This window comes from Flavobacterium sp. HSC-32F16 (genome assembly GCF_024171645.1).
Classification (GTDB): Bacteria; Bacteroidota; Bacteroidia; order Flavobacteriales; family Flavobacteriaceae; genus Flavobacterium.
On record NZ_JALKAC010000008.1, the window covers coordinates 1 to 115,343 of the forward strand.

A 115,343-nucleotide genomic window follows, 5' to 3' on the forward strand; every position below is an offset into this window, starting at 1 on the left:
GAAATGTGCCATCCTGAAAATAAATATTCTGTGGATATGGTAAAAGATGAAATTTTTACTCTGGAAGGCATTCGTGCCGGTATGCCTTTTGGCAGTTCTTCCGGCAAATGGGGAAATTCTGGAGGCATGTGGACAGAACAGCATGGCACACCAATAGGTGCAGATATTACCTATTATGCCGGTTACGATAATGCTTTTTACAGGCTGAAAATAGAGTTTCCTGTAGAAAAAATGAAAGATCTTGTAAAACGAAACTATGCTTTTAAAGAAATTAAAGGAAAAACAGTTAAAGAATATGTTTACGAAGGCGATACAGATTTAAGTTTTATTCAGGATACAGAAGCTCCATATAGATCTTACGATGCTTTTACAAGTCTTATTTTTGGCTTTACCCCAAAAGGCATGGTGGTAATCTGGGCTAATTATGGTTTAACAGTAATTGAAATTGGACGGTATCAGGCACAGGTTATTACTGATCCGCAAGAACTGAGGCAGGCCAAAGAAATCCATTTAAGGACTTGGCGTTTTACTCCCGAATACTTTGACGAATTAGCCAGAAAAAAATACAATCCAGATGCCAGCTGTGAATTATGGGATACTTATCGCATTCGTTATAACTGGAGGCCCGTTTTTATATCTGAGAACCCGCAATTTAAAATCTTTGAAGTTGATACAGAATATTATAATGCCGAAAAAGACCAAATGCTGCGCCCGTGGCTCTTAGAAAATAAAATGAAAGAAAGGGCACTGCCAAGTGTAATGCAGTTTTTCTGGGAAACTGGAAAAAATGAAAAATTTGAAGGAAGAATTTTTTTCAATCAAAAAGAATTATTTGAACGTTTTAAAAATATATCGGGCGATAATGAAATGCAGATAAAAATTGCAGAAGACAATAGAAGTATTGAAGTTTTTCTAAACAACCAAGTTCTTAAGGTTGACAGCATCCGCATATATCCTAACAATCATAAAGTGTATAATGAGTCGTATAAATAATACAATCAGCTTTGTTAAAATATGGAGCAATAGGGATAAAAAAACTATAAAACTTTTAAACCCGATGGCGCGGATTTGCAATCCAGGTTAGCAAAGATTGGTTTTTAATTTTAAATAAAGACAAAAACTACATGATTCTTTATAGCTTTTGCATTGATAATTTGTATTGTGTCTTATTGTTGCGGGCACGGATTGCATATCTGCGCTATCGGGTAAAAACAATGACTTGAAGAATAAGATGTAGTTGTTTTTTTCAAACAAGATAGTTGTCGTTTTACAAACTGTCACGTCCTAAAAATAGTTTTACAAAAAAATAGATATGCAATTTTTTAGGACAAGACAGGGAAATTTTACAATAATAATTTAAATGACAAAAATGAAATTAACTTTAACAATCTTTTTACTAATATTAATTGCCATATCTCTGCAAACCTATTTTAATGGAGGTTCACATTCTACGGAGGCTGTTTCTTTTGGGACTATTATAACAATGGATATATTACTGATATTCGTTTATATTCGTGAGAGCGAGAATTTATTGTATAGAAAAGTCATAGGAGTATTATTAGTTTGTTTTGTTATTATTTCAATCATTTGTTGGATGTTGTTTTTGTACCTAATGGGATTGAAGACAGCTTTTAGAAATTAAATTATGAAGAAGGAAGTAATATACAATTTAACCAATAAATTTCTTACAATAATTTTGTTAATAACAATAATTGCAAATGTTTTTCAATTTTATAATTATAAAACATATGAAAAAATTGATTGGGATGGAATGGCTTGCACCCCAAAAGGTTACCCCGTAGTATTATCTCCAAATGTATTTTATTCAAATGGAGGCAAATACATAACTCTGATTCCAAACATGAGTGATACTGGAGGATCAAAATTGGACGGGCTCTGCCCGTATTTGGTCCAGTCAGCCAAGTCCCGCACCAGATCATGTGAGTATTGTATGGTATGTACCAACCGAGATGAAAATTTATGAAGGAGAATTTGCGCTGCCACAACAAAAAATCTACAATTTATTTAAGGAAGGGTATATGAGATATAGCATTCCAATTGAATCTAAGGATGGAAAAGAAACCCTGCATTGGGAAACCTATAATTCCCTTACTATAGGATTAGCTCCAAAAGGGATGGTAGTCGTATGGATGGATGGCCAGAACAAAATAGAAATTGGGAGGTACCAAGCTAGAGAACTAGACAGAAAGGAGGCCAATGAAGTATATAAAGCCCATTTTAAATCAAGTGGAGATATGCCTGAGGCTGTGGTTGAAAAAGAGCTGCGTATTTTTTTTTACTTGGTCTTGAACCTGAAATCAATAATTTATACAAGGCTTTTCCTATGTATTAAATATGTCAGATTGGTAAAAAATCTTTTGATCAAGATTACTTAGCAGAACAAGGTCAAGATGGAGAGTTTTACCAAAAGAAACAAGGTGTAACTCAACAAAGAGAAGAGAATATATTAAAAGGTATTGAACCTATAGTCGAATATAAAAATAAGATTAAATAATGAGAAAATTATGCTTATCGATATTTGTTTTACTCTTACTGTATTCTTGTACAAAAAGGGATAAGATAAATCATTACTTAAATAAAAAAGTTACTCAACAAGAATTAATTAACAATGGATTCTATAAATATTCAATGACAGTATGGGAAGGAATTGTTAATGAGAAGCATACTTTAAAAGATGGAGATCCTGTAGCTCCATCAAAATTTACAAAATTCATTATGGTTGTTTATACTAATATTGCCCCAACAAATAATAAACGACCTATTCCTGTTTTTAAAGATAGTAATGCAATAAAAGGAAAAATTATTACCTATTTTTTTAAAAATGATATTTTAGAATTCAAAAGTATAATGAGCCCTATCAACAATAACAATCAACAAAAGGGACTGTTTAAAACAAAAAAGGATATTGAACAATATTATAAAGAATTAAAAATTCCTATTAAAGAAATACCTCTTGAGAAATTACGCAATCATAACGACAGTATTGGTTTACGATCAAGGTTTATAATAAATAATTATGAGTCGTACTTCTATTTATCGGATGGGAACGAAATGACAACATATTATATAAAAGATAAAAAAGGAAATGAAGATATGCTTGTTTGGGATTTTTATAATGAAAATTCCCCTTATAGGTATGTTGAATAGAATAATACTTTTTATAAACAAATCCAAATTAAAATACTACACAAAAAGTGAAATTGAGGAGAAACGAAGAAAAGAATGGAAAAACATTCATGAATTTAAATTTATCCGCAACCGATATTTACACATTTCAGCAAATGACTCCATGGGTATGGAAACAAACAGGCCAGATGGGTTTACTTCAATGAAACGTACAATAATTGCAGACAACGCATAAACGCGAACCAAATGAAGCACAAAATAATTATAGTAATAACATTTATTCTAATTACGCAATTTACTGCGTGTCAAAAGAAAGTAAACATGAACGAAGAAAAATTTGATTGGGACGGAATGGCTTGCACTCCAAAAGGTTACCCCGTAGTAGTATTATCTCCAAATGTATTTTATTCAAATGGAGGCAAATACATAACTCTGATTCCAAACATGAGTGATACTGGAGGATCAAATTGGACAGGCTCTGCCCGCAGTTGGTCCAGTCAGTCAAAACCTGCCCCTGATCATGTGAGTATTGTATGGTATGCACCAACCGAGATGAAAATTTATGAAGGAAAATTTGCGCTGCCACAACAAAAAATCTACAATTTATTTTAAGGAAGGGTATATGAGATATAGCATTCCAATTGAATCTAAGGATGGTAAAGAAATCCTGCATTGGGAAATCTACAATTCCCTCACGGTAGGATTAGCTCCAAAAGGGATGGTGGTAGTATGGATGAATGGCCAGAATAAAGTAGAGATAGGAAGATACCAAGCCAGAGAGCTAAGCCGAAAAGAAGCTAATGAAGTATATAAAGCGCATTTTAAATCAAGTGGTGATATGCCTGAGGCTGTGGTTGAAAAAGAGCTGCTATCCAGAGAAGTTCCTCCTGAAGTGCGGGAAATAATTAAACAAGGTAAAATAAACTGTAAGCAATGGGACGATTACAGGCTGCGCTACAATTGGAAAGTGGGGTTTAATAAGCCATTAGTAATGTATCACCATTATATAGGTTTTTAATAGCGAATATATGAGATGTTTAGCTCCGAAAATTAGTCAGGAAGAATTCAACAAAACCATGCTGGAGCCAAGCAGTAAGGTAGTTCCAAATAAATTAGGCATGTATGTCACAGCTCAAAATTATAGGAATTACTTGATTAGACTGGAAACACTCGATGAGCAGGAAACCATAGAGGCTTTCAAAAATCTGGAAGAAGCAAGCCCCAAGTCAGTTATTACAATTTTCATAACTGTTGATGACGATTTTAAAAATTTTACAGTGGTTTTAAAAAATGACAAGAAAGAAATCAAACTCGAAAAGGCACTTTTACGATTGTTTACATTAGATAAAAGTAATGATTTGAAAAATCAGATGTAGTTTATTGGAGGAACGAGGAAATGTATCTCACTAAAATAGATTTACACAAAAAATAAATATGTAATCTTTTTTCAGGATGAGCAATTGAATTTAGAGTTTTCTTGTTTTTCATTTTACCTGACAGATCTTTTCTTTAAATCCTTAAAAATCCTTTTCAAAGCACCTGTCATAAGAACATTTGAATTTTTGTAAAAGACAACATTGTCTGCAAGTTTGCTTGATTTTTGTGTTTCCCACACTGATTTTGTATTTTCTTTTTGAGTGATGCCTATAACATTTTGCGAATAAATAATTTGCTGTAAATTCAAATCGTAAATTTCCAGAATTACAGAAGCCTCGTTTTTTCCTGAGCTGTAGTCATCAGGATAAAGTTCTACCGATGCTAAGTCACTTTTATTTTTTTTGGTAGAGATATTAATAAAAAAGTCAAAGCCGGTTCCGTCTTTAAGTTCCTTTATTTTGACACTATTAGGGTTTAAATTAATCTTTCGGGTAACAAGCAGTCCATTAACGTCATGAATATAAAATACACGTTCTCCGAGGCTTTTTTTGAAAAAAGTTAAGGACTCTTCGGTTAGTTTATCTTTAGAAGCTTTGGGGCAGTCTAATTCATTCAACAGCCATTTACCGGATGTAAAATCAACACCGGTTCTTTGCCCTGTCATAAACATATAACGTGATGACTGGCATGATGAAAAGGCTAAAATAAAAACAAAGCAGCATGTGAAATAAAGCGATTTAAAATTACCCATAGACTATAATTGATTTGCTTCAAATATAGTTTAAAAATATAATGCTTAAGATTTTTCTTTAAAAATAAAAATCCCAAATTCCACTTGTTTATATTGGAATTTGGGATTTTGTATATTAAAATTTAACTTCTTAAATAGAATTCAAAAAACCGCTGTTGTTTTTAAAAACCTCTTGATTAACTTCATCTATATAAGTTAAAAGTTCTTCTTTTCCAATAGATTCAGTTGATGAGGTTACGAAGTATTGAGGCATTTCGGCCCAGTTGTTTGCGTACATCTGCTTGCGATAAGCTGCAATATGCGAATCAACTTTTACTTTACTGATTTTGTCTGCTTTGGTAAAAATAATGCAAAACGGAATTTCGCTTTCACCCATATATGACATAAACTCAATGTCTATTTTTTGAGCTTCATGGCGAATATCAATCAGTACAAAAGCACAGACTAACTGCTCTCTGTTTTCAAAATAATCTGTAATAAACTGTTGGAAAATAGATTTCGTTTTTTTTGAAACTTTAGCATATCCATAACCCGGTAAATCGACCAAAAACCAATTGTTGTTGATTTTGAAGTGATTTATTAGCTGCGTTTTTCCTGGTCTTCCAGATGTTTTTGCTAAGTTTTTATGATTGGTAATCATGTTTATCAACGATGATTTACCAACATTAGATCGGCCTATAAATGCGTATTCCGGTATAAAATCTTTCGGGCATTTTGATGCATCAGAATTACTGATAATAAATTCGGCGGTATTAATTTTCATGTTCTTTGGTTTTAAAAACCTCCTTTAAAATCGAAAGTTAGATGCTATAATTTCTGATCAGTAAGCCATTTTTCAAGAATTTCATTAAATTCCTGAGGATGTTCCATCATAGCTGCGTGTCCACATTTGTCAATCCAATACAATGTTGAATTAGGCAATAATTTATCAAACTCTTCTGCAACATTTGGAGGAGTTACAGAGTCATTTTTACCCCAAATGATACAGGTTTCTACATCCATCTTAGGTAAATCTTTAGCCATATTATGGCGAATTGCGCTCTTGGCAATCGTTAAAGTTTTGATCAATTTTATGCGGTCATTTGCAGTCGCATACACTTCATCAATAAGTTCCGGAGTTGCTATTTTTGGGTCATAAAATACATCTTCAGCTTTCTTTTTGATGTATTCATAATCACCTCTTCGCGGATAACTGTCTCCCATCGCACTTTCGTAAAGACCTGAACTTCCTGTAATTACAAGTCCTGCTACTTTTTCAGGATAAAGTTTGGTATGGTACAAAGCAATATGTCCTCCAAGAGAATTTCCAAGAAGAATTACTTTGTCGAAACCTTTAAAAGTGATAAAATCTTTAACGTATTTTGCAAAACTTTTTACGTTCGTTTTTAAAATGCTTTGTGTGTATATTGGCAAATCCGGAATAACAACTTTATATCCTTTCGTTGGGAAATATTGTGCTACACCATCAAAGTTACTTAGACCTCCCATTAACCCATGCAGAATAACGATAGGTGTTCCTTCTCCAGCTTCAAAATAGCTGTATTTGCCTTCTTTTTTATAGTGTTTGTCCATCTAATCTAATGCCAATTTCAATTTCGACAAATATAGGGTTTAATAAATAAAAATGAATTTTTGCCGCCATTTTTTAACTACATAATTTTAGTCGAACTTATAACTATTTAAAAATCAGCTTTTATGGTGCATTTTGCAATATTATCGAATTGTTAAATTCATTGCATTATAATTAATTTTTTAAGAGAAATGGTGTTTAATTTTTTTAATTGTTAAAGGAATCATTCTGTAGGCTGATTAATATCTAAAGTGTTGATTGTATAATGTTTATGCAGAGTGGTAGTAAAATGGTTAAACTTATCAACAAAGTGGTATTTAGTGGTAATATGTGGTAAAATTTTTTATATTTTTGCTGTATAACATGTTAAGTGGTTTTTCTTGAATACAATTGTAGGAACATATGAGTGTAAAGTCGATGCTAAAGGGAGGTTAATGATACCTGCACCTTTAAAAAAGCAATTGGCTGTCTCTCTTCAGGACGGTTTTGTCTTGAAGCGCTCGGTTTTTCAGCAGTGTCTGGAATTGTATCCAATGGATGAATGGAATTTGATGATGGCGAAAATTAACAAGTTGAATCGTTTTGTAAAAAAGAACAATGATTTCATTCGCAGATTTACTGCCGGCGTAAAAGTGGTAGAAATTGATGCATTAGGAAGATTGTTAGTGCCAAAAGATTTGGTGACATTTTCTGGTATTTCTAAAGATGTGGTTTTTTCATCTGCGGTTAATATTGTGGAAATTTGGGATAAAGATTTATACGAAAAATCAATAAGCGGCGAAGATATGGATTTTGCCGATTTAGCCGAGGAAGTAATGGGAAATATTAATGACGACGACAATGGAATATCATAATCCGGTTTTACTTCATCCAACAGTTGATGGTTTAAATATTAAGCCAGACGGCATTTATGTAGATGTTACGTTTGGCGGCGGCGGACACTCAAAAGAGATTTTGAGACGTTTAGGGCCAAATGGAAAATTATTTGCTTTTGATCAGGATGAAGATGCGCTGGCAAATGCGCTGCCTGATGAAAGGTTTACCTTAATTAATGAGAATTTTAGATTTATAAAAAGATTTCTTCGTTTTCATGGTGTAAGAGGAGTAGATGGAATCCTGGCAGATTTGGGAGTTTCATCACATCAGTTCGATGTTCCGGAAAGAGGTTTTTCAACCCGATTCGATGCTGAACTGGATATGCGGATGAGTCAAAAAAATGATTTAAATGCTTATCGGGTGGTTAACGAATATGAAGAACAGGATTTACGTCGTGTTTTTTTTGATTATGGGGAGTTGAAAAACGCACCGGTTTTAGCAAGAACGATTGTAGAAGCCAGAAGAGATTACCCAATAAAAACGACAGATGAATTAAAAGAGGTTCTGAAGAAGTTTTTACCTGAGAAAGTTCGAAACAAAATATTGGCTCAAATTTATCAGGCTATTCGAATTGAGGTAAACCAGGAAATGGATGTTTTAAAAGAATTTATTGAACAGTCTCTTGAAATTTTGAATCCGGGCGGAAGGCTTTCTGTAATCTCTTATCACTCATTAGAAGACAGACTGGTAAAAAGGTTCATTAAAAACGGAATGTTTGAAGGAGAGCCAGAGAGGGATTTTTTCGGAAATTTTTCAGTACCGTTTAAAACAATAGGAAAACTGATTGTTCCGGATGATGCAGAAATCAAAATAAACAATAGAGCAAGAAGTGCAAAATTGAGAATTGCTGAAAAGATATAATACATATATATAGGTAGAAAATGAAAAGTGGAGTATTCAGCATATTAAAAGCAAGATTTCTAATAAACGACGATGCCGTAAAAAACTGGCGATTCATTGTTTTTATAATTCTGCTGGCGATTCTGATGATTGCAAATACACAGCGATACGAGCAAAAGGTTTTTGAAATAGCAAAACTAAATAACGAAGTAAAAGAACTAAGATCAGAATTTGTAGATCGACGTTCAGAATTAATGAAGTTGAAAATGGAGTCGACGATATCAGATAAAATGCTCGAAAAGCAGATTTTTCCATCAACGGTGCCTCCGGTGAAAATAGAAGTTAAAAAAGAAGAAGAAAAAAATTTCTTTAAAAGAATATGGCAGTAGACGATAAACATATATCCTACAGAATTTACCTCGTAGCAGTTTTCATCTTTTTGATGGCAATTGCTATTGTCGTTAAATTAACCAATATTCAATGGGTTGAGGGAGATTACTACAGAAAACTGGCAAAACAGCGTACTGTTAGAAACTTTGTGATTCCGGCAAATAAAGGAAATATCTATTCTGCTGACGGAAGTTTGCTGGCAACATCAATCCCGAATTATGAAATTCGTTTTGATGCAAAAGCGCCAAAGACAGAAACTTTTGAAAAATATATTAAGTTATTATCAGATTCTTTAGAAACTGTTTTAGACAGACCATCAGGGTATTATGAAAAAGAATTAAGAAAAGCCAGAGCAAATAAAAACCGTTATTATTTAATTGCCCGCAATTTAAGTTATACCGAATATGTGAAAATTAAAGGTTTTCCATTATTCAATTTAGGCGCTTTTAAAGGCGGAATCATTGTAGAACAGGAAACGGTTAGAAAACATCCGATAGGAAAAATTGCAGAAAGAACTATTGGTTATGACCGAATTGACCCTGCTACAGGAGTAGAAGTTGGAAAAGGAATCGAATGGGCTTTTAAGAACTATTTGAATGGAAAAGACGGGAAAATTCTAAAACAGAAAATTGCAAAAGGACAATGGAAACCTATTCGCGATGTAAATGAAGTAGATCCAATTGACGGTTACGATGTTATTTCGACAATAGACGTTTTTATTCAGGATATTGCGCACCATGCTTTGTTAAAACAATTAGAAGATTACGAAGCGGATCACGGTTGTGTTGTGGTTATGGAAACTGAAACAGGACATGTTAAAGCAATTTCGAATTTAGGAAGAGCAGAAGACGGATCGTATTACGAAACAACAAATTATGCTATTGCAGAATCTCAGGAACCCGGATCGACTTTTAAACTAGTGGATTTAATGGCGATTTTAGAAGATAAAGTAGCCGACACGAGTACGGTTTATGACAGTAACGGTGGTGTAGTTAAATACTATGGAAAATCGGTACGCGATTCGCATCATGGCGGTTACGGAAAAGTTTCATTGGCTCGCGGATTCGAACTTTCATCAAATACTGTAATGGTTCAGGCGGTTTATAACAATTACAAAAATAACCCGTCTAAGTTTGTAAATCATATTAAAGGATACGGATTAGACAAGACATTAGGATTGCATTTTAAGGGAGAAGGAAGACCATATATTCCACAGCCCGGAGACAAACATTGGTCAGGAACTACACTTCCGTGGATGGCTTTTGGATATAATGTTTCAGTTACGCCAATGCAGATATTAGCATTTTACAATTCAGTAGCTAATAATGGGGTTATGGTAAAACCGCAGTTTGTATCTGAAATAAAAGAATGGAACAAAACCATCAAGAAATTTGATGTTGAAGTAATAAACCCAAGAGTTTGTTCGCCTGAGACATTGAAGAAAGTAAGAGCAGTTTTGCAAAATGTGGTTAAAAAAGGAACAGGCTCTAAACTGTATTCGAAAGATTTTTCCATGGCAGGAAAAACAGGAACAGCTCAGGTTAATTACGGAGGTAAAGAAGGAAAATCAGCATTGTATTATGCCTCTTCTTTCGTTGGATATTTTCCGGCAGATCACCCAAAATATTCTTGTATTGTAGTGGTTCACAAACCCAATACATCTAAAAATAATTATTACGGAGCAGATGTTGCAGGGCCGGTTTTTAAAAGAATCGCTCAGAAGATTTTTACAGATGCGCCTTCAACCAATAAAATAAAACAACTGGATTCGAAGATTTCAAAACAAGAAATCAGTTATGATAAATATGAGAAGGAGGCCAATAAGAAATTAAATCAGATTCCTAATTTAAAAGGAATGCCGGGAATGGACGCGGTTGCTTTGCTTGAGAATTTAGGTTTAAAAGTAAAAGTAAACGGATTTGGAAAAGTTAAGAATCAATCGATTCAGGCGGGACAAAACATAATTAAAAACACAACTATAGTATTAGAATTATCGTGAAAATACTAAAAGACATATTATATAAAGTGGCTATCGAATCTGTAACAGGTTTGACAGACATTGGTATCCAGAAAATTGAATTTGATTCACGTAAGGTAGAATCAAACGATGTTTTTGTGGCAATTCGCGGTTCACTTTCTGATGGACACGATTATATCGAAAAAGCAATTCAGTTAGGTGCAAAAGCCATTATTTGTGATACACTTCCTGAAAATATTCAGAAAGACGTTACTTATATTCAGGTAAAAGATACCAATACCGCTTTGGCTTTTATGGCTGCTAATTATTTTGAAGATCCATCTGCAAAACTAAAATTAGTTGGCGTAACAGGTACAAACGGAAAAACAACAATTGCATCGTTATTGTTTCAGTTGTTTAAAAAAGCAGGGTTTAAAGTTGGATTATTATCAACTGTAAAAATCATAGTCGATGAAACCGAATATCCTGCAACGCATACAACGCCGGATTCTATTACAATCAATCATTATTTAAATGAAATGATTGAAGCAGGAGTAACGCATTGTTTTATGGAAGTGAGTTCGCACGGAATCCATCAAAAACGTACAGAAGCTTTACATTTTGTGGGCGGGATTTTCACGAACCTTTCGCACGATCATTTGGATTATCATCCAACTTTTGCAGAATACAGAGATGTAAAAAAATCATTTTTCGATTCTCTGCCAAAAACAGCTTTTGTATTATCGAACATCGATGATAAAAACGGAACTGTAATGCTGCAAAACACGGCGGCAAGAAAGTTTACATACGCTCTAAAAACGTATGCTGATTTTAAAGCAACAATTTTAGAAAGCCAATTGTCAGGTTTATTGTTGAAAATCAATGATAATGAAGTTTGGGTTAAGCTTATTGGAACTTTTAATGCTTACAATGTTTTGGCGATTTATGGTACAGCAGTTGAGTTAGGATTAGATAGTCTTGAAGCGTTGCGTTTATTGTCTGATTTAGAAAGTGTTTCGGGGCGTTTTCAATACATAGTTACTGATTCTAAAGTAACTGCAATTGTAGATTATGCACATACTCCGGATGCTTTAGAAAATGTTCTAAAAACAATTGGTGATATCCGTACCAAAAACGAACAACTAATTACGGTTGTAGGCTGCGGCGGAAATAGAGACAAAACAAAAAGACCTGTTATGGCTAAAATTGCGACAGATCTTAGTGATAAAGCAATTTTAACATCTGATAATCCAAGAAACGAAGATCCTGAAGTGATTTTAGATGAAATGGAACAAGGTGTTGAAGCCCATAATTATAAAAAAATATTGAGAATTACCGACAGAAAACAAGCTATTAAAACCGCTTGTCAATTGGCTCAGCCAAATGATATCATTTTAATTGCCGGTAAAGGACACGAAACGTATCAGGAAATAAATGGGGTTCGCCATCATTTTGATGATATGGAAACGGTAAAAGAAATTTTAGATCAACTGAATAAATAATATTCTAATTCCAGAATACCACACCATAAAAACTGGAATTTGAAAAAAAAGAAATTGAAAATTAAAATAAAGGGATATGCTGTACTATTTATTTGAATATTTTGACAAAACATTAGATGTGCCGGGAACAGGGGTTTTCCAATACATTACTTTTAGATCGGCTTTAGCATTTATGCTTTCACTGCTTTTGTCAACTATTTATGGTAAAAGGGTGATTAACTTTTTGCGTCGTCAGCAGGTTGGAGAAACAGTTCGCGAACTGGGTCTTGCAGGTCAAAACGAGAAAGCAGGTACGCCTACAATGGGAGGATTAATTATCATTTTTGCTACATTAATTCCAGTTTTTCTATTTGCTAGGCTGCATAATATTTATATCGTTTTACTGATTGTAACAACGCTATGGATGGGAACTATTGGTTTTGTTGACGATTATATCAAAATATTCAAAAAAGACAAACAAGGACTTAAAGGAATTTTTAAAGTTATAGGTCAGGTTGGTCTTGGAATTATTGTAGGTGCAGTTCTTTATTTTAATCCTGCCGTTACAGTAAGAACCGATACCGGACGTACAGATGTTTTTAAAACTGCAGCAAATACAACAGTTGTACTGCCTGCGCCAGTTGAGGAAAAATCGACAGCAACTACAATTCCTTTCGTAAAAAATAATGAATTTGATTATGCTGAAGTTCTTTCTTTTATGGGTGACGGATATGAAAAATGGGCCTGGCTGATATTTATTCCAGTTGTAATTTTCATAATCACAGCAGTTTCAAACGGGGCAAATTTAACGGATGGTATCGATGGGCTCGCGGCCGGAACTTCCGCAGTTTCTGTCCTCGCACTCGGGATATTTACATTCGTTTCAGGAAATATTATTTTTTCAAATTATCTCAATATAATGTATATCCCCAATTCGGGAGAAATGACCGTCTTTATATCTGCTTTTGTTGGAGCATTAATTGGATTTCTTTGGTACAATTCATTTCCGGCATCAGTATTTATGGGAGATACGGGAAGTTTGACCATTGGAGGAATCATCGCAGTATTAGCTATTGCAGTTCGTAAAGAAATATTGATTGTTTTGTTTTGCGGAATTTTCCTTGCCGAAAGTGCTTCCGTAATTATTCAGGTAACTTATTTTAAATATACTAAGAAGCGTTTTGGCGAAGGCCGAAGAATTTTTCTGATGTCACCGCTTCATCATCATTATCAGAAAAAAGGATATCATGAAAGTAAAATTGTGACCCGTTTCTGGATTGTTGCCGTAATGTTAGCCATTTTATCAATCGTTACTTTAAAATTAAGATAGATGAGATTAGTGGTATTGGGCGGAGGAGAAAGCGGTGTTGGAACCGCCATTCTCGGAAAGAAAAAAGGATATGACGTTTTTGTATCTGATTTCGGAAAGATAAAAGAAAGCTATAAAGAAGTTCTTATCATTAATAAGATTGCCTGGGAAGAAGAACAGCATACCGAAGATTTGATTCTGAATGCTGATGTGGTGATGAAAAGCCCGGGAATTCCGGAGAAATCTCCAATAATAAAAAAGCTGGTTGCGGCGGGAGTAAAAGTAATTTCGGAAATAGAATTCGCAAAACCTTTTACAGAAGCGCTGACAGTAGGGATTACGGGAAGTAATGGTAAAACAACCACCACAATGCTTACGTATCATTTGCTAAAATCAGCCGGACTCAATGTAGGTTTAGGAGGAAATATAGGAAAGAGTTTTGCCTGGCAGGTAGCCGAAAATAAATACGACGCATACGTTCTTGAATTAAGCAGTTTTCAATTAGACGGAATAATAGATTACCGGCCGGATATTGCCATAATAACCAATATCAGCCCGGATCATTTGGATCGATATGAATATAAATATGAAAATTATATCAATTCGAAATTCCGAATAACGATGAACCAGACCGAAAGTGATTATCTCATTTATGATGCAGACGATGAAGCAAGCGCAGAATGGTTAAAAAACAACAAAACAAAAGCAAAATTAATTCCTTTTTCATTGACCAAAACATTCGATGAAGGGGCTTCTATAAATAACAACAAAATGGAAATAAAGATCAACCAAGAAGAGTTTACAATGGATACTGAACACATTGCGTTAGAAGGAAAACATAATATGAAAAACGCAATGGCAGCAAGCTCTGTAGCAAAATTGATGCAAATTAGAAATGCAACGATTCGTGAAAGTTTATCTAATTTCCAAGGTGTTGAGCACCGTTTAGAAAAAGTATTAAAAATTCAGAATGTACAATATATCAACGATTCAAAAGCAACAAACGTAAACGCTACTTTCTTTGCTTTAGACAGCATGAATGTTCCAACGGTTTGGATTGTAGGAGGAGTTGATAAAGGAAATGATTACAACGAATTAATGTCATTAGTTCGTGAAAAAGTAAAAGCGATTATCTGCTTAGGAGTCGACAACCGTAAAATTATTGACGCTTTTGGAGCTGTAGTAGACATTATGGTTGAAGTAAACAATATGAGCGATGCAGTAAAAACTGCTCAGAGATTAACAGAAAAAGGTGACGCTGTTTTATTGTCTCCAGCCTGCGCGAGTTTCGATTTATTCGAAAACTACGAAGATCGTGGAAAACAATTCAAACAAGCAGTCCATAACTTGTAGAAAATAGTTTAAAGTTTCACGTTTCAAGTTCGACACCTGAAACGTGAAACCTGAAACAAAAAGAAACTTGAAACAAAACAACAATGAAGGAGCTAGTTAACAAACTAAAAGGAGATAGGGTAATATGGTCATTCGTGGCTCTATTGGCGTTGTTTTCGTTTATGCCTGTTTTTAGTGCGAGTAGTAATCTGGCGTATATAGGTCACGGAACCGGAAATACATTGGGTTATTTAGTAAAACACTTGGCTCACGTTTGTATTGGCTTTCTGATTATTTACTGGGTTCACAAAGTGCCGTATCATTATTTTAGAGCGATTTCGAAAATTGCCCTTCCGGTGGTTTGGCTGTTATTATTATACACCTTGTTGAAAGGAACTGTAATTGCAGGAGCAAATGCAAGTCGTTGGATTCAGGTACCGTTCATTGGAATTACATTTCAGACATCAACATTAGCAGCCAGCGTATTATTTATTTACGTAGCGCGTTATTTGTCAAAAACCAAAGAAGAAAACGAACCGTTTCAAACCTCGTTTATTCAGCTTTGGATACCGGTTTTTATCACTTTAGCATTGATATTGCCAGCCAACTTTTCGACCACAGCGTTGATTTTTGCAATGGTAATGATGCTGACATTTATTGGTAAATATCCATTAAAATATATTGCTTTTATCATCGGGTCGGGAATTGCCATGTTGGCATTTTTCCTTTTGGTAGCAAAAGCATTTCCGGAATCAAGATTTTTCAGCAGGGTCTCAACATGGGAAAGTCGTATTATGAACTTCACCACAGATAAACCGGATGAAGATGATTATCAGATTGAAAAAGCAAAAATTGCAATCGCATCAGGAAGATTAGGCGGATTAGGACCAGGTAAAAGTGTCCAAAAGAACTTTTTACCACAGTCATCTTCCGATTTTATTTATGCTATTGTTGTAGAAGAATATGGTTTAGTAGGCGGCGTTTCAATATTAGTTCTGTATTTATTGTTATTGTTCCGATTTGTGATTGCCTCGCATAAAGCCAATACGTTATTTGGAAAACTAGTCGTCGTCGGCCTCGGATTTCCCATGATATTTCAGGCGATGATTAATATGGCGGTCGCCGTCGAATTATTACCGGTAACAGGGCAGACGCTTCCGCTGATAAGTTCGGGAGGAAGTTCAATCTGGATGACTTGTTTCTCTCTTGGAATCATTATTAGTGTAACTAAGAAAGACGAAGAAATTGCAGAAGAGCAGGAAGAAAAGGAAAGAAGAAAAGAAGCACTTCAAAGATTAATAGACAAAGAATTGGCAGAAGAAGATTTGCCAGTTGATGAAAGAGAAGAAATTTACGAAGACGAAGCCATGTATTCAATTCAGGATAATTCAAAAAATCCGATGAATGCAGTTTTAAATAAATAAAAGGGATAGAATAATTTATGACAAAGTATAAATTCATACTAAGCGGGGGAGGAACAGGAGGGCATATTTATCCTGCAATTGCTATTGCAAATGAATTAAAATTACAATTTCCTGATGCTGAATTTCTTTTTGTAGGTGCCAAAGATAAAATGGAAATGCAAAAAGTACCTCAGGCAGGTTATGAAATACAAGGTCTTTGGATTGCTGGTTTACAAAGAAAATTAACCTTGCAAAATATGATGTTTCCTTTGAAACTGGCTACAAGTTTATTAGAGTCAAGACGCATCATTAGAAAGTTTAAACCAAATGCTGTAATTGGAACCGGAGGTTTTGCCAGCGGACCATTATTACAAGCGGCAGGTTCAGCAGGAATTCCAACCGTAATTCAGGAACAGAATTCGTTTCCGGGAATTACAAACAAATTGTTGAGCAAAAAAGCAAATGCAATTTGTGTGGCGTATGAAAATTTAGAAAGATTTTTTCCAAAAGAAAAAATCGTTTTGACAGGAAATCCGGTTCGTCAGGATTTAATTGATATCGATACCAAACGTGATGAAGCAATTGCTTTTTATGGTCTTGACCTGAATAGAAAAACACTGCTGGTATTGGGAGGAAGTTTGGGAGCGAGAAGAATCAATCAGTTAATTGAAAAAGAACTTCAAAATTTCCTTTCACAGGATGTTCAGATTATCTGGCAATGCGGAAAATTATATTTTGAGGATTACAAAAAATACAATCAGCAAAACGTAAGAGTCGTTGATTTTATTGAAAGAATGGATTTTGTATATGCTGCAGCCGATGTCATTATTTCAAGAGCAGGAGCTTCATCAGTTTCGGAATTATGCATTGTAGGGAAACCAGTCATTTTTATTCCGTCTCCTAATGTCGCTGAGGATCACCAGACTAAAAATGCTCATGCGATTGTAGACGCTAAAGGTGCAATTTTGTTGAAAGAATCTGAGCTTGACAACGAGTTTAGCATTGTTTTTGAAGCGCTGCTGAAAGATGACGGAAAACAAAAACAACTGAGTGCAAATATTAAAAAACTGGCAAGACCAGATGCAACCAAAGTAATTGTAGAACAAATCAAAAAGTTGTTATAATATAATATTTTATAAAAATTATACAACGCAGAAAATAAATAAGAAGGCTATTTTAGGCAATTTAGGCTTGAAAAGACTTCAAAAATGCAAAAGTTTAATTGCTAGTTTCTTACAGATAAAAATAGAAACAATCAAGTCTGAAAAACATATTTAAAAATGAATTTAAATCAAATACAAAACGTTTATTTTATTGGTATTGGAGGCATCGGAATGAGTGCTTTGGCCCGCTATTTCAAATATATTGGGAAAAAAGTTTCAGGTTATGATAAAACGCCTTCTATGCTGACAAGTGAATTAATTGAAAGTGGTATTGATATTCATTTTGAAGACAATATTAGTTTAATTCCATCTGATTATTATGTGGAGAATACGCTGGTGATTTTTACACCTGCTGTTCCTTCAACACATTCAGAATGGCATTATTTTATTGAAAGAAATTACGAAATTAAAAAGCGTGCAGAGGTTTTAGGGATTATCACCAAAGACACTTTTAGTTTCGCCGTTGCCGGGACACACGGTAAAACCACAACATCAAGTATTTTAGGACATATTTTATACGAAAGCGGCGCAGATGTTACGGCATTTGTGGGTGGAATTGTAGAAAATTATAATTCAAATTTAATTGGAACCGGGAAAACGGTTACCGTTGTAGAAGCAGATGAATTTGATCGTTCGTTCCTTCATTTACACCCAAATATTGCCTGCATAACCTCTATGGATGCAGACCATTTGGATATTTACGGAACAAGTGATGCCATTGAAGCTTCGTTTGTTGAGTTTGCTTCGAAAGTAGAAGATAAAAGTAAATTATTCATAACCAAAGAATTGCCTCTTGAAGGAGTTCAATGCGCTATAAATGAAGATGCTGTATATAAGGCCTATAATGTTCGAATTGAAGATGGAAGTTATGTTTTTGATGTGCAGACGCCGTCAGAAATAATAAAAGATCTTCATTTTGGATTGCCGGGAAAACACAATTTAATGAATGGGTTAATGGCTATTGCGATGGCGAAAACGTATGGCACCCCAACTGACGCCATTGCAAAAGCTATTGCTTCATTTAATGGAATTAGAAGACGTTTTTCTTATCAGATTAAATCTGAAAATTTGGTTTATATTGATGATTATGCACATCATCCAACAGAAATAAATGCTGTTCATCAGGCAGTTAGGGAATTGTATCCGGGGCGTAAAGTTTTGGCGATTTTCCAACCGCATTTGTTTAGCAGAACAAGGGATTTTGCTGATGGTTTTGCCGAAAGTTTATCTCAGTTTGACGAAGTGTTTTTAATGGATATTTATCCGGCACGTGAATTACCGATGGAAGGAATTACATCGCCATGGCTGTTGGATAAAATGACCAATTCGAACAAAAAAATTGTTGCAAAAGAAGATTTATTAGCGGAAATCAAAGCCAGTGATGCGCCGATAATTGTAACAATTGGAGCTGGTGATATTGGTGAAATGGTACCATCAATCAAAAAAATGCTGAATGAAAATATTTAATTGGACAAATATTCGATTAGTACTCATTTTAGGGCTTGTTCTTTTTCTATATTCTTTCGCGCAGCACCGAAATGGAGATAGAAAACTGAAAAAATCTATGGTTGTTTTTGTAGGAGAAAATACGCTTTTTGTGAAGCCGGAAACGGTTAATAAATTGTTGATAGAAAATAAAAGAGACGCTTCCAGTATTAGAAAAGATGAAGTAGATTTGAATAAGATAGAGAAAACCCTTGATACGCAAGACATGATTGAGAAGTCAGATGTTTTTGTAAGTATCGACGGTGTTCTAAAAGCGGTAGTAAAACAGAAGACACCAATAGCAAGAATCTATAATGGTGATCACTCTTTTTATATTGACTATGAGGGCGATAAAATGTCCTTGTCAGATAATTTTACGGCGCGAGTTCCTCTTGTTTCAGGGGCAATAAATGAAAAAAATAACGAAGATTTAGCTGCTTTATTTCGCACAATTTACGACGATGCGTTTTTGAGAAAAAACATCATTGCGATACAAATTATGCCTAATGGCAGCCTAAAAATGTTTAACCGAAACTATGATTACGTTATAGATTTTGGTCGTACCATGAATGTTGATAGAAAATTTAAAAACTATAAAGCCTTTTTTCAAAAGGCTGTTTTAGATAGTACGTTATACAAATACAATAAAATTGACCTTAGGTTTACGGAACAAGTAGTTTGCACAAAATAATAGAAAATGGAAAAAGATAACATTGCAGTAGGTCTAGATATTGGAACGACAAAAATAGTTGCCATGATAGGCAAGAAAAACGAGTATGGTAAATTGGAGATTTTGGGTATTGGTAAATCCAAAAGTCTTGGTGTTGCGCGAGGTGTGGTAAACAACATTACGCAGACAATTCAATCTATTCAGCAAGCAATACTTGAAGCAGAAAACAATTCAGGTTACAAAATAAAAGATGTAGTTGTGGGTATCGCCGGACAACACATTAGAAGTATTCAGCATACAGATTACATCAGCCGTAATAATCCGGAAGAAGTAATTGGCGAAAAAGATATTCAGCTTTTAATCGATCAGGTAAATAAACTGGCGATGCTACCGGGAGAAGAAATTATTCACGTTCTGCCGCAGGAATTTAAAATCGACGGACAGTCTGAAATAAAAGAGCCAATCGGAATGTACGGAGGAAGATTAGAATCTAGTTTTCACGTTGTAGTAGGGCAGGCTTCTTCTATCAGAAACGTTGGAAGATGTATCCAAAGTTCAGGAATAGAATTATCTGGATTGACATTAGAACCATTAGCTTCGGCAGATGCCGTTTTAAGTCAGGAAGAAAAAGAAGCGGGAGTTGCGCTTATTGATATCGGGGGCGGAACAACGGATTTAGCCATTTTTAAAGACGGTATTATTCGTCATACCGCTGTAATTCCTTTTGGAGGAAATGTAATTACAGACGATATTAAAGAAGGTTGTTCGATTATCGAAAAACAAGCAGAGCTTTTAAAAATAAAATTCGGATCAGCATGGCCGGGAGAAAATAAAGACAACGAAATTGTTTCTATTCCTGGTTTAAGAGGAAGAGAACCAAAAGAGATTTCGCTTAAAAACTTATCTAAAATTATTCACGCCCGTGTTGTGGAAATTGTAGAACAGGTTTTTGCAGAAATCAAAGCTTACGGACACGAAGATCCTCGTAAAAAGTTAATTGCAGGAATTGTTCTTACTGGTGGTGGAGCGCAGCTAAAACACATTAAACAATTAGTTGAATACATTACAGGTATGGATACCAGAATTGGATATCCAAATGAGCATTTAGCAGGAAACTCAAGCGAAGAAATCTCCAGCCCGTTATTTGCAACAGCAGTTGGTTTAGTAATGAACAGTATTGAAAACAGTACACAAAGTGCTGTGAGAATGGAAATCGTAAATGAGCAGCCAAAAGTAGTTTACAGAACTGTTGAACCACCTGTACAGCAACGATACGAAGTTGAAGAAAATTACGTTGAGAAAGTAGAAGCTATTGAAGAGACGAGACCAGTTAAAACAAAAGTTGAAGCAGAATCTACGGAAACAAAAATCAGAAGATCATTTTTTGATAGATATGTCGACAAAATCAAGGATTTTTTAGACAACGCAGAATAATAAAAAAGAGAAGGATTACTTTCTTGCCCCAAGTCAAGAAGTAAAAAATGTACTAAATAAGAATTTCAAAAAACCAAAAAGATGATGAGCAACTCAGAATTTGGAAGTATTTCATTTGATTTACCAAAAAACCAATCAAATGTAATCAAAGTAATAGGTGTAGGTGGAGGTGGTAGTAACGCTATTAACCACATGTTTAAACAAGGTATTAAAGGTGTTGATTTTATAGTTTGTAATACCGATTCACAAGCACTGCAGAACAGTTCAGTGCCTAACAAAATTCAGTTAGGTATGAATTTAACAGAAGGTCTTGGCGCAGGAGCAAATCCTGACGTAGGGCAGCAATCTGCTATTGAAAGTATCGCCGACATTGAAAAAATGTTAGACCGCGGTACTAAAATGGTATTTATTACTGCTGGTATGGGTGGAGGAACCGGTACTGGTGCAGCTCCTGTTATCGCACAATTAGCAAAAGAAAGAGAAATCCTTACCGTTGGTATCGTGACAATTCCGTTTCAGTTTGAAGGGAAAGTACGTCAGGAGCAAGCATTACTGGGAATCGAAAAATTACGTAAACAAGTTGACTCTTTAATTGTAATCAACAACAATAAATTAAGAGAAGTTTACGGGAATTTGGGTTTCAAAGCTGGATTCTCTAAAGCAGATGAAGTTTTGGCGACAGCCTCTAGAGGTATTGCCGAAGTAATTACGCACCATTATACTCAAAATATCGATTTACGCGATGCTAAAACCGTTTTGGCAAACAGCGGAACGGCTATTATGGGATCTGCGGTATCAGAAGGAGAAAACAGAGCAAAAGATGCCATCGTATCTGCATTGGACTCTCCATTATTAAATGACAATAAAATTACAGGAGCCAAAAACGTATTGTTGCTTATCGTTTCTGGATCTAACGAGATAACACTGGACGAAATCGGAGAAATCAACGATCACATTCAGGCAGAAGCAGGTTACAATGCCAATATCATCATGGGAGTTGGAGAAGACGAAAGCCTTGGTGAAGCTATTGCAGTAACAATTATTGCTACTGGTTTTGATGTTGAACAACAAAATGAGATTGTTAATACAGAGCCTAAAAAAATCATTCATACGTTAGAAGACGAACAAAGAAGTGTTCATAATTTAACGAATAGACCGCTTACTTCATTTGATTTAAATGCAGAAACACCTACTGCAAAATCAGAGGAAAAGATTGTCTTTGAATTAGTGGAAGATACGGTTGCTCCCGTACAAGCTCCAGTTGCTCCGGTAACAACGCCTACAATCAATCAGGATGAATTGGTAGTAATGTCTGAGTTTATTAAAAACCTTGATGTAACTTTTGAAATCGTTTCGCCAATAACAGATATTGATTTTAAAATTTCGACTCCTGCGGCAGAAACAGTTCAGGAAGTAAAACCTGTACAGCAAAGAACTTTTGAAAGAGAAGAACAAACACAAACTACTTTTTCATTTGATTTACCGCTTTTCAAGTCAGAACCGGAAATTAAAAGAGAACCTGCTGCAGAACAAGACAATAAAATTGTTTTTGAGCTGTCAAACGAAACTCGTAACATAAAAGTAAACGATCCGGTTTCATTTGTACCGGTAACGGAGCTTTCTGACAAAGGAATTATCAAATATTCGTTAGAAGAATATATGGAAGTTGAAAACGAATTAACAGCTTCAAAACCAGTTGAAAAAGTGGTTGAAGATGTTGTTCCTGAAGAATTAAACATTACGTTGAAACCAAGAACTGATTTTGCAAGTCAGCCTGATTTTACAACAACTTCAGAAGTTTCTCCAATGGAATTGACAATTGAGGAAACACTTCGTTTAAGAGCAGAAGAAAGAAGAAAAAAACTAAAAGAATTTAATTATAAATTCCACAATAACGTTTCAAGAATTGATGAGCTGGAAAAAGAACCGGCTTATAAAAGATTAGGAATCGATTTATCAAATTCTCAATCAAACAATACAAATTCCAGAATTTCGGTTGGAACTGATAGTAACAACGATTTGCAATTGCGTTCAAACAATTCATTTTTGCACGACAACGTAGATTAATTTTACAATCATAATATAAGGATAGCCCGAAAATTGGATTTAATTTTCGGGTTATTTTTTTTATCTTCGCACAGAATTTAGAAATTTGACTTCTTAACTTGATTTTAAAAGTTAATTCTGTTGTCAGTTCGAGTGAAGGCGAGAACACTTTCAATACAAATATCAATTTATAAGCACTGCTTATTCAAATAAAAAAATAAAGATGAGTTTACAAACACAAATCATGGAAGAGATTAAAACAGCCATGAAAGCAAAAGATACAGTAGCATTAGAATCTTTAAGAGCAATAAAATCTGAATTATTATTAGCTTCAACAGCTTCTGGATCCAAAGAAGAGCTGTCAGAAGACGAAGAAATTAAATTACTTCAAAGACTGGTTAAAACTCGTAAAGAAAGTGCAAGAATCTTTACAGAGCAAAACCGTCCTGACTTAGCTGAACCAGAATTAGCTCAGGTGGCTGTAATCGAGAAGTTTTTACCAGCTCAGCTAAGCGAAGAAGAAGTAGAAGCTGTAATCGCAAAAATCATTGCTGAAACAGGAGCTTCCGGAATTGCGGCAATGGGTAAAGTTATGGGATTGGCATCTGCTCAATTAGGCGGAACTGCTGAAGGAAAAACCATTTCTACAATTGTAAAAAAATTACTTTCTTAATATAATTTTATTCCCGAAGTTTCGGGAATAGAGTGTAGCTTTTAGATTGCATAAATGAATCTAAAAGCTACACTCTAAAATCATAAATCAACAGACCGCGTAGTTCAACTGGATAGAATATCAGATTTCGGCTCTGAGGGTTGGGGGTTCGAACCCCTCCGCGGTCACAATAGAGTCTAAAAAAGCCTGAGATTGTAGATTCTCAGGCTTTTTTTGTGGTTTTAAAATTATTCTCTAAATTTTTATTTTTTTGCACATCACTATTTACGGTGTATTTTCGGTTCGAACTCCGTCAAGTTGCCTAAAATTGACACAAGAACATTATTATTTGCATATTGATCATAAAGTTATTAAGTTCACTTTGTCAAATAATATTTTTTGCAAGATTGATTTGACATGAAAATTGACTCTATTTCACAATCAAAAGTAAATGCAAAAGAATTATTCTACAAGCTTGGCATATCATTATAATTCCTATTTTGGAATTGCTGGAAAAAAAATGAAATGGGAAATAGGCCCTACATGGAAAACCTATCCTGAGTTCTTCGTTTTAGAATTTGCTCCAAATAATGTTCACAACATGTGGGCATATTGTACTGTTGGAATGTCAGCCGATTTAATAGATGATAACTTAATTGAGTTAGTCATTTATTCTCCGAGACAAGATAATTCTTTGATTGAATTATTGACTGTTCATGCTTCTCATCACAGACTGACACCTTTTAATATTTACCACACCTCAAATATTGGAAGACCTTGGCTTGAAAATTCTATCTGTGATCATGCATTTATTTCATTACCTTATCTTGATGGAGAGAATCTAGAAATTTTTCAATTTGAAGAAAAAGTTATTCATTGTTATTGGCTTATTCCAATTACACAGGTGGAGAGGGATTATAAAATTGAAAATGGTTGTGAGGCATTAGAAGAATTGTTCGAAGAAAAACAACTGGATTACTTAAATCCATTGAGAAAGTCCTTAGTTTAAGAGATTAAAACAGAAATATTATTAAAAAGCATATGTTATTTGGACTGTTTAAAAGTTTAGATGAAAAAGTTAAAGAAGATAAAGAAAATCTAATAGCTAGATTAAATAACTCTGAGTTAAAGACTTTGGTTATAGAAATGGGAAATAACAAACCTATTTCTAATGACATAATTAAAAGACAGAAACGAGATCAATCTTTTGAAAGCAAAGATTTTCTTAGTTGGTATGCTTATAGAATTTTTGATGAATTAAGTGATATAAACTTAAAACCCAAACTTATAGAATTACTTAAAGACAAAGATTTTTTTCAATATAAACAATACGTTTTAGGATGTTTAAGCAGCTTATGTGTGAACTGTAAAGATTATGAAATTTTTGACTTCAGAACTCAAAAAAAACAGATGAAGAAGAAGTAACTAAAACTGTTTTAAGCAGGCTGAATAAGGTTCTAAATATGCACTTAAATTTTCTTCTAATTCTTTTCTTGAATCAAAAGCACTCTGACAAGTTTCTTTTTCTTTTAATTCTAAAAATGAAAAATACTCTTTTATTTCTTTATCATTTATCAGCCTCCATTGTTTTTTATAAAAATCAATGACTTTCTGTTCCAGTTTTTCCTGATTCCATTTTCTTAAATCCTGACCTCTCTCCAAGCTTTTAAATTCGTAAGGGACTTTTGCTTCAAAAGTAAAACTGGTTTCATAATAGTTTTTTCTCTGCAGCAGCAAATATCTGTATTGGAGCATTCTCTTTGATTCCATCTACATTAAAACGTTAAAATAAAAATTCGGAGTAGTAACATTTTCTAATATACTTATCTAAAAAATAACCAAAAAACAATTCGGATAGTGTCGTATTAAACACTTTTTTTTACAATAGATACTAGTGCGTGTACTTCACTTCAAGATTATATCAATTCCACTTTATTCTGCTGTCTTAAAGTTCTTTAAACTTTTAGAAATAAGTTTGTACTTATTAGTTTTTTCATCTTTCTCCTCATCTAGAAAATATATCTGGTTATTTTTTCTAAATACTCGTGCTTTTATATCTGCATCAGTTGCTTTTTCATCACTATTTAAATAAATAGTGATGCATCGTATCCAAGGGGCATTATCAGAATGTAGGTAAGTGATAATTTCATTACGAAATCCTTTTTTATATCTGTAAACGGAAAAGTCGTCTGCTCCGTCATTATCTAAATCCCCTTCCTGAAATAGTTTATCATCGTCAGGATTTAGTTCTACAAGATCAGTTACTGAGAATGCTTCTCCTTTAGAAAAAACAATATGCCCGCTATTTGGAGAAATGAAAGCATAATCGATAAAACCGGTGCCGTCAAAATTACCCTTTATTGTATGAGTAACTTCATTGTTTTTTTGACTTTCAGCTTGTAAACTATCGTTTAAAAATTGAGCTCTTTCAAAATCTATTGGAGCTTCTTCTTTTATAAAATAACGCCCAATAAAATTTTGTACAACATATTCTACGTGACCAGGAATGTGTTGATAACCAATATAATTTGCAAACCAAAGTGTGCCAGTACAAAAAATAAAAAGTGCTGTAAGTTTGTTCTTATGTCTTTTAAAAAAAATCTTTTTCATCAAAATTTACCTTAAAATTTCTAATTCGTCTTTGCCTTTAGGAATGTACAGGTAGATCTTAAAGAAATCAGCAATCGTACCATCTCCTTCATCAAATTTTGCCCATAATGCTGATTTACCTGTCATTTTTGCTTCCTGACTTCTAAGCTGTAAACAAACTATTCTGCCATTACCATAAAGTTTAAGCTCATAGTCTACTAATGGCGGAAGTTTACAATCTTAATTGTAAAAGCTTCTAGGTAAGATTCTAATTTTTTCGTAATTTCTATTATTCAAAAACCATAAAAGTTTCATCTAAATTTCTATCCGTTTTGTAATAAACATCTTTTAACACTATTGATTCATTCTGTAATTCAGCATCAATTTTATATAAATTATTATCCGAACATAAATAGTAAAAAAAACTATTAACATATTTAACCTTACCAACTATTTTTCTATTTGAAAAATACTTTCTTTTAATTAATTTTCCATTATTTTTATTTATCAATAATATATAATGTGCTGTATTTACAACTAAATCATCAAAATTTGTTTCTATAGATTGTAGATATTCTTCAATTGGGATTAAAAAATGTTTATTTCCCAAAACTTCTTCATCATTTGTGGGGAATTCTTTTTTACAAAGTCTTATTTGCCATTTTTTAGCTCCAGATAATTTATCTAAACAAACTATTTCATCACGTCCATAAAAAACATTTTCTTCATCTACTACTAAATTATTCGTAATATAAAGTTTTTTCTCTGGGGTATATTGCCATTGAACATCTTTTTCATCCATACATAAGACAATTCCATGCTCATCAACTGAATAAAAAAACTTTTCATCTTTTACTACTTCATTATAAATACCATTTTGGGAATCTACGTACATAATTCCTTTTCCTGAATTTGGATCAATTATAGAAACATTACTAGCTAAACTTACTGCAAGATAATTTTTATAAATAATTGGAGAACTTTGTATCGGAAAAGGATACTGATTGGTCCAATTCGTTTTTTTTGTTTGGATGTCTATGGATTTTAATTCTCCATGACTATTTGCAAAAATTATTGATTTACCAAAAACAATAGGATATTGATAAAATAATAGAAAATCAACATCTGAAAAGTCATACCCATAGTAAGATTGGTCAGGTGAAACTTTATCATTATATTCCCAATTTATTCTTCCCGATACTTTATTGAGTTCAATAATTCTTCCATCACAATATGTCCTATAAATAACGCTGTCTAGGATTGTAAAGTATGTGATTTCATCAGTGTCTTTATTACCCGATATTTTCCAGTTCAATTTTTCTTTTTTAAGATTAATACTGTACATATCTCCATTACTAGTTGATAAATAAAGCGTATTATATTTCCTTTCTATGTTGTGGCAAGAAATAAAGAATAAAAACAATAAAAAGTAAAAATAATTTTTAATCGACATCATTATTATGTGGATTTAATTCATAATCAAAAGGAATTCTCTGTGAAAGATTTTCAACATACCAATTTTCTGGATCGAAAGAGTATCTAACAAAATCATATGCGATTCTTAATGGCATTTCAATATTACTTAGGTTTTCATTTTTCCTATTAAAACCAGATACCATACAAGTAATTCTTGCGATTTCAACTCTATCGGGATCACTATTTAATAAAGGAGCAACATAGCATTTTCCCATTTTTAAGCTTGCTTCATACTTTTTGAGTAACTTTATAACAGGTCCACCATAATGCCTTATTATTGCATATTGCCCTTCTGCATCAGTTGGAAAATCTTCTGCTACTTTTAATTTTGAAAAATCAACTTTTCTTAATTCTTCCAACTCTTCTTTGAAATCATCCTCAACTTCACCATCGTGAATATATAATAAACTGTCAAGAGGATATTTTGGTGGTTGAAGCACTACAATAGTATCTGGAGAATTTTTAACGTAATGTTTATCATTCTTTTCTTGTATAATTTGGGTACCATCTCTTTCCTCAGTAGTGAATCTGTAAACTATATATTTTCTCCATAAATCGCTGACATGTCCAGGAACATGTTTAAATCCTACCCAATTCATAAAAAGAAGTATTGCAAATCCTAAAAAGGAAATTGTAATAATCTTTTTTTTATGATTTCTAAAAAAACTCTTTTTTTTCATAGACTACCTTATCATTACTAATTCATCTTCACCCTCTGGAATGTATAAGTAAAACTTAAAAAAATCAAGCATTTCACCATCACCTTCATCAAATATTGCCCATAAAGCTGATTCTCCTCTAAAGTCATTATCTAAACTATTAAGTTCTAAACAAACAATTCTTCCATCTCCGTATAATTTTAATTTATAATTTTCTAAAGACTGCATTTGATAATTAGGAATAGTAAAAGGATCTAAATAAATGTCTAAAATTCTTTGCAACTCTTTTTTATTAAAATATAAACTCTGACGCGTTTCATTTTCTCTTAATTCTAGATAAGAAAAGTATTCTTCTGTTTTTTTTTCTTTTAGTGGCGTCAATTGGTTTTTATAAAAGTCAACAACTTTCTTTTCTAGTTTTTCTGGCTTCCATTTTCTTAGATCCTGACCTTTCTCTAAGCTATTATACTCATAAGGAACTTTTGCTTCAAAAGTAAAACTGGCTTCATAATAGGTTTTTCCCGTTGCTATAAATTGAGTTACAGGATTACCATATTGGTCTTTTTTAGTTATTGTTTTAGTTAAATATGAAACCATCTCTTTTCCTTTTTTATGTCTATCAACATTGTCAGATTCGCTAATATCAATTTGCATATCAGTTTCTTCATTTAGTGTATGATAATTAAAATCGTTACCTTTAACTGCGGGATACAATCTAAAAGTTACTTTTTGAGTACCACTTTTAAAAATATAATTATTAATAGTAATTGTTCCGCCATCTCCAAGCTCAATAAAATTCTTATTTACAGGTATATCATTTACTAAAATTTCTGAATAACAAATATTTTGTTTGTATGTTAAATAATACATTGGTTCGTAATCGTAATGCTTAATCGTTTTAAGCATAGTTTCTACATAATTCTCACTTGTTAAATTGCTAGGTTTAGAGTTGTTTTTTTGTGAACAAGCTCCAAAACAAACCATCAATAAAACATAAAGCGTATACTTCTTCTTTAGCATTTATCTTAAAATTTCTAATTCATCCTTGCCTTCTGGAATGTATAGATAGTATTGTAAAAAATCTGCCATCATACCATCACCTTCATCAAATTTTGCCCATAATGCTGATTTATCTTTCATCTTTGGATCACTGCTTACTAATTCTAAGCAAACAATTCTTCCATCTCCATATAATTTTAATTTATAATTTTCTAATGGTTGAAATTCATAATTTGGAATAGTGAAAGATTCTAAATAAGAATCTAACACATCTTGCAATTCCTTTTTGTTATAAAATAAACTTTGACAAGTTTCTTTTTCTTTTAATTCTAAGTACGAAAAGTATTCCTCTGTTTTTTTCTCTTTTAAAAGTCTTAATTGATTTTTATAAAAATCAACTACTTTCTTTTGTAGTTTTTCCTGATTCCATTTTCTTAAATCCTGCCCTTTAAATAAACTATTAAACTCGTAAGGGACTTTAGCTTCAAAAGTAAAACTAGCTTCATAATATGTTTTTCCTGTGGCTATAAATTGAGTAATAGGATTACCATACTGATCTAATTTATTTATGGTTGGAGTAAAATAAGAGGCTATTTGTTTTCCTTTTTTATTTCTATCAATATTGTCAGATTCGCTAATAACAATCTTCATGTCAGTTTCTTCATTTAACGTATGATGATCAAAATCTTTCCCATTAGCGGCAGGATATAATCTAAACGTTACTTTTTGAATACCGCTTTTAAAAATGTAATCATTAATGGGATTCCCGTCACCATATGCAATTTCTTTATAATTTCTATTAACTGGTATATCATTTATTAATATTTCTGAATAACAGATGTTTTGTTCATACGTTAAATAATATATGGGTTCATAATCGTAATGCTTAATCGTTTTATGTATTGTTTCTATGAAGTTCTTGCTCGTTAAATCGCTCATTTTCATTTGTTTTGTATTATTGTTTTCTTTACAGGATGGAAGTATAAAAAGTAATGCTAAAATTAGAATTGTATTTTTCATATAATTTTATTTTTGAGGTGTGGTATTAAAAAGATAAATGGTTTTTAGAGTTTTTGTAAAACCTTCTATCACTGTGAAATCTTTTGTTTTTCCTTTATTAGTAGCATAGCCAATAAGTTCTCTTTTCTTTCTTTTGGCAGAAAAACTTCCTTTAAAAGTTCCTTTCAATCCTGAAAATTTTAATTTTTGTGTGATAAATAATCCTTTTCCACCTATTTTATCAAACCCATATTCAGTTATTACGAGGGCTTCACAAGCCATTTTAAATTCTAGATTTCCACCTATTTTGGTCTCTATAGGAGAAAATTGAAAGAGGTTTTTATGATAATCTACTTCAAAGGAAACACTTCCCGTTACTTTATTGCTATAACTAGTAATCTTTTTTTGAGGTAGATTATTAAATTTATCTTTTAGTGTGTATTGCTCTGTGAGTACATTATATTGTATGTTTTTCTCTAGACCAATCTCTCCAACCATACTCATGCTAAACTTTATATCATCTTCTCCCATTTCAGATAATATACCGCTTATATTTTCATTGATTTCTTTCCAGTCTTCATCAGTTTCATTTTTTGTTTCTTTATCAAAGATGAGACTTTTTATAGTAAGCTTCTTTTCAAAGTTTATAGCTACAAGTGGATCAGCTTTTATGTTAGCTTCATAAATGAGTGCCATTCTTCTGTCTGCCTGCATTTTGTAATACATACCTGTGTTAATAGCAATCGATGGAGGTACAAGTTCTGCACCAATATCTTTAAGATATTTTGAGGCTCTTTTAGCTTTCGCTGCCATTTTCAATATTTTTCCTTCTGCACTTCCTCCTCGGGTTATATAGAGCATGATTAAGTCAATTACTATTCCTATTGCGACCATTTCATAGATGATAGCAGCAACGACGCGTCTGGTGGTTTTATTCGTTTTTATAAAATCAAGCTCAGTACCTTGTAAACTTAATTCCTCATCACGTTTTTCTATATTTCGATCATAGATCGCATGGAAGCCAACATCGTAAAATTCAGATTGAGTTTCTATATACGCCATTAAAATATTTGCCATAAGCCATTTTTGATGAAAAAAGCTTAAAATAAAACCTACAATAGAATTTTTAAGTTCTTCTATTTCTTCTGCAATTCCGTTTTTTAGATCGAATGGAGAATCATGGAAAAAATATGGTGCTTTAGGTGTTTTATCTTCACCTTGTCTAATGTTATAATTATACATAAAATGACCAATCCATACAATATCCGGATAGGCATTTATGGCAAAACTAGGATATTTAGTTCCTGAATAATACGTACACGAATGAAGATAATAGCTGTAAATGTTCCTGAAATTGTTTCCAAAATTAATGGCATCCGTAATTTTAGGCTGCGTCGGTAGTCTGGAATTAAGCTTGACATCAATATAATTAGTTTTGTTTTCTGTCAAATCATAAGTAACCGACTCCTTATAACTATCCAACGATTTGATGTTATTGTGGTGATCTTTCTTTTTATGGCAGCCTTTTCTAATAAATCCATCTATATTAATTTTTAACTCAGCTGGTTTTTTATAACTAGGCACTACTATTTCATGGATCAGTGTCTGAGCATTATTTTCAAAAACCTTAAAGCGCAAAGTTGTTCTTCTGTTTTCCTGATGTTGTGCTTCCGAGACATCACTGCCTTTATGAATCAGCTTGGTTTTTCCGTATCCTTTTCCGGAAATTAAGTTAGCTGGAACTCCTTTTGAAATTAAATATTTAACTACAGAGTCTGCTCTTTTGGCTGAAAGGTCCAGATTGTATTCTTCTGTTCCTCTAATATCTGTATGAGCTCCTAACTCAACAGGCAGTAAAGGCGGTTTTTTTAAATAATCGGCAACTTTATCTAAAATTGGTTTTGCATCTTTTCTAATCTCCCATTTATCGTAATCATAGTGTATCTGCTCTAGATTATTAAAATTATCCTTAGGATCCATTTTGCGAATGAACTTTCCTTCATCAAAAATCAAATCGTCATCTCCCTGATAATTCACTCCAATTTTGGTAAACTTACAGGTACCTGCATTTTTTTCATACGTTTTTACTTCTCCTACTTTAGATTTGCTTAATCCGAGGTCTATTTTAGGGAAAACAAATTTGGTAGTTTTTTTGATACGCAAAAAACGGGCATGATAAATATCGTTATTGTTGTCTTTTATGTATTTGTTGGTTAGCGGGTCTTTTACTTTAATATAAAACTCTTCGAACTCTTTTATTTTTGTAATTTTTCCCTGCCACGAAGCAGTATCGCTCAAAACGACATTAACTTCCCCATTATATACAGGTGTTTTGGTATATACTTTTATTAACTGATCGTCGTTTACACCTTTTCCTTGCTCAATTTTCCGGTGTATTTCGATAATAAGATTAGTAGCTCCATTTAATCCTTGAGTAGAAAGATTAAGATAAATTGGCTCTCCATAATTAAACAAATTTGTTTTTCGGATATCTTCACCGTCGCTTTTATCTTTCCAGGCGCTCGAAATTATTTTAGGCTCGCACCAGCCGCCCATAAGAAGGCCTGCAGATTTTGAATATGGAACATTTGTAAGACTCACCTGTAAATAATATGTAAAAGGACCGCACAGTTTTTTGGGCAATTTAATCCCGTAAATTTCATCGCCTTTTTTGGTGTATTTAAGAATACTTTCTCTGGGAGTATGGGTTTGAAAATGCCATAAAACGGTTTCTTTTTTTTCCTGTTCAGTAGTGCCTTCATGCCACTCTGTTATTTTAAAGTAAACGAACTGATCTGCCTTTATTTTGATCTTAGGATTTCGTTTAGATATATTACCTACTATTTCACCCTTGCCAGTCCACTCAATTTTTTTTATTCCTTTTGCCATGATTATTTTTGTTCTATACCAGTGAAATCAAATTGTGGTTTTGTTAAATCATTAAGACTTAACAATGGATTAATTTTGTTTTGAACATCTTCGTTTGCATTTTTTAAATTTTGCTCTGATGGTTCAGCAATTTGACCATGATCTACTATTTCGATACAATCCGGAGTTCCCATTTTGCAGGTAGCTTTACTGTCTTCAAGTAAAATATTCCCACCATTGCTTAGCGTTACCTTATCGTAAAAGTTTTTCCACTCAGAAATATCTACTTTGCATGGATTGTAACTTCCACTACCGTTTGGCTGCATTTTACAAGTTCCAAAAGTGTTCTTCTCTAAAGTTTGTCCAATATCTTTTGTAGTGGCTGTTAACTTTTCAGAACCATCTTTATCGTTTGTATAATGTTTCGATTGTGTTTTTACTTTTAAAACATCATTTTGTGATTCATTGCTGTACTTGCATGTACAAGTCGCACCTTGTACGACAATATGTTTTTCGCTCATAATATTTAATTTATCTTCCTGTTATTACTTCCAGAAATAACTTAAAAATGCTTGATTTTTTCTCTTTTATTTCTTCATCTAAAAATGAAAAATTTGAACTTAAGTTCAATTTGGCGTTTTCTTCTATATTTGAAATAACAATAGTTAGTTTTTGAGGAATATCTAATTTAATTTCACACTCTAAATAAACGCTTTCCAGGACGTTGGTGTTCGGGTCCAGGAAATAATACGCTGTATAGCTGCCCTCTGCTTTTTCGGCATTGTTTTCTTCTGAATGATTTTCAGGAAATAAAAAACTGTTTTCAAAGTCATTTTTGCTTCTTAGATCTGAAAGTATACCGGTTTGCGTTATATTAATCAAATTATAAGCATCAAGAGTGGGCAAAATAGTCTGCTCAGCAGTAAAAGACACATTTCCTGTTTTTTGTGATATAGGAAATTCTATCACCTGCTGAATAGTAAGGTTTTGGGTGTATTCAATGTTTAGGCTGTTAAAAAAAACTTTTAAAAACCAATCTTTGGATAATGAATCAAAAATAATTTCATCATTTTCCAGTCTGTCTTCAAATTTAAGCAGTGCTTTATGTAATACTTCTCCCTGAAAATCCTTAAGTACTTTACGTTTTACTTTCTGCCAGCGGTTACGGATATCTTCATAATTATATATGGCCGCTAATTCTCCTTTTGTATCAATAACTACTTGCAGGGGATAAAAGACTTTAGCTGTTCTCTCAGCTAATTCATCCGCCATTGTACCAGCCTCTTTTCCATCAACATATATTTGTGATATTCTATTGATTTCTATTAGTGAAAAATCATTTTTATCTTTATTTATGAACTTCACATTAATTTCTTCTTTTAAAGTGTGCTGTTCTTTACCATTTTCTATGGTGTACATCGCCAAATAATTAGTGTTGAGTCCCTGAGGTGTAAATGGTAATTTGAAATTGTTTGCAAAATGTACATTTTCACGATGTGACTCTCTGGCGATTTTAGATTCTTCTGATTCAATTATCAGAAACTTCAAATGAGGCTTAAAGTCAGCTTCTATTAGATCTTCCTTTGGACATCTCATATTATGATAAGATCTCAGAATATAAGAGTCAACGCCAAAGTCTTCTGCTACCTTTTCCAAGGTGTCTCCTTTTTTTATTTTGTAAACTAAGTGATTTTCATACGAAAAATCAGGAATATATAACATTAGTTAAAGTTTGTTTTTTTGGTTTTATAGTGGTGTTTAGTTTTTTTGATTCTTATTTTGACTTAATTGACAAAGTAGAAAACAATTTTAGCAGTATTAATATTTCCTTTAAGTGAGCGATTAATTTTTGAAGTTATTGCTAACTTAAGATCGATATCAAAATTCACTTTCTCTATAAGTTTCTCATTTTAAAAGTCTTGATTTCGGTATCCATATTTTCTTGTTTATGAAAACTTCTATGTTTTAACGTCCGGTTATTATAAAAATTTATTTTTTCCAAACTGAAAACTATTAGGAAAAGGCTTGTTATTTTTTTTGGGTAAATGTAAGTTTTTGTTTTCAAAAAAAAACATTCAGAATTTAAAACTTAACAGAAAATTTCGGAGGTAAATGAAGAAATAATTGTAATAATCGTGTATGATTCTGATATTAAAAAACTTACAAATTAAGAACAGGAATCAATAGTCAAAAAAATGGGTTGAAAAAATCACTTTAATTTATCTGTTCTAAAGAAAACCTGTGTTTACAAGCAATTACATCATAGCATTGACTGAGAAAATAACGAACAAGTAAAATATTCAAGGAAATTATTGTATTGAAGAGAAATCAACTGATGGTATTTGATTGAAAGAATAAACTTTAAATTTACTCTTTTACTATTGGAAATCTTACTGGAAAAAACGAAATTGAACCGGAATTAAAAAAGCTGTTCTAATTTATCAAATTAAGTAAAAATAGACCAATGACACGAACACTAATAATTATGGGATTTTTTACAGCAATTACAAACTTCTTTAGCTGTTCAGGACAAACAAAACAAGAAAGCGATGTGATGATTGTCACTGTAATGGAAGAAAAAAAAATTGAACCATCAAAAGATAAGCTTCTTAATAGGCATTTGACGGAACAAATTATAGACAGAACTTCGGACAAATATTTATTAGACGAAATTTTTGATCATCTTTATAGTCAGTGCTCAGTTGAGAATAAAAGAGAATATGATATTGTATTGTCATGGAATAAATCAAAACAAGCGGTTTATAAAGTTTGTTTATTAAAAGGAGAAGTAAATAATGGCGGTTATAATCAGTTTTACAACAATTCAGGTGTACAGTATTACAAAGATTTACCAGACGCTTTAAAACTTATTGGAGCGCACAAATTTGCCGACTTAACAAAACGCGCTAATGACACTTTTGAAAAAGAATATGAAAGAGTCACAAAGTATCAGGAAAAGTTTCTAGATGATCCGTTAGCTGGGTTTGATAATCAGTTTTTTAACTTGAGTAAAACTAAAAGTCTGGAAAAACTGCTGGTTAATTACATTAGAAAGCATAAAACAGAATTTATAGATTAAATATTTTTTAATCATTTGTATTCTTTAACTACTTTAATTAATAATAAAAACAATAAATATTATGATGACACTAATTGCAATTTTTTTTCCATCCCTTTTTTTTTTATTGAGAGGTAAAATTTTCACTGCCATTATCTGTTTAATTTTGCAGATAACTTTAATAGGCTGGATTCCTGCCGCAATCTGGGCCGTGATTTCTTTACAAAATTCAAGAGCAGATAAGCGTAATGAGAAATTGATAAAAGCGACAAGAGCAAGGTAAAATGAACTTTTACCTTTCAAATTTTTCTTTTAAGCTGTATATGAAACTCTTAAAAACGTAGTTATTTGTCAGATCTTTTTTTTCTAACATTCTTAACCAGTACAAAAACCGAAAACACAAATACAATTAAATACAGGACTGCCAGAGCTGGTTTTTCAAATTTAAGTGTGTCAAAGTCGAATTGTCTATACAGAACAACACCTAAAATGATGGCGATAATACTAAAAGCAAATACAGGCACATTGTTTTTGTTTTCCATGGTTTTATTATTTGGTTTATAAAAGGTTAATTATTTAATCGTTTCTCCGGCATTTCCTGTTTTTACATCGCCGGCTCTTTTATAACTCGCTAAAATTACTCCGGTTGAAGTAACAGTGCTTTCTGTTAAAGTAAATCCCGACGGATGCGCATTATCATCAAACAGTTTTTTTCCTTTGCCTAGCAGTAACGGATGAATTTTAAGTTTGAGTTCATCTGCCAAATCATTTTTCAATAATAAATGAACAAGCTCGCTGCTTCCCCAAACCTGAATATCCAAACCTTCAGAGTCTTTGAGTTTCTGTATATCGGCAAGACTTTTAATGAAAGTAGAATTTTTCCAATCCGATTTTTTTCTGGTTTTTGATAAAACATATTTATTTCCTTCATTAATTCCGGGCCAGAATTCGGTGTTTTTAGGCCAGTAATCTTCCCAAATTTCAAAAGTCTTTCTGCCAAAAAGATAATCTGCAGGTTCGAGTTCATTTTCTACAGCTTTACGATACGCTTCATCCCCGTAAGGTGCTGTCCAGCCTCCATATTTAAACCCGTCCGATCGATCTTCTTTTGGTCCGCCCGGAGCCTGCATAACGCCGTCTAGTGAAATCATCGACAAAACAATTATTTTTCTCATAAATACATTGGTTTTGTGTTTATGTAAATTTAATAATAAACTTAACATATTTATAAACAAATAAATAGCGTTTTTTTATTCAATAACCAATTTTACATATTTTGTTCCGTCTTCATCAATATCTTCAGCATTGTAAGCGCGTTTTCCAATCAGGTTTTTAACCGCTTTTTGTGCATCTTCTAAATCACCTCCTAATTCAAGCGTAACCACTTTTGAAGTATTAAAAGCATCTTCATCAACAAAATCAGAAACGTGCAGGTAAAATTCATCCAGAATATCTTCAAGCGGATATTGTGAATCTTCATTTTCTTCTAATTCATATGTAACGGCAAATACATATAAATCACCATCATTTTTGTCAAAGTAAATTCCGTTTTCTATTAATTCATAATTTGGACTCTTGTATTTATCCAATTCAATCTGCCTTATATTTTTCATTTTTAATAAAAGTTATTTACGATTTGGTTTAAGATTATCAGGCTAATATAAAGAAATATTTAATTTCAATTTTATATTTTAGCAAAACAGAGACCAATAAAGCTTTCTGTTTTTAAATTGAATTAAAACTATGCTTTTTCTCTTTTTAGGCGGCATTTTATTTGTCTTAATAATTGTGTTCAGAATCATTGAACCCACTTATTTATTGCTTTTTAATAAGCCGTTGTTTATTTTTTGGCATCCCATTTTAAATAAAATGAATGGTGCCGATAAAACGATTTTGCGTCGTGAATTTCCATTTTATTTAAACCTTCCAGATAAAAAGAAAGCCTATTTTGAACATCGTGTAAAATGTTTTATAGACCGTTATAATTTCGACGGAAAAGACATTGAAGTTACGCAGGAAATGAAATTAATCATTGCAGGAACCTACGTAATGCTCACTTTTGGAATGCGAACCTATCTGCTCGAATTATTTGAAAACATTGTAATCTATCCCTCAGTATATTATTCTGCAATTAATGAGGAATATCATAAAGGAGAATATAACCCCAGAATGAAATCGGTTGTTTTTTCGTGGGAAGATTTCTTTAAGGGACATCAAAGCAAAGACAATATTAATCTCGGATTACATGAATTTACACATGTTCTGCATTTCTATTCCAGAAAAAGTGCAGATCCCAGTGCCGTCATTTTCTATGATGAATTTACTGAAATAGAAAAATATTTTGACCAGCAGCACTTAACGAATAAGCTTAAAGAAAAGCAATACTTTAGAGAATATGCTTATACCAGCAAATTTGAATTTCTTGCCGTAATTCTGGAACATTTTTTTGAAACTCCGGAAATCTTTAGAAAAGAATTTCCGGAGCTGTATGAAAATGTGCGAGCCATGATTAACTTTAGTGAAGTTTAAAATTCACGAAGGTCTATTTTGTATTCTGTAAAAAAGTTTCGATATAATTTATTACCAATGGAATATTTTGATGCTGAGGAGCATGTCCTGTTTGTGGCAGCAAAATTAGTTGTGATGTTGGCAGTTGTCTCGTCAGCGGATACCAATTTTCTACAGCGAAACTCGTATCATGATCTCCAGAAATAATTAAAATGGGTGTTTTTGTAGTTGTTAGTTTATCTCTATAATTGTCTTTGTCTTCGGCAGCGTTTTCGCCTCCTGCAAAATACAGTTGAAAAATATCCATAGTCGAAGGAATTTTAGAAACATCAATTCTTTGAGCAATGCGGTCATGAGAAGCTTTTGCTGCCTTTTTACTTTCTTCAGATTCCGGTTCGAAAAAAAGAATAACTTCATCATTAAAATCATTTACTGGTTTTAGCGCATGATCCAGAAATGATTGTTCCAATGGTATGACTCTTTTTCCTATCGGCCCCGTTCCCAGTAATATAGTATGTGTAACCAATTCCGGGTATTGGTGTATTGCCGCTTGTGTCACTAATCCGCCATACGACCAACCCATAAAAATGGCACTTTTAATTTTCAGAAAATCAGCGAGATCTTTTACATCTTTAGCTACTTCTTTAACGTTCGTTGGCAGCGTTCCTGTTGAATAGCCAATTCCGGAATAATCAAAAGTAATAACCTGATGTTTCTCGGCCAGAAGATCCAAAAACAATGGATCCCAAGTATCCAATGTTCCTCTAAAACGATTAATTAGAATTATCGGACTTCCTTCGCCTATAGAACGATAAGCAATTTTTCTTTCGGAAAGTTCTGCAAATTGGGTTTCAGAATTCGATGCGTTTATTTTTGATGTACTCATTACTTTTAAGATTTTGGTTAATAATTAATTAAGAAACAATTTTAATGCCTTTTGAAAAAATATTTAAAATCAGGCTTCAACAGAATATGACGTTTATTTTTTCAGTTTTATTTCGCTAAAAAAATAGCCATTCACGAAATATAGAAAATGTTACAGTTCAATTGTATCGCCTATTTTTGGTAAAAAAAGATTAAAACCAGCTTTTTGAAAATCGGCTAAAGCTTTTTGATGATCCATTTTTATAAAACCAAAAGTGTCGTAATGAACACCTAATATTTTATTGACTCCAACCAGTTTCGAAGCTTCAATTGCTTCTTCAACTCCCATTGTTAAACCATCGCCAATTGGGAAAACAGCAAAATCAAGTTTGGTAAATTTCGGAATCAGTTTCATGTCTAAAGTCAGGGCAGTGTCGCCGCTGTAATAAAAATTCCCATCAGAAGTCGTTATAACAAAACCAGTGGCAATTCCGCCATAACTTCCATCTATAAAACTGCTTGGATGCTGTGCTATAACACATTTGACAGTTCCAAAATCAAAACTGAATTTTCCGCCCGGATTTATTGGATGTGCATTTTCAATTCCGTTTTTTAAAAGCCAGTTGTAGATTTCAAAGTTTCCCAGGACTTTAGCTCCGGTATTTTTAGCAATTCTTTCAACATCCAGAATATGATCGTAATGTGCATGCGAAATAAAATTATAATCAGCTTTTATTTCGTCGACATTAATGTGTTTGGCTAATTCATTTGGTGTAATAAAAGGGTCAAAAAGAAGATGTTTTCCGTTAGCATAAACAGAAAAACACGAATGGCCGTAATACGTTAGTTTCATAAAATATGTTTTTTAGGATTAATAATCTGTTGATTTTTAGTTCAATAAAGATACCAATAAAAAATGCGCAGTTGTTTTTACTGCGCATTTTAAACTTTAAGATTTTGAGTAAATCTATTTTAATTCATTGTCAATCATTTCTTCTAAGTTACCGTTATCATGGCCTGAAAACAGAATATTTCCATCTTTCCCAATAAGAATAGATGTTGGAATTCCATTTATTCTATAATTAGCCACCACTTCTGATTTAGAATCAAAAACAACATTAAAATTGTATTTTTTTTCAGTTATATAATTTGTAACGTTTTTTAAAACTTCATCTTCTTTTTTGTTTTCCCAGGTATTTATAAATAAAAAAGCGACATCCTTGTCTTTGTATTGCGCAACTAATTCCTGCATTTTAGGGAAAGAAGCTTTACAGGGACCACACCATGTTGCCCAAAAATCAAGTACTACAACTTTACCTCTGTAATCTGAAAGTTTGACTTCTTTTCCTTCCATATTTTTCAAAGCAAAATCAGTTGCAACAGCAGTTCCAAAAGTATCTATTACATTTTTCGCTCTGGCCGCTTTAAGGTTTTGATCTGCTTTTTCTTTTAATTTTTCATAGCCATCAGGAGGAAGATTTTGTGCGGCGTATATTTCTTTTAATTTGGTAATGAATATTGCTGGAGGAACAGTATTGCTATTGATTTCATTTTCGATATATTCTTTAATTTCACCCTGACTTTTGACTTTTTCAAGAATCGCTAAATAACATTCCTTACCATTAGAATCTAATCCTCCAATTTTTCTTAAATTGTCCTGATAATTAAAGGCCTCTTTATATTTACCTTGTTTGTAAAGTATATGAGCATATGTATCTGCATACATATTGTACAAACTTTGATAGTCCGGAAAATAATTTTCTTTTTTCTTTTCCTCCAAAAGGTCTAATGATCTTTTAGAAATCGCTGCAGCAAAGTCAAGATCTTTGCCGGGAGCTTTTAAGGATTCTCCAGACAAAATCCAGGCAGCGTCGTTATATGTACTTGAGGGATTATATAAATAAGACTCGATTGATTTTGCTTTTTCAAGATCTTTTTTATCCAGATATATGCGTGCTAAATTTCCATAGAAATAACTTAATGATCTTTTAGAATGATCATTAAATTTTGTTTTAAGCGTATTTATTGATTCTAAAACATAAGCTTCGTTCTTGTCAGGATGATCTATAAAACCTTGAATAAATGTTGTTTTTTGCATTTCCCCGTTCGGGTATTTTTTTAAGACATCTTTTTTAATTTTTTCTGTTTCTGCTGTCATACCATACCTTCCGTATATATAATAGGCGGTAACTAAACTACTTTCAGTGTTTTTCTTCATACATCTTTCGGCAAAAGCTATTGTTTCATCCTTAAGCTCTGATTTTTTAACTTTTCCCAGATTGTACAAGTAATTGAAATAAGGTTTGTCATTTTTTAATTCAGGATATTTTTTGAACAAAGCTTCATATTCAGGAACCAGATTCTCTGGCTTATCATCTAAATCTAGTTTGAATAAATTAATACCATAATGGCGAATGAAAATTTCATTAGCCTGCGTTTTGCCTAATTCAGACTCATTTTCTGTTTTAAGAGGTACGATATATCCTTTATTATTATTGTTATCGGCAATTTTTTGCAAGTCGCTTATTACAACTAAAATCGTTCTGGCAGCATCTGGAACTTTTGCGGTAAATTCATAACCTTTTTCACTTTTCTTTACTGGACTTAAATCTAAACCAAAATCATCATCAAAAGCATATAGAACATTAGCTTTAGAGTTAGGTTCTATTACTAAACCTGCTGGTGGTTCGTACACATAAGTATTTTCAACACCTGCTTTGAATTTTGCGTTTTTTAAATAGATTTTCCCGTTTTGAGAAAACGCGTTATTAATTAGTATAAATAATAAGAAAAAGGTGATTTTTTTCATTCGTTTTTGTGGTTTTTGGTTAGATGATTAGAGAATAGGAGTATTGTCAATATTTTTTTAATCAATAGTTTGAATCTTTTTTTATCCCAAACACCGTTCTGTAAAACTCATATCCATTTTCAGCACGATCAGGAAGAAACCTTTGGCGGTATTCATCAGCTCCTAAATCTTCTAAAAGCTGTATGTTGAACTGATTTAAATACTCAGGTAATTCATTGGGTATAAAACCAAAAGTCCAATGTTCTTCTAATTTTTCAAGATCTTTTAAAAGCTTTTCTCCGCCTAAAAATAATTCAGGTTTATAAAGTATTTCTTTATGGACATAAGTAAAAATAACGCAGCTGTTTTTAGCAAATTTAGAAATGAAAGAAAAGGTGCTTTTTACTGCTTCTTCGGTTAGGTAATTGGTTACACCTTCCCATATTACGGCCGTAGGTTTAGAAAAATCCAGGTTGTTTTCTACTGCCAATTGATCGAGGCTTTGTTTGTTAAAATCAATTTGAAGAAAAGTGACGTTTTCTGGAATTCTGCCAATACGTTTTTTATAGATTTCGGCTTTAAAGTTTGACGTATTAGGATGATCAATTTCTATTACAGGAACTGATTTTAAAAAATCAAGACGTATGGCTCTGGTGTCAAAACCAGCCCCTAAAATTATAACTTGCTCAACACCTTTTGAAACGGCTGTTTTAAGCAATTCGTCAATATATTTTGTTCTGGCAATTCCAGAAGATAAAGCACCCGGAATCTTTTTGTTAATTACATTGTTGATGTATTTTGCAAAAACCGGATATTTGGACAATCGAACAGCGAGCCTTAATTTAGAATCTACAAAATGTACAGCATAAGGATCTGAAAAAAGTCGGTTATTTTGACTGCGTTTAGTTTCCAGCGCTCTAAAGAAAGCCATATATTGAGCTGTTCTGCTGGTTTTTTGAGCTTTCATGATTTACTTTCTTGAAAATAAATTTTCTACAACCCAAGCCGGACCAATCAATAAAAACTGGAGGTCTTTTAAGAAAGACGGTTTTTTGCCTTCAATATTATGACCATAAAACTGCCCAATCCAAGCAATTACAAAAACGCCGATCGAGAATGCCCATAACGGAAAAATCTGGCCGATATAATAATTAACAACCAGACAAATTCCTGAAAAAACGGCAATTTTTAACGCCATTGCAATCGATAATCTTATATAGAAAATAAGAACAAAAAGCAAAACTACAAAAGCCCAGTTTTCGATAATGGGTGCATTTAGTTTTAAAGTATTGGCAATAATACCACTCGGAATACTCATTAATAAACCTACAATAGAAAAGTAAATTGCCGGAACGCAAATGTAATGTATCGCTTTGTTTTTTGGGTTTTGATGACTTACGGCATATTCTGCAAACCATTGGTCTAATGTTCTCATTTTTTTGGTTTTATAAGGTTAGTTACCGTAAATCTAATAAAATTTCCGTTAGTTTTTACCGTGTTGTATTTTCATTATTTCATTTACAATAGCGACGGCTTTTTCAAAAGTAATTCCGTTTTCCTGATCGATTTTTAAAGGATGATTTTCTTCGATCATTTTTATTTCGGGAATAAGTCCCAGTTCTTGTTCTATGGCAATGGTTTTAAGAGAAATGGTTTTGCCATACGCAGGAACATCAGTCTGCATCCATCCAAAATAAGGTTCTTGGTTAACACGATTTGGATCTTCCCATAAATCCATTCGCAGGCAGAAATTATCCTTACTTATAGTGGTCCAGACATTAAAAACGAGATCTTCATGATAATCGATTATCGGGATGGTTAATCTTCCTCGGTGAAAAAAATGTTCTTCATCGACATAACACCAGCTCCCGCCATACTCAATTCGCTGTTCTCTTTCTTCAGGCGGAACAGAATAGTAGTAAGCAGGAAATTCATTGCCGAAACATAAAGGCATTTCGTCGTAAGTTTCGCCGCAGCAAGAACAGGTATAATTTGAATTTGTTTCGTTTGAAGAAGAATTGGATAGTTTCAAAGGATATTTTTTTGTGAGGTTGTAAATTCTAAAAAGCGGCGCAGAAGTTTTCATTCTCCTGCGCGCTTTAATTAATTGGATTAAAATATATCACTGGTATCAGTTACTAATTTTAATTTTTTAAATCGGCTTTTGTCATAATCGATTCGGCTGGCTTTTACCGCTACAGGAAAAAGGGTGTCTGTATTAGAAACCATTTTGAGCTGTTTCTGGTTGTTGATTGTAAAATCGACTTTACCGCTGGCAATTTCGTTTAAACTGGCCACTAAATTATTTTCTAAAACAAAATCAGTTTCTATATCAACAATTACATTTTTTGCGAAAACAATACCGCTTATAACCAGAATATAATTTCGGTTGGCATTTTTTAGAAGAGAAGGATTTGGATGCAGAAAATCGGCTCCAAACATATAATCTTCCAGATTTCCCATTGCATATTCTTTGGTAACCGAATTATCATAACTGATGGTTACTTTTTTTCCTGATTTAATTTTTGAAGTTAATTCAAATGTTCCCAAACCAAGCGTCTCCATGATTTGTTGAAGAAGTGTGATACCAATATTAAATCCGTAATCATCTTTTTGGGTAGAATTGATGTTTAGTGCCGGATTTTCAATTTCGTTTAAAACCACATTGCTTTTAAAAGCATGCTCTATATGGGCGTAATAAAGCTGTGCTTCGTCAAATGGTTTTTTAATCCATAATTGCAATGGCTTGTGGTTTCTAACAGGGCCCTGAATAATATCATAGCCCTGATCGCTTAAAAAATTTGTAAGTTTCATTTTTTGGGGTCTTTAAAGTTATCTTACTCGTTATTGATAACAATTGTTTGTGAGGTTAAATATAATTTAAAATCTACAATTGTTCTTACAAAATTACGGATTGATAAAGAAGTATGCTCCTAAAAAATATATTATTTAAGTTAAAAAATCGCATTTAAATTTTAAACTTAATTCTGATTGTATTGAAAAACATTATCCCACAATTCATCAATTTTAATTAACGCTTCGTTTAACGGAATAACCTTCCATTTTCCGTTGTTCTCAATTCCAAGACCAATACTTTCTAGTTTTAGTAAGGCATCGTTTACATCAAAATCCAGTTCGGTTTTTAAGTTTGAGGCAAACCAGGATTCAATCTGAAAATCCAGTTCCTGAGCCGTTAATGGTGTTTGGCTTCGGTTTAAAAAAGCATAAGCCAAAATGGTTTCTTTTAAAGCTTCTTCTTCGGATGAATTTAAAAGCGAATAAAAAGCACCGCTGTTGTTTCCAAGATTTTTGAAATACAGACTATCAGAAAGTGTTTTAGAATATCTGATTTTCTTGTTTATGAAATTATTGTATTGGCGGAAACAATAAGCAGCCAAAATTCCCAAAGCAATCAAGCCTTGATTTAAAGACGTTTTACTGTTTAATAAATCGATCGTTTCGCCGGTTTGGTAAGCCTCATACATATTAATAAGAGCCGGAATTACTTTGGCACTTAAAAGCGAAATTCCACCAAAAACACCAGGAACCCAAAGCAGCATTTTGTCTTTGAGAGACATTTTAGGAACTGCATTTGGAAAAACAGTTTCAAGATCATTTTTAGGAACACGCTTAAAGATTTTTAATGCGATCGAACCCGGATCAATTGGCATTTTTCCTAATTTAACCTTTTTTGCGGCCAGATAATCGGCGTCGCTGTAATTAAGGTAAATAAGAACTCTTTCATAATATTCGATTTCAACTTCTTTTTTCCAGAAAAAATATTTTTTGACTTTTTCCTTTGCTTTATGATGACCGCGCGCATACAATTCGTAATCTTTAAAAGCATTAAAATCAATTATCAAATTTAAACCAATTAAATCAGATTCTTCAAAAGCTTCTTTTAAAGTTTCTTCGTTAATTCGGTAATAATTACCGCGTTCTAAAACAGTAAGAAGGGTTTCTTTAAAAATCGAAAAATCACTTTTACCAATATAACCTTCGCGTTCTTTTTCGCTTAAATCCGGATCATATAAAGCGTAGTTTTGCTTTAGGTTTCGGTTTAGATTAAAAGATTCATAATGATAATAATGTTCGATAATTTCGAAAAGTTTTCTAAAATCATCAATCTTTTCTTTGTCTTCGGCGAAAGCTGCAATTTGTTGCTCGAGTAAGAATTCCTTATTAAAGGGAATGTAATGTTCTCGTGTCATATTGATTTTGGGCTTTAATTTATTATTGGGCGTGGAGGCTGCAAAGATATAGTTTTGTTTCAAGTTTCAAGTTGATTTTTCAGTCGCTAAACGGCTAAGTTTTTGTTTCAGGTTTTATTGAATAAAAAAATCTGCTGAATCTGTTAAATCTGCGTGAAATAATAATAATTTTATATCTAAATATTTAATTGTCAATTTAAAAGATTTTTTGATTAACCCATTTTCTATGGAAAAAATTCTAGCTTATATCGACTTACTCGGCTTTACGAAGATGATTGAAAAAGACCATCAAAAGGCCGAAGAATTGCTTTTGCAGTTTTATGATATTGCTTTTAGAATTATAAAAGATGACAAAAGGCTTAAAGGGAACATTTCTTCAGATTGTCTTTTGGTTTATTCCGAGGATTATTCGGCGCTTATAAACTGTCTTACCGAAATTTACCGCGAATGTTTTCTGCTTAATGATTCTTTTACTGATACTGATTTTTATTTACTGCCTCGCGGTGCTGTAAGTGTGGGCGCGATGACAATTGGAGAAAGAGACACATCGGTAACCATTACAAAAGATTTTATGATTGGCAAAGCGCTGGTGCATTCGTCTAAACTGGAGCCGCGGATAAAAGGAAGCCGGCTTTTAATTGCCGTTAATGCCGAAGATAAAATTCAGAAAGCAGCCTTGCTGGAAAATAATGCGATCAAGAGTACGCTGTATCAAAACTGTACTTTTAAATTCTGGCCGGGTTACCATTATGTAGATGCTTTATGGTTTCTGGATCTTAATAAAACGCCGGAAGAGCAAAAGAAACAGGTTTTACAACTTTTAAATATCGCCATAAAACTGACGAATGATAACAGCAAAAACAGCAAAATTGCCGAACATTATATCAATACGCTCAGAATTGGCCTGTTGAGTTATTCTAAATTTGTTGAAAACGGAAATGACAGTGTTTTACAAACTATTATAAAAGATTTTAAAAACGGAAAATATTGGTTTTTATGGCTTACTGTGATTGAAATTGCGATTAACCGCCAAACTGAAAACAAGAAAGCTGAGTGGTCTTTTGTTCTTAATTTTTGCAAAAAAATAAGTCTTGATAAAAGCTGGATTTTTGTAATTGAAGAAATAAACAAACCCGAGAAATTGTATTTAAAAAAAGCACTTAAATCTTTTTTGGGATAAAAAAAACAAAAGCCGTAAGATGATTTTACGGCTTTGCTTTCCTAGGGGCTTACTATTAGATACGCCCGGATTAGCTGCATATCTAATATTGTAATCTATTTTTTAAATAGATATGATTTGGTCCTTTCATATAGTTACCTGGAAAGATAGCGGTTTTCTAAATACTTTTATGAATACTCCTGATGAAAAGAGAGGACCATTGTTTTTGGATATTATGGTTTTCTGCCCTAGTAAATTGTATATTAAAGTTTACTTTGTTCGTCTCTTAATCTTTTGGCCTGACTTTCTCTTACTATTTTATATTCATTGTCTAGTCTCTTGTATTCAGCCTTAATCATATCGCATATAATGCCTGTACGGTCGCCTCGAATCGATTTACGGATATAATCGTAAGAATAACCGTGTTTTTCTTTTATAATCTTTAACACTTCTTGGTTGTAACTTGGCTGAGATTTTATATTTTTGCGCATTGTATATTTTGTATTAAAAGTAAGACAAATATACGTAGGATATTTCTTAGTTGCAAATATATTGTAAGATATTTTATAAAAAATAAAGATTATGGCGGAGAATACAATTAAAAGAATTAAACAGTATTTAGATCACAAAGGGGTTAGAGTAAGGGCGTTTGAAAGAGTAGTAGGAATGTCTAATGGTTCGTTTGCCAGTCAATTAAAGAATAATAAAACAATTGGTGTAGATAAATTAGAAAATATCTTACAGCAATATCCGGATATCAATTCAGAGTGGCTTTTAAGAGGGCATGGTGAAATGCTGTTGTACAATAGTTTAAATGAAGAACGAGTAGTTTATAAAAAGACCGAAAAGGCGCAGAGCCGTAATATTCCAGTCTATGATATTGAAACTACTCAGGAAATTATCAACTTATTTGGAGAAAATAATATTCAAAAACCTCTAAGTTTTTTAAATCTTCCAAGAATTTCCGAATACGACGGAGCTTTATATTTAATAAACGAAAGTATGTATCCGCTTTTAAAAACGGGTGATATCGTAGTTTATAAACGAATACATAATCCTGAAAATAATATCATTTGGGGCGAAATGTATTTGATATACGTTAACAATGATAATAACGACTATTTTTTAAACAGTTATTTAAAACAATCAGATCGTGAAGGATATGTGCAATTTATATCCTATAATCCGGATCATCAAACGGTTGAGTTTCCCATCAGCAGTATTAAAGCGCTCGCCATGGTAAAAGCATCGCTTCGATTTAATACTCAGTTTTAAGCTGCAGAACACTTTTAGTAAAAAAAGATAAAAAGAAAAGTGGGATTTCTAATCGTTACCAGCGATTTGAAATCCCACTTTCTTGTTCCAAAAAAAAAAGTGACAAAATTTAACAAGCTTTCTTTCGAAAAACTATATTCTAAAATAAAAAAATTATTGCATGCAATTATACAGCTAAATAAAATTCAGGCGCCGCGTATTTATACCTGTTTTTCCTTTTTTTAAGGCTCAAAGATGCAAAAGTTCACGAACTCAAAGAAGATAAAGGTTGAGTTTAGAAAATGTTGTTATTGGAATAAAATGAATATGGTTAATTAAATTCAGATTTTTTTAATTCGATGACTTTTTCGATATACTGTATTAAATTCTCTCTTTCTAAAGAAAATAAGGCCGTTTCATCTTCGGTTTTTAAATACAAATCAGCGATATTTTCAGCATTCATGTTTTGGGTTAAATAATGATGCTCAGCGTATTTTATTAGATTGTCGAAAAAAAGTTCTTTTATGCGTCCTTTTTCGAGAGTTTCAGCATCTGCATTTTTAATTTTTTCTATTTCAGATTCAGGTAAGTCAATCGTGAGGTAAGTAGTGTCTACAGGAACTTTTAAAAGCATTTCGGGAGTAGTTTTTCCCGAAGCATTGCAGTAAGCACATGGCGCGGGAACCCATTTTAATTGTTTGTTTAAACGTCGTATATCTTCCCAGTCTACAAATCCTTTTCCAAGGCATCTTGGGCATTCTAAATCTGATTTTTTAAATACATTAAAAAAGGACATTTTGCTGAAAATTTTGGTTAGTGGTTCATGACTGCGAAGATACTTATTTATGTAAGAAAAGTATTTTAAAGGCATTATTTTTTGTAGAATAAAGATTCCTAAGAGCCATTTAGAACTTTCTGGAGCTATATACAGCCTGTTTTGGCAGTGTTTTATTTAATTTAGAATTAAATTTAAACATGGATATTAGATAAGTATTTAGTAGATAATGTACAAAGCAATTTATGGGTAATGTTATAAATTTGAGTGAAAATTTTAATTCGTACCACAAATTATCTTAAAAATGGAAAATATACAGACAACAAAAACGCAGAATTTCTTTAGAATTCTATTAGGAATTTTTATGATTACAGCCGCAATAGGACATTTTACTTTTCAAAGAGCCGATTTTCAGGCACAAGTTCCAAATTGGATACCGCTCGACAAAGATCTGGTTGTAATTCTCTCCGGAATTGTAGAAATAACATTAGGACTTAGTATGTTGTTTTTAACTCGATATAAAGTTTTTGTGGGTATTGCGCTGGCTGTATTTTATGTATTGATTTTTCCGGGTAACATAGCTCAATATTTAAACAAAACTTCCGCTTTTGGACTCGACACAGATCAGGCGCGTTTAATAAGATTGTTTTTTCAGCCCGTTTTAATTTTTCTGGCTTTGTGGTCAACTGGGGCGATTACGTATTTTAAAAGGAAATTCTGAAATTTAAATTTGTAAGAAAATATCTTATTTTTTTATTCTTTGTATAGCTTTAATTTTGTACGTTTGTCATCGACAAAACATTTATTAGGATTATATACTGAGACTTTTCAAAGTTTTATATAATCGAAGCCCTCATTCACGTTGCTGGAGCTAGTGATAGCCCTAATCTCATTCCTAAGGAATGTTTTGTCACAACCGAAGATGAGGGTTTCGTGCGTTTTAATATTTTCAGAACATGACAAAAGAAAATCAAAAAACACACCGCGACGTAATGCGGTCAGTAGCCATTTTCGTCTCAAATTTAAGTTTCGACGGCGAATTTCAAAAACATCCAATGTATTTGCAAGAAGTTTTCGAAGTATTGCTCAATACCGAATTTGGGAACGATCTCGTTTTAAGACAAAAAATGTTAGCCTGCCTCAAAACCAGCAGAGATTTGGTTAAAGTTTTATCTCAGTTTACAGATAAACAAATTCAAAAAGCCTGCGATAATGTGACAATGGTCAAAGCAATTTAGGTTTTGTTATTCTAAAAATTAAAAGCTCCGTTTGCGGAGCTTTTTTTGTGTTTTGATTTGAAAGATTAGCTTTTTCTATTGCTGGTGTTCAAAAGCGAGATGCTTGCGCTAGCGGGAAAAACTATCTAATATGAAATATGTTTTTAAATGTTTATATCATAATTATATGTTTTTTAATAATTCAAATTTATCAAATAATGAGTCTCTATTGAATGTTCTAAAGAGTTCATTTATATTGTTTTCTATTTTGCTAGAGATATATTCAGGCGTTTCAATTGGCAATAATTCATCTAATTTGTGAGGATTGAAGGGGCTTTTTGGCCAAGCAACCAAATGATAAAAAGGGTCAGTGCTGTCTTCAACAATTGTTTTGTCAAATGAAAAAATCCCTTTCTTTGCAATTCTAATAAAATCAGTTAGATAACGATCTTTTTCTTGTGCATTTTTAAATTTTAAAAGTTGCTGCAAATTAGGGTTAATCTGAACTTCAAAAACAGAATCAAAATCATAGACAATAGATTTATTTCTTATTAATAATTGATCTAATGCTGCTAATTCAGTTGGAAGTATAGCGCCAGCTGATGCAATATGAATTATGAAGCAATCATGAATCTTTAGAAAAATATCTATATCGTTTGTTAGTAAATATGTTAGTTCGTAGGCCATTAGTTTCCAAAAATAGTTAAACAATTATTACATCTTTTTATAACTTTTGTTATACACTGCTCCAATTATTGTTGCTGGTAAATCTTTTTCGGGAATTTTAAATTTTTTACCAAGATTTCTTATTGATTTACAACGATTTATTATTTCTTTGTCTAGAGTGGTAATATTAGGTTTACATCTTAAGCGTAAAATTTGCTTGTATATTTTTATATGTTTTGATGTCATTGTATTTTATATAGGATATTAATTTTATTCTATTAAAAATTTATTCTCGAACAATTATACTAATAAATAAAAACTCAACACCAAGTATTTTTACCCATTTTAAATAAAACCAATAAAACCAATAAAAAACAAAAAAGCCCAACCTAAAAAAGTTGAGCTTTTCAAAAATTATCTAATTATAAATTAACAAATTATCTCATTAAAAATGATTATCTAATTGTCAGATTATCCAATAAAATCTGATACTTCCTTCCCACAGGAATAATTTCCCCATTCGACATCGTAAGATTTTTAAAAGTAACCGCCGAGATTTTGTTTTTGTTTACAATATAAGAACGATGCACTTGTATAAAACTCGTGCTGTCAATTTCTGAAGCAATGCTAGAAAGCGAACCGTAAATAATATGTGGTAAATTGTGTTTCGTGCTGTAAAGTTTCATGTAATTGCCCAGACTTTCGATATAAACAATATCGCAAAGCGGCATATCGATTGTTTGTCCGTTTAAGCGGTAAGAGAAAGTTTTTGCGTTGGCATTATTTTCCTTTTTTAAACTGTTGCCGGAGAAATAAGTTTTGGCTTTTTCTATGGCTTTAGCAAATTTTTCGGGAGAAATGGGTTTTAGTAAATAATCGATCGCATCGTTTTGGTAAGCCGAAAGCGCAAAATCAGAATAAGCGGTGGTTACAATAGTGAGCGGTCGGTTGGGCTGCAGTTCCATTAATTCAACACCCGAAATTACAGGCATATTAATGTCCAGAAAAATAATATCGTATTGATTGGCATTAAGCAGTTTTACGGCTTCCATACCACTAAAAGCACTTCCGGAATGTTCCAGTTCGTCAAATTTTGAGATGTGCGAGGCAAGCGCTTTGTGCGCCGGCGATTCGTCGTCGATTATAAGACAGCGGTAGGTAAGTGCCATATACTTAATTTTACAACAAACATATTTTTTTCTTTTTTGCAGCTTAAATTATGGTGTAAACCATAAACTTCCAAACGTCTTTTTAGGTTTTCAATTCCAATTCCGGTACTTGAAAGACGCGATCCGGAATCCAGATAATTGTTTTTTATCGTAAAAGACAAATTATGGCATTTTACTTTTAAATCCAAAATAATAAACGGTTCGGCAGTTTCGGCAGAAAATTTAACTGCATTTTCTACCAAAGGTAAAAAGAATAAAGGCGGAATTTCGATTTCGTCAAAAGCACCTTCAAAATTCTGGGTTACATTTAAACGTTCGTTTCTAAAAGTATAATATTCAATATATTTTTTTATGAACGCAATTTCTTCTTCAACCAAAACATAATCTTTTTTGGTGGCTTCAATCTGGTAACGCAGCATATCTGAAAGATTCAGGATTCGGTCAGGAACTTTATCCGGTTCAGAAAGAGATTCTCCGTAGAGATTATTCATGGCATTCAGCAAAAAATGCGGATTTAACTGCTGTTTTAAAAACGAAAGTTCTGATTTGAAATTCATGATATCTTTATCAGCATCCATCATTTTTTTGGTGATGACAATATGGATAAAATAGAAAAACATTCCGTTGATAATCAGCGATAATATTTGAAGGGTTTTAAAATTTCCTAAACCTACAAGCGGAAAAAACCAATTCATGAAAAAATAAAAAGAAGTCCAGTAAATGGCAAAGAGTGCAAAAAATGTTTTAAGTTTTTTCCTGAATAAAAAAGGTTTGATAATAAAGAGGTTAAATATGGTAACCCAGATAATGCAAGGGAAATAGCCAATAGAAATCATACTGATCATATAACCCCAATTGTGGCCGTCTAACCGAATTTCATCGTAAACGCAGGCCAAAATTACAATAACTATGAAAGTGTGTACAATGAGGTTCCTGAGGAAAAAGTTCTGATAAATTTTGGAGATTGTCATAACGGCAAAATTAGTTTAATATTATAGTCTGCAGCTATTTGTGAGGGACAAATTATACAAACGCCATTCGTATAAATGATACGCCACTGGAATAAATATTCTATTATGATAAGAGCTTCTCGATTACTTTTGACCCGAATTTCAAATACCATCCAATACAAAATCTTATACATTCCAGTTTATGAAATCAAGAATCATTTCGGCAATAATCGTATTTACATCTCTGCATACAATGGCACAGGAAAAAGAACCGGGAATTAAAACATTTGGAAAAGCCATTGTAGATAAATTTCCAACAACACGAACTTTTGATGTGCAGTACGAACAGTTAGGGCCTGCAAATTACGATTCGGAATTATTTGGAAATAAATTTGAAAGAGGCCGAATCGAAAGTCATAACCGATTTAAAGCAGCTTTTAATCTGCCTTTTTACGCTTCAAAATCAAAACAATTTGTCTTGACAACTTCACTTCGTTATAAATATGAAAGTTATGAGTTTGGCGATATTTACAATTATGCCACTACGCAGACTTATACAAGAGATCTTCAGGAATTTCATCTATGGGGCGGTTCTTTAAGTGCAACTTATATGTCGTCACTTTTTAAAAAACCGGTTATTTACAATGCAACTGCGACTTTTGATGGAAATGAAGATGATTTTCAGCGTGTAAAAGGATTTGTTTCGGCTGTTGTTGTGTTGAAACGAACACCAAGTACAACCATTACGGTTGGTGCTTTGGCGATGTTAGATCCATCATCAATCATTCCGGTAACGCCGTTATTTTCATTAAACCACAAATTTAAAGATTCAAAATGGGATATGGATTTTATTTTACCGCAAAGACTTTTGTTTAGAAGAGAGTTGTTAGAAAACGGAAGAATTTCGTTTGGAACAGAACTGAATTCTGAAAGTTTTTACTTAAATTTAAATACCTCAAATTTAAATGGCGTTTACGAGCTCAATCAGCTGGAGTTAAAATCCGGGATTACCTACGAATATTGCTTTACGCCAAAAATAATAGCATTTGTAAAAGGCGGTGTAAATAACATTATAAGTACACGTATTACTGAAAAAGGTGAACGTACAAATCGATATGTATACGATCATAAAGAAGATGCGCAGGGATATTTTAGAGTTGGAATATCTTATAATCTTTTTCAGCAGAAATAATTCAGGATTTAAAATTAAAATAAATAGTTATGGTTGTTGAGGTTTTTAAAACGAATGTTTACAAAGAATCAGACAAAAATTATGTCATAGCCGTTATTCAGACTCAGTTTCCGGATTATAAAATCAATTTTGATCTTGAAGACTGCGATAAAATATTGCGTGTAGAAGGTGTTGAACCACAATACAATGATATCATTGATTATGTAAATTGTCTGGGTTATACCTGCATCCGTTTAGATTAACGTATTATTATATAAAACAGGTAAAAATACGCAGCTGTATATTTCGTTTTATAGATAGTTTTGTGCGATAATTTCATCTAAATATAAAAACTGCTCAAATGACAAGTTTCATTCTTTCTTTGTTTATTTTACTTCTAAAACAATTTTGTTAGTATAACAGTTTTTGTTTTTATCAGTTTTTCTGTTGTCTTTTTTTTGTCAAAAAGGGCAGTTCTGTTTTCGGGCATAATTTTCTACATTTGTGCGGTATGAAAAAAGCTTTCCAACTCTTCGATTTTACTCAAAAAGTCAATTACAAAAATGAAATATTAGCCGGTTTAACAGTCGCTATGACGATGATTCCAGAGTCATTGTCGTTTGCTATTTTAGCCGGATTTCCACCTTTGGTTGGATTATACGCCGCATTTATTGCCGGATTAGTTACGGCAATTTTTGGCGGAAGGCCCGGAATGGTTTCGGGCGGAGCAGGAGCAACGGTAATCGTTTTGATTGCCCTTATGAAATCGCACGGCATAGAATATGTTTTTGCTGCTGTTGCACTTGGCGGTGTAGTGCAAATTTGTATTGGACTTTTTAAACTCGGAAAATTTATTCGGTTAGTTCCTCAGCCTGTTATGTTTGGTTTTGTAAACGGATTAGCGGTTGTAATTTTCATGTCGCAGTTGGAGCAGTTTAAAACCATAGTAAACGGTCAGGTTTCGTGGCTTCAGGGAACTCCATTATATATTATGCTGGGTTTGGTAGCGCTGACGGTTGCGATTGTTTTAATTTTTCCTAAAATTACAAAAGCGGTTCCGGCATCTTTGGTTGCGATTATGATTGTTTTTGCTTTGGTAATTATTTTTAATATCGAAACCAAAACGGTCGAAGATATTGCTTCTGTTCAAGGTGGATTTCCTCCATTTCATATTCCAAACATTCCTATTTCTTTTGAGACTTTAAAAATTATTTTCCCGTATTCGGTAATTGTTGCCGCTGTTGGTTTGACTGAAGGTTTGCTTACGCTGAATTTAGTCGACGAAATAACTGGAACTCGCGGTAACAGCAATCGCGAATGTATTGCGCAGGGAAGTTCGAATATTTTAAACGGCTTTTTCTACGGAATGGGCGGCTGCCCTATGATTGCGCAGACTCTGGTAAATCTGGGCGCAGGATCCAGAGCCAGACTTTCGGGAATTATTGCTGCTTTGACGATTTTATTAATTATACTTTTTGGAGCGCCTGTAATAGGGAAATTGCCAATGGCCGCTTTAGTCGGTGTTATGATGATGGTGGCGATTACAACTTTTGAGTGGACGAGTTTCAGGATTATCAATAAAATGCCCAGACATGATATTTTTGTTGGAATTCTGGTTGCTTTAATTACAATTGTATTGCACAATCTGGCTTTGGCGGTTTTAATTGGTGTTATTATTTCAGCCTTGGTTTTTGCCTGGGAAAGTGCTAAAAGAATCCGCGCCAGACAATTTATTGATGAAAACGGCATAAAGCATTATGAAATTTACGGGCCGTTATTCTTTGGCTCAATAAGTGCTTTTTTAGAAAAATTCGACGTTCAGAATGATCCGGAACATGTTATAATTGATTTTAAAGAAAGCCGGGTTTCTGATATGTCGGCGATTGAAGCATTAAATAATTTGACTAAAAAATACAGTCAGGAAAATAAAACAATAGAATTACAACATTTAAGCTCAGACTGCAGACAATTACTTAAAAATGCCGATGCGGTAATTAACGTTAATGTTATTGAAGATCCGACGTATAAAGTGGTTAGTTAATTTGATAATTAGAAAATTTGTCAATTAGAAAATTATATTGACACCGTATATTGTAGAGACGCAACGTTAGTCTCTACAGAGATTCGTAATATTAATAATTATCTCATTTTCTAATTGCCACATTTTCTAATTAACTAAAGATTGATTTTTGTAACTTTACAAAATGAAAATGAGAGAAACTTTAGAAGATTTTTATACTGTAAAAATAAAAGGAATGCCCGAAAATCTTAAAAAAGAAATCGGACATTTTAATGTTTTTAAATTGGATGATTATATCGGAAGTATTTGTAATCCTTTACCTTATACCCGAAAAGACTTTTATAAAATCAGTCTGATCATCGGCAGAAACAAAGTGCATTATGCAGATAAAGTCGTGGCAATTGAAGATCAGGCTTTATTCTTTGCAAATCCTCAAATTCCGTATAGCTGGGAACATATCGATGAAAATCAGACGGGATTTTTCTGCATTTTTACCGATGCTTTTTTTAGTCAGTTTGGAAATTTAAAAGAATATCCTTTGTTTCAGCCCGGCGGTAATCCGGTGGTTGCGGTTTCTACAGAATTAGCAGAATCTTTAAAAACAGTTTATTTAAAGATGTTGGAAGAAATCAATTCAGATTATGCCTTTAAATATGATGTACTTCGAAATCTGGTTTTTGAAATTATTCATCTTGCGCTCAAAACGCAGACTGTAACTGCTTCATTATACAGTAAATCAAACGCTACAATTCGAATTTCTTCTTTATTTTTGGAATTACTAGAACGCCAGTTTCCTATAGAATCAACTGCGCAGCAAATTAATTTTCGTTCGCCTTCAGAATATGCCAATCAGTTAAATGTACATGTGAATCATTTGAATAAAGCATTAAAAGAAACAACCGGAAAAACAACTTCTCAAATTATTTCTGAAAGAATTGTTCAGGAAGCAATGATTTTGCTAAAACAAACCAATTGGAATATTAATGAAATTGCGTGGTGTTTAGGTTTTGAAGAATTGTCCCATTTTATCAATTTCTTCAAGAAAAATGTTCAGGTTTCGCCTAAAAACTATCGTTTGACTGAAATTGTTTGATTTTTGCAACTTCTGGTTTGATTGTTTCAATATTTGAGAAATACTTTGCCAATACCTTTGTCCTGTAATTAAAACGTAAAAAATTTAAAATCATGGGAAATAACAAAGTTTGGTTTATCACAGGTGCTTCAAAAGGACTTGGATTAGAATTAGCTAAAAAATTATTAGCAGAAGATTATAAAGTAGCGGCAACATCAAGAAGTGAATCTTCTTTAATTAAAGAACTAGGTAATGCATCAGAGAATTTTCTTCCTCTTGAAATGGATTTAGTCGACGAAAAAAGCGTTAAAAATGCCATTGAAGCAGCTGTAAGTCATTTTAAAACAATTGATGTTTTAGTAAATAATGCCGGTTATGGTTTATTGGGAGCATTGGAAGAATTAACAGATGCTGAATCAAGAAAAAATTTCGAAGTAAATGTGTTTGGATTGTTGAATGTAATCAGAAATACAATGCCTTATATGCGTGCTGCGGGATCTGGGCATATCTTTAATATTTCTTCTGTTGGAGGTTATTATGGAGAATTTCCAGGCTGGGGAATTTACTGCTCTACAAAATTTGCAGTTGCGGGTTTAACAGAATCTTTGGCAGCAGAAGTAAAATCATTTGGAGTTCACGCCACAATCGTTTATCCGGGCTATTTTAGAACTGATTTCTTAAAAGACAGTTCTTTATTACTGCCTCAAAATCCAATTGCAGATTATAAAGAAGTAAGACAATCTGAAAGTGCACACAAGGATGATATCAATCAAAATCAGCCGGGAGATCCTGTAAAATTAGCCGAAGCTTTGATTAAAGCGAGCCAGGATCAGAATCCGCCTTTGCATTTGTTTTTAGGTGAAGACGCTTATAATATGGCCAATCAAAAGATAGCAAGTGTTCAAAAGGAATTGGAGGGATGGAAATCGGTTTCTATTTCAACTGGATTTTAATTAGATAATTTGTCAATTAGAGAATTAGAGAATTAGAGAATTAGAGAATTTGTCAATTAGATAATGATTTGACATCATCTGTAGCTGTAGAGACGCACCGCAGTGCGTCTCACGCAACGTAACCACAATATTTGATTCTCGCATTGTATCTGATATTTATGTGCCGTAACAAACCCGACAGGTTTTTAAAACCTGTCGGGTTTAATGTATTGCCAATGTTGCGCATAAGACGCACTGCGCTGTGTCTCTACAGATATCTACTGTGTGATTTGTTTTTTTTTAATTGCCTCCTTCACAAAAAGGCTTTAGCCAAACTGTATAGTTTCACTAAAGGCTTTTTTTTATTCTGAATGCTGAACTCCAGCTTTAGCTGAAGGCAATTCAATTAATTATTCAATTCAATAATTTTCTAATTATCAAATTGCCACATTTTCTAATTAGCGAAGCATCGATTTTACATCGCTCAATTTTCCATCAATTTCACCAACTTGTAAGCCTAAAATGTGAGCAATTAAAGGATAAATAGATATGTTTGGAAAAGTTTTTACTGTTTTATTTACTTTAAAAGCAGGACCTTTTGCATAAAAAATGGCGTGCATATCTTTATTGTCATTGTCATAACCATGTGTTCCGCCTTTAATATGTGTACTTTCTTTGCTCACTAAACTATATCCTTTATCAGCTTCAATAACAAAATCATGAACACGCGGATTGGTTCCGTAATGCAGTCTTTCAGGAACTTCGGTTGATCTCCAAAATTTGATATTGGGTACTTTCTTTAATGCTTTTGCAATAGAATCCTGATAACCGGCTTTTGCCTGAAGACTCATAATAGGGTTGATTACATCTTTATAACCCAGCCATTCAGGTTTTAAATAATCCAGAACAGCGACTTTTTTATCATTGTTTATATTGGTCATTCCGTGATCTGAAACGATAATTAAATTGATTTGTTTTCCAATAGGGAGTTGATCTAATTTACGGGATAATTCTCCCATAATAGAATCCATTTTTGTTGCTGCTTTTTTAGTTTCAGGCGAAAGCGGACCATAATTATGTCCTGAATGATCTGGTTCGTCAAAATATAAAGTAACTAAATGCGGACGTTGTTTTTCAGGCAGCTGTAACCATTTTAATACCGTATCGATTCGAGCTCCATACGGAATTTTATTATCGTAATTTTTGAAATAACTAGGATTTCTTTTGTCAATATCAGATCCCGGCCAAAAGAAAGAAGCCGCTTTTACGCCTTGCTGTTCAGCGACATTCCAAATAGGGTTTCCGCCATAAAAACGAGAATCATTTTTTGCTTTGCTTGACAATGAAAACGATTCGTTTAAATCAGCATCGTAAAAAACATTATTAATAATTCCGTGATGATCCGGATAAAGTCCTGTTACAATAGTGTAATGATTTGGGAAAGTTTTGGTAGGATAAGAAGGTTTCATCGATTTTGCATGAACGCCTTTTTTAGCAATCTGCGGCAGATTTTGAAGATTAAACTGCTTAGCATAATCCCATCTAAAACCATCCATGGAAACTAAAACAACATAATTGTCTTTAGTATTTTGGGCTTGTAAAAATAATGAAAATATGAAGAAAATAAAGAACAGAAAGGGAGAGAAAAAATTTTTCATTATTGATAATTGTTGAGATGCAAATTTATTAATAACAGTTTTTATCAGCAAAAACAGAATGTTAAACAATTATAAATTAAAAAAAAAGTTTGCCACGAATTACACTAATTTACACGAATTATTTTTTTCTAATCTTTACGAATATTTTTTGCCACAGATTAGAGGATTAAAAAGATTATAATCTGTGGCAAACCTTTTTTTTACGCAAAACAATTCGTGGAAATTCGTGCAATTTGTGGCAAACAAAAAAACGCCGGATATAAATCCAGCGTTTTTAAGTTTTAAGAAGAGAATGAATTACATCATTCCTGGCATTCCGCCTCCCATTGGCATTCCGCCTCCGGCATTTTCTTCTTTGATATCGATTAATGCACATTCTGTAGTTAAGATCATTCCAGAAACAGATGCAGCATTTTCAAGAGCTACACGAGTTACTTTTTTAGGATCGATAATTCCAGCTGTAAGCATATCTACATATTCGTCAGTTTTAGCGTTGTATCCAAAATCACCTGAACCTTCAGAAACTTTAGCAACAACTACAGAACCTTCTAGACCAGCATTTTCAACAATTGTTCTTAATGGAGATTCAACTGCGCGAGATACAATCTGGATTCCAGTTGCTTCGTCAGCGTTATCTGCTTTAAGAGAAGCTAAAGCAGCTTTTGCTCTTAATAAAGCAACACCGCCTCCAGCAACAATTCCTTCTTCAACAGCAGCGCGAGTTGCGTGTAAAGCATCATCAACTCTGTCTTTTTTCTCTTTCATTTCAACTTCAGAAGCTGCACCAACATAAAGAACTGCAACACCTCCGGCTAATTTAGCCAAACGTTCCTGAAGTTTTTCTTTATCATAATCAGATGTTGTAGTTTCCATCTGACCTTTAATTTGATTTACACGGTTTTTGATGATATCTGCTTCACCAGCACCACTTACGATAGTTGTATTGTCTTTATCGATAGAAACTCTTTTTGCGTTTCCTAACATTTCGATAGTTGTATTTTCAAGAGTATATCCTCTTTCTTCAGAGATTACAGTTCCTCCGGTCAAGATAGCGATATCTTCTAACATAGCTTTTCTTCTGTCTCCAAAACCAGGTGCTTTTACAGCAGCAATTTTAAGAGCACCACGAAGTTTGTTTACTACTAAAGTAGATAAAGCTTCTCCGTCAACATCCTCAGCAATAATTAATAATGGTTTTCCTGATTGTGCAACCGGCTCTAAAACTGGTAATAATTCTTTTAAAGAAGATACTTTTTTGTCGTATAATAAGATATATGGAGAGTCTAATTCAACTTCCATTTTCTCTGGATTTGTTACGAAATAAGGAGAAAGATATCCTCTGTCAAACTGCATTCCTTCAACAACGTCAACAAAAGTATCAGTTCCTTTAGCCTCTTCAACAGTAATAACACCTTCTTTACCCACTTTTGCGAAAGCTGTAGCGATTAATTCACCAATAACTTCGTCATTGTTAGCAGAGATAGAAGCGATTTGTTTGATTTTGTCAGAATCACTTCCAACAACCTTAGCCTGAGAAGCTAAGTCAGCAACGATAGCTTCAACAGCTTTATCGATACCACGTTTTAAATCCATTGGATTTGCGCCTGCAGCAACGTTTTTAAGACCTTCTTTTACGATAGCCTGAGCTAACACTGTAGCAGTTGTAGTTCCGTCACCTGCTAAATCATTGGTTTTAGAAGCAACTTCTTTTACCATTTGAGCGCCCATGTTTTCTAATGGGTCTTTTAATTCGATTTCTTTTGCAACAGAAACACCATCTTTAGTAACTGTTGGTCCGCCAAATGATTTTCCAATGATTACATTACGACCTTTTGGTCCTAGAGTTACTTTTACAGCATTTGCTAATGCATCAACACCACGTTTTAATCCGTCACGTGCTTCAATATCAAATTTTATATCTTTTGCCATTTTTTTTATTTGCTTTAGGCAGTAGGCTTTAAGCTTTCTACTGCTGGATTAAGTTTGTTTAAAGTTTGATTTGTTTCAAGTTATTTTAGTCTTAATTCATAAATACTCACAACTTGATACATATTATTTTTAAATTATCGCTAAGATATCATCCTCACGCATGATCAGATAATCAGTTCCTTCCAGTTTTAATTCTGTTCCTGCGTATTTACCATAAAGTACAGTATCACCAACTTTTACGGTCATAGTGTGGTCTTTAGATCCGTTTCCTACTGCAACAACAGTTCCTTTTTGTGGTTTTTCTTTGGCAGTATCTGGAATAAAAATCCCTGAGGCAGTTTTAGTTTCAGCAGCAACAGGCTCAATAAGTACTCTGTCTGAAAGCGGTTTAATGTTTAAGGCCATGATTTTATATTATTATAGTTATACGTTTTTTAATGTTCTTTTAAACTTTCAGAAATTATGCCATGCTCTGTAAACTGACATTTTTTCCTAAAAAAAATGCCAGCTTTGACAGGCTGGCATTTTAATTTATATCAAAATTATTATTTTGCTGCTGGTGCTGCCGGAGCAGGAGTTTGCTGTGCTGGTGCAGCTGGTGCAGTTGCAGCCGGAGCTTCACCTTTTTCAATAATTTTAGATCCTGTATCACCTAAAGCTCCAGTGAAGCTTAAGCTTGAAAGCAAGATTAAAGCAATCAGAATAGTAGCTAATGTCCAAGTACTTTTGTCTAAAAAGTCAGTTGTTTTTTGTACACCGCCTAACATTTGAGTTCCGCTGATAGTAGAAGATAATCCTCCTCCTTTAGGGTTCTGTACCATAATTACTACGATCAATAGAAAGCAAACTATTGTGATTAAAACTAAGAAAATTGAAAATGTGCTCATTGTATTAATTGTTATTGTTATTTTGTTGTAAAATCTTTATATCCGAAATGCGGTCTGCAAAGAAACTAATTTTTTCTGGATATTTCAAAATTAATATTTCATATGCTTGTATGGCCTTTGTATATTTTTTTTGTTCCAAATATACTCGTGCTAAAGTCTCTGTCATAAGGTATGAACTTTCCTCTTCATTGATGTTAAATTGAATAGGAGGAGTTGCCATTGTTGGTTTTATAGGAGAAATTTTTGGGTTTGCTTCTATAAATCTGTCAATAATTTCGGCCTTTTTCTTTTTTTCTTCCTCAACAGAAACTATTTCAGTTGTTTCAGTGGTTTTTTTTTCACCGTTTTCACTTTCGTTTGAAGTTTCGCTGCGGTCAATAGGTTCTGCTCTTGCCAGTTGAAGCCATTCCTGGAAAGAATGTTTTTCGCTTACAGAAAAATCGATCGGTTTTCCTATTTCTAAATTTTCCTGAGCTTCTTTTACGGTTTCAGAAATTTCAATCTCAGGAGTTTCAACCTCAGGAGTTTCAACCTCAGGAGTTTCGAATTCTAAAAGCTCAACTTTTTCAGTAATTTCTTCAATAACAGCTGATTCTTCGGTAGTTTTTACTTCTTCGGCAATTACAGGTTCTTCAAAAGTAACATTTGCTGCTTCTTTTATAGACACCAGAACTGATTCTTCAACTGGATCAATATGTACTTCCGGAATTTCATCATCTACAAATTCATCAAAGAAAGTAGCTCTCACAACAGGTTTTTCGATAACCGAATCAGCTGTTTTTTCTTCAACTTCTGCTACTTCTTTAAAAGTATTTAATATTTCTTCTTCACTTGGTGCAGCAATTGTTTCTTCTTCTGGAGCTGGTTCAAAAGCTGGCTCTTCAGTTTCAGTAACTTCTTTAAAAGTATTTAGTATTTCTTCTTCACTTGGAGTGAGAACAGATTCAATAACGACTCCTTCAACTGGTTTGTCTTTTATTTCTTCAGTTTCTACAGAAGTGTTTGTCATTTCTTCTTCTTCAAAAATTTCAATTGAATTGTTTACAGCTTCAGCTGTTTCTTCAACTTCAGTTACTTCTTTAAAAGAATTGAATATCTCTTCTTCGTTTAGAATTGCGATTGGCTGTTCAGAAATTATTTCTTCTTTATTTTCTTCAACTTCGCTGATTTCTTTGAAAGTACTTAGTATTTCTTCTTCGGTTGGAATAATGAACTCAGTTTCTTCAATTATTTGTTCTTCAGTTTTTGTTAAAGGATCAGTTACAATTTGCTCTGTTTGAGTTGAAACTGACTGCTCAATAATAGGTTCTTCTGTTTTTTGTTGAATTTTAGAAGGCTCTTCAAAAACTACCGTTGTCGCTTCTTTAATCGATTTTAAAATAGATTGTTCAATAGGATCGATACGAACTTCCGGAGCTTTCTTAACTTCTTCAAATGTAACAACCTCACTGTCAAAAACATTAATCTCTAAAAGGTCTTTAAGTTTTTGATCGTAAAAATCATTCTGAATAGAAGTAAAGGTTTCAGAAGTTATAAAGTCAAACAAAACCGAACGATCTGCGGTATGTGCAGCCGTTACTTTTAAAGCATAATTATACTTAAAACTGTTTTGATTGTAAAGCCCTTTTAGTCGAAGTGCTCTTGCACTTTGAAAATATGGAAATTCATTCAAAACACTTCCTAATGCTTCTGCCTGCTTTTCTGTAATAGCATCGGGTTTGTTCATTAAGTAGGTATAATCAGTAACGTTCATTATTTATTGTTTAATCGTTATTTTTGTTTAATCGTTTATGTTTAAATGCTTTAAAAATCGATTAAATGGTTAACCGATTTTGACAAATAAACATTTTACCATTTTGCCAGTGATTCATTAAAAATATCCTGAGTAATTCTCTCAAAAATAGTTTTAACAGCCTCATTTAAAACTGATCCCGTTGGAAGTGCTGTTCCGGGGAAATCGTAATAAAATTCAAAAGGCTTTTCAAAATCATCTGTTTCTTTCTTTTTATTTGTAAACCTTACATTAATACGAATTGTCAAACGGTTTTGTGCAGCGCCAACATCACCTGTTGATGTCACAGCTGTTGCTGTCATTGGCGTGATTCTGTAATCAACAATTTCACCTTCATAAGCTAGTTCACCTCCATTACTTACCAGGTTTAAATTGGTCTGATTCATAATCAAATCCTGTAATGCCAATGTAAAGTCTCTGTCGATTCCAGGCTCAACCAAATCAGCATTATTGTGAAAAAAGCTAACCTGAAAAGTTTTAGCATCTATTGGACTTGCTCCTGTAAAGTTATAAACGCCGCATCCGCTGAAAGTTGTTGCAGCTAATAGGAGTAAAAGATATTTTATGTGTTTCATTTTATTTTGAGGATTGCTTTGCCAGTTTGCTGAGGCTAGGGTCAAAGATATTCATTTCGTTTAAAACATTTTTGAGTTTTAACTTCTTTGGCGGAAATTACAAATCAAATTGTTTAATTTTTCGGTATAAAGTTCTTTCTGAAATCCCTAGTTCATCTGCAGCAGCTTTTCGTTTTCCTTTATTTTTCTCTAATGATTTTTTGATCATTTCAATTTCTTTTTGTTCCAAACGCAGAATTTCTTCTTCTTCAATAGTTTCGGCAAACAAATAATTGTCTTCTGGAATCTGCTGATAATTTTCTTCGCGAACACTTGGTGTCATAACCGCAGTTCTTGGTTCTTCTTCAAAATCAATTTCACTGTCATTTTCCTGAGAGCCGTATATTTTCTGAATCAAATTTGGATTAATATCCTGCATTTTAGAAGTCCCGCCATTTTTCATTAATTCTAAAGTCAGCTTTTTCAAATCGTTTAAGTCACTTTTCATATCAAAAAGTACTTTGTAAAGGATATCTCTTTCGGTGCTAAAATCGCTGTCTTTCTTTTTGTCATTTATTACAGAAGGCAGATTGCTTCCTTCTGATGGAAGATAAGAAGATAGTGTAGAGGCCGAAATCTCACGATTGGTTTCTAAAACTGAAATTTGTTCTGCCACATTTCGAAGCTGGCGAATGTTTCCGTTCCATCTAAATTTTTGAAGTACGTTTACCGCATCATCATCTAATTTTAATGGTGGCATTTTGTATTTATGGGCAAAATCGGCCACAAATTTTCTGAACAATAAATGAATGTCGTCATTTCGCTCACGCAAAGGCGGCAATGTAATCTCGACTGTTGTTAAACGATAGTATAAATCCTCACGAAATTTTCCTTTTTCGATTGCATTAAACAAGTTTACGTTTGTTGCCGCTACAATACGAACATTGGTTTTTTGAACCTGAGATGAACCTACTTTTATAAATTCACCATTTTCAAGAACACGCAGTAATCTAACTTGAGTTGTAAGTGGTAATTCCCCAACTTCATCAAGAAAGATCGTTCCGCCGTCAGCAACTTCAAAATACCCTTCACGTGTGCTTGTCGCACCTGTAAAAGCCCCTTTTTCGTGTCCAAAAAGTTCACTGTCAATAGTTCCCTCCGGAATCGCTCCGCAGTTTACGGCAATATATTTACCATGCTTTCTGTGTGAAAGAGAATGTATGATTCTAGGAATGTTTTCTTTACCAACACCACTTTCCCCAGTTACCATAACCGAAATATCAGTCGGAGCAACCTGAATGGCTTTTTCTATGGCACGATTTAATTTTGGATCATTACCAATAATCTCAAATCGTTGTTTTATTGCTTGAACTGTTTCCATATCGATTTTGTTTCAAGTTTTTAATTGTTTTAGGTTTCAAGTTTTATAACTTTGACCATAAACTTTTAAACTTTTGGCTTATATTTTTTCTTTTGCCACGAATTTCACGAATTTTCACGAATTTTTGAAATTGGCTTAATGAATAACTCTTTTATGTTGTAATGACTTTTTATTAAAGTTAACAATAATTCCTAAATCACTATCTGCAAGTTTTAAATAATTAATTGTTTGAGCCGTATGTTCATCAATTATATCTTTTGACGCTTTAACTTCTAAAATAATTTCATCATAGACCACAAAATCAGCATAGAATTTATGGGCTAAAACAATGTCTTTGTATTTAATGTTATATTCCTTTTCACGTTCAAATGGAATATTGTGTTTCCTAAATTCATACTCCAATGCATCTTTGTAAACTATTTCAAGAAGTCCTCCGCCAAGTATTCTATGAATTTCCATGCAAATGCCAACAATTTTATAATACTCTTCTTTTCTGTACAATTCCATAAATTCACTTTTTAAGCAAATTTATTAAACGAGGAACAAAATGAAAGAAAATTCGTGTAAATTAGTGGAATTTGTGGCAGATAAGTTTTAATTCATTTCACTCAAACCTACAGCTTCACCTTTTAAAGTTCCACTCGTACAGCTTGTGATTTTTACGTTTACGAAATCACCAATTTTATAATTCTCTTTCGGAAAAACTACCGTAATACTTTGAGAATTTCTTCCTGAGAATTCTTCTTTTGACTTCTTAGAAACCTTTTCTACTAAAACTTCAACTGTCTTTCCAACAAATTCTTCACTTCTAAACCAAGCGTGTTTTTGCTGTAAGTCTACAATTTCCTGCAATCTTCGTGCTTTAGTTTCTTCTTCAACATCATCTTTCATTTTTCTTCCGGCCAAAGTTCCGGGACGTTCAGAATACGAATACATGTAACCGAAATTATATTTTACATATTCCATTAAACTCATCGTATCTTGGTGATCTTGTTCAGTTTCAGTTGGGAAACCGGCAATCATATCCTGCGAAATCGAAGCGTCCGGAACAATTGCTCTGATTTTATCAATCAAAGTCATGTATTCTTCACGAGAGTGCAGACGATTCATTTCTTTCAAAATTCGGTTACTTCCAGATTGAACCGGCAAGTGAATATGTTTACAGATATTTGGATATTTCGCAATAACATGAAGAATGCTTTCATGCATGTCCTGCGGATTAGAAGTCGAAAATCGAATACGCATTTTAGGAAAGCCAACAGCAACCATTTCAAGTAATTGATCAAAATCGACTGCAGTTGCTTTTTGCATATCTGAAGCATTTACGAAATCTTTTTTCAAACCGCCGCCGTACCAAAGGTAACTGTCAACGTTTTGGCCAAGAAGTGTAATTTCCTTAAAGCCTTTATTCCATAAATCCTGAATTTCGTTCATAATACTTTGCGGTTCACGGCTTCGCTCGCGTCCGCGTGTAAAAGGAACAACGCAAAACGTACACATATTATCGCACCCGCGAGTGATTGAAACTAAAGCAGTAATTCCGTTACTCATCAAACGAACTGGTGAAATATCTCCGTAAGTTTCTTCTTTTGATAAAATTACATTAATAGCGTCACGTCCTTCTTCAACTTCTGCTAATAAATTCGGCAGATCTTTGTAAGCATCAGGACCAACAACAAGATCAACTATTTTTTCTTCTTCCAAAAACTGACTTTTTAAACGCTCGGCCATACAGCCCAAAACGCCCACTTTCATTTTTGGATTCGTGCGTTTTACGGCATTATATTTTTCAAGACGTTTACGAATAGTTTGTTCTGCTTTGTCACGAATTGAGCACGTGTTAACCAAAACCAAATCAGCTTCTTCTAAAATAGAAGTGGTGTTATATCCACCTTCAGATAAAATGGAAGCTACGACTTCACTGTCCGAAAAATTCATCGCACAACCGTAACTTTCTATAAATAGTTTTTTAGTATTCTCAGGTTTATTCTCTAAAACAAGACTTTGACCCTGTTTACTTTCTTCAATAATCTTTTCCATTGTAAAATTTCAAAGTGCAAAGATAGGGTAAATACGGTCAATATGACAAGATGGCAGAGGAGAAATTTTAGATTTTGGATTTTAGATTTGAGATTGATAGAAAGAAAATCAATTAGTGAGGAATATAAAATCTCAAATCAGCAATCTAAAATATTAAACAGCCACTGATTGAAGATTAAATAGATTCTCAAAGTTTAGTGAATATTGCAAAGAACTTTCAATTTATATTAAATCTTTGCGTAAAAACCTTGTGAACTTTGCGGTTAAATTTCAGATTAAGTAACTCACATTTTATGTTGAAGTTATAATACCTGGTTTCATAATCTAAAATAAAGAGATTTCTCGGTCATGAATCATTAAAAGTCATACCTATATATATATTACAGAATATTACAGATAAATCTGCAATTTTAAGTTTCATAATATCAAAATACCTCAAAAATGCATTCGTAAGGTTAATATTTAAAAAAAATAAATACTTTTGTTGCAGAAAATAAGAGCAATGGCAAAGAATTTAGTAATAGTGGAATCACCTGCAAAGGCGAAAACGATCGAGAAATTTCTTGGGAGTGATTTTCAGGTGGAGTCAAGTTATGGTCACATAGCCGACTTACCATCAAAGGAAATAGGAGTAGATGTTGAGAATGGGTTTAAACCTAAATATGAAGTTTCTCCAGATAAAAAAGCCTTGGTAAGTAAACTTAAAACATTATCTAAAAATGCCGAAACGGTTTGGTTAGCAAGTGATGAGGACCGCGAAGGAGAAGCTATTTCATGGCACTTGGCGGAAGAATTGAAACTGGATACAAAAAAAACAAAGCGAATTGTTTTTCATGAAATCACAAAATCTGCGATTTTAAAAGCAATCGAAAACCCAAGAGAAATTGATTATAATTTAGTAAATGCACAACAGGCACGTCGTGTTTTGGATCGTTTAGTAGGTTATGAATTATCTCCGGTTTTATGGAGAAAGATCAAAGGCGGACTTTCTGCTGGTCGTGTACAATCTGTTTCTGTACGTTTAATTGTTGAAAGAGAACGCGAAATCCAAAACTTTAATGCAGTAGCAACGTATTCTATTGTTGCCGAATTTGTAAACGAAGCCGGAAAAGCTTTCAAAGCAAAACTGCCAAAAAATTTCAACACTAAAAAAGAAGCCGAAGATTTCTTAAACAAAAATATCGGTTCTAAATATAAGGTAGCAGATTTAGAAACTAAACCTACCAAAAAATCACCAACAGCACCATTTACAACTTCTACATTGCAGCAGGAAGCAGCAAGGAAATTGTATTTGCCAGTTGGAATTACAATGCAGCTAGCACAGCGTTTGTACGAAGCGGGACTTATTACGTATATGAGAACGGACTCGGTGAATCTTTCAAAAGATGCAATGAACGCGGCTGAAGCAGAAATTATAAAATCGTACGGAAAAGAATTCTCTAAACCGAGAACTTTTGCAACGAAAAGTAAAGGAGCGCAAGAAGCACACGAAGCAATACGTCCGACAGATATGTCTCGCCATACCGTAAATATCGATCGTGATCAGGCTCGTTTATATGATTTGATCTGGAAAAGAACTTTAGCTTCGCAAATGAGCGATGCTCAATTAGAAAGAACAAATGTGAAAATCGAAGCTGATAATCACAGCGAAATTTTTACAGCTTCTGGAGAAGTTTTACTTTTTGAAGGTTTCTTAAAAGTATATTTAGAAGGGCATGATGATGATGAGGAAGAGCAAGAAGGAATGCTTCCGGCACTAAAAGTAAACGAAAAACTGGCTAATAACTATATTACAGCTACAGAACGATATTCTAGACCGCCTGCAAGATATACTGAGGCATCTTTGGTGAAAAAACTAGAGGAACTAGGAATTGGACGTCCGTCAACTTACGCACCGACTATTTCAACTATTATCAACAGAAATTATGTTGAAAAAGGAACTCTTGAAGGTCAGGAACGTAATTATACGCAGCTTACTTTGCAAAACAGTAAAGTAGGAGAGAAGCTTTTAAAAGAAAATACAGGTTCTGATAAAGGAAAATTGGTTCCAACAGATATTGGAACGATCGTAACGGATTTCTTGGTTAAAAACTTCGGAAATATTTTAGATTATAATTTTACTGCAAAAGTGGAACAGGATTTCGACGAAATTGCCGAAGGAAATATTGACTGGGCAAAAATGATGCAGGATTTCTACAATAAATTTCACCCAAATGTAAAAGAGGTTGAGGCAAATGCTGAACGCGAAAGCGGTGAAAGAATTTTAGGTAAAGATGCTGACGGAAGACAAGTTTCTGTTCGTTTAGGAAAATTTGGGCCAATGGCTCAGATTGGAGAAGCAGATGATGAAGATAAAAAGTTTGCCAGCTTAATGGCAGATCAAAATATTGGAAATATTACACTTGAAGAAGCTTTAAATTTATTTTTGCTTCCTAAAAATTTAGGAGAATATAAAGGAGAAGAAGTAGAAGTGAGCAACGGTCGTTATGGTCCTTATGTTCGTCACGGAAGTGTATTTATTTCATTACCTCGCGGTGAAGATCCTTTAAATGTTACTAAAGAAAGAGCTCAGGAACTAATTGACGAAAAAGCACTTGCTGATGCGCCAATTGCAGTTTATAAAGGAGAAGCTGTTCAAAAAGGTGTGGGACGTTTTGGTCCTTTCATTAAATGGAATGGTCTTTTTGTAAATGTGAGCAAAAAATACAATTTTGATAATTTATCTCAGGCTGATGTTGAGGAATTAATTGAAGATAAATTACAGAAAAACATTGATAAAGTTCTTCATAATTGGGAAGATGAAGGGATTACAGTTGAAAAAGCACGCTGGGGCCGTTCAGTTATTTTAAAAGGTAAAATCAAAATTGAATTAAGCAAAGATGTTGATGCAGCAAAATTAACATTGGCCGAAGTTCAGGAAATGATAGAGAAAAAAGCACCCGCTAAAAAAACCGCTGCGAAGAAAACCACAGCAGCAAAAAAAGCACCGGCAAAAAAAACAGCAGCAAAAAAGAAATAAAGAATGGAATTTGATTTTCTAGAGCCTTTAAATGACGGAATTTTAAAATTCATTAGTTCATTGTCTTCACAAGAACTGGGAAGTAAGATTGTATTGCATACCCAAGATCAATTTCCGGATATAAGTAAAATTAACATTGCGATTGTAGGTGTTCTTGAAGACCGACGCAACATTAATATGGTTAATGAAGTTAATCTTACTTCTGTTCGAAAAAAACTTTACGGAATGTTTCCTGGCAATTGGGATGCATCAATTGCAGACTTAGGAGATATTCTTGCAGGCGACTCTGTAGAGGATACCTATTTTGCAGTAAAAAAAGTGGTATCAAGTTTAATTAAGAATAAAGTCATTCCTATAGTCCTGGGAGGTTCTCAGGATTTAACTTACGCTTTGTATCGCGCTTACGATGATTTAGAGCAAATGGTAAATATGGTTTCTGTCGATAATAAATTTGATTTTGGTAAAGAAAATGAATCAGTTTCGGCTAATTCTTACTTGACTCAAATTATTATTAATGAACCAAACAATCTTTTTAATTACTGTAATATAGGATATCAAACCTATTACAATTCTCAGGAAGAAATTGATTTAATTGAAAAACTGTTTTTTGATGCTTATCGTTTAGGCGAAATTTCAAACAATATTGCTCTGGCAGAACCCGTGTTTAGAGATGCTGATTTAGTTAGTATCGATTTAAATTCGGTAAAGTCTTCTGCTTCAGGAAATATGGTTTCTTTTGAGCCGAATGGTTTCAACGGAAAAGAGATATGTTCTTTGGCCAGATATGCAGGAATCAGTGATAAAGTCTCGTCTTTCGGGATCTTTAATCATAATAGTACATTGTCGGAAGCGCCTATTATGGCCCAGATAATCTGGTATTTTATTGAAGGGTATCACTATCGTTCAAAAGAATATCCGTTTGGAAGCAGAACAAACTATTTGAAATATATTGTTCCTCTGGAAGAAGAAGAGCTTGTGTTTTATAAAAGTGACAAAACAGAACGCTGGTGGATCGAAATTCCATTCGAAATAAACGGCAGCAATAAATTAAAAAGAAATACGTTATTACCGTGTTCTTATGATGAATATTTGAGCGCTTGTAATCAAGAATTGCCAGAAAGATGGTGGAAAGCACAGCGAAAAAACGCTTTGTAGAGTAAAATTTCGAAAGAAATCTTAATTTTTTTAATTTTTAGGAAAATAAGTTAAAATAGTTAGTAGGAAAAATAGTATTTATTATAAAATTTAACGTTTTACGTCGATTTTTTTAATCAGTTTATCGAGGAAATATTTTTTTTTTATTTTATTTAACATTATTTTTGAACGGTAAAAGAAAATTCGCAAATAGGTATTGTTTTTTAGATAAATAATAAATACGTTTACGGACTTTTAATAATGAATAGATAATCCAAATTTATATGAAGAAGTTTATTGCATTTGCAGCAATGTTAACACTAGTAATCGGCTGTGGTAAGTCAGGTGATAAAGGTGAATTAGTTGGTGTTACAGGAGGGAAATGGCATCCTGAAAAACCGTATGGAATGACTTTGGTTCCGGGTGGATCTTTTATTATGGGTAAATCTGATGGTGACTTAGCTAATGTAGAAGATGCTCCAACAAAAACCGTAACAGTTCGTTCGTTTTATATGGACGAGACAGAGATCACTAATAGTGAGTACCGTCAATTTGTAGAATGGGTAAAAGATTCTACAATGAGAGTTCGTCTTGCTATTTTAGCTGATGAAACTGGTCAAAAAAGTACTGGTGACAAAGGTAAAAAAGGCGGTAGTATTTCTGATTATGCATTTAATGATTCTGAGCCGGATAAAATGACGGCTTACGATAAATATATGTATGATAACTACTATAGTGTAGGAACAAAAGATGATCCGTATGCTGGTAGAAAATTAAATAAAAAAGTTAAGTTAATTAGAGATACTAAAGCTTATCCAGATGAGTATTATGCTGAAGTAATGGACTCTATGTATTTACCAATTGAAGAATCATATAATGGTTTAAGAACAATTGACGTAAATAAATTGAAATTCCGTTATTCTTGGATGGATATTCAAGCAGCTGCAAAAGCTAAAGTTGGAAAAAGAAAAGACTTCGTTAAAACGGAACAAGTTAGTGTATATCCTGATACAACAGTTTGGATTAAAGATTTCGCATATTCATATAATGAGCCAATGCATAACGATTACTTCTGGCATAAAGCTTATGGAGATTATCCGGTAGTTGGTGTAACTTGGAAACAAGCTAAAGCATTCTGTGCTTGGAGAACTTTAAATAAAAACAGCTATATTAAATCAAAGAAAAAAGGACGTGATTTAGTTAACGCATTCAGACTTCCAACAGAAGCAGAATGGGAGTATGCTGCAAGAGGTGGTCTGGAGTCTGCTACATACCCTTGGGGAGGTCCTTACACTAAGAGTGACAGAGGATGTTTCATGGCAAACTTTAAACCTAACAGAGGAGATTATGCTGCTGATGAAGCTTTATATACTGTTGAAGCAAAATCTTACGAGCAAAACGGATACGGATTATATAACATGGCCGGAAACGTTTCTGAGTGGACTGATTCAGCTTACAATCCTAATGCATACGAATATGTTTCTACAATGAACCCTAACGTAATTGATGGAAACAACCAAAGAAAAGTGGTTCGTGGCGGATCTTGGAAAGATGTTGCTTACTTCCTACAAGTAAGTACTCGTGATCACGAATATGCTGATTCTGCAAGAAGTTACATTGGTTTCAGAACTGTACAAGATTACATGGGAACTCAAGTAACAGGAGGCGGAAGAAAATAATAATAATAGCGTGTATAATTAAATCAATATACAAAAACCAAATCGAATCTATTTAAAATTAAAACCTAAAAAAGAATTATTATGGCATTATTAAGTAAAAAAGTTATGAATTTCGCTTATGGTATGGGAGCGGCAGTGGTAATCGTTGGAGCTTTATTCAAAATTACTCACTTTGAGATTGGGCCATTGACAGGAACTGTAATGCTTTCTATTGGTCTTTTGACTGAGGCATTAATCTTCGCGTTATCTGCTTTTGAACCAGTTGAAGATGAGTTAGATTGGACTCTTGTTTACCCAGAATTAGCTAACGGACAAGCTAGAAAAAAAGCCGACAAAGTAGAGACTACAACTGATGCCCAAGGTTTATTATCTCAAAAATTAGATGCAATGTTAAAAGAAGCTAAAGTTGACGGTGAGTTAATGTCAAGCTTAGGAAACAGCATCAAAAACTTCGAATCAGCTGCTAAAGGAATTGCTCCAACTGTAGATTCAATCGCTTCTACTAAAAAATACGGAGAAGAATTATCTCTTGCTGCTGCACAAATGGAATCATTAAACAGTTTATATAAAGTACAGTTAGAAAGCGCTTCTAGAAACGCTGAAGCTAACAAAGAAATTGCTGAAAATGCATCTAAATTAAAAGAGCAAATGGCGTCTATGACTGCTAATATCGCTTCTTTAAACAGTGTTTACGGTGGTATGCTTTCTGCAATGAGTAACAAAGGATAATTAGTTTTTGACTATATATTAAATATTAATAAGAACTAATTAGAAAAAAATGGCAGGAGGAAAATTAACCCCTAGACAGAAGATGATTAACCTGATGTATCTGGTTTTCATCGCAATGTTAGCAATGAACGTATCAAAAGAAGTTATTTCTGCTTTTGGTTTGATGAACGAAAAATTTGAAAGTGCAAATACTAGTTCAACAGAAACAAATACAGGTTTATTAACATCTTTAGATCAAAAAGCTGCTGAAGCAAAAGGAGAATTCGCTATTGCTGCAGTTACAGCTCATAAAGTTGAAGCAATTACAAAAGATTTTTATGATTATATAGCTACTCTAAAAGCTCAGGCTATTAAAGGTTTCGAAGTTGAGAAAGAAACTGGAAAATTGCCATACGAAGCAATGGATAGAGGAGATAATATCGACGACTGGTTTACTGGAGACGGATATACTAAAAAAGGTAATGAAATTATCTCTAAAATCGAAAAATACAAAGCTGATATTAAAGCAGCTTTAGGAACAGACAAAAAATACGCAGCTATTATTTCTGAGGTTGAAAAGAAATTTGATGTTTCTGATGTAAAAAACAAAGATGGAATTAAAGAAAAGTATTTAGCTTATCACTTCAAAGGTTTTCCTGCGATTGCATCTGCTGCAAAACTTTCAACTTGGCAGAATGATGTTAAAAAAGTTGAAACTGACGTTTATAACAGTGCATTAGGAAAAGCTGCAGTTGCTGCTGCTTCTTACAGCAACTACCAAGCGATCGTTGTTTTAGATAAAAATGCTTATTTCCAAGGAGAAAAAGTTACAGGTAAGGTAGTTTTAGGTCGTTATGACGAAAACACAAAACCAACTTCTTTCCAAGGTCCAGGACAAATTGTTAATGGACAGGCAGTAATCTCTTTAACTGCTGGTGGAGTAGGAGAACAAGATATTAATGGACAATTTACTTTCTTGGAAGATGGAAAAAATATTCCACTTAAATTCTCTGGAAAGTATGTTGTAGTTCCAAGACCAAACTCAGCTACAATTTCTGCTGATAAAATGAATGTAGTGTATAGAGGAGTTGTTAACCCAATCTCTGTATCATTCGCTGGTGTTGACGCTAACAAAATTGTTGCAAGTGCTCCTGGATTAGCTTCAGCTGGAAAACCAGGAAAATATAATATGAGCCCGGGTCAAGGTACTGAGGCTACAATTTCTGTGACTGGTACATTACCAAACGGAGATAAAGTTACAGATAAGAAAACATTCAGAATTAAAGGTATTCCTGGTCCAACAGGTACAATTAGAGGTGAAATGGGAGTTGTTAAAGGTCCTAAATCTAACTTAGAGATTGCTACTATTGGTGCTAAATTACTTGATTTTGATTTTGAAGTTGGTTTAGATGTTGTTGGATTTAATATGAAAATTGCTGGACAGCCTACAGTTGTTGTTACTGGTAATAAAATGAATGCACAATGTAAATCAGTTCTTGCAAGAGCTGGTAAAGGAGACCAAGTTACTATTTCTGAAATTAAAACTAAACTTGTTGGAGCTGGTAGTTATTTATTGCCAAGAACTGCTCCGGTAATTTACGAAATACAATAATAAAGTAGTTTAAACTACGTTCAATATCTTATAATGATATCATGATGAAAGTAAGAAATTTTTTAATAGCTATTGTTTCTATCGCTGGAGGTTTTGCTTCTAATGCGCAATCTAATTTGCTTAATGCAAAAACCCCTGCTCAAATTGGACTTAAAACTCCTGCGCAACTTATCTCAGATAACGATAAGCCTTTAGCTTACGGTTATGTTGATGATAGAGATGTCTTGATGGGAAAAACTACTTGGGAGATTATTGATTTAAATGAAAAAATTAACTTTCCAATGTACTTTCCTGTAGATACAGCTAATATTGGTTCTGACAGACGTTCTCTTTACGACGTTTTGACGAAAGCCATCACAAAAGGCAAAATAACTGAGGTGTATTCTGATAGTTATTTCAATACTAAAAAATCTATGAAAGACATCCAAGGTGCATTATCTCGTATTGATACTACAGATGCTGGTAGAGAACTTATCAACCAATATCCAGATGATTACAAATCACGTGTTGTGAAGAAAAAAGTAGTTACTGGTACTGGTAAAAAGAAAGTTGTTACTTATGTAGATGAAACAGTTGGACCAACAAGAACGGTTCCTGCTGAATATATCTTAAAACAAGATTTAACTTCTGCTGACGTTACGCAATATAAAATTAAAGGATACTGGTATTTTGACAAACGTCAAAGTGAATTGAAGTATCGTTTACTTGGACTTTGTCCTGTAACTCCGGATGTTTATACAATGAATAGTGACGAAAAGGATTATATTGAATTGTTCTGGGTTTTCTTCCCTAATGCACGTGAAGCACTGCATGAGGCAAAAGCTTTTAATGATAACAATTCAGCACTTCCAATTTCATTTGATCAAATCTTAAACTCTAGACGTTTTAATGCGGTAATCTACAAAGAGGAAAACCTTTACGGAGATAGAGCGATTAGTGATTATATGAAAGACAATGCACAAAATCAATTGTTAGAATCTGAAAGAGTAAAAGAGAAGATTCGTAACTTCGAACAAGATATGTGGAATTACTAAGTATCTGAAAATAAAATATTTAAAAACTCTTACTACCTTTGTAGTAAGAGTTTTTTTTTGAATACAATTTAAATTCGCTTTTGTTAATTCAAATAAAAAGTTCTCGATTTAAATTACTTTTTAGTAATTTTGATTTTATGTAGGAAAAATAACAATATTTAATATGTTATTACGTTTAATTTCTTATAATATATATCATGATGAGAGTAGGGAATTTTTTAATCGCTGGTTTTGCGGTTTTTAGCGGATTGGTTTGTAACGCACAATCTAATTTACTTAATGCTAAGAGAGCAGACCAAATTGGGCAAAAGAATGCTGCAAGGTTGATTTCGGATAATGATAAGCCTCTAGCTTATGGTTATGTAGACGACAGAGATGTTTTGATGGCGAAGACAACTTGGGAAATTATTGATTTGAATGAGAAAATCAATTTTCCGTTATATTTTCCGGTAGATACCGCAAATATCGGACCTGACAGACGTTCGCTTTATGACGTTTTAACGAAAGCAATTCGAAATGGCAGAATAACTGAGGTTTACACTGATAGTTATTTCAATACCAAAAAATCTATGAAAGATATTGAAGGCGCTTTGTCTCGTGTTGATACTACTGATGCCGGCAGAGAACTTATCAATCAATATCCAGATGATTTCAGGACTCGTGTTGTAAAGAAAAAGGTAGTTACTGGTACGGGTAAAAAGAAAGTTGTTAGTTATGTTGACCAAACTATAGGCCCAACAAGAACGGTTCCTGCTGAATATATTCTAAAACAAGATCTTACTTCATCAGATGTTACACAATACAAAATTAAAGGATATTGGTATTTTGATAAACGTCAAAGTGAATTAAAATATCGACTGCTTGGAATTTGTCCTGTAACTCCAGACGTTTACACAATGAATAGTGACGAAAAAGATTATATCGAGTTATTCTGGGTTTTCTTTCCAAATGCGCGTGATGTATTGCATGAAGCAAAAGCTTTTAACGATAAAAACTCTGCACTTCCAATCTCATTTGATCAGATATTAAATTCCAGACGTTTCAACGCCATTATCTATAAAGAGGAAAATGTATATGGTGATCGTGAAATCAAAGACTACATTAAAGACAATGCACAAAGTCAGTTATTAGAATCTGAAAGAGTAAAAGAGAAGATTCGCAACTTCGAAGAGGATATGTGGAATTACTAAGGGCTTAAAACTAAATAATACGAAAAACTCTTTCTACCTTTGCAGTAAGAGTTTTTTTATTTTATCTATATTACCAATGCTTGATTATTTAATCGTCGGATCTGGTTTAGCCGGAATTTCTTTTGCTGAAATTGCCCTTAAAAACAACAAGTCTATTTTAGTTGTTGATGACAAGTCTCAAAATTCTTCCCGAATTGCGGGAGGTTTATACAATCCGGTTATTTTGAAACGTTTCAGTGAAGTTTGGAATGCAAAGGATCATTTGGTATTGATGAATGAATTTTATGATCAGGTTGAAGAAAAACTTCAGGAAAAATTCAATTTTAAAATGCCAATTCTACGAAAGTTTTTTTCGATTGAAGAGCAGAATAATTGGTTTACAGCTTCGGATAAAATTAACTTAGCTCCCTTTTTATCTACAAAACTCATTACTAAAAAATACCAGAGTATTGATTCTCCTCATGATTATGGAGAAGTTCTGCATACCGGTTATGTTAAAACCGGACAATTATTAGAAAGCTACAAAGAGTATCTAAAGAAGAATGATTTACTTCTGGAGGAATCTTTTCATAGCTCTTTTCTGGAATTTCTTGATTCAGGAATTCAGTATAAAAACATTAAAGCCCGTCATATAATATTTGCAGAAGGTTTTGGACTGCATAAAAATCCGTATTTTAATTATCTGCCTTTGGATGGGACAAAAGGGGAGTTGTTCTTAATAAAAGCACCTGATTTAAAATTAGATGTTATTGTTAATACAAGTGTTTTTATTCTGCCAATAGGCGGCAATTTGTTTAAAGTAGGGGCAACCTACAATTGGCATGACAAAACAGATCTTCCAACCGAAGAAGGAAAGCAAGAACTTTTAGATCGTATTAAGGAAATTATTACGTGCGATTTTGAGATTATTAAACATTTTGCAGGAGTACGACCTACAGTTGCTGATAGAAGACCTCTGGTAGGTACTCATGAAGCATACAAATCTATTCATCTTCTTAATGGATTAGGAACACGCGGCGTAATGCTGGGACCTGCATTGGCAAAAATGCTATATGAGAATATAGAAAACGGAACACCAATAGATCGCGAAGCTGATATAAAACGCTTCCACAAAAGATATTTAAAATCTCTTATGCCTGACCGGCATTAGGATCGTATGAAATAAACATATTGATATACAGATTTCTCGAGAGTCTTAAAACAAACGGAAACAAGAGAATTAATGTAATAACAATTGTAATGAACGATTGTTCTATACTGGCTCCGAAAAACATAAACGAAACAATAAATGCTGCGATTCCAACTGCAACATTTAAACCGTAACTTACATACATTGCTCCATAAAAAAACGAGGGTTCAATTTGATATTTTAAACCGCAATGACTACAATGATCGTTCATTTTTAGAACATTAGCCAAATGAAGCGGATTTTTGTCTAAATACATACTTTCTTTTTGGCATTTTGGACAACTTCCTGTTAAAATACTATTTAGTTTAGATCCTTTTTTTAACATGTTATTTAATGTAATAATGAAGATTATTTGTCTTTTGTTTGAGTAAAATCTTCCTTTAAATTGATAAATTAGTGATTGTAAATCTTACAGATGATGAGATGCAAATATACCATTTTGTTATAACTCTAATTGAGAAAAACTAATGCAGTTTTTGTCATTATTGCAGAATTTTGGTAAGAGAACAACAATTTGTTAATAAAAATTTCTGCTTTTACGGAATCCCACATTTTTACTTAGTTTGGTTTTTGTATCATTGTATAATTTAAATTTTTAATAAGAATTATAATAATGGCAATAAATTTACAAAAAGGACAAAAAATTGATATTGGATTGTCTAAAATTTCTGTGGGATTAGGATGGGATCCTAATGAAGGAACAGGACATGATTTTGATTTAGATGCTTCTGCTATAATGATAAATTCTGATCGTAAACTTTTAGGCGAAAGTTATTTTATTTTCTATAATAATTTGAAATCTCCTGATGGCGCACTAGAGCATACAGGTGATGATCCTACAGGAGGAAACAGCGACGGAGATGATGACGAAGCAATTAAGGTTGATCTGGCTAAAATTGATGAAAATGTACAGGAAATTCTTTTTGTAGTAACGATTGAAGATTTTGAAAGAAGAAAACAAAATTTTGGACAAGTAAGAAATTCTTATATCAGAATTGTTGATGATTCTAACGGTCAAGAAATTGCCAAATATGAACTGGATGAAGATTTTTCAATAGAAACCGGAGTTGAATTTGGAAGACTTTATAAGCGTAATGATCAATGGAGATTTGAAGCTTCGGGAATTGGTTATAGAGCAGATTTAGGTTTTTTTCTGGAAAAATACTATTCGGGAGAAATTATTAAATAATATAAATAAAGCGATTACGCAAATAGTAATTTGCTGTTTTAAAACAATATTTTGAAGATAGATTACAAAAATTACAGTCATATTTCTTTTGATTTATGGCTCACCTTGATTAAGTCCAATCCTGAATTTAAAAAAAAGAGAAATCTATTATTCAGAGATTTTTTTGAGGTGAACAGCCCAATAGAAAAAGTAAACGAAGTGGTTCGATATTATGACGTTTTGTGTAACAATATTAACGAAAAAACAGGTTTAAATTTAAGCACGTATGAAATTTATTACCTAATTTTAAACGCTCTGGATGTTGATTTGCATGCAAATGGAGTCGAAAGGCTGGGCGAGTTTTATCAAGAGACAGAACGTTTGTTTTTTGATTATAAACCTGATTTGATTTTTCCGGACATTAAACTTCAATTTGAAGAAATGGTGGCACAAGGAAAATCAATTAATATATTAAGTAATACAGGATTTATAAAAGGAAAAAGCCTTAGAAAGCTTTTAGCGCATTATGAATTGACGGATTCTATTTCTTTTCAGATATACTCTGACGAAGTAGGATTTTCAAAACCTAATAATGAAATATTTCAATTGGTTTTTGATCAGGTTAAGAGTTCAAAAAAAGTACAAAAAAATGAAATTCTGCATATTGGAGACAACAGTATTGCAGATTATAATGGCGCAAGGAACTTTGGTTTTGAGGCGCATTTATTAAAAATATAAAAGTGAATAAAAGTTACAGTTTACATAAAATTAATGAAAATGAAAATTGCCCCTTTCAAGAGGCAGAATACAGCAGGTTTAAATTTGGAGATAAATCTTATGCAGAAAAATTTGCAAAAGAATTATTTGCAGGATTTGTTAACCAGTTTAGAGATTTGATTTTATCAGCAGAAGAGATTGTTATTTTGCCAAGTCCCTACTTGTCAATACCAACAGCATCTAATTTTTTATGCTATTACTTTAAAAAAGAACTGAACAGTTTTTTATTTAAAAATGGAAAAAAGTCAAGCATAGAATCGAAGATCTATAGAAATCAGACTTATGTAACAGATTATGGAAATCTCGATTTTGAAGAAAGAGTTAAATTGATATCAAACGATACGTATTATATTGACCGAAATTTTATCAATGACAAACTTTGCATTTTTGTTGACGATATTAAAATTACAGGAAGCCATGAGCATACAGTAAACAAGATATTGAACCAGTATAGTGTAAATGGAGATTTTATTTTTGTTTATTTTGCCGAATTGGTAAATAAGGAGATTCATCCAAAGATAGAAAACCATTATAATTATTATGCGGTAAAAGGAGTTGAAGATATTGTAAATATTATTAATAGTGCACATTTTCAATATAATACCAGAATTGTGAAATATATTTTGAGTTTAAATGAAGACCAATTTGCCTATTTAATTGATAATATTTCAGAAGAAAAGAGCAATGACTTATTTCATTTGGCAATAAGTAATAATTACCACCAGATTTTAGAATACAAAACAAACATTAATGTTATAAAAATAGATTAAACTATGGCTATTAATTTACAAAAAGGACAACGCGAAAATATAAACGCACCAAAGTTTACGATTGGTTTAGGATGGGATACCAACAGCAGTAGTACAGGTTCAGGTTTTGACCTTGATGCTTCGGTTTTTATTTTAGGTGATAACAGAAAAATTCTATCAGATTCACATTTCGTTTTTTATAATAACCTTAAATCTCCAGATGAAGCTGTTATCCATACAGGCGATAATCTAACAGGAGACGGAGATGGAGACGATGAACAAGTAAAAATCGATTTAACAAAAATAAACCCGGCTGTAAAAGAAATTTGTATAGTAGTAACTATTCACGACGCAGTAAACAGAAAGCAAAACTTTGGACAGGTTAGAAATTCTTTCATCAGAATTGTAGATGACAGCAATAATACCGAAATGGTTAAATATGAATTAGAAGAAGATTTTTCTATTGAAACGGCTGTTGAATTTGGAAGAATTTACAACAAAGACGGCCAATGGAAATTTGAAGCAATGGGTGTTGGAATGAAAGGCGGATTAGAAGATTATTTAAATAAATACAACTAAAAACATGGCAATTAACTTAGAAAAAGGACAACGTATAAATCTTGAAAAAAGTAATGGTACTAAATTACAAAACATTTGTGTTGGTGTAAATTGGGGTGCAATTGAGAAAAAAGGTTTTTTTGGAACTAAAAAAGAAGCGGTAGATTTAGACGCAAGTTGTGCCGTGTATGACGACAAAAAAAATCATATTGATTCTGTAAACTTCAGAAAATTAATTTCAAATGATCGCGCGATTAAACACAGCGGAGATGATTTAACAGGAGATTTAAATGGAGACGACGGTTTAGATAACGAAGTAATCACTTTAGATTTTTCGCAGTTAACACCGGCAGCAAACCATGTTGCATTTTTCATAAACAGTTTTAGAGGACAAGATTTTAAAGATATTCCTTTTGCTTCTATCCGTATCTACGAAGGAACACCTACAAAAGTAAGCCAGGAATTTGCACGTTTTGACGTTGCAAACGATGCCACTTTTGCCGGAAATGTTTCGATGGTTTTAGGCGTGTTTTATAAAAGAAATGACGAATGGAAATTTAGTGCTGTAGGAGTACCTACAAGCGATAAAAAGTTAGAACAGACTATAGTTACAATTCAGCAAAATCATTTATAATAAAATGGAAGAAAATCAATTAGTTACTCAGCAAAATACATCTTTGATTGACAAAGATGGAAATGTGAACTTAACTTCAATTACAGAAACCGAAGTAAATAGTTATAAGTCTATTTCGAATCAGTTAAATGAAAATGATGCTAACTCAATCTTAAATTACGGAGCTGACATTCAAAATTCTATCGCGAAACAAAGTGATACTTTTTTAACCAATGTCAGAACCTACAATTCTGGAGAAGTAGGAACTTTGATCAATGATTTGTTGACAGAATTAAATTATATAGATGTTGACCAGATTGATCAGGGGCCCTTTAAACGATTTTTATCTAAAGTTCCATTGCTGAACAAATTAGTTATAGATGTAAAAAAGCTATTCCAGCAATACGATAAAATTACGGTTAATATTGAAAAAATCAGTAATAAGGTTAAGGCCGGAATGATCAATTCTGCAAAAGATAACAGCGCACTTCAAACTATGTTTGACGGAAATGTTGGTCTTATTAAAGAAATGGAAAAACATATTATTGCAGGACAAATTCGTTTTAAAGAATTAAGTGAAGAACTTGCTGTAATGGAAGGAAATCCAACACAATATCAAGACTATCAAATTTCGGATAAAAGAAACTTTATCAATCGTCTTGATAAACGTCTTGCCGATATGAAAATTGTTCGTTTTATCATGCTGCAGTCATTGGCACAAATTCGTGTTGTACAAAACAACAACACCTCTATTGCCGAAAAAGCACAGTCTATCCTGACCACTACAATGCCGGTTTGGAAAAACCAGCTTACTCTTGCCGTTGCACTTCAAAGACAAAAACAAAATATCGAAATTCAGAGAAAAGTATCGGAAACAACCAATACCATTTTGCAGAAAAATGCTGAAATGCTGAAACAAAACAGTATTGAAGTAGCGAGAGAAAATGAGAAAACAGTAGTGTCTTTAGAAACATTAAAAATGACTACAAAATCGTTAATCGATACTTTAACAGAAGTAAAACAAATTCACGAGCAAGGTACAGAAACAAGAAGACAACTTGACGCAGGATTACAAAGCCTTGAAACAGAATTAAGAAAAGGGGTTATAAGTTAGTAGAACAAGGAAGGAATTAACGGAATGCAAGAGGAAGAGGAAAGGTACGTTCAAATAATAAAAGATAGTAACAGAAAACTGGTGGTTTTAAAATTGTTGTCCAATTTTTTTAACCACAAGGATTTTGTTGGCGTTTTAGTAAGAACAAAAGTAATTCATTCTCTTTTTCAAAAGAACCAGACTTTAGACATTAATAAATTAGAATTGTTTCATATTCAATTTACAAATAGTCTGATTGAACTGTTTCAAAAGATAAAAAAATCAAAAGAGCAGCAGTACACTCTTATTTCAGACGAGATATATATCAATACTGATATTATCTCAAAACTGGATTTTGAAATTGGATCAGAAAAATTCGTAGAGCAGACAAGAGAGCATACCCGGAAGATGTCAAAAAAAATTGAACAATTGTATCATATTTTGGCATCAGATAGTAATAGTTTTTTTGAATGGCAGGATATAATGTCTTTTTCTGATGGAGTTAAATCAGAGTTTTACAGAGAAATAAGCATTGAGCAATATGAAAAACTAGCTTTGGTAAACAGAAGCTTATATGAAAACAAGTATGTAAAGTTCGAAAGGAAACTTTTGGGACGCTTAAATATACTAAATTTTAACATTAAGTTTTTATGCGGGTTGGTTTGTAATAACGAGATTATTGAAGTTTACGAATTTAGAGATTCCAATGATAAATTCATTTTTATAGGAAACGAGAAATCATTTTATTTTCTGGAAGACGAGGAAGTAAAACAAGTCGATTTGTCTAAAAATAATTCTGCCAAAGGAGAAATTATTGCACAATTGAGGCATAAAAATACTGTGTTGGAATCAGAACTAAGTACAATTAAAACATCTCTGCCTGAAAGTGTACTCGAAGTTTTAAAAGATTACTTAAATAAAATTTCGTCTGTAGACTTTTTGGAGGATTTACAAAACGTTGATGAACAGACAAATATTTTAAAAACAATGTTGAATATTAATATTAATTAAAGAATAAATAAATGGCAATTAACTTAGAAAAAGGTCAAAGACAAAGTATTGACGCACCAAAATTTATAGTGGGACTTGGCTGGGACAGTAATTCCAGCAATACAGGGTCAGAATTTGATTTAGATGCTTCAGTTTTTTTGGTTGGTGCAAATGGCAAAATTCCAAATGACAACCATTTCGTTTATTATAACAATTTAAAATCTCCAGACGGAGCGGTAACGCATACCGGCGATAACCTAACAGGGGCAGGAGATGGTGATGATGAAAAAATACAAATCGATTTATCTTCAATATCTCCGGATGTTCATGAAATTTCATTTGTAGTAACGATTCATCATGCCGATACAAAGAGACAAAACTTTGGACAAATAAGAAATTCATATATCAGAATTCTGGATCAAACCAATACAGAACTTGTGAAATATGAGCTTGATGAAGACTTTTCAATCGAGACTGCAGTTGAGTTTGGAAGAATTTACAAAAAAAACAACGAGTGGAAATTTGAAGCAGTTGGTATTGGAATGAAAGGCGGATTACAAGATTATTTAAATAAATATAATTAATTTAAACCCTATTAAAAACTATGGCAATTAACTTAACCAAAGGACAAAAAATTGATTTAAGAAAAACAAGCGGTGAAACACTAACTAACTTTTGCGTTGGTGTAAACTGGGGAGCAATTGAAACAAAAGGATTTTTAGGATTGTCAAAAAATATCACAGAAATCGACTTAGATTTAAGTTGTGTGCTTATTGATGATCAAAATAAACTTTGCGACCACTTATATTCTCCTTTATACAGAGTCGAAGTACTACAGCAATTTGGACTTCCTAAAGGAAAATTGGTAAGTGTTGACAGTGCTCTTAGACACACTGGTGATGACCTTGCAGGTGATACAGGTGGAGATGACGGTTTAGATAATGAAATTATAACGGTTGACCTTTCTAAAGTTGATGCCAAAGTAAATCAAATTTTCTTCTTTTTAAATAATGCCGGAAAAGAAGATTTCTCTCAAATTCCATACGCAAAAATCAGAATGTACGAAGGAACACCAACAAGAGTAGTTTCTGAATTTGCTTCATACAACGTTTCTGCTGATTCTCAATACGTAAACAAACGTTCTATCATTATGGGTAAATTATACAAACGTAATGGCGAGTGGAAATTTAGCGCAATTGGAGACCCAACAGATGATACATTTTTAGGGCAGACTATTCATAAAATCGTTCAGTCGTATCTGTAATGGAAATCAAAAATATCGATGGACTAAGAGTTTCGCAAGTTCGGGATTTAGTTCAGCAGGGAGGTAAATTTGTGGTTTTTCCATACACCGTTTCATTTATATTAATGACCTTAAAAAGGAGCTCTGATATTTATTTTATCAGACCTGATGAAAATACTTTTAAGTATTCTTACGGATATGTGTTTCTAAACTTAATTATTGGCTGGTGGGGATTTCCTTGGGGGCCAATTTATACAATAGGATCTGTTTATCATCATATAGTAGGAGGGAAAGATTTAACTCAGGCCGTTATGAGCCACCTGGCACAGCATGATCCTGAAGCAAATACAAATACCTATAATATTGATGGTATTGAAAGCTCCAGCCAGACAGATACTGGTGCCGAAAGACCAACTTATAATATTCCTGTATAAAAAATGTAACCATGAGAAGACTGCCTGTTTATTTATTACTTGACACATCCGGTTCAATGACTGGTGAACCTATTGAAGCTGTGAAAAACGGCGTTCAAATGATGATTAGTTCATTAAGACAAAATCCGCAGGCGATCGAAACTGCTTTTTTAAGCGTAATTACCTTCGATACTACAGCACAGCAAATTATCCCGTTAACCGATTTGGCTTCTTTTCAAATGGTCGATCTTAAAGCGACAGGCGTAACAGCGTTAGGAGAAGCTTTAAAATTAACAGCTCATAAAATTGAAACTGAAGTAGCCAAAACAACAACAGAGCAAAAAGGCGACTGGAAACCATTAGTTTTTATTATGACCGATGGAATCCCAACGGATAATTGGGAAAGCGGGCTAAATGAGTTTAAAAAAGTAAAAACGGCTTATACAGTTGCATGTGCAGCAGGAGGCGGGGCAGATACCGCTATTTTAAAACAAATTACAGATACGGTAGTAAGTCTTGATACAGCAGATAGTGCCAGTATTGGCAAGTTTTTTCAATGGGTAACAGCTTCTATTGGAGTTACTTCGACAAAAATTGAAGATTTAGGAAAAGAATTTACTAATGTAAAAGAATTACCTCCGCCGCCATCAGAATTAAACATTATAGTTTAAACTTTGAGGCGGGTGGAGTTTATATTGCCGCTGTAAATTGACCGATTTTTGAGATAATTACGTATCGAATTTTCTGCAAAATTCAGCCTCTCATTCAATTTTCCCGAGCAGATTTGAAAGTTAAGTAATTCATTGTTATAACATTTTTAAAAGTGATATGAGAAGACTACCCGTATATTTTTTATTAGATACATCAGGTTCTATGTATGGAGAACCCATTCAGGCTTTAAATAATGCTTTAAGCGGCATGATTAATACCTTACGTTCAGATGCTCAGGCTTTAGATTCACTTTGGATCAGCATTATAACCTATGATCGTGAAGTAAAAGAGATTGTTCCGTTAACAGAACTCGTTCACTTTCAGCTTCCTGAAATTACCTGCCCTCAAAGCGGACCAACAAATACAGGTGCAGGATTAGATTATGTGATTCAAAAAGTAAACAAAGACGTTATAAAAGGTTCAGCAACCCAAAAAGGAGATTGGAAACCATTACTTTTTGTTTTTACCGATGGAAAACCTTCTGATATTCAGTTCTACAGAGAAAAAACCCATGAAATACGAAACATGAGTTTTGGAGCTGTTGTAGGATGCGCAGCCGGACATATGGCAAATGATGATATTCTAAAAGAATTGACAGACAATGTAGTGCATTTAGCATCGGCTGATAGTTCTACATTGAAACAATTTTTCAAATGGGTTTCTGAAACAATCGAACAGGGAAATAAAAGTCAGGGAACTGGAGAAAGTGTAACCTTGCCGCCACCGCCAAGCGAAATAACAGTAGTGATTTAATTATGGAAATGATAGGAACGCTAATAACAATTATTAGCATAATCGTGCACATAGTCCAAAAAGTAAATCAATCCTCGTACAGCAATGATAATGGCAGAAGTTCTTACAGAGACGTAACTTATGAAGTTGTTCATGAATTTACACCTCAGGAAAAATTAGAAAATATGAATATCGACAGTTTAAATATTTGTTATAAAACTGCCGGAATCAGTGGTTTTTCTATCGAAAATGCAAGACGCACTTTGCTTAATAGTTACGTGCAGCACGATTTTTATATAGACGATATTATTATACGCCAAAATTGCATGTACATAAAAGTAATGCATGCAATTCCGTTTAATGGCGGAAATAAATGTTACGGTGCTGCTTTTTCAATCAATTTTATGACGGTAAATAATGGTGTTTCTGTTTATGGATCAAAGAAAATAAATGCTGATGAAGAAAAAGTTTTTGAACAAATCGCAAACGAATTAATAAAAGCGGTTTCGTAATGCATCTCATCAAAATTTTCATTCACATTTTAATTATTGGGTTGTTTTTATATTCAAAATTGCTGCCTTATAAAGACAAATTAAATCCGCAGTACAGAAGCATTTTTGATTTTTTCAATAGTATTTTTTCGCCCATATTCAATTCTTTAAAAACCATGATAAAACCTTTTCAGGTGGGAGTTGGTTTAGCAGTTGATATGACGCAGATTGTACTTTTAATTATTTTTTTAATGTTATTAAATTTCCTTTAAAATGAGAAGATTACCCATATATTTTTTAATTGATATTTCGGAGTCAATGGTTGGAGAGCCAATTCAACAAGTTGAAGAAGGACTAGCCACCATAATTCAGGCATTAAAAACAGATCCGCATGCCCTAGAAACTGTTTATGTTTCAATAATAGTATTTGCAGGACAGCCTAAAACATTAGTTCCTTTACAGGAAATCGTGAGCTTTTATCCGCCAAAATTTCCAATTGGCAGCGGAACATCTTTAAGCAAAGGTTTAGGGCATTTAATGTATGAATTAAGAACCAACATCGTTAAAACAACTTATGAGGTAAAAGGCGACTGGAAGCCAATAGTTTTCTTGTTTACAGACGGAGTTCCTACAGATGACAGCCAGGCAGCCATAAACGAATGGAAACAAAACTGGCAGCGAACAGCCAACTTAATTGCGATCTCTTTTGGCAGTGAAACAGATACAAAATTATTAGGTGAGCTTACAGAGAATGTTTTACATTTTAAAAACACAAACGTACAATCGTACAAAGAGTTTTTTAAATGGGTAACAGATTCCATAAAAACCAGCAGTATAAGTGTCGAAAACAATTCGAGTGGTTTTGAATTGGCAAAACTAGACGGAGAAACACTTTCGAAAATAGATTTAACCAAAGAAACTCCGAACCGTCAATATGTCGATGATAATTTTGTGGTTTTAAACGGAAAATGTCAAAATACAAAAAGACCGTATTTAATGAAATACCGTAAAACTATTGCAGAATCGATATATGCCGGAATCGAATTGTCATCTAAAAATTACAAGTTAGTAGGTGCTTATCAAGTCGATAATTCCTATTTCGAATTAGCCGATTCTGGAAATTTCAACAATAAAGTAAATACAGATGAGCTTATTGGCGGGCCAACCTGTCCTTGCTGCGGTAATCAAATTGCTTTTGCGGTTTGTGTATGCGGAAGTATACACTGTATTGGTGACGAAGATATAAGTACTTGTCCGTGGTGTAACAATCAGGGAAGTTACGGTTGCGGCGAAGGCGGATTTGATGTAAACAGAACGCAGGGATAAATTATGGAAGAGACTAAAAGATATATTCAGTCTTTTTTATCACAAAAGAAAATAGATATTTCTGCAGATAAAGCGGCCCTTTTTGCTGCTTTCGCTTCAAATGAACAAAATGTCAATGCAGTAAAAATAATTCAGGAAAACCAAAAAATGATTATGCAGAATTGGATATTGAAAAACAGAATTGACGATATTTTGACACAAACTGTCTCAATACCAAATGGCACGGTTAACAAAAAATACGAAGCAAAGATTGATTTCAATACTTTGGGCTGGAATGATTTTATTTCTTTTGAAATTAAAGGTTTAGAAAATACAGGTCTTATATTTGATGAAAAAGATGAATTACTTTTTGGAATTCCGATAATAAGCGGTGATTTAAAAATAACACTATTATTTAGAATAGAAGGCGAGGCAGAAGATACTGTTTTAAATGAAAAAATAATAACACTTATTATAAATCCAGATCCAAAATCGTTGTGGAAAAATATAGAAAGTGATCAAAAAGATCCTTTCTGGAAACCGGACAACCAAGCTGTTACAGCTCAATTTTTAGATAAAAATATTGTGATAGCTTCAAAAAGAGGAAGAAGTCATGCCAATAAAGGATCTTTTAGAGAAGATGATTATGCTTTTAAAAACCTAAAAGAAATTGGCTGGAGTATTTTGGCAGTTTCAGATGGAGCGGGTTCTGCAAGTTTGTCCAGAAAAGGTTCCAACTTAGCCTGTAATTCAGTTATTGAATATTTTGAAGATAATTTGAATGCAGAAAATTTAAAAGAATTTGATCAGGTTTTAATTGAACATCACTATAAAGTAACTGATGAAACTTCAAAAAAAATAAGTCGTTTTGTATATGATAACCTTTCAAAAGCGGCTCATTTTGCACATCAAAAAATAGAAGAATTTGCGATCACAAATGAAACGGATCTCAAAAATTTCCATTCCACTTTAATCTTTACTTTAATTAAAAAATACGATTTCGGTTATGCAATTCTGACATTTGGAGTTGGCGACTGCCCAATCGGACTATTAAACAAAGATTTAACAGAAATTAAATTAATGAACTGGCTTGATGTTGGTGATTTTGGCGGCGGAACACGTTTTATTACCATGCCGGAAATTTTTCAAAGCGATAAATTTTCAACCCGATTTGGTTTTAAACTTGTTGATGATTTCTCTTATTTAATGTTGATGACAGACGGAATTTACGATCCTAAATTTGTAGTGGAAGCCAATTTGGAGAAAGTAGAAAAATGGAACGAATTCCTCGAAGATTTAAAAGGGAAAAATGAAGAAGGAATTAAAGTTGATTTTGATAAAGAAAATACTGATATTGCGAATCAGCTTTCGGCCTGGATGGATTTTTGGAGTCCGGGAAATCACGATGACAGAACCCTTGCTATAATTTATTAAGTATGAGCACGATTACAGTAAAATCAATTAATGACACCGCAAAGTCTTATCAATTTGTTGATAATGGCGAACCTATGCGCGGTGGTGTAAAAGATGTTTATTTTAGTCCTGACAGAAAATATGTTGTGGCTATTTTTAGGGATAAATTAGATTTTAACCAAAAAGAAAGACTTCAGAGAATAACAAATAAATATCTGGCACAAATTCAAAACGGGGATGCGGGCGATTATTATTTAAATGAAGTTTACAGATGGCCGACTGACGTTATTGAACATAAAGGGTTAACGGGAATTATTGTGCCCATTTACGATTCGAAGTTTTTCTTTAAAAAAGGATATGAAACCAGTGATTTAATTCAGGGAAAAGAAAAAAACGGAAAATGGTTTGCGGGTTCAAAATTTAGAAATCCAAATTTCCCGCTTCGTGTAGCAAAGTCAGAATTAGGAGACTGGCTGAGTTATTTTCAGGTTTGTGTTAATTTAACCCGAGGCGTAAAAAAGATGCACGCAATGGGATTGGCACATTCTGATTTGTCGTACAATAATGTTTTAATCGATCCAATTAGTAAATCAGCTTGCATGATCGATTTAGATGGATTGGTGGTTCCAGGTTTATTTCCGGCAGAAGTAATTGGAACAGCAGAATTTATCGCTCCAGAAGTACTTTCGACCAAACATTTAGACAAAGCAGATCCAAACCGAAAACTCCCAAACAGATTAACAGATCTTCATGCTTTGCCCGTTTTAATTTATATGCTTTTACTGCACAGACATCCGTTAAAAGGAGGGAAAGTGCATGATCTGGATACCGAAAAAGATGATTTATTGTCGATGGGAGAAAAAGCGATGTTTATAGAGCATCCTACGGATCCAATGAATCGCCCAAAATTAAATCAGGTTTCAAAATGGGATTTGCCCTGGGCAGATATTACCAAATTGCCTTATACGATTACAGGGCCGTATTTAAAAACCTTGTTTGATAAAGTTTTTATAGACGGATTACATAACCCAATGCAAAGGCCAACCGCCGAAGAATGGGAAATAGCACTGCTTAAAACAACAGATTTAATGCAGAAATGCCATAATGTTTCCTGCGAACAAAAATGGTATGTTTTTGACAATACTAACACACCAAGATGTCCGTTTTGCAACACAGCGCACAAAGGCACGCTTCCGGTTTTAGATCTGTATTATCAATTTCAGGAAACGGTTTGGAAACCCGAGAATCACAGATTAATGGTTTATAACGATCAATATTTGTTTCAATGGCACGTTAATCGTAATATTGCCAGAAATGAAAAACTAACCGCAGATCAAAAAGTGCCTGTAGGTTATTTTACGTTTTACAATGATAAGTGGGTATTTGTCAATCAAAAACTAACATCATTAAAAGATGTTACTGAGGATAAAGAAATCCCTATAGGGACAATGCTGGAGCTTACAGATGGAAAAAAAATACTGCTTTCTAAAGAAGAAGGCGGCAGAGTTATAGTAGTTACAATGGCCAACAAATAATTTAAAATTTAACCTAATTAATATTTAAAATGAATCAACACCCTATTTTTTCAGAACATCCAGGATTAATAATAGTATTTGCGGTCGCAGTTGTGATCATGCTGTTGTTAGATTTAGGAATCTTCAACAAGAAAAGTCATGTAGTAAGCAATAAAGAAGCTGTAACATGGTCATTAGTTTGGATAAGTTTAGCAATGATTTTTAGTGGTTTGATCTATCACTTTGCAGGTGCTGCCAAATTTTATGAATTTCAATCAGCATACTGGATCGAGAAAGCGCTTTCTGTAGACAATCTATTTGTATTTATATTGGTCTTTAAATTTTTTGATGTACAAAACGAAAATAAGCATAAAGTCTTATTTTGGGGTATCATAGGAGCATTAGTTTTAAGAGCTATATTTATATTTTCAGGAGCTTTTTTAATAGAACTTACTTATTTAAACAAACTATTAAGCCTTGTTGGAGTAGAAGGTTTCAAATACGATATCAATTTAATCATGACGGCTTTTGGATTGTTCCTTGTTTATGCAGGAATCAAATCTTGGTCTGCAGGTGATGAAGATGACGATGAAGACTACAACAATACAAGAGGAGCAAGATTAATTAGAAAGTTTTTCAGCGTTTCTGATAAATACGACGGAGATAAATTCTTTACATACGAAAACGGAAAAAAATTAGCAACACCACTTTTAGTAGTTGTAGCCGTAATCGAGTTTACAGATTTACTTTTTGCAGTTGACTCTATTCCGGCGATTTTTGCAATTTCAAATGATCCATTTATTCTTTATACGTCTAACATTTTTGCCATTTTAGGATTAAGAGCATTGTTCTTCTTATTAGATAATTTCATTCATTTATTCAGCAAATTACAATACGGACTGGCAATTATTCTTTCGTTTATTGGTGTTAAAATGATTATTGCTCCATTCTATCATATCGAATCAATCTATTCGTTAATCGTTATTGGAGGAATTTTGGTAATATCAGTATTATTGTCAATTTTACTGCCGGAGCCAAAAGAGGAAACAGCAGAATAAATAAAGTTTTATAGATTAAAACGGATGGAAAATCAATTTGATTTTCCATCCGTTTTTTTATGGCATCAATTGATTTTGTATATAATTTAAAGATAAAAATGAGGTACACATTTGTTTTTAAAGGGACAGTCGAAACTTAAATTAATTATCATACTTTTGCACTTTCAAAAAGTAAAGGGATAATAATGTACTTAAAACCTTTACTGCCTGTAATAATAGTCAAGAAATTATGCTTAATATACACAATCTTTCGGTTTCTTTTGGAGGAACATATTTATTTGAAGAAGTTACCTTTCGTTTAGGCGCCGGCGACCGCGTAGGTCTTGTTGGTAAAAACGGAGCAGGTAAATCTACAATGCTTAAAATGTTAGCAAGAGATTTTGCTCCGGATTCTGGAGTTATTTCTCAGGAAAAAGATATCCGAATGGGGTTTTTACGTCAGGATATTGACTTTGAGCAGGGAAGAACTGTATTAGAAGAAGCGTATGAAGCTTTTACCGAAATTAAAGTTGTAGAAAAAAAATTAGAAGAAATCAATCATCAATTGGTTACCAGAACTGATTATGAAAGTGAAGAATACGGACAAATCATCGAAGATTTATCTGATTATACACATCGTTTTGATCTTCTTGGTGGTTATAATTATGTTGGAGACACAGAGAAAATCCTTTTAGGACTTGGTTTTAAAAGAGAAGTTTTTAATAATCAAACCGAAACATTTTCTGGAGGTTGGAGAATGCGTATCGAATTGGCTAAATTATTATTACAATCAAATGATGTATTGCTTCTGGATGAGCCAACCAACCACTTAGATATCGAAAGTATCATTTGGTTAGAAAGTTTCCTTAGAAATTATCCCGGAGTTGTAGTAATCGTTTCGCACGATAAAATGTTCCTTGATAATGTAACGAATCGTACTATCGAAATCTCTTTAGGAAAAGCATACGATTTTAATAAACCGTATTCTCAATATCTTGAACTGCGTCATGAAATTCGCGAAAAACAATTGGCAACACAGAAAAACCAAGCGAAGAAGATTGAAGAAACAGAAAAGTTAATCGAAAAATTCCGTGCAAAAGCTTCAAAAGCTTCGATGGCACAATCGTTAATTAAAAAATTAGATAAAGTAGAACGAATCGAAGTTGACGAAGATGACAATTCAGTAATGAATATTTCTTTTCCCGTTTCAAAAGAACCAGGAAAAGTAGTAATCGAAGCAGAACACGTTACCAAAGCATACGGAGATAAAGTTATTTTAAAAGATATTGATTTATTGGTAGAACGCGGAAGCAAAATTGCTTTTGTGGGACAAAATGGTCAGGGAAAATCAACGTTTATTAAAGCGATTGTAGACGAATTTGAATACCAAGGAAACATCAAATTAGGGCATAACGTACAATTGGGTTATTTTGCTCAAAATCAAGCTGAATATCTGGATGGCGAAATCACATTGCTGCAAACAATGGAAGATGCTGCAACAGACACAAACCGATCTAAAGTGCGTGATATGCTGGGATCATTTTTATTTCGCGGCGATGATGTAGAGAAAAAAGTAAAAGTACTTTCTGGAGGCGAGCGTAACCGTTTGGCACTTTGTAAATTACTATTGCAGCCAATTAATGTTTTGCTGATGGATGAGCCTACAAACCACTTAGATATTAAATCTAAGAACGTTTTGAAAGCGGCACTTCAAAAATTTGGAGGAACATTATTATTAGTTTCTCACGACAGGGATTTTCTACAAGGGATGTCGAATATTGTTTACGAATTTAAAGATCAAAAAATCAAAGAATATCTGGGCGATATTAACTTCTTCTTAGAACAGCGCAATCTTGAAAATATGCGTGAAGTAGAGAAAAAAGATGTCATAAAAGCGGCAGCGCCAAAAGAAAACAATAAAACATCATACGAAGACCAGAAAAAAGGAAAAGCACTTCAAAACCGTTTAAGCAAAGTTGAAAGTCAAATTAAACAATTAGAAAAAGACATTCAGCACGATGATAAACTGCTTGCTTCTAATTATGACAAACATATCGAAGATGCATCATTTTTTACTGCATATAACAAAAAGAAACAAGATTTAGATCAATTGCTTCTGGACTGGGAAATCGTTCAGGAAGAGATTGATAATTTTAATGTTTAGTTAAGATTGTTTCAGGTTTCAGGTTACAATTTTGACGAGTAAATTTAACCGCAAAGCAAAGCACGCTAAGATTTTTTATGGTCTGTATTTATAATGCACAAAGTTCGCAAAGCTTTATCAACTAGATAGCTTTGCGAACTTTGCGTTATATGAAACCTCGCAGATCAAAAAATCTTAGCGTGCTTTGCGGTTAAATATTCATTCAGTTCAAAAACCTGAAACCTGAAACCTGAAACAAAAACTATTTAATAATTCCAATAGACTTAGAATGCGCAATAGCCTCGCTGCTTTCTTTAAAATAACAAATAGAAACATCCAGGGATTCTAGATTCTTCATGATTTTTCTTACTTCCGTTTTTTTACTTTTTCCTGTCTGCCGTATATAAACCGCAATTACCGTAACAGGAAATATTTTGCAGATTCTTTCATATAAAACCGGATCGTGCTGTGAATCATCTCCAAGTAAAACATATTTTAAGTTGGGATAAAACTCTAAAACATGCTTGATTTTATCAAACTTATGATCGTGATTTCCTCTTCCGCTCATAAAGAAATCGGTAATTCCCCTTTTAATGTCTTTTAACAGAACAACAGCTCTTGGAAGTTGATGTATTTTAGTAAATTTTACAATAAATCGGTACAAATTCCATTCACTGCTAGAAACATAAAAAAAAGCATTTTCTTCCCCTTTATTATTTCGTCCGGCCGAACTTAAAGCCTGATAATGCGTCACGACATCCTTAAAAACTTTTCGGTCATTTACATTTTTAAAAAGTAAAATGTACATTTTTCTGAAAATATTCCGCGTATGCGAAATCAAAAAAGTATCATCAATATCCGAGATAATTCCAAGATTGCCTTTGTGCGGTCGTATAAAACTAGCATTAGAAGTAATCGTTTTGCCTTCATATTTTATACTTACTTCATATTCCATCCATCCAAAATGAATTTCTTTTTCAAGCGGAATACAAAACTTAAAATAACCGTCGTCCAGCGTTTTAGTATGGATTTCCTGATTGTTGCATTTTAGGTAAACATCAAAGTTTTGAATTGTTTTTATTCTAAACTGGTTAATAATCGAACGTGCATTTTTAATGTTTTTCTTCTGAAAATCATACTCATACGTTCGTTTAAAAACATGCCCCATTACAATTAATTCTTCTTCATTGGCATAACCTCGATATAATTGTAAAATTGGTTTCATTAATTGTGTACTTTTATATTGTACTGTAAATTAATTATTTTAATTGGTTTTTAAAAATAAATAAATTGAAAAAGAATATCATATTTGTTGTAAACCCTATTTCGGGCGATCTTGATAAGTCAGATTTGATCGAGGCTGTTCAGGAATTTGCAGCGACAAATCATTTTAATCTGGAAGTGTATGAAACTACCGGAAAAAATGATATAAAAGAAATACAAATGCTTTATAAGCAATATCAGCCAGAACGAATTATTGTTGCCGGCGGTGACGGAACTATTAAAATGGTTGCCGAAGCCATGGAAGAACACGATGTAATTATTGGGATTTTACCAGCTGGCTCTGCAAACGGACTTTCGGTCGATTTGAATTTGCCTTCGGGTATCGAAGAGAACTTAAAAATAGCCTTTTTACATCATTATATCGAAATGGATATGATTTGCATTAACGGTAAAAAAAGTATCCATTTAAGCGATCTTGGTTTGAATGCAAATCTGGTAAAAAACTATGAGGAAAGCGATGTACGCGGATTTTGGGGTTATGCACTTCAGGCTTTTACAACCTTAACAGAATCTGAAGAGCCTTTCGTAGCGACTATTTCGGCAAACAATAAAACAGTTGAACATGTGGCGCGAATGATTGTAGTTGCCAACTCGCAAAAATACGGAACAGGCGTAATTATAAATCCAAATGGTGCGATGAACGACGGAAAGTTTGAATTGGTGATTTTGAAAAGTTTGGATTTGCTTTTAATCGGGAAAATTATCACCGGAAATATGCCAATTGATTCTGAAGATATTGTAATTATTTCTACAGATAAAGCGGAAATAAAAACAAATTATCCGGTTCATTTTCAAATTGACGGAGAATATTGCGGAGCGCAGAAATCATTAGAAATTCATATTCTGCATAAACAAATGAAATTAGCAGTTCCTTAATCTTAAATAGATATGTCGCTCCGGTGGGCTTGAAGCATGAATGATTTTTTTTCTATAAATATTGCTTTTTTAACAGATTTTAAAAAGCTCTGGAAGAGGTAATATTTATAGAAAAATTAAATGTAAAAAGCTCCATAGGAGCGACCTGTTTATTTAAACGGATTACGTTCCTGCCATTCCGTTTTAGGTTCCAGATAGTTAAAAAAACGGGCAATATTATGATTAATCAAAGCATTGCTGTGCGTTATTAAACCGTACATTTTTACCGGTTTTGCCCCCACAGAACTTTTAATTTCAAGAGCTGTTCTGGCAAACACAATTTCTTTAAAACCTTTTTTAATAGAATAGGCAATCATGTCGTACAACATATTTAAGTACAACATTTTTTCGCGCTGAATGCTTTCGTCATAACCTAAAAAATAAGTATCCATAACCTTTCCGTTTTTTATCAATGTATTAAAACCAATTAGTTTTTCGTCTAAAAAATAGCCGTACAATAAGAAATCCTCTTTCATGATTTCCTTAAAAAAACTAAAATGATTTCTTGCCAGGAAAAAGGTGTTGAAAGGCGCATTTTTGGCTACATGAAAATATAAATCGTAAATAACATCTTCGTATTTTCGGATATCAGCCAATGACATTTGTTGTTTCTGAATTCCTTCAGATTTTTTGCGGGCGCGTTTGTATTGATCTCTGTACTTTTTTGAAAGCGCATCAATATAATCTTGTTCTGATTTCCAGTTTTCACTGATTTCAAAAAGCATATTGGGTTGTGTCGAAAACGTATAATTGTTTTTAAATTCGGCTTGCAGCGGTTCAATTTCTTTAGCAGTAAAATCTTTTATGCTGGTTATGTGAACTTTTTTTCCACTTGCTTTCAAATCTTTTTTAAGCTGATTAATGGCTTTATGCAGTGTTTTAATGGCTTTAGATTCTTTTACATTTTCATTAAATGCAAAAGCATTTTGGCCGGTAAGCATATTGTTTCCTATGAATAATACATGCGAAGCAAAATTTTTAAGAGCAAAGTTGCGCACAGAAGTCTTTAAACATTGATCACGTTCTCCAAAAGATTCTAATTTTTCGGCAAATAAAAATTGGGTTAAAACGATTCCAATAAGTTTGGTTTCTTTAAAAATGCCAATAAAATGGCAAACCATATTTACCGGGCAGGAATTTTCGAGGACTTCCAGGTATTCGCGTGTTAAAAAAATATTGTCTGAGGCCAGCAAATTCCATTCTGAAGGCAGTAATGACGTGCTGTTATAGATTTGAAAAGAATAAGTTGTATTCAAAAGTGTGAGCTAATTTCTTCAAAATTAGATAATATTTATAATAACCAGCTTTCTTTAAGTTATTATTAAGAAAAACCCGTTTGAGTTTTGGTTTCAAACGGGTTTCTAAATTTTTAATTTATGCATATGCACAGATAATGCCTCCCATAAAAGTAAGCGTAACAATCCAGTATCCTGCGTGAATAAAAATATATTTCCATGATTTTCTTTCAAATAAACCATTAACTCCTACTATAGGCAAAGCAAAAAACAGCCCCGAAATAAAACCGTGTAAAGCACCATGCTTAAATGTGCGGTAAGCTGTTCCATAATCGGCCATGAAAGCGGCAAATGATGGTTTTGCACTTGCAATTAAAGGCGGGCCTCCAACCATGCCAACGGCGCCGGATTGATGAATGGTTAACGACATCAATGTCATTGTAATCATTAGGGAGAAAATGTAAGTAAGCCCGAAAATTTTGAGCATACTTCCTTTTTTAAGATCTTCTTCAGTAAGATTACTTTCTCTCATCCAGATTGTTCCAAATACTTTTGGATGATACCAGGCAAAGCCAACCAGTAAGGTTACAACTGCTGCAGCTAATAATGCGTAAAAGTTAAATTCCATAATATTAGGTTTTTATAATTAGTTGTTTCAAAATTAATCAAAAAAGAATAACGCAGATGATATTTTAAAAGAAGGTTAAATCTTACATTTTTTATTTATCAACACTTTATCGACAAATGGTGCATTATATCTAGTAATTATATAATTTTGATGCAAGAAAAACATAGTCCCCCAAGTCTGGTTATGAAAAGCTTTACAACACTTTTTTTAGCGTTTGTTTTTTCTCTAAATATTTTTGCAGATACTGTTTCAGATAAAGAGAAAGACGTGCTGATTAAAATCTATCACGCGACGAATGGTTCGCAGTGGAAAATTAAATGGGATTTATCGTTGTCAGTTTCGACCTGGTATGGAGTTCATACCGAAAATGGAAAAGTAACAGCTCTAAATTTAGCCAATAATAATCTGCAGGGCGAATTGCCTGCAGAATTCGTTGATCTAATAAATTTAGTCACTGTAGATTTGCATAAAAACAGTTTAAAAGGAGAATTATCAGCAGAAATAGGGAAGTTGAATCAACTGCAGGTTCTGTGTTTGTCAGATAATGAAATTAAAGGTGCATTGCCCAATTCGCTTTATAAAATTTCAACTTTAAAAGTGCTTCTTTTAAATGGTAATAAATTTTCGGGTAATTTAAGTTCAGATATAATGAATTTAATTTTTTTACAAAACCTGAGTTTATTCAATAATAATTTTGAAGGAGAGATTCCGAAAGAATTAGAAAAATTATCTAATTTGTCTGAATTGAACCTTTCTTATAATAAATTTAAAGGCTCAGTATCGAGAAACCTGACCGTGCTGGATGCTTTAAATATGACGATGTTTGATAACAGTGGAAATCCATTTTTGTTGGACATAAACGAAGAAAGAAAAAATGAACCTATAACAATAAATTAATCGTGCTTATGAATGAATTTTACTCGTTGAAACAAGTTGATTAAATATATTTAGTTAATTGCGAAAAAGCCGTACTATTACGGCTTTTTTTTATTTCTAAATTGTATCAGGACTTTGAAATAATATTTAACTTTGTCTCAATAAATTTTGACTTAAGTTTTAAAGCAGTCAATTTTTTTTATAAATTAGATTCAATTCTAATTAAGTTGAGAACAAAATATTAACCTTTTTACTCTAAAATTATGACACTACAATATCAGGGTGAACAATACGGAAAGTCGACTACATTTACAATACGAATTATTGGAAACAATCTTTCTAAAAGCAGTTCTAATTACCAAATCGATTTATTGGTTGGCGATAAAAAACTGCCGGTTTTTACAACTGAAATTCATCAAAGTCTTTCAAATTGTTTAAAAGAAATTTACTTATTTAGAAAACATAACGGAATTAAATTCGACGAATCGTCAGAGAAAATAACTTCTCTTTATGTTCCTTATGATAAGGTTTTATACAACTACAATAAATTTGCTTTGTTTAGAGCATAAGTTTTTATTGAAAATATATTTTGAAGACTGTTCTTTTTTTGAGGACAGTCTTTTTTTTTTACTTTTTTTTATTCCTCATATTATTTAAACTTGCCAAAAAAATAATAGAAAAGCAGCGTAAAGTTGTACTATTGATTGTAAAATAAGTATGATGCCATTTAAAGGATGATGAGCTAATTCGTATTTTATAACTGGAGGAAGTGCATTCATTCCCAAAATAATTAAAACTAATAAAACATATTTAGTCCAGGTTATTTCAAATCGAATGAGTAATGCCAATATCAGAACTACTAAAATAGCTATGATGCCTGATTTTAACCCCGATTTTGATGAAAGTATTTCCGGTGAAATTAAAAAATTTATCAATCCAAGAAAAGCAGAGATAAAGATTAAATTTGATGATTTAATGTAATTTGGCTTTAAAGAAATTTTCATTTTGAGTTTTTTTGAAGCTTTATTTTACTTTGAAATTTTATTTTAAAAATGGATAGGCAATATTAGAATTTAAATAATTCTGCGTAGTCTATTTGTAATGCATCACAAACTTTTTCTAAAGTTGAAAGTGTTGCATTTGCATTTCCATTTTCTAATCGAGACATATTGCTTTTCTCAAAGTTGCACTTTGCAGCTAATTGCTGTTGAGAAATATTCTTCTGAATTCTAATTTCTTGAATTCGTTTTCCGACTTTTTGTTGTAGGGTTTGTTCCAAAATAAATTATCTTTTATGATAATTCAAATTTTGTTATATATTTGACTAAACAGGTTATCTTGTATGATAACTTTTATGTGTGTTTAGAATAATTTATTCGAAAAATGACTAATTATAAAAGTGATGAAAATATGGAAATGAATACTATTAAAAAATTAACAACGGAGTTTCTAAATACATTAAAATCAGCAGAAGATGAAAAAGGTTGTTATACTGCAGAAATCAAGTTATTGGATTACTACGAATTAGGCTGTGTTATAACAAATATGCTTAAACTTTGTGTTTTGGCATTAGAACATGATGAGCATAAAATTTCAGAAACAAGAAAAGATCAATCTATTAATGTTGCGCTTATGCTTGAAGTTGTTCTGCAGCTTATTCCTTTAGACGAATTTGAGTTTCTTAGTGAAATGAAACAAATGGCTGATGGGAAATCATAAAAAAAAAGGCTTCAGATTTTCTGAAGCCTTTTAAGTATTATAAAAACAGATGTTTTAAAAATTAGTATTTACTTTTTTAGAACGATCTGCAATGAATGAGATAAGCCATGTTACTTGTCCTTCTTTTACAAAGTACACTTTCTTTGTTTCTAAATTTGGAATAGCTTCCAGACATGAAAGAAGAATGTTGTTTGCTGATATTAAATATTTTTGTTCGTATGTGCTTAAAACTCTCGCTGCTTCTGAATTAGTTTTTGCCAGAGAGGTAAACTTACCGAAGTTATTTTTTAGAATTGCATCGTAATCGATAACGTCTTGAAGAGTTAAAGCAATATAATGTTCTTTTACATTTTCATTATAAAACAAAGTCGAAAATGCCCAAACAGCACCTCCTGATAAATATATTTTCTCTTTTTTAAATAAAAGAGGATTTTTTTCAAAAAGATCTTTTACTTTTTTACGAAGAACCGAGTTAAAATCAAAAGATTTTTCCTGGTAAGTCGACATATCATTTACCTGAGATGGATTTAAAACCGTTTTTTGTACAGCATCTGTAAGTGTCATTGTACCAAAATCCATTTCTAAAGGAATAAATTCTAATTTGTTGTCCTTCAGTTCGTCGATATAACCGCCTTTAGTAGTTTGTGCGCCAATATCTAGAAGAAAAGCATTAGCATAATCAACCGGAGGCATAGCGCCTTTTACTAGTGTTTTAGCTTCTTCGTTCACATTTAAAACTTCAACATCCTTATTAGTAAGCGAAGTGATTTTGTTTCTTAAAACATCAATATTGCGGGCAGATGCAAAAACAGGAGCTGCTACAATAAAGATATTTTCTTCGGGCATTTTATGTTCGGCTCTGATTTTCTTTAATTGATCAGAAACGGTAAGAGTAGCTCTGTTGATGTCTTCAAGGGTAAGTTCTCCGTTATTGGCAATATGATCAGCAAAAGGAATTCTTTCAGTCCAGAAAGAAAGAATTTTATAATCTGCTTTCTTAATGTTGTTTACATCTAGAACCGAAACTTTTATAGCTCTTCGTCCAATTTCAATTCCGGCATAAATACTTTTTTGAGAAAAGGAATTGATGGAGAAAAATAAATTTAAAAGAATAAAAAATAGAATCTGGGGGTTGTGTTTTTTAAGCATTGTAATTACGATTATATTATAATTTTAAATAAATTATTGATTTTTATCTTGTGTACGTAAATAAAATCAATCAAATATTGATCATTTTTGACGTGTGCCTGATTTTGTAAAAAAAAAGCTTCAGATTTCTCTGAAGCTTGTTTTTAGTAGCGGGAACAGGACTCGAACCTGTGACCTTCGGGTTATGAGCCCGACGAGCTGCCTACTGCTCTATCCCGCGATGTTTCGGGTGCAAAGATACACACTAAATACTGTTATGCAAAGAAATTAATGATTTATTTTTTTTAAATTCATTTTTAAATGTAACACTTTGGTTTATAGTCGATTGGTTTTTGGTTTAAATGGAGTTAGATTTTATATTCGAGTAATTCCAGATATGGATTCTTGTTTAAACCTAATAATTTACCAAAGGCAGGTTCAGTTTTGTAACCGTTTTGTTTGAGTTGTATGATTTCTAAACGGAAGTTTTCACCTTTTGATTCCAGAATTTTATATTCTATAATCATATGTCTGTAACCATTTTGGTTTTGAGTTGGAACATTCTGTCCAAAGATTTCTATTTCGAAAGTATCTATTTTAAAGTTTGCTGCTATAGATTCGCGTTCATCGATATTACTTTCCCAAATTTTAAATTCGGTTTCATTTTTAAAGGCAGAAGTGATTGTGTCAATAAATTCAGCTTTGTTTTTCCAACAGCAGATAATATCGAGATCGCTGTTTTCAATATCAATATTTATAGGAATTGTGCCGACTAAAATTGGATCAAATTCAGACAGCATTTCTAAAACCTTATTTCGGGTTAAGATTTTGTAAGCCTGAATTTGTCTCGGATTTCCAGTTTTTAAATATTCTATATTCGTAAAATCAATCATTAATCGGCGTAATTTTTTTCTTCTTTAATTTCCTGTTCCAGTCTTTTATTGATGTTGATTTTGGCATTTGTAAAAACAAAAATCGTTGTTTTGTATTCTCTGGCGTATTTATTTGTGATTTCGCCTGCTATAAAAGCCGACTGAAAAAACGGACTTGTTTCTTTAAATTCAGTGCTGTTTTCTTCAAATGTTTTAACCCGAATTAAGTTTTTGTAATATATATTTAAGTTGAACCAGTTTACATAATCGGCATTAAAAGAAACAGCTTTAATTCCTTTTTTGGTGTAAAAATTAATGGCGCCGGCTTGTCCGTAATTGTCACAAAGAACCAATGTATTTTCTGATTTTGGAAACAAAGCATAAACCGAATCCGTTTTTCGGGCCAGTTCTTTCCAGCCCAGCATATCGGCAAAATCCTGAGACAAATCGTGTTCTTTTCCATCTTCCCAGCGATGTGTTTCCAGTTTTTCGGCAACTAATTTTTCCGGACTTCTATTTGGGAAAGCCAGATAATACATCGGAACAAAAAACAAAAGAGGAAGGGCAATAAAAACAGGTTTTAAATACCGTTTCCATCCTGTTTTTAAAACATCTGAAAGAAAAACAGAACCAAAAGCAATATATACAGGATACAAACCGATGGCGTAATAGGCTTTGGCTTTAAAATATAAAAAGACCAATATGGTAAAGATTATCGAGGCAAAAAAGAACTTGAATTTTTCAAATGGTTTGTAAAATAATAAAGCATAAAATGAAGCAAGAATTACAAAGAGCGAACCTATAAAAAATAAAAACTGTTCTTTTAAAAAATCGGCACGGTTTACATTTACCAATTGTGTTTCGGCTAATTCTTTCATATGATGCACAATGGGAAATTGATTGTTGTACTGCCATAATAAGTTGGGTAAAATCAGGATCAATCCTAAAAATAAAGCGAAATACACATTTTTATCAGCTAATATTTTTCTTTGTTTAGAAAGAATAAGTGCTGGCAAAAGTCCGATAAGGAGAAAGAGAATATTGTATTTGTTTAGAAATCCAAAGGCAAAAACAACGGCTCCAATGTAGAGCCATTTTGTTTTTTTTGAAATAATATATTGTACCAAAATATAATAAAATGCCGTCCAGCACAAAACATCAAATGAGTTGGGCTGATACAACATGTTGATTCTTAAAAGAGATGAAAAAACGATACCCGCTGCGCCTAAAACCAAAGCGTAAAGATTTCCTTTTAAAAGTTCAATAGTTTTCCAGACAATTAAAAGTGTTAAAACGCCAAAAAGGGCAGGGAAGAACTTAACCCAGAAAACAGAATTTCCAAGTAACAAAATAATATAAGAAAACCATGAGGTAACGGGCGGAACCGATAAATAACCCCAGGCCAAATGATTTGCCTGATCGAGATGTAAATATTCATCGCGCTGCAAATCATATTCGGGACTTATTAAAACGTATTGCAGAACAAATTTTAGAATAATAAACCCAATTAAAATCAGTGTTCTTTTGTTCATGGAAATGTGGTTTGGTTGTAAATGGTTTTGTATAACGAATATAGGATTTATTTTGATTTGAAAAGGCTTGTAAGTTTTACCGCCAGAAAATAAAAAAGCTTCAGATTTCTCTGAAGCCAATTTATTAAAGTTTTATTTTTTTTAGAATTTAGGAAAGTTTATTCCTCTGCTGCGGTTTCAAATTCCATGTGATCAACTATTTCTTCATCTGCTTTTGCAGGTTTTGAAGCTTTTAATGCATTGAATCTTTCGAGCATTTCGGTTTCTTCTTCTTCACCGCTGAAATAAGGGAAAACATCCATAATTGGCGATTCAGAAATGGCAGGAATAGAATATTCTCCCATTGTGTTTTTCATTACATGAATTGTATTGTCGTAAGCTTCTCTCACGTCATTTGCCTGAATCAGCATATACATGTTTGATTTTCTTTCTTTGCCGCTTTCTTCATCATAAGCAATTAAAGAAACTTTTGATTTAAACCAGCGATCGGCATTTTCAAACGGGTGTATTTCGGCATAATTTGCCACTTTTATATTCGTGATTTTAAATTCTTCACTAATATAAGCCGCCATTTCTTCATTAATTCTTTTTTCGGCTTCTGTATAAGATACTGCATCTACCAAATAAGGTTCTGTTAAAACTTTTTGGCCTCCAGTTTCATCTGTTTTTCTATATTTTACTTTGCATTCGTACCAAATTGCGCTCATCTTTTCTATTTTTTAAGGATGCCAAAGATAGATTTTACAGCAAAATAAATCTGGTAAATAGTGAAATAGATATTCACAATTTATGTTTGTTTTGCGTAACGTGTTGATTGATTTTAGGTTAGTGTGTAATTAAAAAAGCCCCAGAAAAACTGAGGCTTTAATTTCCAAAAACATGATTTCTAAATTATGGTAAATTTAGGTCTTTAAAGCCTAAGACTTCGGTTGAGACTTCTCCTAACCATCCGCCTGCGGCACGATTTGAATTGTAAACTTTAATAAAGTCAATTCCTTTTAGTTTTACCGATTCGCCTTTTGTGTTTACCGCCCAGCTGATATCGATTTGAGCTTTTACATTATCATCACGCCAGTTGTCTGTATATCCCCACTCATAAGCCGGATTTGCCCAGTTTGAACCTGTTCCTGATTTGTCGTAAATATTAGATTTAAGGAAAGTTCCTTTTAAAGTAATAGTGTTTCCTTTCCATAAAGGATAGAAAGATTGTTTGTGAAACTGATTTTTTGCAATATATCCAGTTTGTCCCTGATTGTCTGTCCAACGAATGTAGTTAGGTTCGTTTGCGTTTGCCGGTTCAGTTTCTGGTTTGTAATATGTTATTTCGTAGTTTTTAATTGTAGTTTCTTTATTGTGCTCAGAACCTGCGATTTCAAACCATTCGTCATCCGATATTCCGTTTCCGTTTGCATCATAAGAAACCATTACAATTCCTGGCTCAGCCCAGTCATTAAATGCATTGCCCGAAACAATAAAATCGTTTCCGTCTTTATTTATAATAGTATGGTCGAAACCAAATAATACATAGCCTCCAAATCCGCCAAGACTTACCATGCCTCCAGTTGTTAAAGCCGTTTCTGCTTTTGCCCGTATTGTTTCGTCTGTATCTGCAGCAGTTGCAGCAGGCAGTGTATTTGTAAATTGTCCCGGAGCAGGGAAGAAATCAAAAACACGAGAAATTCTGTTTAAATAGGTTTTATCTGCAACCGTTAAAGTGAAATTTTTAGAAGTTTCGCCTACGCCGTTTTTAGCTCTAAATTCAACATTATAAGTTCCGGCATTAGCAAAAACATAAAATAAATCAGTAGTTGTGGCTACTTCCTGATCGTTTACAAGCCATTTATAAGTAGCGCCCGAAGCGTTTGCTGTTTTTGCTTCAACTTTAAACCACTGCATTTTATCAACAGCAAAACCTCCTGCTGGATTTGGTAAAGTAATTTCCGGAGCACTTGCGTTAATGCTGATGGTGCGTCCGTCTGCAAAAGTAAAAGTCATGATTCCGTTTGCTAATGAAACCGAAGTAATTTCAGCTGCATCTTTTCCTTTTTGACCAGATGCCGAAATTCCAGTATCGGTTCCGTCGATAATCCAGTTTCCGTTGGTGCTAATAGTAATTTTTGGAGCTTCACCTTTATCTCCGCTTTGTCCTTTAGCAGATGTTCCGGTATCAACACCATCGATCCACCAATTTCCGTTTTCTCCAATTTTTATGAAAGAAGAAGTGTTGCGAACCGTTAGTTTTGATCCGTCACTCATTGTAATAACATAACTTCCGTCTTTAGTTTCGTAGCTTACAACGTACAATCTTTTATTTAAAACATCAAGCAGGTTTTCGTATTGTGCCATTCTGTTTTTCAAGTCATTGACGTCGTTTTTAAGATCGTTAATATCGTCCTTATAACATCCTGACAGTAGCAGGACCACCGACAATGCTAGTAAAATTTTCTTCATTTTTTTTAATTTAAGGTTTATGGATTAATTATTGTTTTTTTAGTTTTAAAAGCAAAGTGAGCCGGAATATCTCCCGTAGTTACAGTAAATTTTACAGCGCCGTTTTTATCAATACAATACAATTTCCCGGGTGAAACATAATCTCCGGCATCTGTTACGTAAACATTTAAAGAAACTGGATCGACTGCAATTCCGTAAGGCATTACAATTTCATCGCTTACAGCTTTTGGCAGATAACTTTCAGAGAGTAAAGTTTCGGTTTTAACATCAATCATCGAATAATTAATGATCGATTCGCCAGTTGTAAAACTAAATTCAGATCCAATTATATAGGCTTTGTTTCCGGCAATTGTGATATTTGAACAGGAAATATCAAAGGTTTTTTTGATATTATCGGTTTTGGTGTCAATTACAAATAATTTAGGACGAATATTAAAATAATCGCCTCTAGAGCTTACATACAAATCTCCATCTTCATCAGCTTCAATTCTGTGAAGATTTATGGCAACTTCTATATCTTTAATTTTTGTAAAAGTTTTTAAGTCGATTACCGAAACGGTTTTTTCATAATCAGGCGGGCTGTATCCTCCTGAATTGGCAACATACAGTTTATCGCCCACAATTGCCATTTCTTCTGGCTGACGGCCTACTTTTAAGGTTCTTGTAACAGCAAGAGAAGTGGTGTCGATCTCGGCAACAAAACCATTTGTAGAGCTATCGCCCAATTGTACATCGCCGTCATAAGCGCTTAAATATGCTTTTCCGTTGGCAAAAGTTATGTAACGGCAATTTTTAGCATCAATTACTTTAAGACGTTTTGCGGTAACGACATCTACAACTTCAACTTTGTTAGAATTGTTGATTACTGTATAAAGTTTAGAACCGTAAATGCCAATATCGTTTCCAACATCGCCTAAGCCTAAAGTTGCATCAGGATTTGCTTGTCCGTACACATTGCGTTTGTAAACTCCGGTTCCGTAATCGTAATAATCTAACGAAGCTTTGTTCATGTTCATATTACCTTCGTTAAGAAGATAAAAACCTTCTACAGTTGTAACAGTTTCCGGAGGTAAAACCACCACTTCTTCGGGAATAATAGAATCTTCTTCCTGACATCCCTGAAAGGCAATTGCTGTAAGTGCGAGTAAAAGCCAAAATTTGAAATTTGTTTTCATTGTTGAGATTTAGTTGTTGATGCTGTTTTGTTTTAAAAACTTAGTGACATGCTTAATCGGTAATTTCTTCCCGGCATTGGGAAATTAAGCACGACATCATAATATTGATTGAATAAATTATTTACTTCACCGCTTATTTTTACAGGAAGTTTTGCCATTTTTCCATTCCAGATAAGGGCCATATCGCTCGTGTACCAAGGCTTGACATAATTGACAAGGATATTGGCTTTCTGGCTGTATCTTTCGCCTGTATAAATAAAGCTGTAGTTTAAATTCCAGTTTTTCCAATTAACAGAAGAAGTTAAAGTACCGCTGTTTTTGGGCGTGTAAGGAATTTGATCTCCATATGTCGTGCCTTTTGCCGTAATATCAATTGCCTGCTGATAAGTGTAACTAAGACCTAAGTCTAAAAAGATTTGTTCAGGAAGTTTAAAAACGAAATTGGTGTTGATTTCTAAACCGCGAATATCCACTTCTCCTAAATTCATCATCGTCCATCTAAAAAGATTGGCAGAGGGCATTGCCACGATTTTGTCTTTTACACGGTTGTAGTAAACATCGGCCTGAAAAGAGGCTGATTGCAGGAACTTTTTGGGTTCAACAACATACGTCGTTCCAAAATCGTACTGCGTTGTAAATTCTGGACGTAAAAAACTGTTTCCAATAAAAGTATAATACAAATCATTGAATGTAGGCATTCGGAAGGATTCTTTGTAAAACGCCCTGATCCTGAATTTTTTTACATCAAATGGCTGAAAAGAAGCGGATAAAACCGGACAAAAAACCTGCTGATTGTCGCCCTGCTGATAATATTTGACTTGTTCATCGACATAAGCTCCCAGTAAATTTGCCTGAATATCCAGACGTTCCCAATGCATTTCGCTTGAAATTACGCCCAGATAAGAATATCGGACAGGATAGGGAAAACGGTATAAATTGGCATCGAGTGTGTTTATGGAAAAATCGGCGGCGAGAGACATTTTCCACCAGTCTTTTATATTGTAGAGATTGACAATCGAAGCGTAAAATTCGTTTTGGTAATATTTATTGTCTAATGCGCCTTCGACAGTTTTATATTCCGGATCAACGTAACGACTGTAATCCCGGCTGAATTTTACATTTGCCAGCATTTCGTGTTTTTCGAAAAGTGAGTTTTGTACCGAAGCATGAATGAAGAAATTCCGATCCCATTGACGTTGTGTATATTCATATCGATTGGCCAAAATAGCGCCCGGAAGGCCTCTTTCTGAATCGTAATAATAAGCTTTAAGATTGGCTTGTCCGTTGGTGCCAAATTTTGTGTTTAAGTTGAACTCGGCGCGAAGAGCGGTTATATCTCCGTTTTGACGAACAGCTGTCGTGTCGTAACCGTCTTTTTTCTGATACCTGTATTTGTATTTTCCATCGGCTTTCATCCATTCAATATTCGATGAAAGGGCTATTTTAGAAGTTATTTTTTGCTGATAAAGTACAGAAGGATTTACTAAACCGAAAGATCCGGTTTTAAAAGAAACCCGGACATTTGCATTTTTACCTGATTCAAAAACAGGAACTTTTGATTTTAGAAATAAAGTATTGGAAGAGAAAAAACCGCGTGCCGGCTGAAAAATAGTTGATTTTTGACCATTGTAAAGTTCGATGGCTTCAATATTATCAAGAGAATATTTTCCTAAATCGACTTGTCCGTTTTGAGCATTTCCAACCGTCATTCCATCGTAAAAAACGGCTGTATGTGCGCTTCCTAAACTGCGGACATTGATGGTTTTTAAACCGCCAATTCCGCCGTAATCTTTCAATTGTACACCCGAAAAATAACGAACAGCATCGGCAACAGAAAGGCTGTTGAGGTTTTCAAGCTGCTTGCCGGATAAAATCTGAACAGGCATAGGTGACTCTATCCTGAACTCGCGTTTGCTTGCGGTTAGAATAACTTCGTTTAACGGAAGTGGTTTTAAAGAATCCTGTTCTTTAGCTTTGGGATTGTTTTGTGCAAAAATTGGATTTGTAGCTAAAATCCAAAGCAAAAAACATAATCCACAATGTATTAGGCTTAAAAACCTTTGTTTACATACGTGCATAACAAAATAGTCTATTTGTAACAAATAGTTTTAAACGGAAAAATCGAAATCAAATGTTAGTTTGATATTGTGTCTGTTTCAAAGCTTTGGTCCGCGAAAGCCTGAATTTATATGCAGTGGCAGGTCTCCTGACTTATTCCCATTTTGAGCCGCCTTCCCACATTTTATAAAAAATGCAGTGGCAAAAGATTAGATTTTTGAAAGCTGATAAAAGCTTCTTTATCTGTCAAAATGTTGCATGGAACTTACAGTAACGGGCTTGTTCAGGATTTGCACCTGATTCCCTCTTCGTTAGCTGCACTCGAAAAATTGCAGCTAAACCATTGCGGGTGCAAAGGTAGATAAACTATGTTTGGTTATGATGATGTTTTTGAAAAAAAATAGTCTGCGGTTTTATTGGAAATAAAAAAAGCTCCAGATTTCTCTGAAGCTTTGTGTTTTGTAGTCCGTGGGGGAATCGAACCCCCCTTACCAGGATGAAAACCTGGCGTCCTAACCGATAGACGAACGGACCTGTTTTGCTATTGCGGGTGCAAAAATGCAACTATTTTTGGAATGTGCAAAGAGTTTTAAAAAAAACTTTTTTTAATAATTCTGAGAAAAGATCACTTTTGATTATGGTTTTTCTTTAATAAATATAATTAATGAATTTGTATTTATTTGATAGATAATTTGTTGTTTAATTTTAGGAGAGCTGATGAAGAAAATTTTATTGATTGTTTTTTGAGAAAAAATAATTTTAAAAAAAAGTGAAAAAATATTCTTTTGAGGTAATATTCTTGCATGCTTTCTTCTGTATTAAAAAAAGCTCCAGAGATTTTTCGTTTCTCTGGAGCTTTGCTTATTAGATTATTTAGATCTATATCGAGTATAAATGCTGCATTGTTAAGTTTTAGAAAAAGAAATAACCAACAGATATTTGAAATACTCCGTTTTTATTTTTGCTCGAAGAATTATCTATATCATTAATATCTGATAATCCCAAGTTATATCTTGCTCCAAAATTAAGTCCGTTTTCAAGTTTATAGCCTACGCCAAAATTAACTCCAAAATCAACCGTTTTAAACGCATCTTTTACATCGATTTTCTCATTTTTAGCAGAAAGTAAAAAACCTATTTGCGGTCCGGCTTCAACACTCAATCCTTTTGTTACATAATATTTTGCCATTAAAGGAATGTTCAAATAATTTAGAGCAACTATATCATTATTGAAAGTATATCCCTGACGAGAATATATTACCTCGGGTTGAAAGGAAAATTTTTCAGATAATGGAATTTCAGATACAACTCCTAAATTGTATGATGTTACATAATTAATACTTTCGGTATTGTCCCCGCTGACAGTTGAGAAGTTTAAACCTCCCTTAACACCAAATTTAATTTCTTGAGCATTAACATTTGTAAATC

At 33.1% G+C, this 115,343-nt stretch carries 117 protein-coding genes, 3 tRNA genes and 1 riboswitch (1 of these 121 running past the window's edge); of the genes, 67 read left to right on the forward strand and 53 right to left on the reverse strand.

The genetic code is table 11. The annotated features are described in order from the left end of the window. The 7 genes from L1276_RS18855 to L1276_RS18885 all read left to right on the forward strand — a co-directional run. Nucleotides 1-993: DUF2931 family protein (locus tag L1276_RS18855; protein WP_253790568.1), on the forward strand; the 993-nt coding region annotated here is incomplete at its 5' end. 652 nt (nucleotides 994-1,645) lie between these two features. Next, complete coding sequence (locus tag L1276_RS18860; RefSeq protein ID WP_253790996.1) at nucleotides 1,646-1,984, forward strand: hypothetical protein; 339 nt, start codon at nucleotides 1,646-1,648, stop codon at nucleotides 1,982-1,984. After that, a complete protein-coding gene (locus tag L1276_RS18865; RefSeq protein ID WP_253790990.1) occupies nucleotides 1,941-2,396 on the forward strand; it encodes a DUF2931 family protein in 456 nt (151 codons plus the stop codon). The genes L1276_RS18860 and L1276_RS18865 overlap by 44 nt, the downstream gene beginning before the upstream one ends. A 253-nt stretch (nucleotides 2,397-2,649) precedes the next feature. After that, nucleotides 2,650-3,168, forward strand: a complete 519-nt coding sequence (locus tag L1276_RS18870) for a hypothetical protein (RefSeq protein ID WP_253790570.1) — start codon at nucleotides 2,650-2,652, stop codon at nucleotides 3,166-3,168. A gap of 300 nt (nucleotides 3,169-3,468) precedes the next feature. Continuing rightward, the gene (locus tag L1276_RS18875) at nucleotides 3,469-3,759 is read left to right on the forward strand and encodes a DUF2931 family protein (RefSeq protein WP_253790572.1); all 291 of its coding nucleotides are present in this window, start codon (nucleotides 3,469-3,471) and stop codon (nucleotides 3,757-3,759) included. 10 nt (nucleotides 3,760-3,769) lie between these two features. Next, a complete protein-coding gene (locus tag L1276_RS18880; RefSeq protein ID WP_253790574.1) occupies nucleotides 3,770-4,165 on the forward strand; it encodes a DUF2931 family protein in 396 nt (131 codons plus the stop codon). 10 nt (nucleotides 4,166-4,175) lie between these two features. Beyond that, nucleotides 4,176-4,523 carry a hypothetical protein gene (locus L1276_RS18885; RefSeq protein ID WP_253790576.1) on the forward strand — a complete coding sequence of 116 codons (348 nt, stop codon included), beginning with the start codon at nucleotides 4,176-4,178 and terminating at the stop codon, nucleotides 4,521-4,523. 113 nt (nucleotides 4,524-4,636) lie between these two features. On the opposite strand, the gene L1276_RS18890 is transcribed toward L1276_RS18885, so the two are convergent. The 3 genes from L1276_RS18890 to L1276_RS18900 all read right to left on the reverse strand — a co-directional run bounded on the left by L1276_RS18890 (nucleotide 4,637) and on the right by L1276_RS18900 (nucleotide 6,847). Next, entirely contained in the window at nucleotides 4,637-5,188 is a 552-nt protein-coding gene (locus L1276_RS18890) for a hypothetical protein (protein WP_253790579.1), read from the reverse strand. 217 nt (nucleotides 5,189-5,405) lie between these two features. Next, the gene (gene yihA, locus L1276_RS18895) at nucleotides 5,406-6,038 is read right to left on the reverse strand and encodes a ribosome biogenesis GTP-binding protein YihA/YsxC (RefSeq protein ID WP_253790581.1); all 633 of its coding nucleotides are present in this window, start codon (nucleotides 6,036-6,038) and stop codon (nucleotides 5,406-5,408) included. A 44-nt stretch (nucleotides 6,039-6,082) separates the two neighbouring features. Beyond that, nucleotides 6,083-6,847 carry an alpha/beta fold hydrolase gene (locus L1276_RS18900; protein ID WP_253790583.1) on the reverse strand — a complete coding sequence of 255 codons (765 nt, stop codon included), beginning with the start codon at nucleotides 6,845-6,847 and terminating at the stop codon, nucleotides 6,083-6,085. A 378-nt stretch (nucleotides 6,848-7,225) separates the two neighbouring features. On the opposite strand from L1276_RS18900, the gene L1276_RS18905 reads away from it, so the two are divergent. The 17 genes from L1276_RS18905 (at nucleotide 7,226) to L1276_RS18985 (ending at nucleotide 25,308) form a co-directional block, all read left to right on the forward strand. Then, a complete protein-coding gene (locus L1276_RS18905; protein WP_253790585.1) occupies nucleotides 7,226-7,699 on the forward strand; it encodes a division/cell wall cluster transcriptional repressor MraZ in 474 nt (157 codons plus the stop codon). Then, nucleotides 7,674-8,582, forward strand: coding sequence for a 16S rRNA (cytosine(1402)-N(4))-methyltransferase RsmH (gene rsmH, locus L1276_RS18910; protein ID WP_253790587.1), 909 nt, complete (start codon nucleotides 7,674-7,676; stop codon nucleotides 8,580-8,582). The genes L1276_RS18905 and rsmH overlap by 26 nt, the downstream gene beginning before the upstream one ends. Before the next feature lie 20 nt (nucleotides 8,583-8,602). After that, the gene (locus L1276_RS18915; protein ID WP_253790589.1) at nucleotides 8,603-8,950 is read left to right on the forward strand and encodes an FtsL-like putative cell division protein; all 348 of its coding nucleotides are present in this window, start codon (nucleotides 8,603-8,605) and stop codon (nucleotides 8,948-8,950) included. Beyond that, nucleotides 8,941-10,950 carry a penicillin-binding protein gene (locus L1276_RS18920; protein ID WP_253790591.1) on the forward strand — a complete coding sequence of 670 codons (2,010 nt, stop codon included), beginning with the start codon at nucleotides 8,941-8,943 and terminating at the stop codon, nucleotides 10,948-10,950. The genes L1276_RS18915 and L1276_RS18920 overlap by 10 nt, the downstream gene beginning before the upstream one ends. Next, nucleotides 10,947-12,410: a UDP-N-acetylmuramoyl-L-alanyl-D-glutamate--2,6-diaminopimelate ligase gene (locus tag L1276_RS18925; protein WP_253790593.1), complete on the forward strand. Its 1,464-nt coding sequence runs from the start codon at nucleotides 10,947-10,949 to the stop codon at nucleotides 12,408-12,410. The genes L1276_RS18920 and L1276_RS18925 overlap by 4 nt, the downstream gene beginning before the upstream one ends. Before the next feature lie 76 nt (nucleotides 12,411-12,486). After that, entirely contained in the window at nucleotides 12,487-13,719 is a 1,233-nt protein-coding gene (gene mraY / locus L1276_RS18930) for a phospho-N-acetylmuramoyl-pentapeptide-transferase (RefSeq protein WP_253790596.1), read from the forward strand. Then, nucleotides 13,720-15,051, forward strand: coding sequence for a UDP-N-acetylmuramoyl-L-alanine--D-glutamate ligase (gene murD / locus L1276_RS18935; protein WP_253790598.1), 1,332 nt, complete (start codon nucleotides 13,720-13,722; stop codon nucleotides 15,049-15,051). Nucleotides 15,052-15,134: 83 nt separating this feature from the next. Next, nucleotides 15,135-16,454 (forward strand): FtsW/RodA/SpoVE family cell cycle protein, encoded by a 1,320-nt coding sequence (locus L1276_RS18940; protein ID WP_253790600.1) that lies wholly within the window; start codon nucleotides 15,135-15,137, stop codon nucleotides 16,452-16,454. Nucleotides 16,455-16,471: 17 nt separating this feature from the next. Further along, nucleotides 16,472-17,557 (forward strand): undecaprenyldiphospho-muramoylpentapeptide beta-N-acetylglucosaminyltransferase, encoded by a 1,086-nt coding sequence (murG, locus tag L1276_RS18945; protein WP_253790602.1) that lies wholly within the window; start codon nucleotides 16,472-16,474, stop codon nucleotides 17,555-17,557. 156 nt (nucleotides 17,558-17,713) lie between these two features. Further along, the gene (gene murC, locus L1276_RS18950) at nucleotides 17,714-19,063 is read left to right on the forward strand and encodes a UDP-N-acetylmuramate--L-alanine ligase (protein ID WP_253790604.1); all 1,350 of its coding nucleotides are present in this window, start codon (nucleotides 17,714-17,716) and stop codon (nucleotides 19,061-19,063) included. Further along, the gene (locus L1276_RS18955; RefSeq protein ID WP_253790606.1) at nucleotides 19,050-19,772 is read left to right on the forward strand and encodes a cell division protein FtsQ/DivIB; all 723 of its coding nucleotides are present in this window, start codon (nucleotides 19,050-19,052) and stop codon (nucleotides 19,770-19,772) included. Before murC ends, L1276_RS18955 begins: the two co-directional genes overlap by 14 nt. Before the next feature lie 6 nt (nucleotides 19,773-19,778). After that, nucleotides 19,779-21,185, forward strand: a complete 1,407-nt coding sequence (gene ftsA / locus L1276_RS18960) for a cell division protein FtsA (protein ID WP_253790608.1) — start codon at nucleotides 19,779-19,781, stop codon at nucleotides 21,183-21,185. An 81-nt stretch (nucleotides 21,186-21,266) separates the two neighbouring features. Continuing rightward, nucleotides 21,267-23,252, forward strand: coding sequence for a cell division protein FtsZ (gene ftsZ / locus L1276_RS18965; protein ID WP_253790610.1), 1,986 nt, complete (start codon nucleotides 21,267-21,269; stop codon nucleotides 23,250-23,252). A 202-nt stretch (nucleotides 23,253-23,454) separates the two neighbouring features. Continuing rightward, the gene (locus tag L1276_RS18970) at nucleotides 23,455-23,904 is read left to right on the forward strand and encodes a GatB/YqeY domain-containing protein (RefSeq protein ID WP_253790612.1); all 450 of its coding nucleotides are present in this window, start codon (nucleotides 23,455-23,457) and stop codon (nucleotides 23,902-23,904) included. Nucleotides 23,905-23,997: 93 nt separating this feature from the next. After that, nucleotides 23,998-24,071 (forward strand) — tRNA-Arg (locus L1276_RS18975). A gap of 287 nt (nucleotides 24,072-24,358) precedes the next feature. After that, a complete protein-coding gene (locus tag L1276_RS18980; protein WP_253790614.1) occupies nucleotides 24,359-24,892 on the forward strand; it encodes a suppressor of fused domain protein in 534 nt (177 codons plus the stop codon). Between the two features lie 32 nt (nucleotides 24,893-24,924). After that, a complete protein-coding gene (locus L1276_RS18985) occupies nucleotides 24,925-25,308 on the forward strand; it encodes a hypothetical protein (RefSeq protein ID WP_253790617.1) in 384 nt (127 codons plus the stop codon). Here L1276_RS18985 and L1276_RS18990 read toward each other — a convergent pair whose 3' ends face one another. The 9 genes from L1276_RS18990 to L1276_RS19030 form a co-directional block, all read right to left on the reverse strand. Then, complete coding sequence (locus L1276_RS18990; RefSeq protein ID WP_253790618.1) at nucleotides 25,309-25,653, reverse strand: hypothetical protein; 345 nt, start codon at nucleotides 25,651-25,653, stop codon at nucleotides 25,309-25,311. Between the two features lie 162 nt (nucleotides 25,654-25,815). Next, nucleotides 25,816-26,493, reverse strand: a complete 678-nt coding sequence (locus L1276_RS18995; protein ID WP_253790620.1) for a hypothetical protein — start codon at nucleotides 26,491-26,493, stop codon at nucleotides 25,816-25,818. 268 nt (nucleotides 26,494-26,761) lie between these two features. Next, nucleotides 26,762-27,928: a PQQ-binding-like beta-propeller repeat protein gene (locus L1276_RS19000; RefSeq protein ID WP_253790623.1), complete on the reverse strand. Its 1,167-nt coding sequence runs from the start codon at nucleotides 27,926-27,928 to the stop codon at nucleotides 26,762-26,764. After that, nucleotides 27,915-28,628 (reverse strand): hypothetical protein, encoded by a 714-nt coding sequence (locus L1276_RS19005; RefSeq protein WP_253790625.1) that lies wholly within the window; start codon nucleotides 28,626-28,628, stop codon nucleotides 27,915-27,917. The genes L1276_RS19000 and L1276_RS19005 overlap by 14 nt, the downstream gene beginning before the upstream one ends. Nucleotides 28,629-28,631: 3 nt before the next feature. Continuing rightward, nucleotides 28,632-29,627, reverse strand: a complete 996-nt coding sequence (locus L1276_RS19010; protein WP_253790627.1) for a hypothetical protein — start codon at nucleotides 29,625-29,627, stop codon at nucleotides 28,632-28,634. Further along, entirely contained in the window at nucleotides 29,628-30,626 is a 999-nt protein-coding gene (locus tag L1276_RS19015) for a hypothetical protein (protein ID WP_253790629.1), read from the reverse strand. It abuts the gene before it with no gap. A 6-nt stretch (nucleotides 30,627-30,632) separates the two neighbouring features. Beyond that, nucleotides 30,633-33,494, reverse strand: a complete 2,862-nt coding sequence (locus L1276_RS19020) for an OmpA family protein (protein ID WP_253790631.1) — start codon at nucleotides 33,492-33,494, stop codon at nucleotides 30,633-30,635. Between the two features lie 2 nt (nucleotides 33,495-33,496). Beyond that, nucleotides 33,497-33,994: a DUF4280 domain-containing protein gene (locus L1276_RS19025; protein ID WP_253790633.1), complete on the reverse strand. Its 498-nt coding sequence runs from the start codon at nucleotides 33,992-33,994 to the stop codon at nucleotides 33,497-33,499. 10 nt (nucleotides 33,995-34,004) lie between these two features. After that, complete coding sequence (locus L1276_RS19030; protein WP_253790635.1) at nucleotides 34,005-35,195, reverse strand: LysM peptidoglycan-binding domain-containing protein; 1,191 nt, start codon at nucleotides 35,193-35,195, stop codon at nucleotides 34,005-34,007. Between the two features lie 742 nt (nucleotides 35,196-35,937). Here L1276_RS19030 and L1276_RS19035 point away from each other — a divergent pair. Beyond that, on the forward strand, nucleotides 35,938-36,552 hold the full coding sequence (locus L1276_RS19035) for a DUF4375 domain-containing protein (protein WP_253790637.1): 615 nt from the start codon (nucleotides 35,938-35,940) through the stop codon (nucleotides 36,550-36,552). 64 nt (nucleotides 36,553-36,616) lie between these two features. Then, on the forward strand, nucleotides 36,617-36,814 hold the full coding sequence (locus L1276_RS25395; RefSeq protein ID WP_371924215.1) for a YqaE/Pmp3 family membrane protein: 198 nt from the start codon (nucleotides 36,617-36,619) through the stop codon (nucleotides 36,812-36,814). Nucleotides 36,815-36,875: 61 nt separating this feature from the next. Here L1276_RS25395 and L1276_RS19045 read toward each other — a convergent pair whose 3' ends face one another. The 3 genes from L1276_RS19045 to L1276_RS19055 all read right to left on the reverse strand — a co-directional run bounded on the left by L1276_RS19045 (nucleotide 36,876) and on the right by L1276_RS19055 (nucleotide 38,144). Further along, on the reverse strand, nucleotides 36,876-37,073 hold the full coding sequence (locus tag L1276_RS19045) for a hypothetical protein (protein WP_253790640.1): 198 nt from the start codon (nucleotides 37,071-37,073) through the stop codon (nucleotides 36,876-36,878). A gap of 30 nt (nucleotides 37,074-37,103) precedes the next feature. Next, a complete protein-coding gene (locus L1276_RS19050) occupies nucleotides 37,104-37,706 on the reverse strand; it encodes a dihydrofolate reductase family protein (RefSeq protein ID WP_253790641.1) in 603 nt (200 codons plus the stop codon). Between the two features lie 75 nt (nucleotides 37,707-37,781). Then, nucleotides 37,782-38,144, reverse strand: coding sequence for a hypothetical protein (locus tag L1276_RS19055; protein WP_253790642.1), 363 nt, complete (start codon nucleotides 38,142-38,144; stop codon nucleotides 37,782-37,784). 130 nt (nucleotides 38,145-38,274) lie between these two features. On the opposite strand from L1276_RS19055, the gene L1276_RS19060 reads away from it, so the two are divergent. Continuing rightward, nucleotides 38,275-39,060 (forward strand): zinc-dependent peptidase, encoded by a 786-nt coding sequence (locus tag L1276_RS19060; protein ID WP_253790644.1) that lies wholly within the window; start codon nucleotides 38,275-38,277, stop codon nucleotides 39,058-39,060. A 13-nt stretch (nucleotides 39,061-39,073) separates the two neighbouring features. Here the strand turns inward: L1276_RS19060 and L1276_RS19065 are convergent, their stop codons facing one another. The 8 genes from L1276_RS19065 to L1276_RS19100 form a co-directional block, all read right to left on the reverse strand. Continuing rightward, nucleotides 39,074-39,925 (reverse strand): alpha/beta fold hydrolase, encoded by an 852-nt coding sequence (locus L1276_RS19065; protein WP_253790645.1) that lies wholly within the window; start codon nucleotides 39,923-39,925, stop codon nucleotides 39,074-39,076. A gap of 150 nt (nucleotides 39,926-40,075) precedes the next feature. After that, entirely contained in the window at nucleotides 40,076-40,756 is a 681-nt protein-coding gene (locus L1276_RS19070; RefSeq protein WP_253790647.1) for a metal-dependent hydrolase, read from the reverse strand. A gap of 114 nt (nucleotides 40,757-40,870) precedes the next feature. After that, nucleotides 40,871-42,712 (reverse strand): TlpA disulfide reductase family protein, encoded by a 1,842-nt coding sequence (locus tag L1276_RS19075; protein WP_253790649.1) that lies wholly within the window; start codon nucleotides 42,710-42,712, stop codon nucleotides 40,871-40,873. A gap of 61 nt (nucleotides 42,713-42,773) precedes the next feature. Beyond that, nucleotides 42,774-43,658 carry a class I SAM-dependent methyltransferase gene (locus tag L1276_RS19080; protein ID WP_253790651.1) on the reverse strand — a complete coding sequence of 295 codons (885 nt, stop codon included), beginning with the start codon at nucleotides 43,656-43,658 and terminating at the stop codon, nucleotides 42,774-42,776. Nucleotides 43,659-43,661: 3 nt separating this feature from the next. Further along, entirely contained in the window at nucleotides 43,662-44,126 is a 465-nt protein-coding gene (locus L1276_RS19085) for a DUF962 domain-containing protein (protein ID WP_253790653.1), read from the reverse strand. Nucleotides 44,127-44,174: 48 nt separating this feature from the next. After that, nucleotides 44,175-44,777 carry a DUF2199 domain-containing protein gene (locus tag L1276_RS19090; protein ID WP_253790655.1) on the reverse strand — a complete coding sequence of 201 codons (603 nt, stop codon included), beginning with the start codon at nucleotides 44,775-44,777 and terminating at the stop codon, nucleotides 44,175-44,177. 26 nt (nucleotides 44,778-44,803) lie between these two features. Further along, nucleotides 44,804-45,505: a hypothetical protein gene (locus tag L1276_RS19095; protein ID WP_253790657.1), complete on the reverse strand. Its 702-nt coding sequence runs from the start codon at nucleotides 45,503-45,505 to the stop codon at nucleotides 44,804-44,806. Nucleotides 45,506-45,672: 167 nt separating this feature from the next. Next, nucleotides 45,673-46,902, reverse strand: coding sequence for a TMEM143 family protein (locus L1276_RS19100; protein WP_253790659.1), 1,230 nt, complete (start codon nucleotides 46,900-46,902; stop codon nucleotides 45,673-45,675). Between the two features lie 226 nt (nucleotides 46,903-47,128). Between L1276_RS19100 and L1276_RS19105 the strand changes: the two genes are divergently transcribed. Further along, complete coding sequence (locus L1276_RS19105) at nucleotides 47,129-48,082, forward strand: hypothetical protein (protein WP_253790662.1); 954 nt, start codon at nucleotides 47,129-47,131, stop codon at nucleotides 48,080-48,082. A gap of 242 nt (nucleotides 48,083-48,324) precedes the next feature. Here the strand turns inward: L1276_RS19105 and L1276_RS19110 are convergent, their stop codons facing one another. Then, complete coding sequence (locus L1276_RS19110; RefSeq protein WP_253790664.1) at nucleotides 48,325-48,510, reverse strand: hypothetical protein; 186 nt, start codon at nucleotides 48,508-48,510, stop codon at nucleotides 48,325-48,327. 133 nt (nucleotides 48,511-48,643) lie between these two features. On the opposite strand from L1276_RS19110, the gene L1276_RS19115 reads away from it, so the two are divergent. Further along, nucleotides 48,644-49,336, forward strand: coding sequence for a S24 family peptidase (locus tag L1276_RS19115; RefSeq protein ID WP_253790666.1), 693 nt, complete (start codon nucleotides 48,644-48,646; stop codon nucleotides 49,334-49,336). Between the two features lie 310 nt (nucleotides 49,337-49,646). Here L1276_RS19115 and L1276_RS19120 read toward each other — a convergent pair whose 3' ends face one another. Next, nucleotides 49,647-50,111: a hypothetical protein gene (locus L1276_RS19120; protein WP_253790668.1), complete on the reverse strand. Its 465-nt coding sequence runs from the start codon at nucleotides 50,109-50,111 to the stop codon at nucleotides 49,647-49,649. Between the two features lie 283 nt (nucleotides 50,112-50,394). On the opposite strand from L1276_RS19120, the gene L1276_RS19125 reads away from it, so the two are divergent. Further along, entirely contained in the window at nucleotides 50,395-50,811 is a 417-nt protein-coding gene (locus L1276_RS19125) for a hypothetical protein (protein WP_253790670.1), read from the forward strand. Between the two features lie 235 nt (nucleotides 50,812-51,046). Continuing rightward, the gene (locus L1276_RS19130) at nucleotides 51,047-51,328 is read left to right on the forward strand and encodes a hypothetical protein (RefSeq protein WP_253790672.1); all 282 of its coding nucleotides are present in this window, start codon (nucleotides 51,047-51,049) and stop codon (nucleotides 51,326-51,328) included. A gap of 162 nt (nucleotides 51,329-51,490) precedes the next feature. On the opposite strand, the gene L1276_RS19135 is transcribed toward L1276_RS19130, so the two are convergent. The 3 genes from L1276_RS19135 to L1276_RS19145 form a co-directional block, all read right to left on the reverse strand. Next, nucleotides 51,491-51,994, reverse strand: a complete 504-nt coding sequence (locus tag L1276_RS19135) for a hypothetical protein (protein WP_253790674.1) — start codon at nucleotides 51,992-51,994, stop codon at nucleotides 51,491-51,493. A gap of 434 nt (nucleotides 51,995-52,428) precedes the next feature. Next, complete coding sequence (locus L1276_RS19140; protein ID WP_253790676.1) at nucleotides 52,429-53,142, reverse strand: LytTR family DNA-binding domain-containing protein; 714 nt, start codon at nucleotides 53,140-53,142, stop codon at nucleotides 52,429-52,431. Further along, nucleotides 53,115-54,113: a sensor histidine kinase gene (locus tag L1276_RS19145; RefSeq protein WP_253790678.1), complete on the reverse strand. Its 999-nt coding sequence runs from the start codon at nucleotides 54,111-54,113 to the stop codon at nucleotides 53,115-53,117. The genes L1276_RS19140 and L1276_RS19145 overlap by 28 nt, the downstream gene beginning before the upstream one ends. Nucleotides 54,114-54,294: 181 nt before the next feature. Here L1276_RS19145 and L1276_RS19150 point away from each other — a divergent pair, with 181 nt between their 5' ends. The 5 genes from L1276_RS19150 (at nucleotide 54,295) to L1276_RS19170 (ending at nucleotide 59,308) form a co-directional block, all read left to right on the forward strand. Further along, nucleotides 54,295-55,284, forward strand: a complete 990-nt coding sequence (locus L1276_RS19150) for a DUF6268 family outer membrane beta-barrel protein (protein ID WP_253790679.1) — start codon at nucleotides 54,295-54,297, stop codon at nucleotides 55,282-55,284. 29 nt (nucleotides 55,285-55,313) lie between these two features. Beyond that, complete coding sequence (locus L1276_RS19155) at nucleotides 55,314-55,526, forward strand: hypothetical protein (RefSeq protein ID WP_071636493.1); 213 nt, start codon at nucleotides 55,314-55,316, stop codon at nucleotides 55,524-55,526. A gap of 248 nt (nucleotides 55,527-55,774) precedes the next feature. After that, a complete protein-coding gene (locus L1276_RS19160) occupies nucleotides 55,775-57,304 on the forward strand; it encodes a SulP family inorganic anion transporter (protein WP_253790681.1) in 1,530 nt (509 codons plus the stop codon). Nucleotides 57,305-57,467: 163 nt separating this feature from the next. Next, a complete protein-coding gene (locus L1276_RS19165) occupies nucleotides 57,468-58,376 on the forward strand; it encodes an AraC family transcriptional regulator (protein WP_253790683.1) in 909 nt (302 codons plus the stop codon). 92 nt (nucleotides 58,377-58,468) lie between these two features. Next, entirely contained in the window at nucleotides 58,469-59,308 is an 840-nt protein-coding gene (locus tag L1276_RS19170; RefSeq protein ID WP_253790685.1) for an oxidoreductase, read from the forward strand. A 437-nt stretch (nucleotides 59,309-59,745) separates the two neighbouring features. Here the strand turns inward: L1276_RS19170 and L1276_RS19175 are convergent, their stop codons facing one another. From L1276_RS19175 to miaB, 9 genes are all read right to left on the reverse strand, one after another. Continuing rightward, nucleotides 59,746-60,945, reverse strand: a complete 1,200-nt coding sequence (locus L1276_RS19175) for an ectonucleotide pyrophosphatase/phosphodiesterase (RefSeq protein WP_253790687.1) — start codon at nucleotides 60,943-60,945, stop codon at nucleotides 59,746-59,748. A gap of 297 nt (nucleotides 60,946-61,242) precedes the next feature. Next, nucleotides 61,243-62,874, reverse strand: coding sequence for a chaperonin GroEL (gene groL, locus L1276_RS19180; protein ID WP_253790689.1), 1,632 nt, complete (start codon nucleotides 62,872-62,874; stop codon nucleotides 61,243-61,245). A gap of 129 nt (nucleotides 62,875-63,003) precedes the next feature. Further along, a complete protein-coding gene (gene groES, locus L1276_RS19185) occupies nucleotides 63,004-63,279 on the reverse strand; it encodes a co-chaperone GroES (protein ID WP_012023920.1) in 276 nt (91 codons plus the stop codon). 140 nt (nucleotides 63,280-63,419) lie between these two features. Further along, nucleotides 63,420-63,761, reverse strand: coding sequence for a preprotein translocase subunit SecG (secG, locus tag L1276_RS19190; RefSeq protein ID WP_253790692.1), 342 nt, complete (start codon nucleotides 63,759-63,761; stop codon nucleotides 63,420-63,422). Between the two features lie 4 nt (nucleotides 63,762-63,765). After that, nucleotides 63,766-65,514: a tetratricopeptide repeat protein gene (locus L1276_RS19195; RefSeq protein ID WP_253790694.1), complete on the reverse strand. Its 1,749-nt coding sequence runs from the start codon at nucleotides 65,512-65,514 to the stop codon at nucleotides 63,766-63,768. Between the two features lie 95 nt (nucleotides 65,515-65,609). Beyond that, a complete protein-coding gene (locus L1276_RS19200) occupies nucleotides 65,610-66,128 on the reverse strand; it encodes an LptE family protein (RefSeq protein WP_253790696.1) in 519 nt (172 codons plus the stop codon). Between the two features lie 97 nt (nucleotides 66,129-66,225). Further along, nucleotides 66,226-67,488, reverse strand: a complete 1,263-nt coding sequence (locus L1276_RS19205) for a sigma-54-dependent Fis family transcriptional regulator (protein WP_253790698.1) — start codon at nucleotides 67,486-67,488, stop codon at nucleotides 66,226-66,228. Nucleotides 67,489-67,623: 135 nt separating this feature from the next. After that, entirely contained in the window at nucleotides 67,624-67,995 is a 372-nt protein-coding gene (locus tag L1276_RS19210) for a GxxExxY protein (RefSeq protein ID WP_253790700.1), read from the reverse strand. 87 nt (nucleotides 67,996-68,082) lie between these two features. Then, on the reverse strand, nucleotides 68,083-69,528 hold the full coding sequence (miaB, locus tag L1276_RS19215) for a tRNA (N6-isopentenyl adenosine(37)-C2)-methylthiotransferase MiaB (RefSeq protein ID WP_253790702.1): 1,446 nt from the start codon (nucleotides 69,526-69,528) through the stop codon (nucleotides 68,083-68,085). Nucleotides 69,529-70,030: 502 nt separating this feature from the next. Here miaB and topA point away from each other — a divergent pair. From topA to L1276_RS19255, 8 genes are all read left to right on the forward strand, one after another. After that, nucleotides 70,031-72,547: a type I DNA topoisomerase gene (gene topA / locus L1276_RS19220; RefSeq protein WP_253790704.1), complete on the forward strand. Its 2,517-nt coding sequence runs from the start codon at nucleotides 70,031-70,033 to the stop codon at nucleotides 72,545-72,547. 3 nt (nucleotides 72,548-72,550) lie between these two features. Beyond that, a complete protein-coding gene (locus tag L1276_RS19225) occupies nucleotides 72,551-73,702 on the forward strand; it encodes a formimidoylglutamase (protein WP_253790706.1) in 1,152 nt (383 codons plus the stop codon). Nucleotides 73,703-73,965: 263 nt separating this feature from the next. After that, nucleotides 73,966-75,360, forward strand: coding sequence for a gliding motility lipoprotein GldK (gene gldK / locus L1276_RS19230; RefSeq protein WP_253790708.1), 1,395 nt, complete (start codon nucleotides 73,966-73,968; stop codon nucleotides 75,358-75,360). Between the two features lie 81 nt (nucleotides 75,361-75,441). Continuing rightward, nucleotides 75,442-76,089 (forward strand): gliding motility protein GldL, encoded by a 648-nt coding sequence (gene gldL / locus L1276_RS19235; RefSeq protein ID WP_253790710.1) that lies wholly within the window; start codon nucleotides 75,442-75,444, stop codon nucleotides 76,087-76,089. A 49-nt stretch (nucleotides 76,090-76,138) separates the two neighbouring features. Next, nucleotides 76,139-77,680, forward strand: a complete 1,542-nt coding sequence (gldM, locus tag L1276_RS19240; protein ID WP_253790712.1) for a gliding motility protein GldM — start codon at nucleotides 76,139-76,141, stop codon at nucleotides 77,678-77,680. Between the two features lie 44 nt (nucleotides 77,681-77,724). Continuing rightward, on the forward strand, nucleotides 77,725-78,714 hold the full coding sequence (gldN, locus tag L1276_RS19245; protein WP_253790992.1) for a gliding motility protein GldN: 990 nt from the start codon (nucleotides 77,725-77,727) through the stop codon (nucleotides 78,712-78,714). Nucleotides 78,715-78,914: 200 nt separating this feature from the next. Next, complete coding sequence (gldN, locus tag L1276_RS19250) at nucleotides 78,915-79,904, forward strand: gliding motility protein GldN (RefSeq protein WP_253790994.1); 990 nt, start codon at nucleotides 78,915-78,917, stop codon at nucleotides 79,902-79,904. A 76-nt stretch (nucleotides 79,905-79,980) separates the two neighbouring features. Then, complete coding sequence (locus tag L1276_RS19255) at nucleotides 79,981-81,054, forward strand: FAD-binding oxidoreductase (RefSeq protein ID WP_253790714.1); 1,074 nt, start codon at nucleotides 79,981-79,983, stop codon at nucleotides 81,052-81,054. Here L1276_RS19255 and L1276_RS19260 read toward each other — a convergent pair. Continuing rightward, on the reverse strand, nucleotides 81,035-81,418 hold the full coding sequence (locus L1276_RS19260) for a DUF983 domain-containing protein (protein WP_253790715.1): 384 nt from the start codon (nucleotides 81,416-81,418) through the stop codon (nucleotides 81,035-81,037). The genes L1276_RS19255 and L1276_RS19260 overlap by 20 nt on opposite strands. A gap of 288 nt (nucleotides 81,419-81,706) precedes the next feature. Here L1276_RS19260 and L1276_RS19265 point away from each other — a divergent pair, with 288 nt between their 5' ends. From L1276_RS19265 to L1276_RS19355, 19 genes are all read left to right on the forward strand, one after another. Next, a complete protein-coding gene (locus L1276_RS19265; protein WP_253790718.1) occupies nucleotides 81,707-82,282 on the forward strand; it encodes a TerD family protein in 576 nt (191 codons plus the stop codon). 51 nt (nucleotides 82,283-82,333) lie between these two features. Next, nucleotides 82,334-82,999: an HAD family hydrolase gene (locus L1276_RS19270; RefSeq protein ID WP_253790720.1), complete on the forward strand. Its 666-nt coding sequence runs from the start codon at nucleotides 82,334-82,336 to the stop codon at nucleotides 82,997-82,999. A 2-nt stretch (nucleotides 83,000-83,001) separates the two neighbouring features. Continuing rightward, a complete protein-coding gene (locus L1276_RS19275; protein WP_253790722.1) occupies nucleotides 83,002-83,808 on the forward strand; it encodes a phosphoribosyltransferase family protein in 807 nt (268 codons plus the stop codon). Nucleotides 83,809-83,811: 3 nt separating this feature from the next. Then, on the forward strand, nucleotides 83,812-84,366 hold the full coding sequence (locus L1276_RS19280) for a TerD family protein (RefSeq protein ID WP_253790724.1): 555 nt from the start codon (nucleotides 83,812-83,814) through the stop codon (nucleotides 84,364-84,366). A 4-nt stretch (nucleotides 84,367-84,370) separates the two neighbouring features. After that, nucleotides 84,371-84,979, forward strand: a complete 609-nt coding sequence (locus L1276_RS19285) for a TerD family protein (RefSeq protein WP_253790726.1) — start codon at nucleotides 84,371-84,373, stop codon at nucleotides 84,977-84,979. Nucleotides 84,980-84,983: 4 nt separating this feature from the next. Continuing rightward, a complete protein-coding gene (locus L1276_RS19290) occupies nucleotides 84,984-86,072 on the forward strand; it encodes a toxic anion resistance protein (RefSeq protein ID WP_253790728.1) in 1,089 nt (362 codons plus the stop codon). A 24-nt stretch (nucleotides 86,073-86,096) separates the two neighbouring features. Next, complete coding sequence (locus L1276_RS19295; protein WP_253790730.1) at nucleotides 86,097-87,062, forward strand: hypothetical protein; 966 nt, start codon at nucleotides 86,097-86,099, stop codon at nucleotides 87,060-87,062. 11 nt (nucleotides 87,063-87,073) lie between these two features. Continuing rightward, the gene (locus tag L1276_RS19300; protein ID WP_253790732.1) at nucleotides 87,074-87,625 is read left to right on the forward strand and encodes a TerD family protein; all 552 of its coding nucleotides are present in this window, start codon (nucleotides 87,074-87,076) and stop codon (nucleotides 87,623-87,625) included. A 20-nt stretch (nucleotides 87,626-87,645) separates the two neighbouring features. Next, nucleotides 87,646-88,305 carry a TerD family protein gene (locus L1276_RS19305; RefSeq protein WP_253790735.1) on the forward strand — a complete coding sequence of 220 codons (660 nt, stop codon included), beginning with the start codon at nucleotides 87,646-87,648 and terminating at the stop codon, nucleotides 88,303-88,305. Then, entirely contained in the window at nucleotides 88,305-88,718 is a 414-nt protein-coding gene (locus tag L1276_RS19310) for a hypothetical protein (RefSeq protein ID WP_253790737.1), read from the forward strand. Before L1276_RS19305 ends, L1276_RS19310 begins: the two co-directional genes overlap by 1 nt. A gap of 11 nt (nucleotides 88,719-88,729) precedes the next feature. After that, entirely contained in the window at nucleotides 88,730-89,368 is a 639-nt protein-coding gene (locus tag L1276_RS19315; RefSeq protein WP_253790739.1) for a VWA domain-containing protein, read from the forward strand. A gap of 157 nt (nucleotides 89,369-89,525) precedes the next feature. Next, on the forward strand, nucleotides 89,526-90,161 hold the full coding sequence (locus L1276_RS19320) for a VWA domain-containing protein (protein ID WP_253790741.1): 636 nt from the start codon (nucleotides 89,526-89,528) through the stop codon (nucleotides 90,159-90,161). 44 nt (nucleotides 90,162-90,205) lie between these two features. Then, on the forward strand, nucleotides 90,206-90,652 hold the full coding sequence (locus L1276_RS19325; RefSeq protein ID WP_253790743.1) for a hypothetical protein: 447 nt from the start codon (nucleotides 90,206-90,208) through the stop codon (nucleotides 90,650-90,652). Then, a complete protein-coding gene (locus tag L1276_RS19330; RefSeq protein WP_253790744.1) occupies nucleotides 90,652-90,903 on the forward strand; it encodes a hypothetical protein in 252 nt (83 codons plus the stop codon). The genes L1276_RS19325 and L1276_RS19330 overlap by 1 nt, the downstream gene beginning before the upstream one ends. A gap of 1 nt (nucleotide 90,904) precedes the next feature. Next, nucleotides 90,905-91,957 carry a TerY-C metal binding domain-containing protein gene (locus tag L1276_RS19335; RefSeq protein WP_253790747.1) on the forward strand — a complete coding sequence of 351 codons (1,053 nt, stop codon included), beginning with the start codon at nucleotides 90,905-90,907 and terminating at the stop codon, nucleotides 91,955-91,957. Nucleotides 91,958-91,960: 3 nt separating this feature from the next. Beyond that, complete coding sequence (locus L1276_RS19340) at nucleotides 91,961-93,370, forward strand: PP2C family serine/threonine-protein phosphatase (protein WP_253790749.1); 1,410 nt, start codon at nucleotides 91,961-91,963, stop codon at nucleotides 93,368-93,370. Nucleotides 93,371-93,372: 2 nt separating this feature from the next. After that, nucleotides 93,373-94,884 carry a helix-hairpin-helix domain-containing protein gene (locus L1276_RS19345; protein WP_253790751.1) on the forward strand — a complete coding sequence of 504 codons (1,512 nt, stop codon included), beginning with the start codon at nucleotides 93,373-93,375 and terminating at the stop codon, nucleotides 94,882-94,884. A 29-nt stretch (nucleotides 94,885-94,913) separates the two neighbouring features. Beyond that, complete coding sequence (locus tag L1276_RS19350; protein WP_253790753.1) at nucleotides 94,914-95,921, forward strand: TerC/Alx family metal homeostasis membrane protein; 1,008 nt, start codon at nucleotides 94,914-94,916, stop codon at nucleotides 95,919-95,921. A gap of 229 nt (nucleotides 95,922-96,150) precedes the next feature. Further along, nucleotides 96,151-98,064 (forward strand): ABC-F family ATP-binding cassette domain-containing protein, encoded by a 1,914-nt coding sequence (locus tag L1276_RS19355; RefSeq protein WP_253790754.1) that lies wholly within the window; start codon nucleotides 96,151-96,153, stop codon nucleotides 98,062-98,064. Between the two features lie 241 nt (nucleotides 98,065-98,305). Here the strand turns inward: L1276_RS19355 and L1276_RS19360 are convergent, their stop codons facing one another. Next, entirely contained in the window at nucleotides 98,306-99,268 is a 963-nt protein-coding gene (locus L1276_RS19360) for an App1 family protein (protein ID WP_253790756.1), read from the reverse strand. Nucleotides 99,269-99,333: 65 nt separating this feature from the next. Between L1276_RS19360 and L1276_RS19365 the strand changes: the two genes are divergently transcribed. Further along, complete coding sequence (locus L1276_RS19365) at nucleotides 99,334-100,203, forward strand: diacylglycerol kinase family protein (protein WP_253790759.1); 870 nt, start codon at nucleotides 99,334-99,336, stop codon at nucleotides 100,201-100,203. 149 nt (nucleotides 100,204-100,352) lie between these two features. Here L1276_RS19365 and L1276_RS19370 read toward each other — a convergent pair whose 3' ends face one another. Together L1276_RS19370 and L1276_RS19375 are read right to left on the reverse strand one after the other, a co-directional pair. After that, the gene (locus tag L1276_RS19370) at nucleotides 100,353-101,498 is read right to left on the reverse strand and encodes a GNAT family N-acetyltransferase (protein ID WP_253790761.1); all 1,146 of its coding nucleotides are present in this window, start codon (nucleotides 101,496-101,498) and stop codon (nucleotides 100,353-100,355) included. A gap of 118 nt (nucleotides 101,499-101,616) precedes the next feature. Beyond that, nucleotides 101,617-102,105 (reverse strand): DUF1761 domain-containing protein, encoded by a 489-nt coding sequence (locus L1276_RS19375; protein WP_253790763.1) that lies wholly within the window; start codon nucleotides 102,103-102,105, stop codon nucleotides 101,617-101,619. 183 nt (nucleotides 102,106-102,288) lie between these two features. Between L1276_RS19375 and L1276_RS19380 the strand changes: the two genes are divergently transcribed. Further along, nucleotides 102,289-103,002: a Two component regulator three Y domain protein gene (locus L1276_RS19380; protein ID WP_253790765.1), complete on the forward strand. Its 714-nt coding sequence runs from the start codon at nucleotides 102,289-102,291 to the stop codon at nucleotides 103,000-103,002. A 242-nt stretch (nucleotides 103,003-103,244) separates the two neighbouring features. Further along, nucleotides 103,245-103,550 (forward strand): hypothetical protein, encoded by a 306-nt coding sequence (locus L1276_RS19385; RefSeq protein WP_253790767.1) that lies wholly within the window; start codon nucleotides 103,245-103,247, stop codon nucleotides 103,548-103,550. 84 nt (nucleotides 103,551-103,634) lie between these two features. Here the strand turns inward: L1276_RS19385 and L1276_RS19390 are convergent, their stop codons facing one another. Both L1276_RS19390 and L1276_RS19395 read right to left on the reverse strand, forming a co-directional pair. Next, complete coding sequence (locus L1276_RS19390; protein ID WP_253790769.1) at nucleotides 103,635-103,985, reverse strand: hypothetical protein; 351 nt, start codon at nucleotides 103,983-103,985, stop codon at nucleotides 103,635-103,637. A gap of 62 nt (nucleotides 103,986-104,047) precedes the next feature. After that, a complete protein-coding gene (locus L1276_RS19395; RefSeq protein ID WP_253790771.1) occupies nucleotides 104,048-104,260 on the reverse strand; it encodes a helix-turn-helix domain-containing protein in 213 nt (70 codons plus the stop codon). Nucleotides 104,261-104,364: 104 nt separating this feature from the next. On the opposite strand from L1276_RS19395, the gene L1276_RS19400 reads away from it, so the two are divergent. Beyond that, a complete protein-coding gene (locus tag L1276_RS19400) occupies nucleotides 104,365-104,700 on the forward strand; it encodes a hypothetical protein (RefSeq protein WP_253790773.1) in 336 nt (111 codons plus the stop codon). 54 nt (nucleotides 104,701-104,754) lie between these two features. On the opposite strand, the gene L1276_RS19405 is transcribed toward L1276_RS19400, so the two are convergent. The 10 genes from L1276_RS19405 to L1276_RS19450 all read right to left on the reverse strand — a co-directional run. Then, nucleotides 104,755-105,849, reverse strand: a complete 1,095-nt coding sequence (locus L1276_RS19405; protein WP_253790775.1) for an exopolyphosphatase — start codon at nucleotides 105,847-105,849, stop codon at nucleotides 104,755-104,757. A 147-nt stretch (nucleotides 105,850-105,996) separates the two neighbouring features. After that, nucleotides 105,997-106,069, reverse strand: a tRNA-Met gene (locus L1276_RS19410). A gap of 127 nt (nucleotides 106,070-106,196) precedes the next feature. After that, entirely contained in the window at nucleotides 106,197-106,721 is a 525-nt protein-coding gene (locus tag L1276_RS19415; RefSeq protein ID WP_253790777.1) for a DUF4269 domain-containing protein, read from the reverse strand. Beyond that, a complete protein-coding gene (locus L1276_RS19420) occupies nucleotides 106,721-108,232 on the reverse strand; it encodes a glycosyltransferase family 39 protein (protein ID WP_253790779.1) in 1,512 nt (503 codons plus the stop codon). The genes L1276_RS19415 and L1276_RS19420 overlap by 1 nt, the downstream gene beginning before the upstream one ends. Nucleotides 108,233-108,390: 158 nt before the next feature. Then, on the reverse strand, nucleotides 108,391-108,939 hold the full coding sequence (locus tag L1276_RS19425) for a DUF4494 domain-containing protein (protein WP_253790781.1): 549 nt from the start codon (nucleotides 108,937-108,939) through the stop codon (nucleotides 108,391-108,393). 184 nt (nucleotides 108,940-109,123) lie between these two features. After that, on the reverse strand, nucleotides 109,124-110,683 hold the full coding sequence (locus L1276_RS19430; RefSeq protein WP_253790783.1) for a PL29 family lyase N-terminal domain-containing protein: 1,560 nt from the start codon (nucleotides 110,681-110,683) through the stop codon (nucleotides 109,124-109,126). 17 nt (nucleotides 110,684-110,700) lie between these two features. Further along, nucleotides 110,701-111,858 (reverse strand): YncE family protein, encoded by a 1,158-nt coding sequence (locus L1276_RS19435; RefSeq protein WP_253790785.1) that lies wholly within the window; start codon nucleotides 111,856-111,858, stop codon nucleotides 110,701-110,703. Nucleotides 111,859-111,890: 32 nt separating this feature from the next. Beyond that, nucleotides 111,891-113,882: a TonB-dependent siderophore receptor gene (locus L1276_RS19440; protein WP_253790787.1), complete on the reverse strand. Its 1,992-nt coding sequence runs from the start codon at nucleotides 113,880-113,882 to the stop codon at nucleotides 111,891-111,893. A gap of 154 nt (nucleotides 113,883-114,036) precedes the next feature. Beyond that, nucleotides 114,037-114,276: riboswitch (cobalamin riboswitch) on the reverse strand. 102 nt (nucleotides 114,277-114,378) lie between these two features. Beyond that, nucleotides 114,379-114,450 (reverse strand) — tRNA-Glu (locus tag L1276_RS19445). Between the two features lie 378 nt (nucleotides 114,451-114,828). Then, a protein-coding gene (locus L1276_RS19450) for a porin family protein (RefSeq protein ID WP_253790789.1) crosses the window boundary here: on the reverse strand, nucleotides 114,829-115,343 show its 3' portion. 40 nt of this gene lie beyond the right edge of the window; the window shows 515 of its 555 coding nt (coding positions 41-555); the start codon falls outside the window, past its right edge — the gene reads right to left on this strand; it ends in the stop codon at nucleotides 114,829-114,831.

Excerpts from the sequence above, each read along its gene's own strand:
- L1276_RS19305 (WP_253790735.1), top strand. The coding sequence starts at position 87,646 with ATGGCAATTAACTTAACCAAAGGACAAAAAATTGATTTAAGAAAAACA.
- L1276_RS19380 (WP_253790765.1), top strand. The coding sequence starts at position 102,289 with ATGAAAAGCTTTACAACACTTTTTTTAGCGTTTGTTTTTTCTCTAAAT.
- L1276_RS19060 (WP_253790644.1), top strand. The coding sequence starts at position 38,275 with ATGCTTTTTCTCTTTTTAGGCGGCATTTTATTTGTCTTAATAATTGTG.
- L1276_RS18985 (WP_253790617.1), top strand. The coding sequence starts at position 24,925 with ATGTTATTTGGACTGTTTAAAAGTTTAGATGAAAAAGTTAAAGAAGAT.
- L1276_RS18940 (WP_253790600.1), top strand. The coding sequence starts at position 15,135 with ATGAAGGAGCTAGTTAACAAACTAAAAGGAGATAGGGTAATATGGTCA.
- gldN (WP_253790992.1), top strand. The coding sequence starts at position 77,725 with ATGAAAGTAAGAAATTTTTTAATAGCTATTGTTTCTATCGCTGGAGGT.
- L1276_RS18885 (WP_253790576.1), top strand. The coding sequence starts at position 4,176 with ATGAGATGTTTAGCTCCGAAAATTAGTCAGGAAGAATTCAACAAAACC.
- L1276_RS19295 (WP_253790730.1), top strand. The coding sequence starts at position 86,097 with ATGCAAGAGGAAGAGGAAAGGTACGTTCAAATAATAAAAGATAGTAAC.
- topA (WP_253790704.1), top strand. The coding sequence starts at position 70,031 with ATGGCAAAGAATTTAGTAATAGTGGAATCACCTGCAAAGGCGAAAACG.
- L1276_RS19355 (WP_253790754.1), top strand. The coding sequence starts at position 96,151 with ATGCTTAATATACACAATCTTTCGGTTTCTTTTGGAGGAACATATTTA.
- L1276_RS19285 (WP_253790726.1), top strand. The coding sequence starts at position 84,371 with ATGGCAATTAACTTAGAAAAAGGACAACGTATAAATCTTGAAAAAAGT.
- L1276_RS18870 (WP_253790570.1), top strand. The coding sequence starts at position 2,650 with ATGACAGTATGGGAAGGAATTGTTAATGAGAAGCATACTTTAAAAGAT.
- murC (WP_253790604.1), top strand. The coding sequence starts at position 17,714 with ATGAATTTAAATCAAATACAAAACGTTTATTTTATTGGTATTGGAGGC.
- L1276_RS19075 (WP_253790649.1), bottom strand. The coding sequence starts at position 42,712 with ATGAAAAAAATCACCTTTTTCTTATTATTTATACTAATTAATAACGCG.
- gldN (WP_253790994.1), top strand. The coding sequence starts at position 78,915 with ATGAGAGTAGGGAATTTTTTAATCGCTGGTTTTGCGGTTTTTAGCGGA.
- L1276_RS19135 (WP_253790674.1), bottom strand. The coding sequence starts at position 51,994 with ATGGCCTACGAACTAACATATTTACTAACAAACGATATAGATATTTTT.
- miaB (WP_253790702.1), bottom strand. The coding sequence starts at position 69,528 with ATGGAAAAGATTATTGAAGAAAGTAAACAGGGTCAAAGTCTTGTTTTA.
- L1276_RS19205 (WP_253790698.1), bottom strand. The coding sequence starts at position 67,488 with ATGGAAACAGTTCAAGCAATAAAACAACGATTTGAGATTATTGGTAAT.
- L1276_RS19005 (WP_253790625.1), bottom strand. The coding sequence starts at position 28,628 with ATGAAAAAAAAGAGTTTTTTTAGAAATCATAAAAAAAAGATTATTACA.
- L1276_RS19340 (WP_253790749.1), top strand. The coding sequence starts at position 91,961 with ATGGAAGAGACTAAAAGATATATTCAGTCTTTTTTATCACAAAAGAAA.
- L1276_RS19095 (WP_253790657.1), bottom strand. The coding sequence starts at position 45,505 with ATGAAACTTACAAATTTTTTAAGCGATCAGGGCTATGATATTATTCAG.
- L1276_RS19425 (WP_253790781.1), bottom strand. The coding sequence starts at position 108,939 with ATGAGCGCAATTTGGTACGAATGCAAAGTAAAATATAGAAAAACAGAT.
- L1276_RS18860 (WP_253790996.1), top strand. The coding sequence starts at position 1,646 with ATGAAGAAGGAAGTAATATACAATTTAACCAATAAATTTCTTACAATA.
- L1276_RS18970 (WP_253790612.1), top strand. The coding sequence starts at position 23,455 with ATGAGTTTACAAACACAAATCATGGAAGAGATTAAAACAGCCATGAAA.
- L1276_RS19345 (WP_253790751.1), top strand. The coding sequence starts at position 93,373 with ATGAGCACGATTACAGTAAAATCAATTAATGACACCGCAAAGTCTTAT.
- L1276_RS19165 (WP_253790683.1), top strand. The coding sequence starts at position 57,468 with ATGAAAATGAGAGAAACTTTAGAAGATTTTTATACTGTAAAAATAAAA.
- L1276_RS19310 (WP_253790737.1), top strand. The coding sequence starts at position 88,305 with ATGGAAATCAAAAATATCGATGGACTAAGAGTTTCGCAAGTTCGGGAT.
- L1276_RS19335 (WP_253790747.1), top strand. The coding sequence starts at position 90,905 with ATGAGAAGATTACCCATATATTTTTTAATTGATATTTCGGAGTCAATG.
- L1276_RS19080 (WP_253790651.1), bottom strand. The coding sequence starts at position 43,658 with ATGAAAGCTCAAAAAACCAGCAGAACAGCTCAATATATGGCTTTCTTT.
- L1276_RS19015 (WP_253790629.1), bottom strand. The coding sequence starts at position 30,626 with ATGAAAAATACAATTCTAATTTTAGCATTACTTTTTATACTTCCATCC.
- L1276_RS19195 (WP_253790694.1), bottom strand. The coding sequence starts at position 65,514 with ATGAACGTTACTGATTATACCTACTTAATGAACAAACCCGATGCTATT.
- L1276_RS18875 (WP_253790572.1), top strand. The coding sequence starts at position 3,469 with ATGAACGAAGAAAAATTTGATTGGGACGGAATGGCTTGCACTCCAAAA.
- L1276_RS18915 (WP_253790589.1), top strand. The coding sequence starts at position 8,603 with ATGAAAAGTGGAGTATTCAGCATATTAAAAGCAAGATTTCTAATAAAC.
- L1276_RS19260 (WP_253790715.1), bottom strand. The coding sequence starts at position 81,418 with ATGTTAAAAAAAGGATCTAAACTAAATAGTATTTTAACAGGAAGTTGT.
- secG (WP_253790692.1), bottom strand. The coding sequence starts at position 63,761 with ATGAGCACATTTTCAATTTTCTTAGTTTTAATCACAATAGTTTGCTTT.
- L1276_RS19255 (WP_253790714.1), top strand. The coding sequence starts at position 79,981 with ATGCTTGATTATTTAATCGTCGGATCTGGTTTAGCCGGAATTTCTTTT.
- L1276_RS18900 (WP_253790583.1), bottom strand. The coding sequence starts at position 6,847 with ATGGACAAACACTATAAAAAAGAAGGCAAATACAGCTATTTTGAAGCT.
- L1276_RS19265 (WP_253790718.1), top strand. The coding sequence starts at position 81,707 with ATGGCAATAAATTTACAAAAAGGACAAAAAATTGATATTGGATTGTCT.
- L1276_RS19155 (WP_071636493.1), top strand. The coding sequence starts at position 55,314 with ATGGTTGTTGAGGTTTTTAAAACGAATGTTTACAAAGAATCAGACAAA.
- L1276_RS19200 (WP_253790696.1), bottom strand. The coding sequence starts at position 66,128 with ATGAAACACATAAAATATCTTTTACTCCTATTAGCTGCAACAACTTTC.
- L1276_RS19290 (WP_253790728.1), top strand. The coding sequence starts at position 84,984 with ATGGAAGAAAATCAATTAGTTACTCAGCAAAATACATCTTTGATTGAC.
- L1276_RS19030 (WP_253790635.1), bottom strand. The coding sequence starts at position 35,195 with ATGTTATATATTCCTGATTTTTCGTATGAAAATCACTTAGTTTACAAA.
- L1276_RS18920 (WP_253790591.1), top strand. The coding sequence starts at position 8,941 with ATGGCAGTAGACGATAAACATATATCCTACAGAATTTACCTCGTAGCA.
- L1276_RS19435 (WP_253790785.1), bottom strand. The coding sequence starts at position 111,858 with ATGAAAACAAATTTCAAATTTTGGCTTTTACTCGCACTTACAGCAATT.
- L1276_RS19330 (WP_253790744.1), top strand. The coding sequence starts at position 90,652 with ATGCATCTCATCAAAATTTTCATTCACATTTTAATTATTGGGTTGTTT.
- ftsA (WP_253790608.1), top strand. The coding sequence starts at position 19,779 with ATGGAAAAAGATAACATTGCAGTAGGTCTAGATATTGGAACGACAAAA.
- L1276_RS19175 (WP_253790687.1), bottom strand. The coding sequence starts at position 60,945 with ATGAAAAATTTTTTCTCTCCCTTTCTGTTCTTTATTTTCTTCATATTT.
- L1276_RS19125 (WP_253790670.1), top strand. The coding sequence starts at position 50,395 with ATGGAAAATATACAGACAACAAAAACGCAGAATTTCTTTAGAATTCTA.
- L1276_RS19225 (WP_253790706.1), top strand. The coding sequence starts at position 72,551 with ATGGAATTTGATTTTCTAGAGCCTTTAAATGACGGAATTTTAAAATTC.
- L1276_RS19385 (WP_253790767.1), top strand. The coding sequence starts at position 103,245 with ATGACACTACAATATCAGGGTGAACAATACGGAAAGTCGACTACATTT.
- L1276_RS19085 (WP_253790653.1), bottom strand. The coding sequence starts at position 44,126 with ATGAGAACATTAGACCAATGGTTTGCAGAATATGCCGTAAGTCATCAA.
- L1276_RS19090 (WP_253790655.1), bottom strand. The coding sequence starts at position 44,777 with ATGAAAACTTCTGCGCCGCTTTTTAGAATTTACAACCTCACAAAAAAA.
- L1276_RS19350 (WP_253790753.1), top strand. The coding sequence starts at position 94,914 with ATGAATCAACACCCTATTTTTTCAGAACATCCAGGATTAATAATAGTA.
- murG (WP_253790602.1), top strand. The coding sequence starts at position 16,472 with ATGACAAAGTATAAATTCATACTAAGCGGGGGAGGAACAGGAGGGCAT.
- L1276_RS19300 (WP_253790732.1), top strand. The coding sequence starts at position 87,074 with ATGGCAATTAACTTAGAAAAAGGTCAAAGACAAAGTATTGACGCACCA.
- gldM (WP_253790712.1), top strand. The coding sequence starts at position 76,139 with ATGGCAGGAGGAAAATTAACCCCTAGACAGAAGATGATTAACCTGATG.
- L1276_RS19120 (WP_253790668.1), bottom strand. The coding sequence starts at position 50,111 with ATGTCCTTTTTTAATGTATTTAAAAAATCAGATTTAGAATGCCCAAGA.
- L1276_RS19160 (WP_253790681.1), top strand. The coding sequence starts at position 55,775 with ATGAAAAAAGCTTTCCAACTCTTCGATTTTACTCAAAAAGTCAATTAC.
- L1276_RS19065 (WP_253790645.1), bottom strand. The coding sequence starts at position 39,925 with ATGAGTACATCAAAAATAAACGCATCGAATTCTGAAACCCAATTTGCA.
- L1276_RS19035 (WP_253790637.1), top strand. The coding sequence starts at position 35,938 with ATGACACGAACACTAATAATTATGGGATTTTTTACAGCAATTACAAAC.
- L1276_RS18995 (WP_253790620.1), bottom strand. The coding sequence starts at position 26,493 with ATGAAAAAGATTTTTTTTAAAAGACATAAGAACAAACTTACAGCACTT.
- L1276_RS19145 (WP_253790678.1), bottom strand. The coding sequence starts at position 54,113 with ATGACAATCTCCAAAATTTATCAGAACTTTTTCCTCAGGAACCTCATT.
- L1276_RS19025 (WP_253790633.1), bottom strand. The coding sequence starts at position 33,994 with ATGAGCGAAAAACATATTGTCGTACAAGGTGCGACTTGTACATGCAAG.
- L1276_RS19420 (WP_253790779.1), bottom strand. The coding sequence starts at position 108,232 with ATGAACAAAAGAACACTGATTTTAATTGGGTTTATTATTCTAAAATTT.
- L1276_RS19100 (WP_253790659.1), bottom strand. The coding sequence starts at position 46,902 with ATGACACGAGAACATTACATTCCCTTTAATAAGGAATTCTTACTCGAG.
- L1276_RS18955 (WP_253790606.1), top strand. The coding sequence starts at position 19,050 with ATGAAAATATTTAATTGGACAAATATTCGATTAGTACTCATTTTAGGG.
- L1276_RS19010 (WP_253790627.1), bottom strand. The coding sequence starts at position 29,627 with ATGCTAAAGAAGAAGTATACGCTTTATGTTTTATTGATGGTTTGTTTT.
- L1276_RS19055 (WP_253790642.1), bottom strand. The coding sequence starts at position 38,144 with ATGAAAAATATAAGGCAGATTGAATTGGATAAATACAAGAGTCCAAAT.
- gldK (WP_253790708.1), top strand. The coding sequence starts at position 73,966 with ATGAAGAAGTTTATTGCATTTGCAGCAATGTTAACACTAGTAATCGGC.
- L1276_RS25395 (WP_371924215.1), top strand. The coding sequence starts at position 36,617 with ATGACACTAATTGCAATTTTTTTTCCATCCCTTTTTTTTTTATTGAGA.
- L1276_RS18890 (WP_253790579.1), bottom strand. The coding sequence starts at position 5,188 with ATGACAGGGCAAAGAACCGGTGTTGATTTTACATCCGGTAAATGGCTG.
- L1276_RS19170 (WP_253790685.1), top strand. The coding sequence starts at position 58,469 with ATGGGAAATAACAAAGTTTGGTTTATCACAGGTGCTTCAAAAGGACTT.
- L1276_RS19400 (WP_253790773.1), top strand. The coding sequence starts at position 104,365 with ATGACTAATTATAAAAGTGATGAAAATATGGAAATGAATACTATTAAA.
- L1276_RS19115 (WP_253790666.1), top strand. The coding sequence starts at position 48,644 with ATGGCGGAGAATACAATTAAAAGAATTAAACAGTATTTAGATCACAAA.
- groES (WP_012023920.1), bottom strand. The coding sequence starts at position 63,279 with ATGGCCTTAAACATTAAACCGCTTTCAGACAGAGTACTTATTGAGCCT.
- L1276_RS19315 (WP_253790739.1), top strand. The coding sequence starts at position 88,730 with ATGAGAAGACTGCCTGTTTATTTATTACTTGACACATCCGGTTCAATG.
- L1276_RS18990 (WP_253790618.1), bottom strand. The coding sequence starts at position 25,653 with ATGGAATCAAAGAGAATGCTCCAATACAGATATTTGCTGCTGCAGAGA.
- L1276_RS19020 (WP_253790631.1), bottom strand. The coding sequence starts at position 33,494 with ATGGCAAAAGGAATAAAAAAAATTGAGTGGACTGGCAAGGGTGAAATA.
- murD (WP_253790598.1), top strand. The coding sequence starts at position 13,720 with ATGAGATTAGTGGTATTGGGCGGAGGAGAAAGCGGTGTTGGAACCGCC.
- L1276_RS19320 (WP_253790741.1), top strand. The coding sequence starts at position 89,526 with ATGAGAAGACTACCCGTATATTTTTTATTAGATACATCAGGTTCTATG.
- gldL (WP_253790710.1), top strand. The coding sequence starts at position 75,442 with ATGGCATTATTAAGTAAAAAAGTTATGAATTTCGCTTATGGTATGGGA.
- L1276_RS19430 (WP_253790783.1), bottom strand. The coding sequence starts at position 110,683 with ATGAAGAAAATTTTACTAGCATTGTCGGTGGTCCTGCTACTGTCAGGA.
- L1276_RS19415 (WP_253790777.1), bottom strand. The coding sequence starts at position 106,721 with ATGATTGATTTTACGAATATAGAATATTTAAAAACTGGAAATCCGAGA.
- L1276_RS19280 (WP_253790724.1), top strand. The coding sequence starts at position 83,812 with ATGGCTATTAATTTACAAAAAGGACAACGCGAAAATATAAACGCACCA.
- L1276_RS19375 (WP_253790763.1), bottom strand. The coding sequence starts at position 102,105 with ATGGAATTTAACTTTTACGCATTATTAGCTGCAGCAGTTGTAACCTTA.
- L1276_RS19210 (WP_253790700.1), bottom strand. The coding sequence starts at position 67,995 with ATGGAATTGTACAGAAAAGAAGAGTATTATAAAATTGTTGGCATTTGC.
- L1276_RS19405 (WP_253790775.1), bottom strand. The coding sequence starts at position 105,849 with ATGCTTAAAAAACACAACCCCCAGATTCTATTTTTTATTCTTTTAAAT.
- ftsZ (WP_253790610.1), top strand. The coding sequence starts at position 21,267 with ATGATGAGCAACTCAGAATTTGGAAGTATTTCATTTGATTTACCAAAA.
- L1276_RS19000 (WP_253790623.1), bottom strand. The coding sequence starts at position 27,928 with ATGATGTCGATTAAAAATTATTTTTACTTTTTATTGTTTTTATTCTTT.
- L1276_RS19130 (WP_253790672.1), top strand. The coding sequence starts at position 51,047 with ATGACAAAAGAAAATCAAAAAACACACCGCGACGTAATGCGGTCAGTA.
- yihA (WP_253790581.1), bottom strand. The coding sequence starts at position 6,038 with ATGAAAATTAATACCGCCGAATTTATTATCAGTAATTCTGATGCATCA.
- rsmH (WP_253790587.1), top strand. The coding sequence starts at position 7,674 with ATGACGACGACAATGGAATATCATAATCCGGTTTTACTTCATCCAACA.
- L1276_RS19140 (WP_253790676.1), bottom strand. The coding sequence starts at position 53,142 with ATGGCACTTACCTACCGCTGTCTTATAATCGACGACGAATCGCCGGCG.
- L1276_RS19070 (WP_253790647.1), bottom strand. The coding sequence starts at position 40,756 with ATGAAACTAACGTATTACGGCCATTCGTGTTTTTCTGTTTATGCTAAC.
- L1276_RS19360 (WP_253790756.1), bottom strand. The coding sequence starts at position 99,268 with ATGAAACCAATTTTACAATTATATCGAGGTTATGCCAATGAAGAAGAA.
- mraY (WP_253790596.1), top strand. The coding sequence starts at position 12,487 with ATGCTGTACTATTTATTTGAATATTTTGACAAAACATTAGATGTGCCG.
- L1276_RS18880 (WP_253790574.1), top strand. The coding sequence starts at position 3,770 with ATGAGATATAGCATTCCAATTGAATCTAAGGATGGTAAAGAAATCCTG.
- L1276_RS19045 (WP_253790640.1), bottom strand. The coding sequence starts at position 37,073 with ATGGAAAACAAAAACAATGTGCCTGTATTTGCTTTTAGTATTATCGCC.
- groL (WP_253790689.1), bottom strand. The coding sequence starts at position 62,874 with ATGGCAAAAGATATAAAATTTGATATTGAAGCACGTGACGGATTAAAA.
- L1276_RS19150 (WP_253790679.1), top strand. The coding sequence starts at position 54,295 with ATGAAATCAAGAATCATTTCGGCAATAATCGTATTTACATCTCTGCAT.
- L1276_RS19105 (WP_253790662.1), top strand. The coding sequence starts at position 47,129 with ATGGAAAAAATTCTAGCTTATATCGACTTACTCGGCTTTACGAAGATG.
- L1276_RS19050 (WP_253790641.1), bottom strand. The coding sequence starts at position 37,706 with ATGAGAAAAATAATTGTTTTGTCGATGATTTCACTAGACGGCGTTATG.
- L1276_RS19390 (WP_253790769.1), bottom strand. The coding sequence starts at position 103,985 with ATGAAAATTTCTTTAAAGCCAAATTACATTAAATCATCAAATTTAATC.